At 44.1% G+C, this 115,343-nt stretch carries 102 protein-coding genes and 1 tRNA gene (1 of these 103 running past the window's edge); 51 read left to right on the top strand and 52 right to left on the bottom strand.

Annotated features, from left to right (window positions below; genetic code table 11):
* Positions 1-376 carry the beginning of an AAA family ATPase gene (locus EIP89_RS05115; RefSeq protein ID WP_124397585.1) on the bottom strand. Its footprint begins 1,127 nt before the window's first position, so the window shows 376 of its 1,503 coding nt (coding positions 1-376); its start codon is at positions 374-376; its stop codon lies beyond the left edge, outside the window.
* A 2-nt stretch (positions 377-378) separates the two neighbouring features.
* Positions 379-1,482 (bottom strand): vWA domain-containing protein, encoded by a 1,104-nt coding sequence (locus EIP89_RS05110; RefSeq protein ID WP_124397590.1) that lies wholly within the window; start codon positions 1,480-1,482, stop codon positions 379-381.
* 570 nt (positions 1,483-2,052) lie between these two features.
* On the opposite strand from EIP89_RS05110, the gene EIP89_RS05105 reads away from it, so the two are divergent.
* The 4 genes from EIP89_RS05105 (at position 2,053) to EIP89_RS05090 (ending at position 8,669) form a co-directional block, all read left to right on the top strand.
* A complete protein-coding gene (locus EIP89_RS05105) occupies positions 2,053-4,374 on the top strand; it encodes a T9SS type A sorting domain-containing protein (protein ID WP_124397584.1) in 2,322 nt (773 codons plus the stop codon).
* Positions 4,375-4,427: 53 nt separating this feature from the next.
* A complete protein-coding gene (locus tag EIP89_RS05100) occupies positions 4,428-6,059 on the top strand; it encodes a T9SS type B sorting domain-containing protein (protein ID WP_160160523.1) in 1,632 nt (543 codons plus the stop codon).
* 326 nt (positions 6,060-6,385) lie between these two features.
* Positions 6,386-6,943 carry a T9SS type A sorting domain-containing protein gene (locus EIP89_RS05095; protein WP_124397582.1) on the top strand — a complete coding sequence of 186 codons (558 nt, stop codon included), beginning with the start codon at positions 6,386-6,388 and terminating at the stop codon, positions 6,941-6,943.
* A gap of 427 nt (positions 6,944-7,370) precedes the next feature.
* Positions 7,371-8,669: a T9SS type B sorting domain-containing protein gene (locus EIP89_RS05090; RefSeq protein ID WP_160160522.1), complete on the top strand. Its 1,299-nt coding sequence runs from the start codon at positions 7,371-7,373 to the stop codon at positions 8,667-8,669.
* A 204-nt stretch (positions 8,670-8,873) separates the two neighbouring features.
* Here EIP89_RS05090 and EIP89_RS05085 read toward each other — a convergent pair whose 3' ends face one another.
* Positions 8,874-11,663, bottom strand: a complete 2,790-nt coding sequence (locus EIP89_RS05085) for an alpha/beta hydrolase family protein (protein WP_124397580.1) — start codon at positions 11,661-11,663, stop codon at positions 8,874-8,876.
* A gap of 101 nt (positions 11,664-11,764) precedes the next feature.
* Here EIP89_RS05085 and EIP89_RS05080 point away from each other — a divergent pair, with 101 nt between their 5' ends.
* The 13 genes from EIP89_RS05080 to hpf all read left to right on the top strand — a co-directional run bounded on the left by EIP89_RS05080 (position 11,765) and on the right by hpf (position 21,679).
* On the top strand, positions 11,765-12,601 hold the full coding sequence (locus EIP89_RS05080) for an ion transporter (protein WP_124397579.1): 837 nt from the start codon (positions 11,765-11,767) through the stop codon (positions 12,599-12,601).
* 90 nt (positions 12,602-12,691) lie between these two features.
* Positions 12,692-12,823 (top strand): hypothetical protein, encoded by a 132-nt coding sequence (locus EIP89_RS11690; RefSeq protein WP_262607408.1) that lies wholly within the window; start codon positions 12,692-12,694, stop codon positions 12,821-12,823.
* A gap of 21 nt (positions 12,824-12,844) precedes the next feature.
* Positions 12,845-13,171, top strand: coding sequence for a hypothetical protein (locus tag EIP89_RS05075; protein WP_124397578.1), 327 nt, complete (start codon positions 12,845-12,847; stop codon positions 13,169-13,171).
* Positions 13,172-13,187: 16 nt separating this feature from the next.
* Positions 13,188-14,252, top strand: coding sequence for a hypothetical protein (locus EIP89_RS05070; RefSeq protein ID WP_124397577.1), 1,065 nt, complete (start codon positions 13,188-13,190; stop codon positions 14,250-14,252).
* Entirely contained in the window at positions 14,242-14,658 is a 417-nt protein-coding gene (locus EIP89_RS05065) for a hypothetical protein (protein WP_124397576.1), read from the top strand. Before EIP89_RS05070 ends, EIP89_RS05065 begins: the two co-directional genes overlap by 11 nt.
* A gap of 107 nt (positions 14,659-14,765) precedes the next feature.
* Entirely contained in the window at positions 14,766-14,930 is a 165-nt protein-coding gene (locus EIP89_RS05060) for a PspC domain-containing protein (protein WP_124397575.1), read from the top strand.
* An 8-nt stretch (positions 14,931-14,938) separates the two neighbouring features.
* Positions 14,939-15,841 carry an SDR family oxidoreductase gene (locus EIP89_RS05055; protein ID WP_124397574.1) on the top strand — a complete coding sequence of 301 codons (903 nt, stop codon included), beginning with the start codon at positions 14,939-14,941 and terminating at the stop codon, positions 15,839-15,841.
* Positions 15,842-15,908: 67 nt separating this feature from the next.
* Positions 15,909-17,786, top strand: a complete 1,878-nt coding sequence (locus tag EIP89_RS05050) for a sodium-dependent transporter (protein ID WP_124397573.1) — start codon at positions 15,909-15,911, stop codon at positions 17,784-17,786.
* 109 nt (positions 17,787-17,895) lie between these two features.
* The gene (locus EIP89_RS05045; protein WP_124397572.1) at positions 17,896-18,987 is read left to right on the top strand and encodes a ComEA family DNA-binding protein; all 1,092 of its coding nucleotides are present in this window, start codon (positions 17,896-17,898) and stop codon (positions 18,985-18,987) included.
* A gap of 13 nt (positions 18,988-19,000) precedes the next feature.
* Positions 19,001-20,161, top strand: a complete 1,161-nt coding sequence (locus EIP89_RS05040) for an acyl-CoA dehydrogenase (RefSeq protein WP_277028988.1) — start codon at positions 19,001-19,003, stop codon at positions 20,159-20,161.
* Positions 20,162-20,224: 63 nt separating this feature from the next.
* On the top strand, positions 20,225-20,419 hold the full coding sequence (gene rpsU, locus EIP89_RS05035) for a 30S ribosomal protein S21 (protein ID WP_124397571.1): 195 nt from the start codon (positions 20,225-20,227) through the stop codon (positions 20,417-20,419).
* 54 nt (positions 20,420-20,473) lie between these two features.
* Positions 20,474-21,367: a tyrosine-type recombinase/integrase gene (locus EIP89_RS05030; protein WP_124397570.1), complete on the top strand. Its 894-nt coding sequence runs from the start codon at positions 20,474-20,476 to the stop codon at positions 21,365-21,367.
* A 12-nt stretch (positions 21,368-21,379) separates the two neighbouring features.
* The gene (hpf, locus tag EIP89_RS05025; RefSeq protein ID WP_124397569.1) at positions 21,380-21,679 is read left to right on the top strand and encodes a ribosome hibernation-promoting factor, HPF/YfiA family; all 300 of its coding nucleotides are present in this window, start codon (positions 21,380-21,382) and stop codon (positions 21,677-21,679) included.
* A gap of 70 nt (positions 21,680-21,749) precedes the next feature.
* Here hpf and gdhA read toward each other — a convergent pair whose 3' ends face one another.
* Entirely contained in the window at positions 21,750-23,102 is a 1,353-nt protein-coding gene (gene gdhA / locus EIP89_RS05020; RefSeq protein WP_124397568.1) for an NADP-specific glutamate dehydrogenase, read from the bottom strand.
* Between the two features lie 166 nt (positions 23,103-23,268).
* Positions 23,269-23,424, bottom strand: a complete 156-nt coding sequence (locus tag EIP89_RS11460; RefSeq protein ID WP_160160521.1) for a hypothetical protein — start codon at positions 23,422-23,424, stop codon at positions 23,269-23,271.
* Between the two features lie 121 nt (positions 23,425-23,545).
* Between EIP89_RS11460 and EIP89_RS05015 the strand changes: the two genes are divergently transcribed.
* From EIP89_RS05015 to EIP89_RS05005, 3 genes are all read left to right on the top strand, one after another.
* Entirely contained in the window at positions 23,546-26,377 is a 2,832-nt protein-coding gene (locus EIP89_RS05015; protein WP_245966101.1) for a carboxypeptidase-like regulatory domain-containing protein, read from the top strand.
* A 45-nt stretch (positions 26,378-26,422) separates the two neighbouring features.
* The gene (locus EIP89_RS05010; RefSeq protein WP_124397567.1) at positions 26,423-28,024 is read left to right on the top strand and encodes a T9SS type A sorting domain-containing protein; all 1,602 of its coding nucleotides are present in this window, start codon (positions 26,423-26,425) and stop codon (positions 28,022-28,024) included.
* A gap of 96 nt (positions 28,025-28,120) precedes the next feature.
* Positions 28,121-28,669 carry a hypothetical protein gene (locus EIP89_RS05005; RefSeq protein ID WP_124397566.1) on the top strand — a complete coding sequence of 183 codons (549 nt, stop codon included), beginning with the start codon at positions 28,121-28,123 and terminating at the stop codon, positions 28,667-28,669.
* 47 nt (positions 28,670-28,716) lie between these two features.
* On the opposite strand, the gene pdeM is transcribed toward EIP89_RS05005, so the two are convergent.
* Genes pdeM through EIP89_RS04985 form a run of 4 tightly spaced genes read right to left on the bottom strand, consistent with a single transcriptional unit; the run spans position 28,717 to position 33,063 of the window.
* Positions 28,717-29,391: a ligase-associated DNA damage response endonuclease PdeM gene (gene pdeM, locus EIP89_RS05000; protein ID WP_124397565.1), complete on the bottom strand. Its 675-nt coding sequence runs from the start codon at positions 29,389-29,391 to the stop codon at positions 28,717-28,719.
* A 9-nt stretch (positions 29,392-29,400) separates the two neighbouring features.
* Positions 29,401-30,585: an MFS transporter gene (locus EIP89_RS04995; protein ID WP_174706045.1), complete on the bottom strand. Its 1,185-nt coding sequence runs from the start codon at positions 30,583-30,585 to the stop codon at positions 29,401-29,403.
* 2 nt (positions 30,586-30,587) lie between these two features.
* A complete protein-coding gene (pdxA, locus tag EIP89_RS04990) occupies positions 30,588-31,679 on the bottom strand; it encodes a 4-hydroxythreonine-4-phosphate dehydrogenase PdxA (RefSeq protein WP_124397564.1) in 1,092 nt (363 codons plus the stop codon).
* A complete protein-coding gene (locus EIP89_RS04985; protein ID WP_124397563.1) occupies positions 31,663-33,063 on the bottom strand; it encodes a leucyl aminopeptidase family protein in 1,401 nt (466 codons plus the stop codon). The genes pdxA and EIP89_RS04985 overlap by 17 nt, the downstream gene beginning before the upstream one ends.
* 282 nt (positions 33,064-33,345) lie before the next feature.
* Here EIP89_RS04985 and EIP89_RS11580 point away from each other — a divergent pair, with 282 nt between their 5' ends.
* Positions 33,346-33,537, top strand: coding sequence for a hypothetical protein (locus EIP89_RS11580; RefSeq protein WP_124397562.1), 192 nt, complete (start codon positions 33,346-33,348; stop codon positions 33,535-33,537).
* Here the strand turns inward: EIP89_RS11580 and elbB are convergent.
* Positions 33,503-34,183 carry an isoprenoid biosynthesis glyoxalase ElbB gene (elbB, locus tag EIP89_RS04975; protein ID WP_124397561.1) on the bottom strand — a complete coding sequence of 227 codons (681 nt, stop codon included), beginning with the start codon at positions 34,181-34,183 and terminating at the stop codon, positions 33,503-33,505. The genes EIP89_RS11580 and elbB overlap by 35 nt on opposite strands.
* Positions 34,184-34,273: 90 nt before the next feature.
* Here elbB and hutU point away from each other — a divergent pair, with 90 nt between their 5' ends.
* Entirely contained in the window at positions 34,274-36,316 is a 2,043-nt protein-coding gene (gene hutU / locus EIP89_RS04970) for a urocanate hydratase (protein WP_124397560.1), read from the top strand.
* Here the strand turns inward: hutU and aroB are convergent.
* The 11 genes from aroB to msrB all read right to left on the bottom strand — a co-directional run bounded on the left by aroB (position 36,296) and on the right by msrB (position 47,125).
* Positions 36,296-37,360: a 3-dehydroquinate synthase gene (gene aroB / locus EIP89_RS04965; protein ID WP_124397559.1), complete on the bottom strand. Its 1,065-nt coding sequence runs from the start codon at positions 37,358-37,360 to the stop codon at positions 36,296-36,298. The two genes, hutU and aroB, sit on opposite strands and share 21 nt — an antisense overlap.
* Positions 37,338-37,796: a MarR family winged helix-turn-helix transcriptional regulator gene (locus tag EIP89_RS04960; protein ID WP_124397558.1), complete on the bottom strand. Its 459-nt coding sequence runs from the start codon at positions 37,794-37,796 to the stop codon at positions 37,338-37,340. The genes aroB and EIP89_RS04960 overlap by 23 nt, the downstream gene beginning before the upstream one ends.
* A 206-nt stretch (positions 37,797-38,002) precedes the next feature.
* A complete protein-coding gene (locus EIP89_RS04955) occupies positions 38,003-38,896 on the bottom strand; it encodes a cupin-like domain-containing protein (RefSeq protein WP_124397557.1) in 894 nt (297 codons plus the stop codon).
* 58 nt (positions 38,897-38,954) lie between these two features.
* On the bottom strand, positions 38,955-40,397 hold the full coding sequence (locus EIP89_RS04950; RefSeq protein WP_124397556.1) for an aldehyde dehydrogenase: 1,443 nt from the start codon (positions 40,395-40,397) through the stop codon (positions 38,955-38,957).
* Complete coding sequence (locus tag EIP89_RS04945) at positions 40,398-41,756, bottom strand: DUF4369 domain-containing protein (protein ID WP_124397555.1); 1,359 nt, start codon at positions 41,754-41,756, stop codon at positions 40,398-40,400.
* Between the two features lie 43 nt (positions 41,757-41,799).
* A complete protein-coding gene (locus tag EIP89_RS04940) occupies positions 41,800-42,249 on the bottom strand; it encodes a MarR family winged helix-turn-helix transcriptional regulator (protein WP_124397554.1) in 450 nt (149 codons plus the stop codon).
* Positions 42,250-42,323: 74 nt separating this feature from the next.
* Entirely contained in the window at positions 42,324-43,094 is a 771-nt protein-coding gene (locus tag EIP89_RS04935) for a class I SAM-dependent methyltransferase (protein ID WP_124397553.1), read from the bottom strand.
* A 10-nt stretch (positions 43,095-43,104) separates the two neighbouring features.
* Entirely contained in the window at positions 43,105-45,345 is a 2,241-nt protein-coding gene (gene tamL, locus EIP89_RS04930) for a translocation and assembly module lipoprotein TamL (protein ID WP_218019329.1), read from the bottom strand.
* Positions 45,346-45,392: 47 nt separating this feature from the next.
* Positions 45,393-45,827 carry a hypothetical protein gene (locus EIP89_RS04925; protein ID WP_124397551.1) on the bottom strand — a complete coding sequence of 145 codons (435 nt, stop codon included), beginning with the start codon at positions 45,825-45,827 and terminating at the stop codon, positions 45,393-45,395.
* A 31-nt stretch (positions 45,828-45,858) separates the two neighbouring features.
* Positions 45,859-46,620, bottom strand: a complete 762-nt coding sequence (locus EIP89_RS04920) for a rhomboid family intramembrane serine protease (RefSeq protein WP_218019328.1) — start codon at positions 46,618-46,620, stop codon at positions 45,859-45,861.
* Positions 46,621-46,633: 13 nt separating this feature from the next.
* A complete protein-coding gene (gene msrB / locus EIP89_RS04915; RefSeq protein WP_124397549.1) occupies positions 46,634-47,125 on the bottom strand; it encodes a peptide-methionine (R)-S-oxide reductase MsrB in 492 nt (163 codons plus the stop codon).
* A 75-nt stretch (positions 47,126-47,200) separates the two neighbouring features.
* Here msrB and EIP89_RS04910 point away from each other — a divergent pair, with 75 nt between their 5' ends.
* From EIP89_RS04910 to EIP89_RS11720, 3 genes are all read left to right on the top strand, one after another.
* Positions 47,201-49,219: a sensor histidine kinase gene (locus EIP89_RS04910; protein WP_124397548.1), complete on the top strand. Its 2,019-nt coding sequence runs from the start codon at positions 47,201-47,203 to the stop codon at positions 49,217-49,219.
* Complete coding sequence (locus tag EIP89_RS04905) at positions 49,216-50,499, top strand: replication-associated recombination protein A (protein WP_124397547.1); 1,284 nt, start codon at positions 49,216-49,218, stop codon at positions 50,497-50,499. Before EIP89_RS04910 ends, EIP89_RS04905 begins: the two co-directional genes overlap by 4 nt.
* A gap of 170 nt (positions 50,500-50,669) precedes the next feature.
* On the top strand, positions 50,670-53,576 hold the full coding sequence (locus EIP89_RS11720; RefSeq protein WP_124397546.1) for an OmpA family protein: 2,907 nt from the start codon (positions 50,670-50,672) through the stop codon (positions 53,574-53,576).
* An 80-nt stretch (positions 53,577-53,656) separates the two neighbouring features.
* On the opposite strand, the gene EIP89_RS04895 is transcribed toward EIP89_RS11720, so the two are convergent.
* Positions 53,657-54,673, bottom strand: coding sequence for a radical SAM protein (locus tag EIP89_RS04895; protein WP_124397545.1), 1,017 nt, complete (start codon positions 54,671-54,673; stop codon positions 53,657-53,659).
* Positions 54,674-54,804: 131 nt separating this feature from the next.
* Here EIP89_RS04895 and EIP89_RS04890 point away from each other — a divergent pair, with 131 nt between their 5' ends.
* Positions 54,805-55,800 (top strand): pseudouridine synthase, encoded by a 996-nt coding sequence (locus tag EIP89_RS04890; RefSeq protein WP_124397544.1) that lies wholly within the window; start codon positions 54,805-54,807, stop codon positions 55,798-55,800.
* A gap of 29 nt (positions 55,801-55,829) precedes the next feature.
* Complete coding sequence (locus tag EIP89_RS04885) at positions 55,830-58,244, top strand: AsmA family protein (RefSeq protein ID WP_124397543.1); 2,415 nt, start codon at positions 55,830-55,832, stop codon at positions 58,242-58,244.
* Positions 58,245-58,289: 45 nt separating this feature from the next.
* Here EIP89_RS04885 and EIP89_RS04880 read toward each other — a convergent pair whose 3' ends face one another.
* The 3 genes from EIP89_RS04880 to ettA are packed head-to-tail and all read right to left on the bottom strand — an operon-like array spanning position 58,290 to position 61,060.
* The gene (locus EIP89_RS04880) at positions 58,290-58,820 is read right to left on the bottom strand and encodes a 3-hydroxyanthranilate 3,4-dioxygenase (protein WP_124397542.1); all 531 of its coding nucleotides are present in this window, start codon (positions 58,818-58,820) and stop codon (positions 58,290-58,292) included.
* Positions 58,821-58,825: 5 nt separating this feature from the next.
* A complete protein-coding gene (locus EIP89_RS04875; RefSeq protein WP_124397541.1) occupies positions 58,826-59,353 on the bottom strand; it encodes a DinB family protein in 528 nt (175 codons plus the stop codon).
* Positions 59,354-59,365: 12 nt separating this feature from the next.
* Positions 59,366-61,060, bottom strand: a complete 1,695-nt coding sequence (gene ettA, locus EIP89_RS04870; protein ID WP_124397540.1) for an energy-dependent translational throttle protein EttA — start codon at positions 61,058-61,060, stop codon at positions 59,366-59,368.
* 116 nt (positions 61,061-61,176) lie between these two features.
* On the opposite strand from ettA, the gene EIP89_RS04865 reads away from it, so the two are divergent.
* The 5 genes from EIP89_RS04865 (at position 61,177) to EIP89_RS04845 (ending at position 68,279) form a co-directional block, all read left to right on the top strand.
* Complete coding sequence (locus EIP89_RS04865; protein WP_124397539.1) at positions 61,177-61,896, top strand: hypothetical protein; 720 nt, start codon at positions 61,177-61,179, stop codon at positions 61,894-61,896.
* 6 nt (positions 61,897-61,902) lie between these two features.
* Positions 61,903-62,871, top strand: coding sequence for a ribonuclease Z (locus tag EIP89_RS04860; protein WP_124397538.1), 969 nt, complete (start codon positions 61,903-61,905; stop codon positions 62,869-62,871).
* Positions 62,864-64,072: an MFS transporter gene (locus tag EIP89_RS04855; RefSeq protein ID WP_124397537.1), complete on the top strand. Its 1,209-nt coding sequence runs from the start codon at positions 62,864-62,866 to the stop codon at positions 64,070-64,072. The genes EIP89_RS04860 and EIP89_RS04855 overlap by 8 nt, the downstream gene beginning before the upstream one ends.
* 310 nt (positions 64,073-64,382) lie before the next feature.
* Positions 64,383-66,287, top strand: a complete 1,905-nt coding sequence (locus EIP89_RS04850) for an alkaline phosphatase PhoX (RefSeq protein ID WP_124397536.1) — start codon at positions 64,383-64,385, stop codon at positions 66,285-66,287.
* A 78-nt stretch (positions 66,288-66,365) separates the two neighbouring features.
* Complete coding sequence (locus EIP89_RS04845; protein WP_124397535.1) at positions 66,366-68,279, top strand: cytochrome-c peroxidase; 1,914 nt, start codon at positions 66,366-66,368, stop codon at positions 68,277-68,279.
* A gap of 21 nt (positions 68,280-68,300) precedes the next feature.
* Here the strand turns inward: EIP89_RS04845 and EIP89_RS04840 are convergent, their stop codons facing one another.
* Positions 68,301-68,702 (bottom strand): hypothetical protein, encoded by a 402-nt coding sequence (locus tag EIP89_RS04840; RefSeq protein WP_124397534.1) that lies wholly within the window; start codon positions 68,700-68,702, stop codon positions 68,301-68,303.
* Positions 68,703-69,067: 365 nt separating this feature from the next.
* Entirely contained in the window at positions 69,068-71,116 is a 2,049-nt protein-coding gene (paaZ, locus tag EIP89_RS04835) for a phenylacetic acid degradation bifunctional protein PaaZ (protein ID WP_124397533.1), read from the bottom strand.
* Positions 71,117-71,133: 17 nt separating this feature from the next.
* Between paaZ and EIP89_RS11740 the strand changes: the two genes are divergently transcribed.
* From EIP89_RS11740 to EIP89_RS04805, 6 genes are all read left to right on the top strand, one after another.
* Complete coding sequence (locus EIP89_RS11740; protein WP_371851061.1) at positions 71,134-71,844, top strand: DUF4271 domain-containing protein; 711 nt, start codon at positions 71,134-71,136, stop codon at positions 71,842-71,844.
* A 25-nt stretch (positions 71,845-71,869) separates the two neighbouring features.
* Complete coding sequence (locus EIP89_RS04825; RefSeq protein ID WP_124397531.1) at positions 71,870-72,619, top strand: uroporphyrinogen-III synthase; 750 nt, start codon at positions 71,870-71,872, stop codon at positions 72,617-72,619.
* 5 nt (positions 72,620-72,624) lie between these two features.
* Positions 72,625-73,380, top strand: a complete 756-nt coding sequence (locus tag EIP89_RS04820; RefSeq protein ID WP_124397530.1) for an enoyl-CoA hydratase/isomerase family protein — start codon at positions 72,625-72,627, stop codon at positions 73,378-73,380.
* Positions 73,381-73,385: 5 nt separating this feature from the next.
* Positions 73,386-74,345: a DUF3078 domain-containing protein gene (locus tag EIP89_RS04815; RefSeq protein WP_124397529.1), complete on the top strand. Its 960-nt coding sequence runs from the start codon at positions 73,386-73,388 to the stop codon at positions 74,343-74,345.
* 2 nt (positions 74,346-74,347) lie between these two features.
* Complete coding sequence (locus tag EIP89_RS04810) at positions 74,348-74,629, top strand: hypothetical protein (RefSeq protein ID WP_124397528.1); 282 nt, start codon at positions 74,348-74,350, stop codon at positions 74,627-74,629.
* Positions 74,630-74,825: 196 nt separating this feature from the next.
* Positions 74,826-75,596 carry a LysM peptidoglycan-binding domain-containing protein gene (locus EIP89_RS04805; RefSeq protein WP_160160519.1) on the top strand — a complete coding sequence of 257 codons (771 nt, stop codon included), beginning with the start codon at positions 74,826-74,828 and terminating at the stop codon, positions 75,594-75,596.
* Between the two features lie 15 nt (positions 75,597-75,611).
* Here EIP89_RS04805 and EIP89_RS04800 read toward each other — a convergent pair whose 3' ends face one another.
* The 3 genes from EIP89_RS04800 to dusB are packed head-to-tail and all read right to left on the bottom strand — an operon-like array spanning position 75,612 to position 80,601.
* Positions 75,612-78,383 (bottom strand): hypothetical protein, encoded by a 2,772-nt coding sequence (locus EIP89_RS04800; RefSeq protein WP_124397526.1) that lies wholly within the window; start codon positions 78,381-78,383, stop codon positions 75,612-75,614.
* Between the two features lie 25 nt (positions 78,384-78,408).
* Positions 78,409-79,614: a 3-oxoadipyl-CoA thiolase gene (gene pcaF, locus EIP89_RS04795; RefSeq protein WP_124397525.1), complete on the bottom strand. Its 1,206-nt coding sequence runs from the start codon at positions 79,612-79,614 to the stop codon at positions 78,409-78,411.
* Between the two features lie 6 nt (positions 79,615-79,620).
* Entirely contained in the window at positions 79,621-80,601 is a 981-nt protein-coding gene (gene dusB / locus EIP89_RS04790; protein ID WP_124397524.1) for a tRNA dihydrouridine synthase DusB, read from the bottom strand.
* Between the two features lie 660 nt (positions 80,602-81,261).
* On the opposite strand from dusB, the gene EIP89_RS04785 reads away from it, so the two are divergent.
* The gene (locus EIP89_RS04785; RefSeq protein WP_124397523.1) at positions 81,262-82,389 is read left to right on the top strand and encodes an ATP-binding protein; all 1,128 of its coding nucleotides are present in this window, start codon (positions 81,262-81,264) and stop codon (positions 82,387-82,389) included.
* 634 nt (positions 82,390-83,023) lie between these two features.
* On the opposite strand, the gene EIP89_RS04780 is transcribed toward EIP89_RS04785, so the two are convergent.
* The 8 genes from EIP89_RS04780 to ccoG all read right to left on the bottom strand — a co-directional run bounded on the left by EIP89_RS04780 (position 83,024) and on the right by ccoG (position 88,706).
* Positions 83,024-83,323, bottom strand: coding sequence for a GIY-YIG nuclease family protein (locus tag EIP89_RS04780; protein WP_124397522.1), 300 nt, complete (start codon positions 83,321-83,323; stop codon positions 83,024-83,026).
* 77 nt (positions 83,324-83,400) lie between these two features.
* Positions 83,401-83,700 (bottom strand): GIY-YIG nuclease family protein, encoded by a 300-nt coding sequence (locus tag EIP89_RS04775; protein WP_124397521.1) that lies wholly within the window; start codon positions 83,698-83,700, stop codon positions 83,401-83,403.
* Between the two features lie 39 nt (positions 83,701-83,739).
* Positions 83,740-83,812 (bottom strand) — tRNA-Met (locus EIP89_RS04770).
* A 28-nt stretch (positions 83,813-83,840) separates the two neighbouring features.
* Positions 83,841-85,700: a 2-oxoacid:acceptor oxidoreductase subunit alpha gene (locus EIP89_RS04765; protein WP_124397520.1), complete on the bottom strand. Its 1,860-nt coding sequence runs from the start codon at positions 85,698-85,700 to the stop codon at positions 83,841-83,843.
* A gap of 68 nt (positions 85,701-85,768) precedes the next feature.
* The gene (locus tag EIP89_RS04760; RefSeq protein WP_371851060.1) at positions 85,769-86,008 is read right to left on the bottom strand and encodes a NifU family protein; all 240 of its coding nucleotides are present in this window, start codon (positions 86,006-86,008) and stop codon (positions 85,769-85,771) included.
* A 76-nt stretch (positions 86,009-86,084) separates the two neighbouring features.
* Entirely contained in the window at positions 86,085-86,852 is a 768-nt protein-coding gene (locus EIP89_RS04755; protein ID WP_124397518.1) for a sulfite exporter TauE/SafE family protein, read from the bottom strand.
* Complete coding sequence (locus EIP89_RS04750) at positions 86,849-87,271, bottom strand: FixH family protein (protein WP_124397517.1); 423 nt, start codon at positions 87,269-87,271, stop codon at positions 86,849-86,851. The genes EIP89_RS04755 and EIP89_RS04750 overlap by 4 nt, the downstream gene beginning before the upstream one ends.
* Before the next feature lie 7 nt (positions 87,272-87,278).
* Complete coding sequence (ccoG, locus tag EIP89_RS04745; protein WP_124397516.1) at positions 87,279-88,706, bottom strand: cytochrome c oxidase accessory protein CcoG; 1,428 nt, start codon at positions 88,704-88,706, stop codon at positions 87,279-87,281.
* A 254-nt stretch (positions 88,707-88,960) separates the two neighbouring features.
* On the opposite strand from ccoG, the gene hemC reads away from it, so the two are divergent.
* From hemC to EIP89_RS04730, 3 genes are read left to right on the top strand one after another with little or no spacing between them, the layout of a single operon-like run.
* The gene (gene hemC / locus EIP89_RS04740) at positions 88,961-89,860 is read left to right on the top strand and encodes a hydroxymethylbilane synthase (RefSeq protein ID WP_124397515.1); all 900 of its coding nucleotides are present in this window, start codon (positions 88,961-88,963) and stop codon (positions 89,858-89,860) included.
* A gap of 35 nt (positions 89,861-89,895) precedes the next feature.
* Positions 89,896-91,698: a tetratricopeptide repeat-containing sensor histidine kinase gene (locus EIP89_RS04735; RefSeq protein ID WP_124397514.1), complete on the top strand. Its 1,803-nt coding sequence runs from the start codon at positions 89,896-89,898 to the stop codon at positions 91,696-91,698.
* Positions 91,695-92,312: a response regulator gene (locus EIP89_RS04730; protein WP_124397513.1), complete on the top strand. Its 618-nt coding sequence runs from the start codon at positions 91,695-91,697 to the stop codon at positions 92,310-92,312. Before EIP89_RS04735 ends, EIP89_RS04730 begins: the two co-directional genes overlap by 4 nt.
* 4 nt (positions 92,313-92,316) lie before the next feature.
* Here the strand turns inward: EIP89_RS04730 and EIP89_RS04725 are convergent, their stop codons facing one another.
* Genes EIP89_RS04725 through EIP89_RS04710 form a run of 4 tightly spaced genes read right to left on the bottom strand, consistent with a single transcriptional unit; the run spans position 92,317 to position 94,894 of the window.
* Positions 92,317-92,841 carry a hypothetical protein gene (locus tag EIP89_RS04725; RefSeq protein WP_124397512.1) on the bottom strand — a complete coding sequence of 175 codons (525 nt, stop codon included), beginning with the start codon at positions 92,839-92,841 and terminating at the stop codon, positions 92,317-92,319.
* Between the two features lie 18 nt (positions 92,842-92,859).
* The gene (locus tag EIP89_RS04720) at positions 92,860-93,564 is read right to left on the bottom strand and encodes an SDR family NAD(P)-dependent oxidoreductase (RefSeq protein ID WP_124397511.1); all 705 of its coding nucleotides are present in this window, start codon (positions 93,562-93,564) and stop codon (positions 92,860-92,862) included.
* A gap of 7 nt (positions 93,565-93,571) precedes the next feature.
* Positions 93,572-94,348 (bottom strand): NUDIX hydrolase, encoded by a 777-nt coding sequence (locus EIP89_RS04715; protein ID WP_218019327.1) that lies wholly within the window; start codon positions 94,346-94,348, stop codon positions 93,572-93,574.
* On the bottom strand, positions 94,349-94,894 hold the full coding sequence (locus tag EIP89_RS04710; RefSeq protein ID WP_124397510.1) for an inorganic diphosphatase: 546 nt from the start codon (positions 94,892-94,894) through the stop codon (positions 94,349-94,351).
* Positions 94,895-95,085: 191 nt separating this feature from the next.
* Between EIP89_RS04710 and EIP89_RS04705 the strand changes: the two genes are divergently transcribed.
* From EIP89_RS04705 to paaD, 4 genes are read left to right on the top strand one after another with little or no spacing between them, the layout of a single operon-like run.
* Entirely contained in the window at positions 95,086-97,170 is a 2,085-nt protein-coding gene (locus EIP89_RS04705; protein WP_124397509.1) for a protein-disulfide reductase DsbD family protein, read from the top strand.
* 51 nt (positions 97,171-97,221) lie between these two features.
* Positions 97,222-97,977, top strand: coding sequence for a hypothetical protein (locus EIP89_RS04700; RefSeq protein ID WP_124397508.1), 756 nt, complete (start codon positions 97,222-97,224; stop codon positions 97,975-97,977).
* 23 nt (positions 97,978-98,000) lie between these two features.
* On the top strand, positions 98,001-98,795 hold the full coding sequence (locus tag EIP89_RS04695) for a thymidylate synthase (protein WP_124397507.1): 795 nt from the start codon (positions 98,001-98,003) through the stop codon (positions 98,793-98,795).
* Positions 98,792-99,289: a 1,2-phenylacetyl-CoA epoxidase subunit PaaD gene (gene paaD / locus EIP89_RS04690; protein ID WP_124397506.1), complete on the top strand. Its 498-nt coding sequence runs from the start codon at positions 98,792-98,794 to the stop codon at positions 99,287-99,289. The genes EIP89_RS04695 and paaD overlap by 4 nt, the downstream gene beginning before the upstream one ends.
* On the opposite strand, the gene EIP89_RS04685 is transcribed toward paaD, so the two are convergent.
* The 5 genes from EIP89_RS04685 to EIP89_RS04665 form a co-directional block, all read right to left on the bottom strand.
* On the bottom strand, positions 99,290-100,237 hold the full coding sequence (locus EIP89_RS04685; protein ID WP_124397505.1) for a bifunctional riboflavin kinase/FAD synthetase: 948 nt from the start codon (positions 100,235-100,237) through the stop codon (positions 99,290-99,292).
* Positions 100,238-100,249: 12 nt separating this feature from the next.
* The gene (locus EIP89_RS04680) at positions 100,250-100,867 is read right to left on the bottom strand and encodes a deoxynucleoside kinase (protein ID WP_124397504.1); all 618 of its coding nucleotides are present in this window, start codon (positions 100,865-100,867) and stop codon (positions 100,250-100,252) included.
* 87 nt (positions 100,868-100,954) lie between these two features.
* Positions 100,955-102,172, bottom strand: a complete 1,218-nt coding sequence (locus EIP89_RS04675; RefSeq protein WP_124397503.1) for a thioredoxin domain-containing protein — start codon at positions 102,170-102,172, stop codon at positions 100,955-100,957.
* Complete coding sequence (locus EIP89_RS04670; protein ID WP_160160518.1) at positions 102,169-103,707, bottom strand: OstA-like protein; 1,539 nt, start codon at positions 103,705-103,707, stop codon at positions 102,169-102,171. The genes EIP89_RS04675 and EIP89_RS04670 overlap by 4 nt, the downstream gene beginning before the upstream one ends.
* Before the next feature lie 7 nt (positions 103,708-103,714).
* Complete coding sequence (locus EIP89_RS04665; protein ID WP_124397501.1) at positions 103,715-104,503, bottom strand: hypothetical protein; 789 nt, start codon at positions 104,501-104,503, stop codon at positions 103,715-103,717.
* 209 nt (positions 104,504-104,712) lie between these two features.
* Between EIP89_RS04665 and EIP89_RS04660 the strand changes: the two genes are divergently transcribed.
* The 3 genes from EIP89_RS04660 to mce all read left to right on the top strand — a co-directional run bounded on the left by EIP89_RS04660 (position 104,713) and on the right by mce (position 106,895).
* Positions 104,713-105,402 carry an ABC transporter ATP-binding protein gene (locus EIP89_RS04660; RefSeq protein WP_124397500.1) on the top strand — a complete coding sequence of 230 codons (690 nt, stop codon included), beginning with the start codon at positions 104,713-104,715 and terminating at the stop codon, positions 105,400-105,402.
* 66 nt (positions 105,403-105,468) lie between these two features.
* Positions 105,469-105,846 carry a DUF983 domain-containing protein gene (locus EIP89_RS04655; RefSeq protein ID WP_124397499.1) on the top strand — a complete coding sequence of 126 codons (378 nt, stop codon included), beginning with the start codon at positions 105,469-105,471 and terminating at the stop codon, positions 105,844-105,846.
* Positions 105,847-106,493: 647 nt separating this feature from the next.
* Positions 106,494-106,895: a methylmalonyl-CoA epimerase gene (gene mce, locus EIP89_RS04650; protein WP_124397498.1), complete on the top strand. Its 402-nt coding sequence runs from the start codon at positions 106,494-106,496 to the stop codon at positions 106,893-106,895.
* On the opposite strand, the gene EIP89_RS04645 is transcribed toward mce, so the two are convergent.
* Genes EIP89_RS04645 through EIP89_RS04635 form a run of 3 tightly spaced genes read right to left on the bottom strand, consistent with a single transcriptional unit; the run spans position 106,831 to position 110,434 of the window.
* Entirely contained in the window at positions 106,831-107,478 is a 648-nt protein-coding gene (locus tag EIP89_RS04645; protein ID WP_124397497.1) for an HAD family hydrolase, read from the bottom strand. The genes mce and EIP89_RS04645 overlap by 65 nt on opposite strands.
* Complete coding sequence (locus EIP89_RS04640; protein WP_124397496.1) at positions 107,475-107,954, bottom strand: hypothetical protein; 480 nt, start codon at positions 107,952-107,954, stop codon at positions 107,475-107,477. The genes EIP89_RS04645 and EIP89_RS04640 overlap by 4 nt, the downstream gene beginning before the upstream one ends.
* A complete protein-coding gene (locus EIP89_RS04635) occupies positions 107,951-110,434 on the bottom strand; it encodes a PAS domain-containing sensor histidine kinase (protein ID WP_124397495.1) in 2,484 nt (827 codons plus the stop codon). The genes EIP89_RS04640 and EIP89_RS04635 overlap by 4 nt, the downstream gene beginning before the upstream one ends.
* Before the next feature lie 160 nt (positions 110,435-110,594).
* Here EIP89_RS04635 and bshB1 point away from each other — a divergent pair, with 160 nt between their 5' ends.
* Entirely contained in the window at positions 110,595-111,311 is a 717-nt protein-coding gene (bshB1, locus tag EIP89_RS04630) for a bacillithiol biosynthesis deacetylase BshB1 (RefSeq protein ID WP_124397494.1), read from the top strand.
* Here the strand turns inward: bshB1 and EIP89_RS04625 are convergent.
* Both EIP89_RS04625 and EIP89_RS04620 read right to left on the bottom strand, forming a co-directional pair.
* The gene (locus tag EIP89_RS04625) at positions 111,303-113,687 is read right to left on the bottom strand and encodes an efflux RND transporter permease subunit (protein WP_124397493.1); all 2,385 of its coding nucleotides are present in this window, start codon (positions 113,685-113,687) and stop codon (positions 111,303-111,305) included. The two genes, bshB1 and EIP89_RS04625, sit on opposite strands and share 9 nt — an antisense overlap.
* Positions 113,688-113,805: 118 nt before the next feature.
* A complete protein-coding gene (locus EIP89_RS04620; RefSeq protein ID WP_124397492.1) occupies positions 113,806-114,504 on the bottom strand; it encodes a hypothetical protein in 699 nt (232 codons plus the stop codon).
* A gap of 168 nt (positions 114,505-114,672) precedes the next feature.
* Between EIP89_RS04620 and EIP89_RS04615 the strand changes: the two genes are divergently transcribed.
* A complete protein-coding gene (locus EIP89_RS04615) occupies positions 114,673-115,215 on the top strand; it encodes a YceI family protein (RefSeq protein WP_124397491.1) in 543 nt (180 codons plus the stop codon).
* The last annotated feature ends 128 nt before the right edge of the window (positions 115,216-115,343 follow it).

Here is a 115,343-nt window from a genome sequence, read left to right as displayed (position 1 = left end):
TGTCGTCGCCGGCTTCGGCTATAAGCTGTCGGCTCAGATTGGTGATGGGGTTCAGGGGGTCTTCGCGCAGCTCGCTGGTGGCTATGTAGGGGGTGTATTCGTCCAGAAGGCGAGTCATCAGCCGAGCTAAGCGGGTTTTGGCCTGGCCCCGCAAGCCAAGTAGGTTGATGTTGTGACGGCTGAGCAGGGCCCGATAGAGCTGAGGAAGCACCGTGTGCTCGTAGCCGTGGATACCTTCGAACACATTCCGCTGCTCGCGAAGGGCCTTGATAAGGTTATCGTGTATTTCGTCTTTAATGGACTTGGGGCGGTATCCGGCTGCCTTGAGTTCGCCCAAAGTTTTGATTTTTAGCAGTTCTGTAGAGGTATTTTGCATGTTCAGAGTTTCCTGGTTCGGTTTTTTTCGAAGTCGTCGAGGATGATTTCACCCAGATTTCGGAGGCCTACATAGAGGGCTTTTCCTTTGTTGGCCTGCGTAAATTTCTTAATAAACTGCTGCAAGTACGGATCGCGGGCGATCATAAAGGTGGTAATTGGTATTTGTAGCCGGCGGCATTGTGCAGCCATATTGAGACAGCGGCCCACGATATAGTCGTCGAGGCCAAAGCTGTTTTTGTAGTACGAGCCATCGCTTTCTTTCAGGCACGAGGGCTTGCCATCGGTGATCATAAAGATTTGTTTGTTTGGTGCTCTGCGCTTACGCAGGATGTCCACAGCCAGCTGCAGGCCGGCCACCGTATTGGTATGGTAGGGGCCTACCTGCAGGTAGGGAATTTCTCCTACGCTGATGGGCCAGGCGTCGTCGCCAAATACGATGATATCGAGCGTATCCTTCGGGTAACGAATGCGAATCAATTCACTGAGCGCCAGTGCCACCTTTTTGGCCGGGGTAATGCGATCTTCGCCATAGAGGATCATGGAGTGCGAAATGTCGATCATGAGCACGGTGCTCACCTGTGAATTGTGAAACGTTTCTCGCACTACCAGGTCATCCTCCCGTATCTGGAAGTGGTCTATGCCCGAATTGCGCTGTGCATTCAGCAGGCTTTGGTGCATGTCGATGGAAGTAATTGGGTCGCCAAAGGCGTAGGGTCGGAGGTTTTCAGCCAGTTCGTCGCCAGTACCAGCCTTTTTTGTGCGGTGATTGCCAGAGGGCGTCTTTTTTAGCTTGCCGAAGATTTGCTCGAGGGCATTCTGTCGAATCAGCTGCTCCATTCGAGCTGAAGGCACCTGCTGTATGCGGCCGTCTGGGCGAATTTCTTCGCGCAGCATGCCTTTTTTCATCAGGTCTTCCAGAAATTGGTCCGTCTTGTAATCCGGGTCGCCCGAAATATCGTACTGCTTGTCGAGCTCTCGCAGCCAGTCAATGGCCTCATTGACATCGCCCGAAGTGTAAAGCAGCAGCTCTTTGAAGACGTCCATGTACTTCTCGAAAGGAGTCTTCTCCCTACCCGTGTATGGTGAAAAACGAACACCCCGCATCATCTCAAAAGCTGAACGAATATAAGCCTTGAAAGTTTTAAAGAAGGTAAGTACTTATGATTTTTTGGTCGTGCCCCCGGCAAGGAGCTTTTGGCGCTTTCGCCGGGGTCGGTGTGCTCCGATGGGGGCGAAGAGGCTGACAATACTGAAAGTTTTCGTCAGTTCCGCTGTGGCTCCCGTGCTTCGGTTCGACTTCACTTCGGCTTCGCACCGCGCTCTGGCGCGCCCTCCGCATGCTTCACGCGAAGCGCGTCAGAGCCACGCACTAAGACTTAAACTTAAAACCCAACTAAAACCAGAACCCCTTTAACATCCATCAGCAAGTTCTGCGGGAAGCAACTTCGCCTCATCTTTGCACCCAAAAGGCGGAGAGAGTCGCAGATACCGACAAATCTCCCCTGAGCTTTTGTCGGTAGTGGGGCCAGGGAGTCAGTATAAAAAAGCTTTAGAAAAACACATTTTGCACACATTTACACCTACTTACCCTGAAATTCTTCATAGAAACTGTTAAAAAAATTTTGCCATTTTAAATTTTCGTTTAATTTTGACCTGCTAACTACAAAACTCATCATGTATGAAAACAACTACTACTCCAGCTCACCAGCTCACCAGCTCACCAGCTCACCAGCTCACCAGCTCACCAGCTCACCAGCTCACCGCAAACTGGCTAAGGTAATAACCCTATGGGCCATGCGACTAAGTGTATGCATATCTTCTTTGACGCTAACGGCCCAATATGCCGTAATTCCGGCTTCTAATGGCTCCAACGTAGTGGGTTCAGCATGCGGAAGTAGCGCCAACTTCATCATTTTGAATCACAATCCATTTATCGGTGCGGTTATATCTGTTACGCCAGTTGGCTTCACCATAGGTGGATTTAATTTTAACACAACGAATGGCTCTCTTGAATTAACTGGCGTTACAATTACTAATCCAGGATTGTCAAATAATAATTTATATTCATTCGAAGTAGATTATTTTGATCCTATAACATGGATTATTTATCATTTAACCGGCCACATAGCCGAGTGTTGCAATCCCTCTTCCGGTGCCACATTCGCGTTGGTGCACCACACAGTAAGTCAGAGTGGTATTATGCCACCGGGCACATATGTGGGAGAAGTCATCGATGTGTACGGAGATGTCACCCTCGATGGCGATTACTACTTTCAAAACTGCATCTTCAATATGGCCTCTGATGCCCGGCTGATTCTGACCAGTGGTCCAAACTTCTTTTTTGACCAGTGCCATGTGCGCAGTTGTGACGGCATCAATCGCTGGGATGCCATCCACATGGACAATTCGGACATTGAGGTACACATTTTCGACAGCTACATCGAGCACGGCATTCGCGGGGTGTGGATTGAAGGCGGTGGAGTGGCATACATACAGAAAAACCACTTTTCTAACAACGTGATCAGTTTGACCACCCAAGACTATAACGGCTCACCGACAGATATTCTCTTTTCCGACAATCTGATTGACATCTATGAGGAAGGCTTCTCCGGCGTAGCCATGCATCAGTATTCAGCTGTGAATCTAACCCCTTATAGCTTCATCAATCCTCAGCTAGCGGTATATCATCAGGGAGTAGCCATCGTGCACAGTAAAAATGTGCATATAGGCTATCCTGGTATGGGGGTCAACCACTTTCATGTGATGACAAACACGGAAAATCCCATCATATACATTACCGACAATTCTGAAAACATACATCTGCTCAACAATGAGTTCTATAGAGGAAACATCGGTGTAGCTTCACGCGAATCTGATATACATATTGGCTCAGCCTCAGGGCCGAATGTCTTTTTTGACCAGGCCATATACGGAATATTCACAGAATCCTCCTCCCACAACATCCATTACAATACCTTCACAACAGGTGAAACAGCGATGTTTCTCCGCAATATACGATATATCCCGGAGCATCAGATCACCCACAATGAGATATCCGACTATTCTACCGGACTAAAAGTATCTACTAATCTCCAGCACTACACCCGAATGCTGGTACACTACAATACAATGAACACCGTAAAAACGCGGGGGATTGATGTCGTAGGTTTGCTCAGCGACCCCAACTGGACGCAGGACAAACGCCTGCACATCAACTACAACACCATCATAGGCGACAATTCGTTTACAACCTTCGAAGGAATCAAACTCACAGAAACCGAAAACGCCATCATAGGCGATAACCATATCGAGCATCTGGCTTCGATAAACGACTGCGATATGAATGCATATTACGGCATTCGTCTGCACCGAGCGCTCAACACCTGGGTATCGTCCAACACCTTAGAAAACTTATGCTACGGCCTCTACGGCAGCGACAATCTGCTCTTCACCCGTATTGAGTGCAACGATTTCATTACCACCTTTGGCATCTACTTCGACCACGTAAACATCGGCAACATCGGCTCTCCCGGCCAAACAGCCAATAACAGGTGGATTAACAATAATGGGTCAGTTAAAATAGATGGTTCTTTGATGAACAATTCTCCAATCCCCTATTACTATTGGAACAGCAGTCAGGGTGGAGATTACGATCCAGGTAGTAATCCAACTGTATTCAATCCGATCAATAATGCGACGTTGTATTCTTGCATATCAGCCCCTGCATACCGCCCGCTTGAAGCTGCTGAGCAAGCAAATCCTGATATACAGTTCTACCCAAACCCCTTTACAGACCGACTTACTCTTCATAGCAATGGTTATTCGTTGACAGATATATCCTTATACAATCTGCATGGTCAGCTTGTATTCCAAAAAAATCAATTGAACCTAAACGAACAGGTAGTACTCCACCTGCAAGACCTGCCGGCGGGTATTTATATGCTCTCTGTGCAGCAAAACAGCCATCAAAATGTGTATAAAGTTGTTAAGCAATAAACAAATAAATGCCGGATGAAACGCTTCATCCGGCTTTTAAAAAATCAATGCCGATGAAAAGGTATGTAGTACTTCTTTTTCTAAGCATATATGCCCTCACCAATGCGCAAAATCTGATTCAAAATCCCTCATTTGAGGAATTAGACAAACCGTGTGCCGGCGCTTTTGAATGTCCATTTTTAAGACTTTCCTTGAGATTCTCTCACTCCGGCTCATGGATAAAAAATTGGTATAACTTTACAGATAATCGCTACAATATTTTTTACGATGGATCGGATGTTTTGCGCAATGGGAAATTTCATGAATTTAACACAACGCATCCAGATTTTTTTTTATACAACTCCAATGGTGTACCCATACCACAATCAAGAAAAGGAATTACACATTTGGCATTACTTGTGCATTTTAGATATGCGGCTGTAACTGCAAGCGGCATTTGTACCAGACTTCCACATAAAGACATTTATCATGGTTTGGTCGGAAATAAATTAAAAGACACCGTCAAAACAGGGGATTATTGCGGATTTTTCTATGCCCGGGCCGATAGTAGAAATAATTTCCGGTTTAAAAGCATAGGCATCTTTTTGAAAGATGATACCCTGTATCAGCCCTTCGGACCGAATGTTCACTATACAAATGCAGATCTTCCATCGATTGGCCATGTAGTCCTTATCAACGACTCAGCTTCTATAAATCAATCATCGGAATGGAAGAAGATTTCGTTTAAGACAACCATCGCCAATGGAAATTACACGATGTTCTACCTTGGGTGGTTAGAGCCGAATATAAACGATAATTTCAGCTCAGTGGTTGATTCCACAAGTAGTTTGGTTATACTTCGATGCGGTTCAAATCAAATACCGTTAGTGTTTTCTTCTATGCTCTACATCGACGACGTGCATTTTTTCCGGTGCAGCGATACGGTCTTCAGCGTGCATCTGCCACCGGATACGACCCTGTGTGAGGGTGAGTCGCTGACCATCACCCCCACGGTGGTGGACAGCCTCTACGCCCTGGAAAACGATACGCGCTCCTACCTCTGGAGCACAGGCGATACCACCCCCACCATCACCGTCACCCAGCCGGGCAGCTACTGGGTGCGGGTGACCATCGACGGGGAGTTTTCGGCCTGGAGCGATACCATCACGGTCAGCTACATCAGCGACTTCACCACCACGGCACTGCCGCACCCCGATACGATCTGCGAGGGGCTGTCGGCGCAGTTGGCCGTGCAGGTGCCTGCCGGTGTGCCGGGCATCACCACGGTGTGGAGCACAGGCGATACAGCCTACGCCATCACCGTGCAAGAGCCGGGCACCTACACAGCCTACACCTTCAACCAGTGCTTTGCCCACACCGATACCTTCCGCCTCTACACCCGCTTCTGCTGGGACAAGGAGCAGCCCTTCACCACCCTCTACATCCCCAATGCCTTCACGCCCAACGGCGACGGGCGAAACGACTGCTTCGAGGTAGTGGGCGATAACCTGGGCAGCTACCAGATACAGGTCTTCAGCCGTTGGGGTGAACTGGTGTACCAGAGCGACGACATCAGCCAGTGCTGGGATGGCACCCACCGCGGCCGCCCGGTGCCCGACGGGGTGTACCTGTACGTCATCCGCCATACCGACCGCCACGGCAATCCCATGCCCATCCGCCGGGGGGAGATACGGCTGTACCGGTGAGGTTGAGTGGGTGAAAGATTAAAGGGGGGAAGGCAATAGACTTTTTCAACAACCGATGCTATATCAACCCCTTTCAAACAAAACCGCCTTTTTGCTTCGTTCTCTGAGCTGCCCAAAAAAAGCCGAAGTAAAACACACCTGTCTTCTGCCCTCTTGTGCTCTATTCGCCTGACACCCCCCCTGAGGTATATGCATGTACCGCAAAAAAAATTTTGTCGTTTTAAAATTTCTTTTAAATTTGACGTAGTGACGCCAGAAATGCCTGCATGTGAATATAAATAATACCACTCATCGCAAACTGGCTAAGGTAAATAACCCTATGGGCTATGAATACAACGTGTACATCCCTACTACGCCATAGCATCTACTTCGACCACGTAAACATCGGCAACATCGGCTCTCCCGGCCAAACAGCTAATAATAGGTGGATTAATAATAATGGGTTTACTAAAATACGTGGATCATTAATGAATTCAAATCCGATAATACTCTATTACTGGAACAGCAGTCAGGGTGGAGATTATGATCCAAATCATAACATTTCCCCCCCTAATTCTTTTGATGATATTTCAAACGCGACCCTCTACTCCTGCATATCAGCCCCTGCATATCGCCCGCTTGATCAAGTTGAATTTTCATCTTTTGATTTAGCCGTGTATCCCAACCCCTTTTCGGATGCCTTACATATGAGTTTTTCTGATGCTAAAAAAACAGATTTCGAACTATATATTTATAATTCTTTGGGTCAGGTTGTTTATCGAACATCCGGAAGTGTTTTAGAGCAAAACACCACACTCCATCTGTCCCATTTGCCGGCCGGTATTTACATTCTTGCTTTAAAGGCAAACGATGACACGAAGTCCATAAAACTGGTAAAAAACTAAGAAAATAAAGGACTGAAACTTTCCCATGGTTTCAGTCCTTAGTTAAAAAAAATCTTTTATGATGAAATCCTTCATAAAAAATATTAGTTTATACCTGCTGATATTCGACGCTGTCGTTGCCCAGAATCTCATTCCCAATCATTCTTTTGAGTTAACAAATGGAACCTGTCCCTCGAGTTTTAATTGTCCTTTTTTAAGGGGAAGACTAGGATATTCATACAATGAAAATTGGAAATGGGTATTAAATTGGTATAAAAATATTGACGTTAATTATTATAACACAAGTTATAATTTTATAAATTCTGAAATTTTGAGGAATGGTACTTTTTCAAATGTCAATTCTTTTTTTCCAAATTTTATACAATATTCTTCAGGTTATCCAAATTATATTGTAATTCCCCAACCCAGGACAGGTGATACATATCTAATGATGATAAGCACTCTTTCTTATGAGCGTCAAATTCCATTTTGTCTTCCTACTACAAATAGGCTTACACCATATAGAATAGTTGGTGTGAATTTGAAGGATACAGTGAGAAATGGAGAATATTGCGGCTTTTTTTATGCACGCTCAGACCACAGAAATCCGTTTCGATACAAGAATTTCGGAATTTTTCTCAAAAGCGATTCTTTATATCAACCATTTGGCCCGAATGTCATTTACACAAATGCAGATTTGCCGAATTTAGGACATGTTATTATCATCAACGATTCTGCATCCTTAAACCAATCAGACGAATGGAAAAAGATTTCCTTTAAAACCACCATTACCAATGGAGAATACACAATGTTGTACTTAGGTTGGTTTTCACACCCACTAGATAATGCATTTTCTCATGTTATTGACTCAACTTCCATTTTAGCTTACGGCAAATGCTATACTTTAAATTATGTATTAGTTCCTTACGGATATTCGGCATTGCTCTACATCGACGATGTGCATTTTTTCCGGTGCAGCGATACGGTCTTCAGCGTGCATCTGCCACCGGATACGACCCTGTGTGAGGGTGAGTCGCTGACCATCACCCCCACGGTGGTGGACAGCCTCTATGCCCTGGAAAACGATACCCGCTCCTACCTCTGGAACACAGGCGATACCACCCCTACCATCACCGTCACCCAGCCGGGCAGCTACTGGGTGCGGGTGACCATCGACGGGGAGTTTTCGGCCTGGAGCGATACCATCACCGTCAGCTACATCAGCGACTTCACCACCACGGCACTGCCGCACCCCGATACGATCTGCGAGGGGCTGTCGGCGCAGTTGGCCGTGCAGGTGCCTGCCGGTGTGCCGGGCATCACCACGGTGTGGAGCACAGGCGATACAGCCTACGCCATCACCGTGCAAGAGCCGGGCACCTACACAGCCTACACCTTCAACCAGTGCTTTGCCCACACCGATACCTTCCGCCTCTACACCCGCTTCTGCTGGGACAAGGAGCAGCCCTTCACCACCCTCTACATCCCCAATGCCTTCACGCCCAACGGCGACGGGCGAAACGACTGCTTCGAGGTAGTGGGCGATAACCTGGGCAGCTACCAGATACAGGTCTTCAGCCGGTGGGGTGAACTTGTTTATCAGAGCGACGACATCAGCCAGTGCTGGGATGGCACCCACCGCGGCCGCCCGGTGCCCGACGGGGTGTACCTGTACGTAATTCGCCACACCGACCGCCACGGCAATCCCATGCCCATCCGTCGAGGGGAGATACGGCTGTACCGGTGAAATTAAGTGGGTGAAATTTTAAGGTAGTTGGACAAAGGTTATTTAGTTCCTGTCGTAAATTTTCAGAACATAGATTTTTCTCAGATTTATTGTTATTCAGGTTTTTAGCTGTTCCTTGGGGAAGGAATTTTTTAACCGAAGAAGGAAAAATCTTCTTCTTTATCATTACTTGACTTACCACACGACGAACTGAAGGACAAAGCCTTACAGGCCTTTTCGATGAGCAGGTATGCCGTCTTTCATCCATGTGGGCATTGGTTCACCTTTCAGGAAGTGGTTGTAAAATTCCAACGTTCTCAGGGTCAGGTCTTTCATGTTTTTGAGCTGTGTGAGATTGTGGTCTTCCTTATTGTAGATGAGCATCCATACAGGTTTACCCAATCGCTTAAGTCCCATAAATAGTTCGATACCCTGATAGTAGGGTACAGCTCCATCCCGGTCGTTGTGCATGATGAGCAGGGGAGTGGTCACATTCGGGAGATAGAAGAGCGGACTGTTTCGGATGTATGCCTGGGGATCGTCCCACAGGCTGGCACCGATGCGGCTTTGACCCTCTTCGTACTGGGTGATGCGGCTGTGTCCGGTTCCCCAGCGAATGCCGCCGTAGGCACTTGTCATGTTGGCCACAGGCGCACCGGCGAAGGCGGCCTTAAATCGGTTAGTTTGTGTGATGATGTAGGCTGTCTGATATCCGCCCCAGCTTTGTCCATTGAGACCGAGGCGGGAGCTATCAATCTGTGGCCATCGCCTAAGGGCTTCGTCCACAGCAGCGTTCACACAGCGAAGGCCGTCCTGGCCGGGATTGGATGTGCTGTATGTGATATCGGGAATAATAACAGCATATCCGTGCGATACATAGATCATGGAATTGATGATGCTGCGGCTGAAGCGGGGTGCATAGTGCCGGTGTAGATTGTCGGAGCTGCGCTCATAGTAATAGACGATGGCCGGGATTTTATCCCGTTGTTGTTCATCAATGTACACCAGTCCGCGCAGTTGCACTACCGAATCGTTGCTTAGCCGTACGCTGTACGTGAAGGATCGGACATTTCCCCGCCTTTTGCCTTCGTATTGACTTCCGGTATTGGTCCACTTTTTAATACGAGCAAGGTCTGTGCTGATGGTTTGAATCTCCGGGTAGTTGAGGTAGCTTTCTTCGCGCAGGAGCAGCCATTGACCGTATTCTCCCCCTTGCAGGCGGTGGAGGGCTTTGTTTAGCTTACGTCGATTGCTGACAAGGTTGTTTGTTGTATTAAACGATATCAGGGTTTCTTCCAATGAATGCAAATTTCGCTGCAGGAGATATACGTTTTGGCTATTTTCACCTATGTAGTGTTCACGGCGATACACAGGTTGGTAGCGCACGGAATGATTGGTATCTGAGAAAGTCGTAAGCAGTATGGTCTTTTGCTTTCCTTCGGGGTCGGCTGCGTAAATATGGTGGCGATCATACAGCCACACCCTGCTGTCGTTAGCCGTGAAGCCTGCTTTGCCGTAGGCCGGTGGGGGTGATGGCACATCGTGATCGAGGTCGTGCCACTGGGTGCCGATGTCGGCAGCTATGGTATAGGTGCGCTGGTCGCGGATGCGAAATACTTTCCAGCGAAGTTCACTGCGGTCAAACCACAGCACATATTTAGCCGAAGGCGACAATTCGGCCAAAGCTCTCAGATTGCTCACCACATTTACGCGTTGGCCGGTGGAAGCATTCACCAGGAAGTAGGTAAACTCATTGGGAAATTCCCAGTTGCGACCGGCATCGAGACCAGCGTTGCGGGCTGTAAGTATCCACGGTTGATCCACATCGGTACGGTAGTAAGCCATCTCTTCGGGTGTCTGTGTCAGATAAATAGGTTTGTTTCGCCTCAGATCGTAGAGTACAGTGATGCCGGCGGCTTTCAGTTGATCGGTATTGGCCAGTTGCCAGGTCATCAGGTAGTAATCGGTGTGGGTGTAGAGGTCAAATTCAGGCTTTTCGTCATCGGTTTTGGTGGTGTCGGGTTTTTCGTGAAGAGGTCGGTCGGTGTAAAGGGTAAGATACAAGCGGTTTTCTGATTCAGAAAATGTCCATCGGCCGTAAGAGTTAAAGTACTTTCCGTTGAGAAGCGTATCTGAAAAGACTTTTCGATACACATTTTTTCTCAGTTCCATCAACGTCCAATGCCATATGGCCGGGTCTGCGACACTGTCGGATATACTTAGCCATGATAGGTAGCTTCCTTTATCAGAGAGCAGAAGTTTCTTGTAGTCAAATGCGGCAGAGTCCAGCAGTTGTACAGTTTTGGTCGAGGCGTTATACAGGTACATCGCCTTGCGTTCAGAGCCGGTTTCAGGACTTTTTTGTGTGAAGAGTAATCTCAGGCCGTCGGCTGATTCAGCTACATCAGCTGCATAACCCACAAAGGTCGTATCGCCGTTAGACAAATGAAGGCAGTAGAGAGGTTTTTCCTTGGGTTCTTTGGGCTTTTTAGTTGGTGTGGCTGCACTGTCAGTTGAGGTCGAGTCTTTGACCGGTTCCGGACGCTTAGCAGTAGTGAAGTAGGCATATTCTGCTGTTTTATTGGGAAAATAGAGCTTTTCAATTTCACCTACAGTATCAATTTTAAAAGTCGATGAGATTCGTATTAAGATGTCTTTGGGCCATTTGTCTTTGGATTTTTTGGCGAGCTTGGCAGCTCTGATGTCCTGAAAGGTCGGTTTTATTACAGCTAAAGCATACGTGCCAGATTCGTTAATATACACCTTGTCAGCGCGCTGGAGTGTGATGGTGTCGCGGGTATCGTTGTTGAGCAAGGTGATGGTGGCATCGCCTTCCACCGGAGCAGACTTCCAGGCCATCAGGCGGCTGTTTTTGCTTATGGTTTCCTCTGAAATATGGCGGAAGTCCGCGATGTCGTCCATCGAAAAACTTCCGGCAGATCGGGGCTGCGCTGAAAGATTAAAAAGTGAATTATAATAAAGGATAATCAAAAATGACAAACGAAATACATTCATCAGAATTCAATTTTTAACTGTCTACAAATAACGCATACACTGCCATATCACAGAGCTATATATTCGAAAAATGATATTTTTGGAGGTGAAATAGAGAAATTATGTACAAAAAATATAAGAAAATTCAGCGGTATTTTGCCCATTTGCTGGAGCCAGGCACGGCGGAGTCGGGTCTGGCCAAAGCAGTCGATGTGTTTATTACGATCATTATTCTGCTTAATATCACGGCGTTGGTCATCGATACAGTGCCGGATATTCCCTTTTTCTACAAAGAGAATTTTTACTTTTTCGAGCTGTTTACGGTGGTTGTGTTTACGCTCGAATACGTATTGCGCATTTGGATTGCACCGGTCACCGAAACATATGCCGGCAGTCGTAGTCCGCGGCTGCGCTTTGTGACGAGCTTCTACGGGCTAATCGACTTGCTGGCCATCATGCCCTTTTATTTAAACTACATTTTAGGATTAAACTACTACTTCTTAATGGTTTTTCGCCTTTTCAGGCTTTTTAAACTGTTCAGATATTTTACGGCTCTACAGCTGTTGGGCAGGGTTTTTCGCGCGAAATTTCAGGAGTTGTTTTTTGCCCTGTTTTTCATCATCATCATGTTGGTGTTAGTATCCTTTGCCATGTATTATGTTGAAAATAAGGCTCAGCCCGATGTATTTCGATCCATTCCGGAGACGATGTGGTGGGGCATCATTACGCTTACTACAGTGGGGTATGGCGATATGCACCCGATTACGCCGTTGGGCAAGTTTCTCGGAGGCATCATAGCCCTGATGGGCATTGGTCTATTTGCCCTGCCGGCAGGTATTTTGGCCGGTGGCTTCAGCTCTGAATTACAAAAAATAGCAGATGCCGAAAAGCAGGAAAAACAAAAGAACATCTGTACCTGCCCTCATTGTGGGAAGGAAATCCATGTTGATGATCTTTAAAATTAAGCAACATTTAACATAAATAATTTTGACAAAAGAGAAACGTTTTTTTTAGCCTGCAAATTCTATTAACCAAAAAACATGTATGTCATGAAGAAAATTCTTACCTTTTTAGGATTTGCGTTTATTATGAGTTGCTCTAAGGAAAATGTCGAAAATCAATCGCCTTCTGCACAACACGATGGTCCGAGGTGGAGAACGTATTTTGAGTATTGGAATTAAGATTTCAGTGGAAAATTGCAATTGTATTTTGCCGACTGTATCGGATTCACTGGAAACTGTTTGCCCGATGTAGAGGTGTGGGCTGACCGACTTGATGGTATTGTAGAGTTACATTCTACAAATAATCTAAGAAATCTCTTTTTATCAGGGGAATATGATGACGTTTGGCCTGACATGCCCCAGGAGGTATTGGATGCAGCTTTGGATGATTCCAATCAATTTCATTTGACCCCTTACGGTGAATCAACGGAAAATAAAGTTCTAATTATTTTGCCGGGGAATGTAACTTTGGATGACTACACTGAAAGCGATGTATTATATGCCCTACCTCTTATCAAAAATCAGTAAATAAACAATGTCCGGGATGAGAATCTTCATCCCGGTTTTTTTATTATTCGGTACCTGTTTGAGCTGTCAAGAAAAGGATATTCCAATATCCGAATTTGATTTCACAAAATGCGAAGAGATTTTAACTCTTCCTGAATTGGAAGCCGGTCATGCCAAATCAATCTTTCTACTTAAAAACAACAATCAATTACAGGTAGTACATAAGATAGGTGATTCTTTGGTAATTTACAGTGAAAATGACAGCTTTTCCATTGACCTTACACCCATTAAAAATCAGATAGCTAAACCAAAGGACTTTTATCAGAATTATGTATTATCTAATGGATACTTGATACTATCAGATCAGATTAAAAATCGCATTTATTTAATGAATTTGTATGATTACGAAATCAAAAGTTTTGACTTGCGTAATCTGAAAGACCATTATGTGAAGGAAGTAGTATTTTTCAATGCCGACACATACTTTGATGAAAAAAATTTAATAACCCCAGTATTGCCAGTTTTGTATCCGGAAGTAACGCATCCAATGACTATAAAAAATTTTCCTCCGCTTGGAAATTTTGTGTTCACGGATACTTCAGTAGTTCTTAATGGTTTTATTGGTAAATATCCTTCCGAGTTTTTCAAAAAATATTATGCGAATTTTTCGACTTATTTTACACCCATTGCGGAACATTCATTTATTGTTTCCTTCCAACGCTCGCCAAACATTCTAATTGGTGAAGTTCGCAATGGAGATACACTGTATCGAGAAGTAAAACTTTCGCCAAAATATAGTGTTCGGAGCCTTCCAATCAAAGAAAAATATACGCGTAAAGAAGAAGTTGAAATTCATAAAAACACCATTAATTTCGAAAAAATGTATGTTTTGAATGAGAAAACGGCAGGTAGGTTTTTAAATAATATGAAAGAAGAAAGAATGGAATTTGTAACGTATGATTTACGTACATGGAAGGTAAAAAATCACTTTAAAGTAATGCGATTTATTAATCGCCCATACATCATCGACGGTGACGTGTACATCATTGCAAAGCCTAAAGACCATGTTAAAGTATTTCGCATTCCAAAAAATGTCCTTTAAATATTTAATTTTCGTAGCTTTTCTTACTTCTTGTTCGTTCTTCAAAAAATCCGTATTCGAAATTCCGGAATTATATGCACACTATCCGGATAAAAAAGTGTATATTCTTGTGCCGGAGCCATATTGCAATGGATGCATGGTGCGTACGGAGAATGTCCTACGCTCCCTGCTGTCGCCTGATGAATATGTGTTTATAGGTTTTGGTGAGCATAGACCTTTTCTAAGAGAAAACGAACATTTTTTTGAAATAACAGAAAACCAATATTATGCCTCTGCAGAATATGATTATCTGATGTACGCGTATTCCCGAATTGCCGGAGATAAACCTGTAAAATTTCCTTTAGACACGGAAGAGTCGTTTGAAGAATTGAGGTCGTTAATAAAAAAAATTAAGGCAAGTAATTAGCGTTTTTCCAGGGTGAAAAAAACACAATAAGACTCTGCTACACTTTAAAATTCTGATTTTGCTTTTATCCTGTACTTTTGAAAGCCGGTAAAACCAGATTTTCCTTTATGAGAGATACAGTCTTGCTCGGTGTGTGTAGTTGGCTGGCCCGCCGATTTGACCTTGATACCCGCGGTGTGCGCATTGCTTTTGTCATCGGGGCACTTCTTTCGTTTGGAACGGTCATCATTGCTTACCTAATTCTCGCCCTTGTAAAACCCAAATACGAATAATCACAGCCATGAAAATTCTCGTAACCGGCAGTAATGGCCTGCTTGGCAATAAAATCACGGATCTGCTAAAAAATCACCCTGAGCACACGCTCATCAATACTTCGAAAGGCATAGACCGCTATCCGCAGCCGGGCGGCTATATCTATGAAAGCATGGACATTACCGATCGGGAAGATGTCTTTAAGGTTATAGCCAAACACAGACCCGATGCCATCATCAATACAGCGGCTATGACCAATGTGGACGCATGCGAAAAAGACCCTGAGGGCTGTCGGCGATTGAATGTAGAAGCCGTGCGCTATCTAACAGAAGCCTGCCGGCAATACGACATCTACCTCGTGCACATCAGCACCGATTTTATCTTTGATGGCACCAATGGTTTGCTGGCTGAAGATGCCTTGCCCAATCCGCTGAGCATTTACGGCCATTCGAAACTCGATTCTGAAAAGATTGTACTCTCAGCCGGCATTCGCGCTTCCATTTTGCGCACCATTTTGGTGTATGGTTATGCACCCGGCTTATCGCGCACCAATATTGTGCTGTGGGCCAAAGGAGCGTTGGAAAAAGGTCAGCCCATACGCGTGGTCAACGATCAATTTCGTACCCCTACATTGGCTGAAGATCTTGCAAAAGCCTGTGTGCTGGCCGTTGAAAAACAAGCTAATGGCATTTACCACATCTCCGGCAAAGACTACATGAGTATTGTGGACATTGTATATGCTGTGGCCAAATTCTGGAACTTAGATGCATCCATCGTAACACCTGTGGACTCTGTGACACTTGGTCAGCCGGCCAATCGCCCACCTCGCACCGGATTTATCATTGATAAAGCGCGTCGTGAGCTTGGCTACGAGCCTCACTCTTTCATGGAAGGGCTTGCTGTGGTGGACTCTTGCTTAAAAAAAGCATAAAAATAATTTTTTCTTCCCGTAATACGGGTTTTATTTGCACGGTGTGTAATCGACAACTATTCGTGGAATGAAAGCAGAATCGTGGGGTACACGATTAGGCCTTATATTGGCAATGGCAGGCAATGCCGTTGGATTGGGAAATTTTTTGCGCTTTCCGGTACAGGCTGTTCAAAACGGTGGGGGCGCTTTTATCATACCTTATTTAGTTTGCTTTTTGCTGATGGGCATTCCGCTGCTTTGGGTGGAGTGGTCGGTTGGCCGGTTTGGCGGTAAGAAGGGTATCCACTCTACCCCTTTCATACTCGATGCTATGGATCGTCGCCGGTTTTGGAAGTACATCGGTGTATTTGGCATTTTTACCAATATAGCCGTGGCCAGTTATTACTGCTACATCGAGAGCTGGACGCTTTCATATGTATTTCATTCCATCATCGGCACATTTCGCGGCATGTCACAAGCTGAGGTAGCACAGTTTTTTGTAGATTACACCGAGATCGACAAGACCACCCTTGGCATTCCCTATGAAGCCATTGTGTTTTACATTCTCTGCCTGGCGCTGAACACCTGGATTCTTTCTCGCGGACTTGCCGGAATCGAAAAGGTTGCCGTGGTCGGCGTGCCCTTGCTGTTGATTTTTGGCGCTTTTCTGGCCTTTCAGGGTCTTACCTTAGGCACTTCAGGTGCCACACCCGAGCATCCGGACGCCAATTCTTGGGAAGGCATCAATTTTCTCTGGACACCACAGTACGACAGCCTGCTCAACCCAAAGGTGTGGCTGGCAGCTGCTGGACAGATCTTTTTCACCCTTTCTGTTGGAATGGGCACCATACAGTGCTACGCCAGCTATGTCCGCTCCAAGGAAGACATCGCCCTCAATGCCACCTCTGCCGGATTTACCAATGAATTTGTGGAAGTGGTACTCGGCAGTCTGATTGTAATCCCAATTGCAGCCGGCTACCTCGGCATCGATTGGGTGAGAGAAAACGCCGGATTTGGCATGGCTTTTCAAACGATGCCTTACTTGTTTGATAAGTGGGGGGCATTGTTGGGAGCCATTGCCGGGGTGTTTTGGTTTGGACTGCTGTTTTTTGCTGGTATCACTTCATCGCTGGCTATGGGTACGCCCTGGGTGGGCTTTATGCAAGACGAATTTCGCTGGACGCGCGAAAAAGGAGCCCTGTCTTTTGGCCTAATTATCCTCGCTTTCGGACTACCCACAGTATTGTTTTTTCATCAAGGTGTTTTCGACGAATACGACTATTGGGGAGGGACCGTTTCGCTGGTTATTTTCGCTTTGATTGAAATCATTCTCTTCGCCTGGATTTTTGGCATTGACAAAGGGTGGGCCGAACTCATGGAGGGTTCCGACATCAAAGTGCCCATTGTGTATAAATACATCATAAAATACATTACCCCGGTGCTGCTGCTTTTTGTATTTCTGGGTTCCTTCATCTCGCCACCTGTTGAAAAGCGATTTGTGGCTTCTAAATCAGATGAAAAAATCACCGAAAATCTGATTGCGTATTTGGAGCAAAACGGTTTTGAGCAGCGATCAACCGATCAAAGGTGGATTTTAGTAGCAAGTGCCGAAAATTTTTCAAAGACCTTTAAAAACATTGTCAAATTTGAAAAAACACTCTCAGCCAATTTTAATGTAGAAAATACACATTATTCACTATCTGATTTTCAAGATTGGAAAGGCAATTTTTTAGGTCTTTTTAGGGGTGAAAAATGGAAATTAGATAATAATTCACTGATCTCTAAAATTAGCAATAGTAACATCGAAGAAAAAATTAAAAAAGCATCCAGTGACCAAGAAATTCAACAACTTAAAAAGCAAAAATTTTATGCTAATTTCTCTAGATTTTTGCTTTCAATCATGTTTCTTGGAATTGCCTTTTTGGTACACATTGCACATAGAAAACGCAAAAGAGCCATGTTATGAACACTTCTGCTCTAATTTTTATGATTACTACTCAGGTCCTCATTACGGGAGTAACTTTGTATTTATATATTAAAGTATTGAGCAAACCTTCTAAAAAATGAGGTAAAACATGTGGCGAAAATTCCGCGAATGGTTCGAACTTACCAAATCAGAAGAACGCGGAATACTTGTTTTACTTTTTTTCATTGTTTCTTTATGGGCGGTCAATTTTTATTTGAAGTATCATATTCAACGCAGACCTCCTTCTGAATTTGAAGTAATAATAACAAATAAATCTTCTGAACTTCAAGAAAAATACAACAATAAAAACTCTTATTCAGAATATCATTTTATTGGATATTTCAATCCGAACGAAGTAAGTTTTGAAGATTTACTAAAGAGTGGATTGCGAGAAAAAAATGCTAAGGCAATTATCAATTATCGCAACAAAGGAGGTAAATTTTTAAAGGCTGAAGAGGTATATAAAATCTTCAACATCGACTCTGGTTGGGTAACTTTTCATCTACCCTACATGGTCATCAATCAGAAATCCACAGAAAACCCTAAAACGAAATACAAATTATTTGTTTTTGATCCAAATACTGCTGACTCTGCGAGCCTTCTCCGACTTGGTTTCAAGCCCTGGCAGATTTCCAATTTGCTTCGATACAGGTCGCGAGGAGGCGTATTTCATACAAAAGAAGACGTCAAGCGCCTGTATGGGATTGATTCTGCTTTTTATACCCTTCTTGAGCCCTATATCGATCTGCCTGCATACGGTGATGGAAAACAAAGTATTACCTCAGCTAAAGCCACTGTAAAAATTGAACTGAATACGGCTGATAGCACTGCTCTTACTGCATTGCCCAGTATAGGAAATGTTTTAGCCGGCAGAATAGTGAAATATCGCACGGCTTTGGGTGGGTATGTGCACGTGAACCAGCTGTTAGAAGTCTATGGCATTGACAGCCTCAAATGGGAGCTTCTTTTACCTTTGATTGAAATAAATGTGGCGCATGTAAAAAAAATCAACATCAACAGTGCTGAAGAAGATGAACTTGCCGCACATCCATACATTCGAAAAGGACTAGCCAGAGAAATAGTAGCCTTTAGAAAAAACTTTCGCTTGTTTCAATCTGTTACTGAGGTTGAAAAATTATCTTTGGCAAAAAATAGGGATTTAGGAAAGCTTTATCCCTATTTAACGATTGGAGAAAATTAAATTAGAAGACATTATGATAGAAACTAAGTCGTCCTTTGATCTATCCATGAGCGAGACCCAGCGGATGATCATCGATGCAGTGAGAGATTTTGCGGAAAAGTACATACGTCCGCATGTGATGGAGTGGGATGAGGCACAGCACTTTCCGGTAGATGTGATGCAGAAGCTCGGTGAGATTGGATTGATGGGCGTTTTGGTACCCGAGGAATATGGAGGAGCTGGCCTTACATACGATGAATATGTTGCGGCTATTATTGAGTTGTCAAAAGTCGATCCTTCCATCGGTCTGTCAATGGCAGCACATAATTCCTTGTGTACTGGCCATATACTGCAGTTTGGCAATGAAGAACAGAAAAGAAAATACCTCCCTTTATTGGCTACCGGACAGTGGATTGGTGCGTGGGGATTGACAGAAGCCGGCACAGGTTCAGATGCCGGCGGGATGAATACTACTGCAGTGAGAGATGGCGATTACTGGGTGATCAATGGCTCGAAAAATTTCATCACCCATGGAAAATCAGGTAATGTAGCCGTAGTGATTGTTCGTACTGGAGAGAAGGGGGACTCACATGGCATGTCAGCCTTTATTATTGAAAAGGGTACACCAGGTTTTTATGCGGGTAAAAAAGAAAACAAACTTGGCATGCGTGCCTCGGAAACCGCAGAGCTGATTTTTGACAACTGTCGAGTACATCACTCCCAAATGCTTGGCAATGAGGGCGAAGGTTTTATACAGGCAATGAAAATACTCGATGGCGGAAGAATCTCAATCGCTGCACTTTCCGTAGGCATTGCTAAAGGAGCTTATGAAGCCGCCCTGAAGTATTCAAAAGAACGCGTTCAATTTGGCAAGCCCATCTCTCAGTTCCAGGCCATTGCGTTTAAGTTGGCTGATATGGCCACTCAGATCGAAGCCGCAGAGTTGCTTACTTATAACGCTGCTTACTTGAAAAACAATGGAATGAAAGTGACGAAAGAAGGCGCAATGGCTAAACTATATGCCTCTGAAGTGTGTGTGCGTGTAGCTAACGAAGCCGTGCAAATCTTTGGTGGCTATGGATTCACCAAAGATTTTCCTGTAGAAAAATATTACCGCGACTGCAAGCTTTGCACCATTGGCGAGGGAACATCTGAAATTCAAAGACTTGTGATTTCAAGAAATATTTTAAAATAATCTTGTTGATAAAAAATTTATTCATACATTTGCGCCCCAATTAACACAGGATATTGTCACAGCATGATTCACATAACTGTAAAAGAAGGCGAAAGCATTGACAAAGCGCTGAAGCGCTATAAAAAGAAGTTTGACAAACTAGGCATCGTGCGCATTCTCCGCGAGAAGCAGCACTACACCAAGCCGTCTGTACGTAGAAGAAATCAGGTGTTGAAAGCTATCTTCACGCAAAAAATCAGAAGTCAACAAGAAGCATAAATATCGGGTTTTGAAGTATTTTAGCCGGTCTCTTAGGCCGGCTATTTGTGTTTTATGTCAAACCAAGTACTGTTAAACGATTTTTTTGAATATTTAGAAAAAGTAAAAAATCGCTCAATCCATACTTTAGAAGCATACAGAAGGGATATTGAAGCATTTCTAACCTATTTTGAAAATCAAGATCTTACACAATTCAACCCCAAGCAAATACGCCACTATGCTGCATATCTTTCTAAATTAGAACTGAAGCCTTCGAGCATTCGTCGAAAGTTGTCAGCGCTTCAAGCTCTGTTCAGGTTTTTGAAAAAAAATAAATACATCTCCTCAGTTCCCACAAATTTAGTTGTTAGACCAAAGCTCCCACGTAGAGTCAAAGACATTCCCAAGGAGGCAGAACTGGCAAAACTTGAATCCGTAGAACTAGGGAATACTCGGGAACTTGATTTTGAGACTGTTCGCGATTTTTGCATCATTGAGCTGCTCTATGGTACGGGTATTCGCCGTCAAGAGTTGATTGATCTTACCTTAGGTGATGTGGATTTAAGTGCTGCAAGCATTAAAGTTACAGGTAAGGGAAGCAAGCAGCGTATCGTGCCTTTAAATGACTATTTAAAGGAACTTTTGTCTGTCTACATATCATTCAGAGAAAAACTTACTACAAAAGACGATACAGCCTTTTTTTTAACGAAAAAAGGCAAAAAAGTGAACAAAAGCCTTGTTTATGTAATTGTTAAGTCCTACCTTAGTGCAGTCACTGATGTACATCAAAAGAGTCCGCACATGTTGCGTCACGCCTTTGCCACTCACATGCTTAGCAGGGGAGCTGATCTCCGAAGCATTAGAGAGTTGCTCGGCCACAGCAGCCTTGCGGCTACACAGGTGTACACTCAGAATGACGTAAGCAAACTCAAATCAGTGTATAACCGCTTCCATCCGCGAAGCAACTAAATTTCAAGCGCTATGGTAGTCAGAATTCAATCCGTGCACTTCACAGCTGATCAGAAGCTGATCAACTTTATTCAAAAAAAAATGGATAAACTAGACACTTTTTACGACAGAGTCGTAGATGCTGATGTCTATCTCAAGCTGGAAAACACCAATACCCGTGAAAACAAAATCGTTGAAATTAAAGTAAACGTCCCGGGTAACGACTTGGTGGTAAAAAAGATAGCCTCTTCATTTGAAGAAGCTACAGATTTGTGTACGGAAGTGCTCTCTAGACAACTGAGAAAAGAAAAGGAAAAGGTGAAAATGGCCTAATTTCACTGACCATAAAAAAGAAAACCGCCTGAATTCCAGGCGGTTTTTTTATTTTTAAAGGTTAACATTACTACACAACACCTTGATCGATCATGGCGTCAGCCACTTTTACGAAGCCTGCGATGTTCGCGCCTTTTACGTAGTTTACAAATCCATCTTCCTCGCGCCCGTACTCTACGCAAGCTTTATGGATGTTTACCATGATGGAATGTAAGCGCTGATCTACTTCTTCGCGGCTCCATGAGAGGCGGAGAGAATTTTGAGACATCTCCAGTCCACTGGTAGCTACCCCGCCGGCATTCGATGCCTTGCCTGGTGAAAAGAGGATTTTAGCGTTCAAGAAAGTTTCGATAGCCTCGGGTGTTGAGGGCATGTTGGCACCTTCAGCTACACATATCACGCCATTAGCAACTAAGGTTTTAGCGTCTTCGCCATTGAGTTCGTTCTGAGTGGCACAGGGTAAGGCAATATCACACTTTACTCCCCAAGGTGTTTTACCCTCGATGAATTCAGCTCCTACGCGATTAGCATATTCTTTAATTCTGCCGCGCTGTACGTTCTTAATCTCCATGAGAATAGCCAGCTTTTCAGGAGTAAAGCCTTCTTTGTCGTAGACATAACCTGATGAATCAGAAGCTGTTACAACCTTGGCGCCGAGTTCCATGGCTTTTTCAATGGCATACTGAGCCACGTTGCCAGATCCTGATACTACCACAGTTTTACCTTCAAAGGAAATACCTCTGGTAGCTAACATTTCCTGTGCAAAATACACGGTGCCGTAGCCAGTAGCTTCAGGTCTGATGAGTGATCCACCCCACTTTATGCCTTTGCCGGTGAGCACTCCTGTGAATTCGTTCTTCAAACGCTTGTATTGACCAAACATGTAGCCGATTTCACGTGCACCTACGCCTATATCGCCAGCAGGCACATCGGTATCAGCTGATATATGGCGCGCAAGCTCAGTCATAAACGACTGACAAAAACGCATTACTTCATTGTCGCTCTTGCCTTTGGGGTCAAAATCACTACCACCCTTTCCACCACCCATTGGCAGTGTGGTAAGGGCATTTTTGAAAATTTGTTCGAAACCTAAGAATTTTAAAACAGAGAGATTAACAGTAGGATGGAAACGAATTCCGCCCTTGTAAGGTCCAATAGCTGAATTAAATTGAACGCGGTATCCGCGGTTTACCTGTACTTCCCCTTTGTCGTCGATCCAGGGCACGCGAAAAATGATCACGCGTTCTGGCTCAACAATACGTTCCAAAATCTTGTGCTGCTTGTACTTGGGATTTTCTTCAATGAAGGGGATTACGGTTTCTGCTACTTCTTGTACTGCTTGCAGAAATTCTGGTTCATGAGGGTTTTTAGCGCGCACTTGTGCCATGAAGGCATCTATTTGTGCTTGATACTTTGACGACATATCTGGTTAGAGTTAAAAAAACTGGGCAAATGTATTGACGTGCGGTATTTTAAAAACGGAAAATTTTGACAAATCAGATCGTGTACTATGTACACAAACTGATCTGCAAGACATTCATTAGCAATGAATAATTTGTTAATGTAGATTGTAAAAATCCGTTAATTAGCTAAGCATTATTTGACTGGTTCTTCTTATAAGTTTCTATTTCGTCTTGGGTAGGAGCAGGATTGCCTCTACCGGTTGACATAAACCAGACCATAAATGCACCGGCTAAAAGTGGAAGAGTAAGCACAGCAAGCATCAAGAGCGTATCAATGAGCATAATTTTAGGATTTTTGTCAGTTTTCAATAGAAATAATAAACAAATTTAACGGTTTCGCATTTTTTAAAAAATCCTTATGATTGCAGGAATTTCTAAAGTTTTATAAAAATTTTTTGAAACGTTGAGGATCAAGACCTTTCTAGGAAAAATCGGATTCGTTAGCCTGATTTTTTACGTACAAACAGCCGTTGCCCAAGAGAAAATTAGCGGTACCGTAAGAGACTCTAAAGACAGAGAAGCCATACCCGGGGCAAACGTCGTAATAAAAGAAACAGGCAAAGGTACCTCAACTGACATGAGTGGCAGATTTGTGCTTGAACACAAAGGTTCTCTACCCGTAACACTTGAGGTGAGCTTTGTGGGATACAAAACAAAACGCTTAGAAATAAAAAAATCAGGTAACTATACCATTGATCTCGACGAAGATAAAGTAATGCTAAGTGAGGTCAGTGTGGTAGAACAGCGGCTTTCAGACAAGCAAAAGGAAAGTGCTCTAACCGTTGAAGCCATGGATGCCTTGGCTATTAAAGAAACACCCGCTGCATCTTTTTACGACGGATTAGGCTCATTAAAGGGAGTTGACCTCACGGCAGCCTCGCTGGGTTTTAAAATCATAAATACCCGTGGCTTCAACAGCACCTCGCCGGTTCGTTCTCTTCAAATCATAGATGGAGTCGATAACCAAGCACCCGGTTTGAATTTCTCTTTGGGAAATTTCTTAGGCGCATCGGACCTCGATGTGTTGAATGTCGATATCATCGCCGGGGCTTCATCGGCCTTCTATGGTCCCAACGCCTTTAATGGCGTAATTTCAATGACGACAAAGGATCCCTTTCTGTTTCCTGGAACGAGCGTATCCTTTAAGACTGGGGAACGCAACTTGAATGAAATCGCCTTAAGGCATGCACGTGTTTTTAAGGATAAAAAAGGAAATGACAAGGTGGCCATTAAATTCAATGCATTTTACCTGCAAGCAAATGATTGGGTAGCAGACAATTACAGTCCAACGGAACAATCGGAAAGGGGAATTAAAAATCCGGGATGGTATGATGCTGTAAACCGGTATGGCGATGAACAAATGTTTGACGATGGGCAACAACCCAGAACTTATCCCGGATTGGATCGATTCTACCGCACAGGAATTGAAGAGGTTTATCTGGTCGATTATAACACTCGCAACCTTAAATTGGCCTTATCACTTCATCATAAGTTCAGTAATGAAAGGGAGCTGATACTTGCCTCTAACTTTGGATATGGTACCACAGTTTATCAAGGTGACAATAGATATTCACTCAAAGACATCAAATTTTATCAAAACAGAATAGAGTTTCGAAAGAAAAACAAATTTTTTATACGAGCTTACTCTACTAATGAAGATGCGGGAAACTCTTATGACGCTTACTTCACTGCTTTACGAATGCAAAATGCTCTCGTTTCAGATAATGCTTGGGGAGAGCGTTACAGGTCGTTCTGGAATTCTTTTGAAGCTAACACAGCCCAGAGTCTTCCGAAATACCCAACAGCAAACTGGTTCACTGAACGTGAACTTTGGCTGCAGCAATATCAGGAGTATTTAGCTTATAACCAGGACACTTTGCGTCAATTACACAATCGAAATCGGCAACGCGTCGATCAGTTCTTTGGTGGACCTTTGATACCTGGTACCCGGCAGTTCGATTCACTTTTTACCTATTTTACTTCACGGACATTTGCAGAGGGTGGCACCAAATTCTTCGATCGTTCGGCTTTGTATCATTTACATGGCCAGTATGAGTGGGATGTTAAGTCATATCACCTGGTAGCTGGTGGGAATATGCGACTATATGTGCCAAACTCACGAGGAAACATTTTTAGCGATTCTATGCGTTATGATCGTTTCGTGGTTGATACGCTTCCAAACGGTCGATTAGTATACGACAGCACAGCTCTTAGTTACAATCGGATTACCAATTTCGAATTCGGTGTTTATGCTGGGATTGAGAAAAAATTTTTTGAAGACAAACATAAATTCAATTTTACGATACGATTAGACAAGAACCAAAACTTCCCATTTCTGTTGAGTCCAGCATTGTCTTGGGTGTACCAGATAGATAAGCTCAACACCTTACGTGTAAGTCTGTCATCGGCAATTCGAAACCCAACACTTCAAGACCAGTATTTGTACTACAATGTCGGCAGAGCCATTTTGCTTGGCAATTTGAATGGTGTTGATAGTCTTGTTTCGCCTGAGAACTTACAGGAGTATCTCAAGAAAAATCAGCAAGGAAGATTAGAGCATGAATTTGATTACTACAATGTAGCACCTATTAGGCCCGAACGCGTACAAACAGCAGAAGTGGGCTATAGAACTACCCTGTTTGACAGGCTCTTCCTCGATATGAATTATTACTACTCGTGGTATCAAGATTTTATCGGTTTTAATATCGGTCTAATGATTCAAGCCGATGGCCAGACTGCAATTGACCGTGTTTCGTCTGTACAGGCATACAGGGTAGCAGCAAATGCTCGCGATCGAGTTACCACTCAAGGATTTTCAGTCGGTGCCAACTACTACTTTTGGGATAACTACACACTCACAGGTAACTACACTTGGAATGTCCTTAATACTGCCACCGACGACCCCATTATTCCGGCTTTTAATACGACAGAGCACAAGTACAACATCGGATTAAATGCCAGAGATTTAAAGTTAAAATCTACAAGTCAAAATTTATTTGGTTACAGTGTAAACTATCGTTGGATTCAAGGGTTCTTATTTGAGGGATCACCCCAGTTTACAGGTAGTATTGATAGTTATGATATGTTAGATGCACAGGCCAATTACTTTGTGAAGAAGTGGAAGACCACCTTTAAGCTGGGAGGCACCAATCTGCTTAACAATAAAGTGTTTATGGTTTTTGGAGGCCCTAGGGTGGGAAGATTGGCCTATTTTTCAGCAGTAGTTGACTTTTAAAAAATTGTTATACCTTCGTAAAAGTTTAATTTAAATTTAACCTCTATGAAAAAATCACTACGACTTCTGCTTGCTCTTCTGGTTACTTCTTATTTATCAGAAGCGCAAGTGCGATATTTAGAACCCGTGTTTACCGATGCTCAAATTAGTGTGATGAGCAATGTTAACTACGGTATCAACTTTTTTGCCTACGCTCCGGCATCAATTGGAGGGCCTCAGCTACTGCCTCTGCGCTGTGATGTCTATATGCCCGATACTAGTGTGGACAATGTAACGAATCGTCCTGTAATCGTATACTTCCATACGGGGAGCTTTCTTCCCAAGGGATTAGCAAGCCCGATGGGCGACAAGACAGATAGTGCAGCTGTAGAAATTTGCCGCCGTTTTGCAAAGATGGGTTATGTAGCTATATCTGCAACCTATCGTGTTGGCTGGTTAGCTAACAGTACTGACTTAGACCTGCGTCGTGGAACTAACTTATTGGCTGTGTACTATGCCATTCAAGACGCAAAAACAATGGTCAGATTTCTTCGAGCCTCGGTATTAGGTCAAGGCAATCCCTTTAAAATCAATCCAAATGCTATAACACTTCTGGGTCAGGGATCAGGTGGATACATTACTTTGGCCTACGGCACGCTGAACAAGTACACTGAGCTTCAGCTTGATAAATTTAAATACGATAACGCGAGCTCTACCGGACTTTTCGGATATCCGGTACAAGCAGGTGATATGTATGTAGATACTTCAGTGGTGGGCGATTGGAATGGTTTCGGAGGAAAAGTGACCCTTACTGGCCAGCAAACTCCACTGGGTTTGCCTCAAATCGACATGACAAAAAGAGGCAGGAATTATGAAAACTTTCCGGGTGTTCCTTCTGATGTAGCAATGACTGTGAATCTTGGTGGTGCGCTAGGAGACTCTACCTGGTTAGAAGCGGGAGACCCACCTATTGTTTCAGTGCATGTGGTTCAAGATTTCTTTGCTCCTTACATTTCGGGTATGGTAAATGTTCCGATCGCGGGTCAATTTTACCCTGTTGTTAGCGTAGCTGGTAGCCACACTGCTGTTCGACTTTCAAATCAAATAGGAAATAATGCTATACTTACAACCAATTGGAATGATCCCATTAGTCTGAAAGCGCGCGCAAATGCTACACTTAATCCAGGACAGATCCATCACATCCTGCCGTTTGATATTCCACCTCCCAATCCCGCTCTTCCTTTCCGCGTGAATTCTAACCCCTGGGATTGGTGGGATCCGAATGACCCTCTTAGCGCTAATGAAACTAACCCGAACATTAAAGCTCAATCACTTGCCTATATTGACTCGGTAATGGGCTTCATCGCTCCGAGAATCGCTAAGATGCTCACGACTAAGGGATATCAAATTCCCGTAAGTGTGGATGAAAATAGTATAGATACTAAAATCATCATGTATCCTAATCCGGCCACCACACACTTTAGCCTAAGTACACCTAAGCCTATTGAAAAAATTGAGTTGGTAGATATGACCGGAAGAGTGGTACACGTAAATGCCCCCTACGAATCCTTCCACACCGTGCGCACCGAACACTTGCCAAAAGGAGTTTATTTCGTTCGGCTTTTGATGGAAAACGAATGGTACACTAAAAAGGTAGTTATTCAATAGTCATTTTACTTTTAAAACAACAGCCGCCCTTCGGGGCGGTTTTTTTTTAAATACTTTTGGCTCAATAATTGACCAAGTGATTTGAAAATTAAGCATATGAAAACTTCATTCATTAAGTCTTTTGCTTTCATTATTCTTACTACAGTTATTACTTCATGTGGAGGATTTAAGAAACCGGGCAAAGAAGTAACAGGGCCATTTTCTTCCTCAAGATACCAGACAAATAGCCGATATTTTAGAGGAGTAGGTAGCGGTACAAGTATGGATTTAAATACTTCTAAAAGCAAAGCTATGATTATGGCTAAGCAGCGTCTAGCCTCAAGTGTAAATACTACCATGCGTACTGTGGCCGATCGCTACGTTAAGGAAAACAGCATGCTGAATGCCTCAGAATTTATGTCGAAATACGAAGAACTGAATCGAGAAGTGACAAATACGATGTTAGCCGACATACGCGTAATAGGAGAGCGGACATTCAAACTGCCCAACAATCAATATGAGACGCACATAGCCCTCGAAATACGCAAGCGCAGCATGTACAATCACCTGAAGCGACAGGCAAAAATTATGAAGCAGTGGAATGAAGCCGAGCGCGCTGCTATGGAGGAATTAATCGATAGGTTATTAGCAGAGCTCAAAGATTGATGTAAAAACTATCGAAATTGATTAGAATTTAATAAGATCTCTCAAGTTTAAAAATCTAATCGATTGATCTGTAGGCCGGAAATCAAAAACACGATGTCACCAGATTGAGGTTCGATCGGATAAGTTCCGGTAAAGTCGCCATATGCCGGCAGAACGGCTTGGTGCTTGCTCAGCCATAGACAAGGTAGCCGGAGTCGCTGTCTGCCTTTTCCTTCTAATAAATAGCCCGGATGCAAATGTCCGCACAAGGTATATAGGTTAGTGTGGTTATTATTGACTTCGAGTGGATGATGTGAAAGTATAAAACCATCAATCACCAGTTGGCTTTTTACTTCCACTCCAGTTTGTCGATAGATTTGTACATCCAATACGTCGTGATTTCCTTCGATAAGGATAAATTCTTTATCAGGATGAGCCTTTAGTACAGATTGAAAAGCGTTCCACTCACTGTTGAAGTCAGAATGGAAGAGATCTCCGAGAAAAACAATTGCAGAGGGCTGAACTCTGTTAATTAGCTCTTGGAGTTTTACAATTTGCTTATTGGCAGCTGCTAAAGGCAATGAAGCCCCGGCCCGTCTGAAGTGAGAAATTTTTCCAATATGTACATCAGCCAAAATCAGCATTTTATGAAGTGGCCAGTACAAAGCCTTCTCTGGTAAAAGGTGAAAGGTGTGCGATTTAAGTTCAAAGGGAAAGTAACTCAAATTCTCTGTTCGAATCATATAGATTGGTCAGCTCGCTGAAGGGCTTATTGACTTAATTCTCATAAAGTAAAAAGCTGTGAGAAGCGCAATTATCCCAGAGAGCAACAGCGCTACTTGTGCTCCAAAGTATTGCCAAATCAAACCAGCTGCTGAGCTTGCAATGAGCAGCGCAATACTTTGCAGTGCAGTAAAACTGCCAATAGCCGTTCCTAATTCTTCGCTTTTTACAATATCAGAAATCCAAGCTTTTGAAATACCTTCTGTATAGGCATAATATCCTCCATAAAGTATGAATGGCAACCAAAGGAAATTGGGTGAGTTAAAGTTTGACATCAAACCATAGACAAGCGCAAAAAGCAAAAATCCGTAAATAGCAATTTTCTTCTTGCCGATGCGATCTGCTACTCTGCCCATGGGCCAGGCCAATGCTACGTACGAAATATTAAACAAAACGTAGAGCAATATTACGCCTGCTTCGCTTACACCAAGCTGTTTAGCCCTCAAAAGTAGAAACATATCTGAGCTGTTGAAAAGGGCGAAAACCAGTAGTCCTAAGACTATCTTTTTGTATGCCGGGCTTGCCTTAGCGATATACGTAATGGATGTAAAAGGTGAGGGAATTTTTGAGTTATCTGACGGAGGAAGTCTTTTTTCGGGAATCAAAAAAGTAAGACCTACTGAAATAATACCCGGAATGAAAGCAAACAGGAATAACCAAAAGTACTGACCCGGAAAGAGATACAGATAACCAAAAGCCAAAAGGGGTCCGATCACTGCGCCAAGGGTATCCATAGAGCGATGGAAACCAAAGACGGTGGCACGGGTACCTGGAGTAGCCTCTTGTGCCAACAGGGCATCTCGAGCTGCTGTACGTATTCCCTTGCCCAGGCGGTCGGCTGTACGGGCAGTGAAAATCCCAAAGGGCTGAGTCCAAAGTACCATTAGCGGTCGTGAAACGGCGCTGAGAGCGTAACCAAATTGTACAAAAGGCAGGCGCCTGCCGAGCTGATCAGACCACCGACCAAAAAAACCTTTGCTTAAACCGGCTACGGCCTCGGCTATGCCTTCAAGCCAGCCGATAAAGGCGAACGAATATCCAATGCTCTGTAGATAAACAGGCATAACAGGATAAAGCATTTCACTGGCCACATCGGTGAAAAGGCTCACGAGCGAAAGAATCCACACAGCCCGTGTGATGTGGCGTATCTTCATATTTAATTTCCGTTTTGAAGATCCACAACGACGTCTTCGTCAGGGCCTGAGCGCTGCTGGCTGAAGGGCAAAGGATTTGCCGATATTTCGGCGTGCAGTTCTCGATTACGGAGGATGTCGATAGCCAACCAAATGGCTTGTTTGATGCTTGTTTCGTCGGCTATCCCTTTGCCTGCAATGTCGTAGGCGGGTCCGTGGTCGGGCGAGGTGCGCACTATTGGCAGGCCCGCAGTGTAATTTACGCCCTCGTCGAAGGCTAAGAGTTTGAATGGGATAAGGCCTTGATCGTGATACATACTGATGATGCCGTCGAACTTTTTAAAGGCACCACTGCCAAAAAATCCGTCGGCAGAAAAAGGACCATACACCAATATGCCTGCTGAAAAGGCTTTTTCAATAGCCGGAGTAATGACCGTAACTTCCTCAAGACCAATTAATCCGGTGTCACCTGCGTGAGGATTCAGTCCGAGTACAGCAATTTTTGGTCGGCGAATGCCAAAATCGACTTTTAAACTGCGTTCAAACTGGGCAATTGCGCTTAAAAGCCGTTCTTCAGTGACGAGCGATGACACTTCTGAAAGCGGCACGTGAATGGTAAGCGGGGTGATGCGCATCGTATCTGAACAGAGGATCATCGTGGATTTACCGCCAAAGTGGTGCTCGAAGAATTCGGTATGGCCCGGAAAGCGAAATTCGTCGCTCTGGGTCACGTGCTTGTTGATCGGGGCGGTGACTACAGCATCGATAGCACCAGCTTTCAGCGCCTGTACAGCAGCCATTAGTGACTTTACAGCAAATTTTCCCACATTGGGGTCGGCCTTTCCGAATTCGAGGGTGACCTCCTCTTTCCACGCATTGATCAGGTTAGGGCGTTTGTGGTTGATTTGTGAGAGGTCGTTTATAATGTTAAAACTGAAATCCAGTATGTTAAGAGCCTTTCGGTGGTAAGACACCACCTTTGAAGAGGCAAAGAGCACGGGTGTGCAAATCTCAGTGACCCGATTGTCGAGCATGGTTTTAATGATCACCTCCAGACCGATGCCATTGAGGTCACCGCAGGTAATGCCGATGATGGGCTTATTTGGTGTGTTCATCGATCCAGCGTTTAAAAAATTCTACAAGAAGTCGAACTCCTGTACCAGTGGCACCCTTGCCGCGATAGGCATTGCCACTGTCTTCGAGAAAAGCTGTAGGGGCTATATCGATGTGAATCCATGGATAGTCGGTAAAATGCTCGAGAAATTTACCTGCCGTAATGGCACCAGCTTCGCGACCTCCGATGTTTTTCAAGTCAGCAATTTGGCTTTTGAGCATGTCGCGGTACTCCTTCCACAGGGGCATGCGCACACAGCGTTCGTACACTTGGTAGCCTGCCTCTTCGAGTTTTTTAAATGTTTGGTCGTCAGCTGTTCCCATTACTACGTTGGCGTATTTGCTCACAGCCAACACAGCAGCCCCCGTAAGTGTGGCTAAATCAATCGCTAAAGCTGGCGAAAACTTTTTTGCATACGCAAGGGCATCGGCCAGGATTAAACGGCCTTCAGCGTCTGTGTTTAATACCTCTACTGTGGTACCGTCATACATTTGAATGATGTCGCCCGGGGTAAGGGCATTTTCGCCTGGGCGGTTGTCGGTAGCAGGTATGAGGCCTACCAGGTAAAGGGGCATTTTAAGGCTGGCTACGGCTTCGAAGGTGCCTAAAATTGCCGCGGCTCCGCTCATGTCGCTCTTCATGCTGTCCATTGAGCCTGGTGTAGGCTTTAAGCTGAGACCGCCAGTGTCAAACATGACGCCTTTGCCGACAATTACAATAGGCTTTTCATTGACAGCGTTCTCGGGTTTGTATTCGAGGATGGTAAAAGTGGGAGGATCGATAGAGCCTTTGTTTACGCCTAGTAGTCCGCCCATTTTGAGGGCTTCAATTTTTTTCTTTTCTAGCACCTCGACGTGGAAATTAAGCTTTTTGCCTAGATCTACGGCATATTGGGCCAATGCAGTGGCATTAAGGGTAATAACAGGCTCATTTACCAAGTCGCGTGTATGGTAAACAGCTTGTACTAAGGCGCGGAGGTAAGAAAGTTCACTATCAGACACTTCAGGCAAATAGAGTTCTGAAAGCTGATGGTTTGTCTTTTTACTTAGGTATTTTGTAAACTTGTAAGAGCCAAGAGCAAGGCCTTCAGCCAAGGCTAAGGAATGCTTCGCTAAACCGTGAATGACAATGCGACCATCAGTCCAGATTTCGAGCTCTGAAACCAGATCAGACCCCGCAACGCGCAGCGACTCAAGTGCTTCGTAGTCTGTGAGTTTTGTATCAGGAGTTTTGACGTACCACGAATTTCCTGTTCGAATGAATTTGACAGAATCTTTTGAAAGAACTTGTTTTTCAGCTTCAGAGAGTGTATCGGGAAGGGCAGCGACATCAGCAATGTGAATGTTGAAAGAAATGTCTGGATTTTTTTTATTAAAGAATTCCATGTCTTGAAAATTTATTTAAATGCAGACGACAAAAGTACAATGAAATACTTCGGTAGGTGGATCGGATAGATCGATGGATGGAGGTTGAGTGATATGTACGAAGAATAGAATTCAAGCATTGAGTTATTTCGAGATTGAAAATGAGATGGATGTGGGTATGTAATCAGCGTAAGATCTGAAGACTGCACACAGTTGAAGCTGAGAAGAATGGGTGGTTTTGAAGCGGTAAGTGGATAACTGAGTGCATTGGTTTACATGTTTTGAGCGCGAAGCGCTTTCCGCGTGAGGTGCCTGGAGAGTGACGGCGAAGCCGGCAGTGCGCAGCGCAGCGAAGCACCGAGCGAAGAGCGAGCTCGGAAGGGACCGACCCCCGGCGAAGGTGCTGAAAGCACCTTGCCGGGGGGCACGCCCAAAAAGAAAAAAGAAATTTTAAAAAAACTTACAGGGAAACGAGCAGGTCGATGGCCATTTTGACGTTGGCATAGATGTCGGTGATGTGGCCTTCCATCATGTAGCAAGGGGCTGTAATAATGCGGGCCTTTGTATCGAGGTGTACTTCGCGAAGGGTTTTTTCGACGGGTTTCACACCGAGGGTGGCCACGGCCTGATGAGTGCCGGCTATGTCGTAGGGCGAGGGCTCAGCTGTAGAGCCAAGGGTGACTTCGGCAGTGAAAGGGCTGCCTTCGAGGGCTTTGGCTACGACTGCCGGAGCTATGCAAAGTGCACATATGGGCTTGCCAAGTGCCACAAAGTCGAGTATTGTTTTTTTGACGTCAGGATCTACCTCGCCTTGTGGACCTTCAAAGGCCCACTTGCTCCAGTTTTTGGCAGCGCCAAATCCGCCGGGCATTACGAGACCATCGAATTGGGTGGCGTCGAGTTCTTTGAGGTCTTTTATGTTGCCTCGAGCGATGCGCGCTGACTCTACGAGCACATTTCGGGTTTCAGGCATCTCCTGGCCAGTGAGGTGATTGATGACGTGATGCTGGTTTTTATTTGGGGCAAAGCATTGGTACTCTGCTCCGTTTTGAGCAATGGAAAGCAGGGCAAAAGTGGCTTCGTGGATTTCTGAACCGTCGTAAACACCGCAACCGGCGAGCAGTACTGCGTATTTTTTCATCTTTAAAAGATTTTGATTGTTACAAAAATAGGGCTTGGTGTGCGTATGCCTTACCTTTACAGCCAAAGGGGATTAAATTCAAAAAATGCGATGAAGAAGGAACTTTCTTTTGCTGAACAGATTTTACAGGGCATTCCGGAAGAATTGCCTGAGCCGAAGCCCTATGATCCGACGGTAAATCACGCTCCGAAGCGTCGAAATATTTTGACAGTACGTGAGAAAGAGCTCGCATTGCGCAATGCGTTGAGGTATTTTCATCCAAGACATCACCCAGTGCTTGCACCCGAGTTTTACGACGAGCTGGAGCGCTATGGTCGCATCTACATGTATCGCTTCAGGCCTGATTACGAAATGTATGCACGACCTATTCACGAATATCCGCATAAGAGTCTGCAAGCCGCAGCCATTATGCTGATGATTCAGAACAATTTAGATCCGCGTGTGGCGCAGCATCCGCATGAGTTGATTACTTACGGGGGCAATGGGGCAGTGTTTCAAAACTGGGCGCAGTACCTGCTCACGATGAAATACCTAGCCACCATGACCGACCGTCAGACGCTGCACATGTACAGCGGACATCCGATGGGGTTGTTTCCGAGCAGTCCGGAGGCACCAAGAGTGGTGGTGACCAATGGGATGATGATACCGAACTATTCGAGCCCTGACGATTACGACCGCTATAATGCGCTGGGAGTTACACAGTATGGCCAAATGACGGCAGGTTCGTACATGTACATTGGTTCGCAGGGCATCGTGCACGGCACTTACATTACAGTGCTCAATGCCTTGCGCAAGGTGTATCCGAACGATGAAAATCCTGCTGCAGGCCGCTTGTTTGTTACGGCTGGGCTTGGTGGCATGAGTGGTGCCCAGCCTAAAGCAGCTAAGATTGCCGGCTGTGTATCAGTAACGGCAGAAGTGAACCCCAAACCACTCTACACCCGCTATCAGCAAGGCTGGGTAGATGAGGTAGTGACAGATATTCACCAGCTTTGTAAACGCGTAAAAGAAGAGTTGGCCAAAAAATCGAATACCTCTTTTGCGTATCTGGGCAATGTAATAGAAGTATGGGATGCCTTCTTGAACGAAGGCATTTACGTGGATATAGGCAGCGATCAAACTTCACTGCACAATCCTTACGCTGGTGGCTATTATCCGTATGGACTCACCTTTGAGGAAGCAAATCAGATGATGGCTGATGATCCGGAGCGCTTTCGCGAGGTGGTAAACGAGTCGCTTCGCAGACATGTGGACCTAGTGAATCAACATACGGCAAGGGGCACGTATTTCTTTGATTATGGCAATGCCTTTCTACTGATGGCGTCAAGAGTTGGGGCCGACATCATGGCGCCTGACGGAATTCACTTTCGTTACCCAAGTTATGTGCAAGATATTATGGGGCCAATGTGTTTTGATTTTGGCTTTGGTCCGTTCCGTTGGGTGTGCACATCGGGCAAAGACGAGGATCTGCGCTATACAGATGTACTGGCTTCATCAGTATTAAAAAAGTTGTATCAAAAAGCACCTGAGGAAATTCGCATGCAGCTGCGCGATAACATTCGCTGGATAGAGCACGCCTGGGACAACAAATTGGTCGTGGGCTCTAAAGCACGCATTTTGTATGCCGACAGCGAAGGGCGCATCGAGATTGCTAAGGCATTTAACGACGCCATTCGCTGCGGCAAGATTGGGCCGGTAGTGCTCGGCCGCGACCACCACGACGTGAGTGGTACAGATTCGCCCTATCGGGAGACATCAAATATTTATGACGGCTCAGCCTTTACGGCAGATATGGCCATTCACAATGTGATAGGCGATAGCTTCCGAGGTGCCACATGGGTGAGCATTCACAATGGCGGAGGTGTCGGTTGGGGAGAAGTAATCAATGGCGGATTTGGAATGTTGCTCGACGGTTCGGAGCAATCGGCGCAAAATCTGGAGAATATGCTGTTTTTTGACGTTAACAATGGTATTGCTCGCCGAAGCTGGGCACGAAACCCCAATGCACTCTTTGCTATACAGCGCGAGATGCAACGAACGCCCGACTTAGTAGTAACAGTGCCTAATATGGTAGCTAATGGTGTGCTCGATGCTGTGCTAAAGCAAACCGCTTCAGGAGAGCATGTAAATTAATCCCTCTGAAATGAGCTCCGGGTCAATTTCTTGTTGTATCTCATATCGGCCCGGAGCTGTGATCAAAGGCATGTAAATGGTGGAATTCATGGTTTTCTTGTCCATGTAGATATAGTCGAGTAATATTTCGACATCTCCGGTATTGAGCGAGGGTCGCTGTATGTATTTGTGAACGAGCTTTTTAAAATTTTCGAGCTCATTAAAGTCAAAATTTTTAAGCCTAAAGGCAATGAATAGCTCTGCAATGAGCCCCCAAGCTATTGCCTCGCCGTGGTAGATTTCGTCTTGTTTGTCGAGGTGGAAGGCTTCCATGGCGTGGCCAATGGTGTGACCGGCGTTGAGTATTTGCCGTTCACCCAGGTCTAATGGGTCATTCAGAACGATTGTTTGTTTGAGTTTTAGGCATTTTTCAACCCAATCTTCCAGGTGGGTATCCAATTCATGGGGAAAATTGCTTTTAACTTCTTCCCAAAGCTGAGCATCTAAGGCTAAGCCGTATTTAAAAATTTCGCCAAAAGCGCTGGTAAACTGGCGCTCGTCGAGCGTGGCGGTATATTCAGGGTCGATTAGAATGAATTGAGGAGGGTAAAAGGTGCCAATCAAATTTTTTATCCCGCCGAAGTCAATACCGGTTTTTCCGCCATAAGCTGCATCTACCATCGAGAGCAGAGTAGTTGGAACGTTGATGTAAGGGATTCCGCGTTTGAAAGTTGAGGCCACAAATCCACCTAGGTCTGACACGGAGCCTCCTCCGAGATTAATGAGCAGAGATTTTCTGTCAGCTTGATTTTCGGCCAGCTCGCTCCAGAGGTGTGAGGCGATTTCGATGGATTTACACTGTTCGCCTGGTTCTACTTCGATTTCGTGAAAGGGCAGTTCAACATTGAGTTTGTAAAAGAATTCGTCGCGACAGTAGTCCAACGTATTGGTGTCCATCAATAAGAAGAGCTCGGTGTATTCGCCAGAGGTCAATCTCTCACTCAAGTAAGCATACCCCTCATCTCCTTTCAAAATCAGGGAGTCAAAGTTTGACCTTCTGGGCATAGATTTTAATGTTTTGGCTTTCGATTTCGCGTACTATTGTCTGTATTACCTGGAAGAAAGCAGTTAGCTGGTCGGGAGTTAATTTGCTCATTATATGTGTATTGAAGGCTTTTACAGCCTGACGGGCTTCTTCTCGTTTTTCCAGGCCTTCAGGAGTTAGTTTAATGATGACAACCCGGCGATCTGTAGGGTGAGGTTCTCTGGTAATGAGTCCTTTAGCTTCTAAATTTTTAAGAATTCGGCTCAAGCTTGTAGCCTCCATGCCCATTTTGGGGCCAAGTGCTGTGGCGGGTGTGCCATTTTGTAGATCGATATTCAGCAGAACGTTTCCACTTGCCCAAGTGGTATTGTACTTAGCTGCTATATCGTTGTAAAATCGGCTTATGTATTGCCAGGCGAATTTGATTTGAAAGTCAATTGTTTCTTCCGGTTTCATATAGCTCTCTTCGGCGTTTGACGATCGATGAAAAATTTCCCGACATTAATCCCAAACATCATATTTCGAATATGAAACCAAAAGTACGCAATTTTTATATGCATGCATAAAGTATCTGATTCACATGCATTAAGTCAAATAACATGCTGTGAATCAATAGTTAGTAAATTTTCCAGACTATCCTTTCTCCAAGCAACAGAGTGTTTTTACACCTGTTTGCGTTCGCGCTCAGTTTCTCGCACGATCTCGTTGGCCTTTTGTATGGCACGTTTGAGCTTGAAATCGCTCCACGAGTTTTTGTAATATTTATTGAGAAGTTCGTCTAATTTTCTGATAACAAAAACGTTGTAAGCTCCTTGAATTTTTCCGGGAATTGTGGGCGAGAGCGAACGAAGGCTTAGCGAAAAGCTACCGTCGAGGTACTGAATGTAGTGCCAGATGCCGCTGGGCATAAACAAAGTGTCGCCGTGATTGATTTCACATTCGTAGCCTTCGGCGTATTTTAACGCTGGATATTTACTGAAGTCCACATTCATCAAATCGGCTGCACTGTGTGTGGTAAAAGGCAGTTTGTACAGGAATTTGGTTTGACTCTGTTCAAAAAGTACGATGCGCTTTGTGCCGCAAAATTGTGTAATAAAGACATTGGAAAGGTCGATGTCGTAGTGCAGGCGGACATCAGAGCCGGCACACCCAAAGAACATGTAAGGGAAATCTTTCAGATAATTGGTTGTAATCGGGGTAAATTCAAAATCTTCGAGCAGCTCGGGCACATGCTTGAAAATGTTGAATAGAAAAATTCTCAAATCGCTCTGTACTCCTTGCTCAAGCATATCGATGTACTCGCCGAAAGGCACTTCTTTAACCGGGGGCATTTCGATGGCTGTAGGGTTGTTTTCCAGCCATTTGCCGTAAAGTTTTACTTTTATGTGGCCTGCTTTCTCGCGCAAGTAGGAGTAGGTCCAGCGGTCAACAGCTTTCCAGTTTTTTGTGTAGTTTTTGAGAATCACTGGCTTTCCGGGCAAGAGGTACTTTTCGTGAAACTCTTCCAGGCTTATGTCATAAACTACTTCTACAGGTTTCAGATTGAGCTTGTCCACGGTGTATTAAATTGAATAAGCAAAATTATTGAACACTATGAGAGTGAAAGAATGATATTCAGAATGCGATGCATACATTTTTAGGTTCTGTAAAGAATTCAAGGGCGTAACGACCGCCTTCTCGGCCCAGTCCACTCGCTTTCATTCCCCCGAATGGTGTGCGCAGATCGCGCAAGAGCCAAGTATTTATCCAAATAACACCGGCTTCGATGGAACGGGCCATGCGATGGGCTGTGTTGAGATTTGTGGTAAAAATGCTACACGCCAATCCGTATTCCGTAATGTTGGTTATTTGAACGGCTTCATCTTCCGTGTCAAAGGGCATCAGCGTTACCACAGGGCCAAAAATTTCTTCTGTATTCGTGGGGCATGTCGATGAAAGCCCGTCAATTACCGTGGGCTGAATGTAGTAGCCGTTTTGGTAAGGTGTATTTAACTTCACCTGCTGACCTCCTGTTAAGATATTGCCGCCTTCCTCTTTCGCGAGTTGAATGTAAGATAAAACTTTTAGCAAGTGTTGCTCAGAGACCACTGCTCCTACCTGTGTATTTTCATCATAGGGATTGCCCAAGCGCAGGGAGGCTACCTTTTCTACAAAGTCTTTTTTAAATTTTTCGTACAGAGGTCGTTGAATTAAAATTCGGGAACCGCAGAGGCAGATTTGTCCTTGATTGCTAAAAGAGGCTCTCACTGCAGTGCTCAGTGCTTTCGGATAGTCGCAGTCGGCCATGATGATGGTAGCGTTTTTGCCACCCAGCTCCAGGGAGAGTTTTTTTAAATGGGGGGCTGCCGCTTGGGCAATTTTCTTTCCTGTAGCTGTACCTCCGGTAAAGGAGATAGCCTTGATCTCCGGATGCTCTGCCATGGCTTGCCCAGCTTTATAGCCATAGCCGTGCACTATGTTGAGCACTCCAGGGGGCAAACCTGCTTCATGGCAAATTTTGCTCAAAAGATAAGCCGTGTATGGGGTCACTTCACTGGGCTTGGCCACTACAGTACATCCGGCTGCTAAGGCAGGAGCTATTTTCCAGCTGAAGAGGTAAAGCGGCAAATTCCATGGACTGATGCAACCTACTACCCCGATGGGCTGGCGAAGGGTGTAGTTGAAGCCTGTTTCGCCCATGTCGTGTGTATCGGTAGAGGTGTGTAGAATAGCAGTAGCAAAAAAGGCAAAGTTGTCGCGGGCTCTGGGGATGTCCACAGTTTTGGCCAATTTGAGGGGTTTGCCGTTGTCGCGGCTTTCGGCCAGGGCGAGTTCATCGAGCTGATCTGCTATGAGATTAGAGATTTTCATTAAAATGCGGCTGCGCTCTGCTGCCGATGTATTTGACCATTGCGCAAAAGCCTCTCTAGCAGCCTTTACAGCGGCTTCTATATCCCGTTGGTCGCTGTCGGGTATCAGGCTATACGCTGCCCCTGTGGCAGGTTCTATGTTTTCGATATAATTTCCACTGATGGGGGGCACCCATTGTCCATTGATGTAGTTTAGAAGGGTTTCCATTTAAAGCAATTTTTTGATCTTTTCTTCTACTTCTTTGATGTCGTATGTTTTCAAAATGAGCTTTTTATCAGTATCGTAGAGCACATAAGCAGGTGTTCCGAAGATTTTCAACACACCCGCGTAGCCGTTCCACCCTTTTGAGTCGTGCAGGTGAATCCAGTCGGAAGGCAATGTTTTGATGTTTTCTTTCCAAAGACCTACATCTGATTCGAGGTGGAGTGCTGAGATAGTCAATCCGTTTTGCTTATAGCGATTGTAAAGATCTATCCAAAAAGGTTTGCTCTCTCGGCAGTGGCTGCATCCACTGCTCCAGAGAATGAGAAGGTTAGCTTTGCTTGACGGAACGTCTTTTGGGAATATTTGATCTGAACCATCTGGAGCCTTCAACACGGCATTTGGCAAGTAGCTGCCTTCTTTCAAAGCGTTTAGACTTTGCAAAATTTGGTCAATATCAATGGATTGCGACGGATCAGCGCATACACCATCGGTCAAATACTTCTCTTTCAAATATTCCAGTGCATCAGGATAATTCATTGTTTTATAGGCATTGACCAGGTACTGGAAGATGTTTTTCCAAAGCAACTCGTTCGATTTCAGAGGATCTAGAATCTGGTCGATGAAGGATTTGTTCATGTTTTTAAAATCTTGAGCAGCATTTTCAGCCATCAGGTAGTTGTAATACTGCCCAATTTTTTGGTGGAGGAGTACATTGTGCACCCAGAGTGTATCGCTGATGTCGATACCCTGGTAAAAGCCTTTTGAAAAGTCGCTTCCGCGGGCATCCCACTGCCGAAGCATAGCTATGTAACGATTAGCTAATGGAAATCGCGCATCGCGATATCGCTGAAAGATGGTTTTCTTCTCTGATTGAATCCTGGATAGATTTTTGTTAATTTCCGACATAAAGGGGTCATTTGACGGATATTTTCTCAATACATCTTCGAGCAAAAAGATTTTGTACTGAACCTGATTGTACTGTTTTGTAAATCGAGTAAAATACTGAAGCTCTTCTCCTTTTGTAATTGTTAAAGAATCAGTAATGTGGGGATATTGTGTTATAAAGGAGATATCATCTCCTGGCTTAAGGATCAAATCAATGTACTTATCCGGCGATCGATTTTGGCCTTTTTCGATTAGCAGCTTATAGAGGCCGCTGTATGGAATGGCTGTATTGAGTTGAAAAAAGCCGTTTGGCAATTGCACATAGGCCGAATCAATCGGAAATTCTTCCACTCCGTTATAACCTACCAATACAATATATTTTGGGCTTAAACCATTAATGGCACCAGATATTCTGACGATTTGGCCAATGGTATTACCATAACAAAAGAAAAAAAAGGCCAGGAGAAGTTGTTTCATCCGTAGTTCTCTTGCGCAATCTGAGGGTTAAAAATACGAAGGATTACCCTCTGAGTTTGTCGAGCAGCTGATTGAGGAAGCGCGCTTCAGACTCGGTAAGGTGAATGATCTGTTTGTGTAGTTCGCTTACGGGTTTATCGAGTTCAGCCAAGAGTTGAATTCCTGATTTGTTTATGATCACGTCCACATGACGGCGGTCAGCTGCATTTTGTTGACGATCGACGAGCTTTTTAGCCACCAGCTTGTCCACCAGACGCGATGCGTTGGAGGTTTTGTTGAGCATTCGGTCTTGAATGGTATTGATAGTGCAAGGCTCAGGAAAATGGCCACGCAGTATTCTCAACACATTGTATTGCTCCGGAGTGAGGCCGTATTTTTTTAAAAATCTTTGGATGTTTACATAGACGTAACTGTAGGTAAACAGTATATTGATAGATGCCTTAGAATATTCATTCGGAAAGGTCTTTTGTTTGATTTCATCCTCAAGCTTCATAACGGAAATTCAAGCGATTAACAAAAAATTTGGCGCAAAATTATATAAATAAAAAAAGTTTCAAATTGCAATTGTTAAATTTTTCGAGCAATGTAGAGCAGTTCGTCGGGCTGAACTCTAAATCGATCGATTTGTTCGGGGGTTAAGAGTTTTTTTACATCGAAAACTTCGACCTTAAATCCTGCCTGCTCGAGCCGGCGTGGATAGTCGGTGCCATATACGCGCACGTGGTCGTACTGGCCAAAGATGCGTTCGCGCTCAGCGCGATCGGTGATGGTTGGGTCGCTGAAAGTTTCGGAGCGGTTTATATCGAGGGGTACTTGCATAATGGCCCAGCCGCCTGGCTTCATGATGCGCCTGATCTCTTGCATGCAGCGGATGTCATCGTTTACGTGTTCCAGCACATGGTTGCAAAAGACCACGTCGTAGGTATTATCGGGCAGAGGGATGTCGTGTAGGTCGAAGTGCAGATCTGCCAACGGCGATTCGAGATCGGCTGTAGTGTAGTCGAGGTTTTTCATTTTCTTGAAGCGCCCATAGAAGCATTGCTCCGGAGCGATGTGAAGCACTTTGAGTCGAGCGGTGAAGAAATCGGTTTGTTTCTTCAGATAAATCCACATCAGGCGGTGGCGCTCCAGGCTGAGCGATGCCGGTGCCAGCACATTGGGCCTCTGGCGGTTGCCATAGCCATACGGCAATAAGCTTCGGTATGTTCGCCCGTCAATGGGGTCTTCGTATCGAGAGCCGTACATAAAAAGCGCCAAAACATCTTTGGCCAGGTAACTGCCTCTGATGAGCCAAGTCCTGGGAATGTATTTGAGCAAAAGGCGGAAAATTTTTTTCATTCTGGAAATATTAAAAAGGAAAACCTAAACCCGGCTGAAATACCCAATATTTCACTTCAGTCGGCGAAATCCAACGCTCACCAGAGGCAAATGCAGGGTTGTATAAAGGAATACCCACATCAACCCGGATAATAAAGAAATCAAAGTCATAACGAAGGCCTACACCGGTGCCCAGCGCAAGGGAGCTAAAAAAGTTGTTAGTTGTAATAATTTGGTCAGGATGATAGTCTTTAACCATTTTATCGGTACCTCTGATGGGCAGGTTTTCATAGAAAATATTTCCGGCATCAAGGAACAAAGCTGATTTAAAAGCTTTGTATACAGTAAAGCGGTATTCGAGCGAGGTAAGGAGCTTGATAGGAGCCGTATTAATGGGCAAAGATGCAGGCGATGTGCCCGGACCGATTGAAAATGCTCGAAATGCCCTCAAATCGTTGGCCCCACCGATGAAATACCTCTTTTCAAAAGGGGCTTGAAAAGCATAGGTTGTGTCAAACGAATTTCCATAAGGGCGTGTATAGCCGGCAAAGAGTCGTAAAGCCAGGCTGTTGTTTTTGTTGAAGTAGTAATAGCGCCGAATGTCAGCCTCAAACTTTACGTACTGAGCATACGCTACGCCGAAGAGCTTGCTCACGTTATTAGCATCTGTCGGAAGGTCGAAAAGAGCATCAATCAGAGGGAGAAAACCCGTTCCGGCTAATTCAATCAAACCTCTAAAAAACAGTGCTTTAGGTTGATAGCTGGGTTTTTGGCTGTTGTAAGTGTAGGTGTATCGAGAGGCAGCAATAAAATTGTCGCGAAAGCCAAACAGCAAAAAAGCACTTTGAGCAAAATCGGGGTCGATTTTAAACAGGCGGATGTAGTTAAGCTCCAGAAGATCGATTTGATGTGTTTTTTGAGTACTTTCCTTCCATTGGTAGTTTAAGCCCGCTCGGTACACGACGCGGTCGAATTGAAAACGCTGCTGGCGAATGATACCCGTAGAAAGCCTGCTTCGGGGTTCCATTCTTTTCGGCAAGAGTCCTTCAGTATTGAAGGGCAACAGAAATCTTGGGAACGTAATGGCAGCCTCAGCACCGATTTCCAGAGTATTAAATCCACCGGTTTGCCCTTGTGAAAGTTGTACTTCGAGTAATCCGGTAAGTGATAGAGAGAAGATCTCGCCTTTGCCAAAAGTATTTCTGTTCAACCAGCTCACACTGCCGCTCACACCGCGCTGGCCCGATGAAATGCTGCCTTCGGCACTCAGGCTGATTCCCTGGCGGCTTTCGGGCGAAAGTCTTATCTCTGCGGTTAGTAAGTCGCTTAAAGGGTCCTTAGGCCTAAAGTTTATTTCTGTTCCCGTAAAAAGCTTAAGATTGTTTAAATGTCTAAAGGTTTCGCGCACGCGGTTTTCGGAGTAGTACATCCCGGGTTGAAATTCAATAGCATCTGTAAAAACCCGCGGATGGAAGATGTTGTCTTGATAAATGTACAAATCATACCCGCGGTGTTTGATCTCCGTAGGCGAAGTGCGCAGCTCAGCTCGCCGAGGTAAAAGGTGTATTTGTACGTTTTGGATTTTGTAAGGATACAACGACACATAGCGCACCGAATCACCGTCTTTTATCGGCTTGGGCAAAATATTCATTCTGAGCGAAGCCTGTCTAGGTGGTGTGGAGATAGTGTCGATATCAAATGTGATAAAGTCTTTAGTAAAGTCGTAAAACCCATTGTTTCGAAAGTCTCTAGAAATTTTTTCACGCAGCTGATCTAAAGAATTAACGTCCAGAAGCGAGCCAGGCTTAATGGTGGGATATCCCACCACATTGGCAAACATGGAGTCGATCGCCTCAGATGAATTGTTGATCGAGAAATCGTACACGGTATAAGGTTCGTTAAGCGTCACGCGGTAGATGACTTCCACTTTGTTTTGCCGCTTGTTTTTAAATTTCTTTTCATGAACTACTTGAGCCGAAAAAAAACCTTTATTAAATAGGTAAAGCTGCATCTGCTGGCTTGAGCGATAGGCTTCAGATTCGTTGTACAGAACTGGAGCCTCTCCGATTTTTTTAAATAAGCCGCCCCAGTTATACACATACAGCGATAGCGGCAGAAAGAGCAAGCGCGTATTGGGTTGTTGTTTTATGATAGGTTCGAGCTCTGCCGATTCTACTCCTTTTTCCTTTATTTGAATGGTGTTTTTTTTCAAAAGGGCTTGCCCGTCAGGCACATACCGAGTAGTGGAACAGCTCCAGCTCGTGGCTGCCACTGTAATTAAAAACAGAAAAACACGGTATGTAGTCTTCTTGTTGCCTCTCACTCTAAGTGATAGTATTGCCAGTAATATCCCTTTTTCTTCTTAAACTTTTTGATGGTCAATTTTTTAATGGCTATACCAGCCGGAATACCAATGAAGGCTGCCATCAAGTAATCGCGGTCCCAAGCAGGGAGGTTATTAATCGTATTGTTAATCGGTGGAATGACCAACGCAAATGCACCGGCAGCCAACACAGCATCGCCAAACAGGCGATGAAACTGATTTTGGTAGTGAATTTCATCGACCAGTCGCAGAGGAATGTGAAACTGACTGACGTCTATGTACTGGCTATCAATATGCCCCACTAAACCTCTTATTGTGGTGCTGTCGCGATATTGAATTACAGAAATCTCCATACCGGGTTTGATGCGCAGTTGTGGAGCCTTCTGAGGATGCATTATGTAGAGCACACCCTGACCTACTAATACATTCACAAAAACCAAAGTAAGTGCTGTAAAAAGTAATTTATTTCTGTGGCTTGGTATAATGGTAGGTGATGTGGCGATATCTGACGTCGGATATGCTGGTTTCGTACTCAGCTGGAGCTTCAGGAAACAACTTGATGAAAGAAGGTTTTTTTTTGGAAAAGCCCTCAACAGGCGAGGAGTAATAGGGATCATGATGGCGAAAATACAAAGCCAAGATAAAACCAGTAAAACCACCAGCTAAATGGGATTCCCACGAAATGTGCGGATGAATCGGAAAAATGCCCCAGAACAATCCACCGTACAAGAAGGCCACGAGCAAGGATATGGCTAGCAAGTGTACTTTGCCTTTTATTAAACCGCTGAAAAAGACAAAAGAAGCAAATGCATACACCTGTCCACTTGCCCCAATGTGGTAATGTTCGCGCGCAATTATCCATACTAAAATTCCCGTAATGATGTATCCTAAAAGGATGATTTTGTGCGAAATAGATGAATAAAAATAATTGATTGAAAGCAATAACAAAAACAGGGGCAAAAGATTGTTGAGCAGATGCGATAAACTACTGTGCACGAAGGGTGTGATGAAGATGCCAAACAAACCTTCGAGCGTGCGCGGCAATAGTCCAAATCTGTAGAGATCGAGGTAGAAATAATCATCGAGCCAATACACTATCACGAGCGCAAAGGCAATAAAGAGAGGCAACTTCCAAAATCGCTCTCTTAGTGCTGGCTCTGAAGGATGCTCTCCCGTTGTAAATTTTGGGATCAAAAGGGCTGGCGATGTGGTGTTGTATTTCAAATCAGCTGAGATTCTATTTCTTTTTAAAGTCAATAGCTACCGAATTGATGCAATAGCGAAGCCCTGTTTCGGTCGGTCCGTCGTCGAATACATGTCCGAGATGGCCTCCGCATTTTGCGCACAGCACTTCAGTGCGAATCATGCCATGGGAGTAGTCGGGCTTTTCTACGATGCTTTGGCTGCTGATTGTGCGGTCGTAGCTCGGCCAGCCACAATGACTGTCAAACTTGCTCTCCGACGAAAAAAGCTCATTTCCACAACCTTTACACACATAAATGCCCGGCTCAAAGTGTTTGTAAAACTTGCCAGTAAAGGGTCTTTCCGTTCCCTTCTGCCGGAGAATGTAGAATTCTTCTGGAGTAAGGCGTTTTTTCCACTCCTCCTCGCTCAATCTTATTTCGAAGTTTTCACCATTGTTTGAAGTCACTTTCTGCGTGTTTTTAGTTTGACATTGAACATTCAAAGACACAAAGAACACTAAAAGATGAAAAGATAGTTGCTTCATTTTGTTCAAAAATTCATAGCTCAATACAAATATATTTTTATTTTTACCGCGATACCGTACTTTTTAAGCACTGCTATGATTAAAAGGCGCATTTATTACAGCTGTTTTTTTTTCATTTATTTTATTGCATCGGCTTTTGCTGGAAGAGTTATAAATGTATCGCCTGGAATTGACCGACTTTTCGAAAAATCCATATCGAAATATTTAAATGTTTACATCGATAGCAGCCAATCACTATCAATAGAAAGCATATCCTCGTACATTGATCGATTTGAGCGCTGGAAAAAGGACAACGTTCATTTGGGGACCAACCAAAATCCGATTTGGTTTTACACAGATATCAACAATCAGTCAAATGAAGACGTCATCTTGCAGATCGGATATCCGATTTTAGATACCATTAGTTTTTACCTGGTTCGTAATGGCGTGGTTGTAAAAGAATTTACTACCGGCTCTTCTTTTGAATTTGAAAAGCGCGAAATCCTTGGGAATTATTTCAAATTTATTATTCCACCGGGGCAGAATCAGGTATTTTTCAGAGTGAGAAGTTTTTACAACGTTCAATTCCCTGCCACGCTGTATGCATGGAAGTCGTTAAATTATGAAAATTCAAAAGAAGCTCTCTTACAAGGAATTTACATCGGATTTGTGGTAATAATTGTACTCTACAACCTTTTTTTTTATCTGAGCATTCGTGATTCAATTTATATCTGGTACATTCTCCATGTAGCAGCCACGGCTATCATCACCCTGCATCTTAACGGCTATACGTTCAAATATCTGTGGCCCAAGCTGCCTATTATCAATCAAAATGAGCCAATCATTTATGGCCTTGGCATTTTTACTACATTGTTTTCTATTAAGTTTTTGCGCCCAGAGACTTTTTCTCGGTTTTGGAACAAGGTGCTTTGGGGCATTTTCTGGTTAAATGTTCCTGTATTTATCCTGCCCTTTGTCGGAGAAAAACTCTTGGCCAATATGGTTGTTCAGTTAGTTGGATCTTTTGGGTGTTTTCTGATGCTTGTGGCAGGCTTTGCACTTATGTTAAGGGGTTACAGGCCTGCAGTTTTTTATGTCATAGCCTTTTCGTTTTTGTTAGTCGGAGTTATTCTTTCCATAATGGCAAGAATGAATATTCTGCCCAACATTCCGGTTTTTGTACATGCTTCACAAATCGGATCAGCTTTGGATATGATTATGCTCTCATTAGCAGTGGCTGATCGTGTAAATGAGGGTCTGAGAGAACGAAAAAAACTAAAAAATCAACTGTTAAAAGAAGCTGTAGAAAAAGAAAACATCATCCGCCAGCAAAATTTGATGCTCAAAGACGAGGTAGATCGGCAGACAAGCGATCTAAAAAAAGCAAATACAGCTCTAGAAAAAGCTGCCCAAGAGCTCAAGGCTAAAAACGAATATCAAAACAAACTTCTTACGATCGTAGGGCAGGATCTAAAGGGCAGCCTCGCAAACGTAACCGGCCTACTTGAAATATATCGCGATAAACCTGAGACCATCGACCGAGACACCTTCGACCTAATGTATACTTCGGCCCTAAACACCACATCTATCCTTCAAAACCTTTTGGTCTTTGCTCAGATCAACAATTCGGATCTAAGACCTGGGAAATTCGTTTTTAATCTCTACACACTCATCAGCAGAGTGATTTCTCAAATTAGGCCTCAGGCTTATAACAAACACATTGATTTAAGTATCGACTGTGCAAAGGAAACAGAGATATCAGCTGATGAATTTTATTTGGAGGTTGTATTGCGCAATCTGTTGGCCAATGCCATTAAGTTTACACCTCAAGGAGGCAAAATAAAAGTTCAAGTCAAGGAGTTGCCGTCCGGACAAATCGAACTATCTGTGCAAGATACTGGAGTGGGCATGAGTGCAGAGAGAGTAGAAAAATTCTTTTCAAAAAATGGCGATTTCACAACGGTGGGAACTTCAGGTGAAAGGGGAACAGGTATTGGCCGTATTTTGATAAAAGAGCTTGTCGATGCGATGAAGGGCACCGTAAGCATTGCCTCAGAGCTTGGCAAGGGCACAACGTTTACACTTACTTTTAACCGAGCCAACTCAGGAAAATGAACAACCCTCCACTGGCTGAGCGCCTGCGTCCAAAATCGCTTGAAGAATTTGTCGGCCAAGAGCATCTCACAGCGCCTGGCAAGCCGATCGAATACATGATTCGAACGGGTCAACCAGTTTCAATGATTTTGTGGGGACCACCCGGCTCAGGAAAAACGACATTGGCTGAGATCATAGCCCGTTCATGTCAACGCACGTTTTTTTCCATCTCAGCTGTTTCAGCTGGTCTTCGCGATGTGCGCGAAATTCTGGACCGAGCCGCCAATGAGAGAGGTATTTTTTCCGCAGGCGCGCCTATACTTTTTATCGATGAAATCCACCGCTTTAACAAAACCCAACAAGATGGGCTGCTCCACGGCGTGGAGCGCGGCCACATCGTACTTATAGGAGCTACTACAGAGAATCCGTCGTTTGAAATCAACAAAGCACTGCTCTCGCGCATGCACGTGTATGTGCTCCATGCACTTGAGCCAGATCACTTAAAAAAATTGCTCGCCAGGGCACTTGCGCACGACCAAAAAATTGCCTCGCTCGGCCTGAAAATACCGGACGCAGAGGTGCTGGTACGCATGGCCGACGGCGATGGAAGAAAACTTCTTAGCTTACTGGAGATCCTGGCCATGAATGCTGTGCCCGGCGAAACTCTTACCCCAGAACGCTGTCTGGAAATTTTACAGCGTAAGACTCCTTATCACGACAAGACCGGAGAAGATCACTACAATTTGATTTCAGCTTTTATAAAGAGTGTCCGAAATAGTGATGCAGATGCAGCAGTGTACTATCTTGCAAGAATGCTCGATGCTGGTGAAGATCCTCTTTTTATCTGCAGAAGGTTGATCATTTTAGCCGCTGAAGATGTCGGGCTTGCTAATCCCACCGGGTTGGTGATGGCCAATTCTACATTCGAAGCCGTTGAAAAAATAGGCATGCCAGAAGCCCGCATTCCGCTGTCGATGTGTACCATTTATCTGGCGCAATCGCCCAAAAGCAATTCGGCTTACACAGCCATAAATGCCGCTTTGGCTGAAGTGGCGCAGTCAGGTCAGCTTCCGGTGCCAATTCATTTGCGAAATGCGCCAACACAATTAATGAAAGACTTAGGCTACGGCAAAGAATACAAATATTCGCACAACTATCAGGGCAGCGTTGCCGATCAGGAATGTTTACCTGACCAGCTCATCGGCAAGAAATTTTATAAACCCGGCACTAATGAGCGCGAACAACAGAGTGCTTCTCGCGTTGAGCGTTTAAAAGCTGCTGCTCGAGAAAAAAAAGAATAAAAATTCTTTAGTTTCTTCAAAAATCACTTGTTACCTGAAATTGAGTCTAGTCGTACTGTAATTTCAACATTGCCCATTGAATTCTTGACTGAAAAATTACCACAAATGATGTAGGTCAAAATCCATTTAAAGGTTGCCCCTTTGCAAGGTGAACCCAACCTGATTACAAAATGAAAAATTCATTTCTCGTTCTTGCGGTGGGCCTTGTGTTAACGGCACATAGTCAGTCGGGAGACAAATTCATGAAAAAGGGCGACTATCGCTCAGCTGCTTATGCCTACGAAAACGAAGTTTTGTTAAAGCCATCCAAATATTTTGATATGGCCAAAGCGTACTTCATGATGCGCGATATTGAAAAGGCCATAAGCGCTCTAGAAAATTACAAACAAAAAGACCCTAAAGCCAACCTGGAAATGGCAGACTGGTGGCTAAACATGCTGCGAAGAGGTGATGAACCCGTAAAATCGGTAAACATGGGCGACAGCATCAATACATCAGTAGCTGAGCTAATGCCTCTGATCGCACGCGATGGCAAGCGAATGTATTTCGCGGCTCGCAAACGCACAGGCGGCAGCGGTGGGTACGACATCTGGTACAGCGACCGCCGTGAGGATGGCACATGGAGCAACCCCAGGTTGATAGAAGCTCTAAGCACGCAAAAAGACGAAGTGTTGTGGAGCTTGTCGCCAGATGCGCAGGTCGCCTTGCTGGGAGGTAAACACGCCGGCCGCTTTGGGAAGGACGATATTTACTACTCCGTGCGAAATGCCGAAGGCCGCGAATGGAGTCAGCCCTGCAATTTGGGAGCTGCTATCAATACCAAAGCGTACGAAGGCCAGGCCTGTATGGCAGCTGACGGGCAGACAATCCTCTTTGTGAGTAATCGCTCAGGTGGCAGCGGTAAGAAGGACATTTACATGAGCCGACTTACCCCAAATGGCTGGAGTACGCCTGTGAACGTAGGCAGTGTCATCAACACTGCTGGCGACGAGATGTACCCTAAACTTAGCGCTGACGGTAAGACGCTTTACTTTACTTCCAATGGACACCAGGGCTTCGGAGGGCATGACATCTTCATGGCCCGGCGGCTCGACGATAGCTACACCCAGTGGAGTACTCCTGTGAACATGGGGCCATACATCAACACCATCGGCGATGAATACGACTTCTCCATCACTACAGAGGGCAATTTGGCGTATTTTTTCCGCAAAAGCCCCTCTCAAAAAAACAATACCGACATTTATCGAACCATCATCCCAATCCTTTTAAGACCTGAGAAAACTGTAAACGTAGTAGGTACAGTACTTCACGAAAAAGACTCAGCAGCATTGCTCAACATTAAATATACAGATCTCAGCATTGGCCGCGAAGTAGCCAGAGTGGCAACTAATGCATCCAGTGGTGCATATTTTACACAACTGACACTTGGCCGAAAATACCTGGTGGAAATTAACACACGTGGATTTCTTTATCTATCAGATACGATAGATCTTTCTGACATACGAAGTCTCATTCCTCGCGACAGTTTTAAAAAGCGATTAAGTGAAGAGCTGCAGGCTATATTACTGCAAAAAACTATGCTGGAAAAAAAACTCAATGAAATCGATAACCGGTTAAATTCTGAGAGCGAGCGTATAAAAGAAGAATACGAAGCTCTACTAAAAATGCTGGCCCAAAGCGAAATACACCTTCGTGCAATAGCAGCTGAGGTAGAAAACTCTCGTGACCGCTGGCTGCTCGAAGATGTAGTGATACCAGATATTGTGCGCAACTACAAGGTGCAGCGCAGCACTGTAGGTGCGAGCTTTGAGCTAAAAGATATCTACTTTGATCTAGGTAAAGCTACCCTGACTCCACAATCGCGCACCTCGCTCGATGCTTTGTATGAAATTCTCGCCAAAAATGATATATATATTGAGCTGGGAGGGCATACCGACTCTATAGGTAGTGATGATAACAACCTTCGGCTTTCACAAGAGCGAGTTAATGCCGTAAAAGACTATTTGGTCAACAAAGGCATTAATCCACAGCGGATAATAGCAGTTGGATATGGCGAAACCCGTCCCGTGGCCGATAACCGAACAGATGAAGGCCGCAGAAAAAATCGACGGGTAGAAGTTACAATCATCGACCGCCGGGCAGTTCTTGCCGGTACAGATGACCTCAAAGAAGAAAAACCCATGGAACAAGCAGCTACCCAAACGTTTGAAATATCGGATTATTACTCCACCCTAAAGGCAGCCGCAAATCTGGCTGGCTTACCCAAAGGAAGCCCATGTGCCAATATAGCGCCCAAACAAGTCAAAGAAAAAGCAGTTAAAACCCGCAAAGAAAAAAAGGTGCGCGAACGCAAAGTAAAACCCACCGATTCCGATGATACCATCATAATAGCCGATGTAAAGCCTCGTAAGAGTAAGAGAAAGCGCAGAAGAGGAGGCGACATTGTAATAATCGATGGTACTGGCAATGGAGGCAATGTATATGGAAACACCACACCTGCTACTACCAGAAAGCCAAAACGCGATGTAATACCCGATGGTCATTACATTTATAAAACACTGAACCTTTCGTATATGAACATGGAAATCGTGCCGAATGGTTTGCTATCCATAGGTTCATTTACTGGATTACAACTAAATATGTCGGCTGGTTCCTTCCTCGAAACACACCTCACTTATTATCTGGGTGGAAGCAATTTAGATTGGGGGGCAAATCTGTCCCAGTTGTTCAAAATCAACATTGGTAAAATCGTACGCCTGCCCCTGCAAGCCATGGCTGGATATCGCATCGATTATTTCAACCTTACAGATGTTACACCCTTAGGCAATGACAAAGAGCATCAGGGTTTTATAAGCTTCCCGGTAGGCTTGCGCTACAATCTCGCTTTTAGCGAAAACTTCATCATAGCTCCAGAATATCTGATCAATTTAAATGGTTTTACATCTGATGAAATTGGTACAGCCAGATATACAAGTATCGGAATACAAGCCCGTTGGAAATTTTTACACGGTGGACTTTTCATGAACCGCGGTGCTGTTATCAATTTCAGCGGCTTTAAAGTTGGCGTGTCGTTTTAAGAGCATGTTGAGTTGTTTAAGGAAATCCGCAGAAGAAGAAAGGGCGCCATTACGGGCGCCCTTTCTGGTTTTTAATTGGCTTAAAATCCTTCACATTTAGCACAAAGTGGTACTTCAGCATTTCGACCTTTCGCAATTTTATCCAGCATCCACATGCGTTTAGCACTTAAGTAAAGTCCGGCCAGAGAAAAATCAGGGTATTTCCCAATGATTCCCTTGCCATTCAAATCGGCACAACACACTGTGGCGTGTCCATCGGCTAGAAGCACTAAGCTGTGCAGCAACAATCTGCAGCCGCGCTTGTGTAGCGGCAGTGGATTGGGTACAGGTGTGAAATCCTGAATGAGTTGACCACCCCAGTCGTGGGCAAAACGCACTTCGTAGTCATCAGCTAGTTGCAGCAGCTCAGCAAATTCTTTATTGTGAAGCACTGTTTGTGGAAGCTGGTTTTTGTCGAGTAAAGTAATGAATTCCACTTGTGGTGACCGCTGTGACAAACGCGCTGCCTGCATATACGAAAGCACCGTTTCGCGAAAGGTCTTCCAATGAGCTCTATTTCGAATGTACTCATACATTTCAGGTGAACCGCCATCCATGCTAAACCGCAGTAAGTCCACGGCCTGAGTAGTCTTTAGCGCATCGGCTAGCTTGGGCCTATACACTGTGCCGTTAGACAGTAAACTCACTTTGGCAAATGACTTATTGAGCTTTACTGCTTTTTTCTTGGCCTCGTCGATTAAGTAAAGCATTTCGTCCAGTTGTGGGTGTAAGGTGCTCTCACCTCCGTTGTGCAAGTGGATCCACTGCAAAGCGGTAAGCCTTCGATCCGTTAAAAGTTCATTTAAAAGCTCTTCAAATACCACTAGATCAAAGCGATGTTTTGGTTTTGAATGTTCAAGTGCGCAGAATCGGCAGCGCAGATTGCAATAGCTTACCGGTTCAATGTAGAGCTCGTGAAAGTTGTTTAATGGGTTTCCAAATTTTTGAAAGCGCAAGTAACGGTACTGAAATAAGGCAGTAGAGGCTACCCTCGCCATGGGCCATACTATGGAGTTAGCATTTACACGCTTGCTAATGAAGTTTTTAACTTTTCTCAACTTTCCTTCTCATTAATAGTGCAAAATGAGTTTAGTTGCTAAAAAGCATTCATGATTTTCGTTAGAATTAAACTTTACTTACATGCATTGCTTTATTAATTACCTACCTTTGCAGCTTATTATCACGAGCTATGAATACATGGGATAAAAACAAAGGCGAGCGCTCTGGAAAGCCTTTGGCCCGGGAGGGTAAACCCAACAACAGAAACAACAATAAAAAATCACATTCTCCTTCGAACTTTCAAACAAAGAATTCTTACCAAGACAAGAAACAAGACTTCCGAAAGAAGGAATTCACGTCTGATTTTAAAAGTCGAGAAAAGAATTTCGAGCAAAAATCAAACTTCAAAGGCGGATTCAAGAGGTATTACAAAAAACCACAAGAGCCACAACAAACCATTGCGGAACCAAAAGACAATCTCGTAAGGCTCAATAAATTTCTCGCCAATGCAGGGATTTGTTCGCGCCGTGAGGCCGACGAACTCATTCGTCAGGGATTAGTAGAAGTAAATGGCAAGATCGTCACCGAAATGGGCATTCGCATTGATCCTGAAAAAGATGTAGTGAAATACGGCGGAAGCACCATCAAAGGCGAAAAAAAAGTGTACATCTTGCTGAATAAACCAAAAGGCTACATCACGACGACCAAAGACGAAAAAGCGCGCAAAAATGTCATGGAGCTCGTAGCTGGAGCCTGTAAAGAGCGCATCTACCCCGTGGGCAGGCTCGATCGCCAGACTACCGGCTTGCTTTTGCTCACTAATGACGGAGAATTGGCCAAAAAGCTCACTCACCCTTCACACGGGGCACCTAAACTCTATCACGTAGTGCTCGACAAAAATGTTTCGCCCGGCGACTTGGAAAAAATTCGCCGTGGTGTAGTGCTCGACGATGGCCCAGCACCCGTGGATGAAATCGAATACGTAGAAGGCAAGGATCGCAATCAAGTAGGCATCAAGTTGCACATTGGCCGCAATCGCATCGTTCGCCGAATCTTCGAACACCTTGGCTATCAGGTGGTAGCGCTTGATCGTACTATGTTTGCCGGCCTCACCAAAAAGAACTTACCAAGAGGGCATTACAGATTTTTGACCGAAAAAGAAATAGCCTATCTAAAAATGCTATAATCCCTCGCCATTCGTTTCTTTTGTACGAAATGAATTGGATTAAAAAAGCTTTCAAAGCAGCATTTTGGATCGGTATAGCCTTTCTACTGCTTGCAGGGGGAGTATCCTTGTACTTTTATTACCAAAAAGATAAAGTAATCCAAGCAGTTATTCGCCAATTGAATGATCACCTCGCTGTACCCATAGAGGTCTACAAAGTAGATGTGAGTTTTAAACACTTTCCCCACTTAGCAGTCGTCTTCACACAAGTGCGCTGTACCGAGTCGACTGTCGAAAACCCTGAATTGCTGTTGAAAGTCGAGAATCTGTACATAAAATTTTCATTGCTCGATGTGGTGTATGGTCGATATTACATCAATGAAATTGGCCTCGAAAATGGTTATACGCACATCAAATTTTTTGAAGATGGAAGCAACAATTTCACCATTTTCAAAACAGATACTTTATCTACTACGACATCGCCTATAAATATAGAAAAATTGTATCTTAACAATATTCAAGTTACATTGAGTGATTTCAGAGATAAAATATTTACTTCTCAACAAGTCTTTACATCAGATCTTTCAACCAGTTTTAGCGATAGTGTTCACATAAAAGGATTTTGGAATGCTCAGAACATGTATGTGCGCACACCCGACATTTTATTTGAAGACAAAATTTCACATTCCGCTGTTTGTGATTTTATAAATGGTCAAGATTTTATATCACTTAAGCTAGAAAATGCTACCATTGATAGAGCAAAATTTGATTTGATTTTTACGAGAGAAAATTCGAAAGATGAATTATCATTTGAATGTCAAAATCAAAAGATTTTTTCTAATCCATCTCTACAAAAAATATTATCTAAGTACCTTTCTGATTTTAAAGTTAAAAATGATAATATTTCAGCAAAGATTCATGCAAAAAAATCAGCAGATAATTGGGCAATTACATCTACTTTCAATGGCAGTTTTCAAAAAGTTTTATGGACAAAAAGCGATATACAAATCGACGAATTAAAAGCAAAAGGATCCGCTCATTACGAAAGTAATAGTTTTGAAATCAAACTTAGCGAACTCGCTGGTCGCAGCGCAAGTACTGAAGTGACAGGTACTCTTGCCATTCAAAAACAGAAATCTAACCTGATCGATGGAAATTTGGCTGTAAAGGGTGAGCCCAATGGTTTGGCTAAGTTGGCAGGTTTTAGTCAATCAGTAAGCGGGCAAGGCGCTGTGAATGCCCAGGTACAGTTCAGATACCGAATGGACGAATCTACCGGAAGGAATAAAAACTTAGTGCTTCCCGAAAAATTTGAATGTGTGTTGCGCTCTGAGCGCCTCAACCTTCAAATAGAAAACAACAGCCTATCGATACCAGCATTACATCTTTCGATCGACAAGCAGGGAGTAAACTTTCAACAAAGGCTTTCGGTGAACGATCGAAATGTGAATGCTGATCTTCAGATAAAAGGTTTAGCCGAGTGGTTGGTTGACTCAACGGCTTTCGTTGAGGTAAGGGGTGTGCTCGAAATAGATGCGTATGATGAAAATTTTTGGAAGTCATCGGCCACTTCTTCCAGTTCACCACTGGCTGCACTCGATCGCACGCTGTTAGATGTACAAATCGAAATCGGTACCTACACCGTAAAACAATTAAAATGTACTGATATACAAGCAAAGGTTCTCAAGCAAGATAAAAACTTGGAATTTCGCCCTCTAACCATGAATCTTTTCGGGGGCACTTTGGAGTTTGAAGGGAACATTAATACTACGACAGCAGGCTACACTCTAAACGGCAAAACCCAACTGCGCCGAATAGACCTCACTCAGCTGATGCTCGGCTTCAACAACTTCGAGCAGAAGACACTCACTCATAAAAACTTGCAAGGCAAGCTCTCGGGCACTGTGCAGTTTAGCCTTCCTCTCGCTGCTGACCTCGACCCCGATGTCAGACGGATTTCGGCAGAAATGGATCTGAGGGTGCAAAATGGCAGGTTGATCGATTTTGAGCCTATGGATGCTCTCGGCCGCTTTGCCGATGTGGATGTGCTGAAAGACATTCGCTTTGACGAACTCAACAACAGACTTAAGATTGAAAATCAGCTCATTCTAATTCCGCAGTTTGAAATTCGTTCAAATGCGTTAAATCTCATTTTAGAAGGTACGCACAGTTTTGAAAATGCGATTGACTACAAGGTGGGCCTAAGTTTGAGCGATGTACTCTACCAAAAGCGAAAGTACAGCCGATCGCTCAGCGATGTGGTTTTTGAAGAAGATGAAAATGGAGCCCGCATCTGGATACGCATATCGGGCACAACCGATGAGCCTAAAATTTCTCCTATCAAGGCAGAGCTTGTGCGTTCGCGAAATCAATTGTTTTCAAAACCAAAGCAAGAACCCTCAGATTCAACTCAGCCCACAAAACCCACTAAAAGCCCTTTCAAGTTTGAGTGGGATGAAAATTGACACTTTTACAAGTGGTCAGAACTTCTAAACTCGGTATGGTCTGCATTACACAAACCTCGGGTCTGCTTCCATCGTATGGCCGCAGGCGTCGCAGGTGCGCAGAGCCTCTGATCCGTAGAATTCTCGGAAGTGCGGCAGAAAGTCTTTTTCGATGTCGTGCAGCTCAAAATAGACTTCGTACAATTTGTGATTGCACTTTTCGCAAAACCAGAGAAGCCCATCTTGATATCCTTTACCAACGCGTACACGCTCAATCACTAATCCTACTGAACCTTCAGTGCGCATGGGTGAGTGAGGTACCCCTGCTGGCAGTAGAAATATATCGCCCGGCCCGAGGTGAATGTCTACGGGTTTACCATCTTGTTGTATCCGGACGGTAATGTGCCCTTCGAGCTGATAGAAGAGCTCCTCAGTTTCGTTGTAGTGATAGTCCTTGCGCGCATTGGGTCCGCCTACTACCATTACGATGTAGTCAGTGCCTTCAGGGTAGAGGTTTTTGTTGGATACAGGAGGCTTGAGCAGATGTCTGTTTTCCTCTATCCACTGCTGTAGGTTGAAAGGTTTGCGAATTTCCATAGTGATTAGAATTTGATGTAGCGTTCGCCGATTACGTTGAGGTGGTGGTATTCGTGGCCTGTGATGATGAAAGCCAGGTCGTTGGCACAGGTTTCAAAGCTGCTCGCCCGGCCGCGGAAGAAGAGTTCATCCACTGTCATGCGGCTAAAGGTGTTGATGCTCAAGTTGCGAATCAATAAGTAATCTCTTAGCAAAGCACTTGGCGACAGGAGTTGAGCATTAAGAGCCGTGCTGTCAGCCCAACTATTTTCGTCAAAAGATGGCAATTCTGTGCTATCTCTACGGCTCATGGTAAGGGCGCGATACAAGAAGACCGTTTCTGCATCTATCACGTGGCGGATCACTTGAGCGAGTGTCCATTTACCGGCCTGGTAAGAGGTGTTTAAGTCTTTAGGTTCCAAAGAGCTTAGCATGTCAGTCATGCGCTTTTTGCCGAGCTCCATAAGATTGAGCACGTGTCCATCAGGCAATGAGGCGATATAACCTTGGTAAAAAGCTGGGACATCGGTAGGTTGTGGTTTTTTAAAATGCATAGCCTGATAGGATTATGCTTCTTTGACCAATTTCTTGTATCTGAAGCGTTTAGGTGTGGTGTCGCCAAGGCGTTTGCGCTTATTTTCTTCGTACTCTGAGAAGGATCCTTCGAAGTAGTACACTTTGGCTTCGCCCTCAAAAGCTAAGATGTGTGTACACACGCGATCGAGAAACCAGCGGTCGTGTGAAATGATGACGGCACAGCCGGCGAAGTTTTCGAGGGCTTCTTCAAGGGCTCTCAGGGTATTTACGTCCAGATCGTTTGTGGGCTCGTCGAGCAGCAATACGTTGCCACCTTCCTTCAACGCCATGGCTAAGTGCAGTCGGTTTCGCTCACCGCCTGAGAGCATGCCGACTTTTTTGTTCTGATCTTGGCCTGAAAAATTGAAACGGCCTAGATAAGCGCGTGTATTCATTCTTCGGCCTCCGAGTTCAAACTCTTCTTGTCCATCGGCCATGATTTCAAAAATGGTCTTATCGGGGTGCATTTTTTCGTGCGACTGGTCCACGTAAGCGATTTTTACAGTATCACCAATGATAAATTCGCCAGAGTCGGGTTTCTCCTGCCCCATAATCATGCGGAAGATAGTAGTCTTTCCGGCCCCGTTTGGTCCGATGATGCCCACGATTCCTGCCGGTGGCAGGGAGAAGTTCAAATCTTCATAGAGCACCTTATCGCCATAGGCTTTTGATACATGGCGGGCTTCGATCACTTGTGAGCCTAGGCGAGGTCCTGGGGGTATGTAGATTTCGAGTTTTTCTTCTTTCTCTTTTTGCTCTTCGTTCAGCATTTTTTCGTAGTTGGCCAGACGAGCCTTCGCCTTAGCCTGGCGTCCTTTTGGGTTCATGCGTACCCATTCGAGCTCGCGTTCCAGAGTCTTACGTCGTTTAGAAGCTTGCTTTTCTTCTTGTTCGAGTCGCTTGGTCTTTTGCTCCAGCCAGCTGGAGTAATTGCCTTTCCAGGGGATGCCTTCGCCACGGTCGAGTTCGAGAATCCAGCCAGCTACATTGTCGAGAAAGTAACGGTCGTGCGTTACGGCGATTACCGTGCCAGGATATTGCTGCAGATGGTGTTCAAGCCACAGTACGCTTTCGGCATCGAGGTGGTTGGTAGGCTCGTCGAGCAGAAGTACGTCTGGTTGCTTTAGTAGTAGTCGGCAGAGGGCTACCCGGCGTTTTTCGCCACCTGAGAGCACTGAGATAGGTTTATCAGGATCAGGGCATTGGAGGGCATCCATGGCGCGCTCGAGCTTAGTATCGATTTCCCAGGCATTCAGGGCATCGATTTTGTCCTGCAGCTCGGCCTGGCGGGCCATGAGTTTATCCATTTTATCCGGGTCTTCATATACTTCCGGCAGGCCAAACTGGTCGTTGATGCGGTTGAATTCGTCGAGCAGTGCCATGGTTTCTGCTACGCCTTCGCGCACGACATCTATTACTGTTTTTGTGGGATCTAATTGAGGTTCCTGTTCCAGATAGCCTACGGTATAGCCGGGCGACCATACAACATTGCCCTGATAGTTTTTTTCTACACCGGCAATGATTTTCAGCAAGGTACTCTTTCCCGATCCGTTGAGGCCGAGAATGCCGATTTTAGCCCCGTAGAAAAAACTGAGATAGATATCTTTGAGCACCGTTTTGTTGGTTGATGAGTAGGTCTTGGTGACCCCGCTCATGGAAAAAATGACCTTCTTATCGTCTGACATGGTTAATATTTTCGTTAATAATAGAAATAAGTTTTAGATAATTCTTGGAACTCCATCGCAAAATCAACTTCAGAGTTCATAGCAATTTCAGATGCGAATATCTGAAATGCCAGCTAATGTGGTCGTTGATTTTTTCATTTCTCACTTGTGAGATGGGTTTTTCCCAGGTCTTTGCCGTTCGAGGATTCATTTACAACGACAGCCGTACGCCCCTACCTCTTGAGAATCTGCACATACTTAATATTCGCACCGGAAAAGGAACCATTTCACTTTCGAATGGTTATTTTCAATTAAATGCTCAGGTAGGAGATACACTTAAGATTACCGGATTGGGCTACAAAAATCATTACCTCTACATCGATGACACTTACCGAGCTGAAATTGTAAAAGTGATGCTCACTGAAAAAGCGACCGAATTGGCTCAAGTAGATGTAACTGGCTATCGCCTTACCACCAACAATCCACGGGCAATGGAAATAAAGCAACCCCTGCTGCCGGCCGATAAAGACATTCGCGCCCCAGGCCGCAGCAGAGCTACTTTGGCCAGCCCAATTGATTATTTGTACCAAATGTTTAGCTCTCGCCATCGGCAGCTGGAAGAACTCGAGCGAATCGCCGAACGCGATGAATTTATCGATCGGCTTGACCTGGGAAACAATCGGGAGATACTGCTCGAGCTTACAGGATTGGACCAAGAAGGCTTGCGCATGCTCATTTTTTATTGTCAAATGAGCGAAGAGAAAATTTATTCTTCAAGTGATTACGAGTTGATTGCCTCAATGCTCGATTGTTATCGCAGTTTTAAGTTGAGGCGAATGTTTATGGATAAGAAATAAGTCTAAATGTCACTTAAGATTACAATCCTCGGCAGCTCAAGTGCCACACCTACAGCGCACCTCTTTCCCACTGCTCAATGGCTTGAAATCGGCAACAAACATTTCCTGATCGACTGTGGCGAGGGCACACAAATGCAGATCCGAAAAAACAAACTTTCCTTTGCCAGGCTAGATGCCATTTTTATCTCTCATGCCCACGGCGACCATTGCTTCGGACTCCTTGGGTTGCTCAGCAGTCTTGATCTGATGAAGCGCCAAAAGGAGCTGTATCTTTTTGCTCCGCCTCAAATCATTGATTTGGTTGAATTTTTCTTTTACCGCCAGAGCGATAATCCATTTACCTACATCATTCACCGCACCCGTATTTCGATGGGCGAGAAATACTTGCTGCACAGTGCCGATACCGCACGCGTGTACACCTTTCCATTGAAACACACAATTGATTGTCAGGGGTTTGTGTTTGAAGAAGTCTTTCCGCTCCGCAATGTAAACACTGATAAAATTCGGGAATACAACATCCCCTCGTGCGATATTCCGAAAATTAAAAAAGGATTTGATTGGACTTCGGATGATGGACACATCATTCCCAACAAAGAACTCACCCTTCCTTTGCCCGATGCGCTTAGGTATGCCTACTGCACAGACACCCAATATCTTTCAAATTTGCAAGATTTAGTTGGAAAGGTCGATATTCTCTACCACGAAGCCACGTACGCAAAAGCAGAAACTTCCATTGCACCACTTACAGGGCACTCTACATCCATTGAGGCAGCACAGGCAGCACTGCAAGTAGAGGCAAAATACCTGTTGATTGGACACCTTTCGGTTCGGTATAAAGATCCAACTCAGCTGCTAAACGAAGCGCGAGAAATTTTCCCAAACGCGTTTTTTGCTCGACAAAACACACAGTTTATACTCGATCGCAAAGCAGTTCAGCTTCACATCGTTGATCCTAAAGAAAGCATTCATGTCTAAAGTCGATTCGAAATCCAATCCTAAGGCAGCCCTTACAGTTTTATTCATTACAGTATTCCTCGACTTGATGGGTTTTGGCCTAATTATTCCGATTCTCCCGATTTTTGCTAAAGAACTGGGTGCCAATGGGCTAATGATAGGTATAGTAGCCAGCAGCTATTCGTTCATGCAATTTATGTTTTCAGGATTCTGGGGGTCGTTGAGCGACAGAATAGGCCGTCGGCCTGTGATCTTAATTAGCATACTTATCATGGTAGTGGCATATCTGGTATTTGCCAACGCCGGCTCGATATGGGTACTGCTCATCTCGCGATTGCTCTCCGGGCTGGGGGCGGCTAACCTTTCGGCTGCACAAGCATTCATCAGCGATGTATCTACTCCCGACAAGCGCGCAAAAAATTTTGGGCTCATAGGTGCTGCCTTTGGCTTAGGCTTCATAGTGGGGCCTCCATTAGGCGGATGGCTTAAAGACACTTTTGGCATCGAGTGGGTAGGATATACGGCTGCCATGTTTTCGGCTTTCAACTTTTTGTTAGCATATTTTATACTGCCTGAGAGTTTGAAATCAAAAAACAAAGTTTCGTCGCTCTGGCAAAATCCTTTTGGCAATATGGTGAAAGTGCTTCGGCAGTCAGAGGTAAATCAATTTTTTATCATCAACATCATCTTTATCACGGCTTTTTCGATGATGCAGATTACGGCTGCAATTCTCTGGCATGAGAAATTTCAGCTTTCAGATGCCGAGGTGGGTTACACGTTTGCCTTTGTTGGGGCACTTGCCGTGCTGATTCAAGGTTCGCTCTTAGGAAAATTCACTGCCCGATTTGGCGAAAAATCTCTTCTGGCCACTGGTAATCTTCTCTTAGCCATAGGCCTGTTGGCTATGCCGTATGTGCCGGTACACCTATTTGTGCCGCTCGAACTGTTGGCGCTGGCGCTCATTGGGTTCGGAAATGCTTTTATCAACCCCATGCTCAGCTCCTTGCTCAGCGCTGAAGTAAGTGCCCTACAACAGGGTTTTTACCTGGGAATCCTACAATCTTCAGGTTCACTTGCCCGGTTAATCGGGCCTATCATCGGGGGATCTCTTTACGATGTGCATTACACCATGCCGTATGTGGCTGGTTTTGGACTGATGTTGGTGAATTTTTCCTTCGCTTTGAGTTTTAAAAAGAGAGCAAGCCACAAGGCACAGAAGTAGAGAACTTACGTTGAATGGGTTTATAGCTTTCAAAAAAAAGATTAGAATAAGCTCTTAAGTAGAGCGATAATGAACTTGTGTTGCTTCTCTAAGATTCACTGTAGTTTAGAAGCAAGATGTTATGTAAATCAAAAAAGGGATATTCAATAATAATCAAAAATTTACATGTACTGATTTTTCGATAGCAACAATTGAAACCATTGTTAACGATCCTTTAAATTTGGTAACAATTCCTTTTAAATAACTTCAAATCCGATATACAATTTCGTAAAGTTAATTGCAGTGGTTTGTAGCGCAAAATCTATCTGCAATGAAGAAAGCGCTACTTTTCACACTCCTCACAGCTGCAGGGTTTCAGGCAGCTGCTCAAGGCTTTCAGCCTTTTACGCCCCTTAACAACGTGGATACTGCTGGTTCGGTGCAGGTGCGCGTTGGTTCATCCCTCCAGATGAAGGTTGTATTCCGCGAAGGTTCAAATTTTGTTCGTGTAAACCGCAATGACGGTGTAACAGCCACAGTACCTGCTCCCCGCGAACACGACTTTATCACCTACATCCCTGATGCGCAAAATCCAAACACAAAGGGAACACTTGTAATCAACCACGAGCGCCGTACGATCAAAGATGAGCGCCCTCAACTTGGCTGGGGTGGCGCCATGTCTGTGGTACCGGTTATTAAGGATCCTCAGCAAGGTTGGATCATCGATCAGTCTCGTTCTGCCGGCGGTGATACTTGCTTTGCTGTTGACTTTTCTACAGTAGGGTGGACTACTACAAACTGCGGTGGTGCATTATTGCCCAATGGAATGGTGCTTACGGGTGAAGAAATTTTTGCGAACTACACCTCAAACTTCCAGATTCGCAACTGGCATGATACTGCTGCAACCACCAACGGATACGATGGACAGGGCAATTATACGATCCCTGCAAATGTGCCGGAGTTTGGCGGTCAAAAGATTAAAGCATGGCAGAATTTCGGCTGGCTTACTATGATTGATCCCAATACCAAAAAAGCTGTTCGCAAGCTCTACCATGCAGGTCGCATGTCATTCGAAGGTACTATTGCGATGCCTGACAACCGCACCTTAATTCACGGAAATGACTTTGTGCCTTCATCATCGCTGCCACATGCTGCATTTATCTGGAAATATGTAGCCGATTCTGCAGGTGATTATACAAAGGGAAATCTGTATGTTTTTAAGCAAAATCCAGGTTCTTACAAAGGTCAGTGGCTACAGATTCCTCGTCACATCGACTCTTTGATTAACGCTCCTGCTATTGCAGCGCGCATGGGTGCCACAGCTTTCCAACGCATTGAATGGACAGAAGTAGATCCCACTACCGGTAAGGTATATCTGGCTGAAACCGGTCGCGACAATCAATCAATGGCTGCCTCCATGAGAACAGGTGTGACCATTCCGCGCCATTGGATCGACAACAATCTTTTCACGTTCAGCGACTCCGTTTGCCGTCATCCTTTTGGTACTGTGTTGGTACTCGAAGATGCGCTCACCAATGAACCCTCAGTGAAACCATACCTGATGGGTGGCCCTGAAGTGCCTGGCAAGCCTGCCGAAAGCCGTTTTGTGTTCAACTCCGTTGACGGTATCGAATTCGTTCAGTTTGGAAACAAACGTTACCTCCTGTTTCAGGAAGACAACATCGGAACAAACCTCGGCCGCATTGTTCCAAACTTTTTCGGGACATTCCCATATGAAATTCCAAAGGCTTTCTTGCTTGATCTCGACATTCCCAATCCGACTCCGGCTAATTTGCTCTTCCTTATGACCGGTACTCGCGATGCGGAGTTTACCGGTGGTGTATTTACTCCAGATGGATCGACTTTGTTTATCAACAACCAACACCCAGATGGCTCAGGGGGCTCTTTGGCCAACGATCAGGCTACCTCTTCTATTGGTAACGTGTATCCTTTCCAAAGAGCTACTACTATTGCTGTAACCGGGTTTAAGAATCAAGGAACTATCAACATCCCAGAAATTGAAAATGCTGAAGCACCCTTCCGCATGCATCCTAACCCGACTTTCAATGCAGTACACTTCAACAAAATCGTTGATTTTGAACTGCTCGATGCTACCGGTCGAGTAATTATGGAGCGCGAAAACATGTCGCACATCAACCTTTATGGATTGAAGCCCGGCATGTACTTCCTCCGTCTGAAGGATGGCTCTGTACACAAGATTCAGCTTGTTCAGTAATTTTCAAAAGTCTTATAAAACAGGTCTTTGGTACTCCAAGGGCCTGTTTTCCTTATTAAAAAAAGTTTTTAGTAGACTATGAAGCGGAAAGTTTTACTCTCATTTACACTTATTTCGATACTGATTGGCATCTACTCTTTTACGACTACCACCAATACTTGGGATGCCAACGTAGATAAGCCCTTAAAAGAGTGGATCGATGAGCATTTTGCCTTGCTCGACAAACAATTGGATGAGCTAGAAAACAGCACTGCACGTCTGAAAAACAAAATAGGAGTACCTGCTTTAATCCGTCAATTCAAAAAAGCGAGGTACATATATAAGAAACTTGAAGTAATTACTGCAACGGTAGATTCTTACAATGCTCGATGGATCAATGGCCCCAATCTCCCGAAAGTCGAATACGAAAAGACCATGGCCGCAGTGAGCGACCCTGAGGGCTTTCAGGTGATTGAAGAAGCGTTGTATGGAGATGAAGTGATTGAAAACAAGGATTTTATCGAAAAAAAAATTCAGAAACTGCGCTTTTATCTCAAAGAGTCGCACCGATATGTCAAATCTCAGACGCTTTATGACTGGCTGGTATTCCACAGCCTGAGAATGGCTGCTGTAAGGCTGGCCACGATGGGCATCACCGGATTTGACTGCCCGATATCACTTGACGCCATTGAAGAGGCACGACACACTCTTAATGGCATTTGGGAAGTTACTGAGCTATTTAACACTGTACTCTATGACGACCGCGAGGGATACGTAATGGTGCGCAATGCAGTGTACCGAGGTGAAGAATTATTGAATGCTGCTAAAAATTTTGATGCTCTGGACAGAGCTGAATTCATCAAAAAATGCACTGATGTCATATTCAGAGGCGTAACCTTGATGCAAGAGAGTCTGGGTACTGACTTTCCGGAAGAGCGCATTCAAGGCATATCGGTTTTAAATCCGTTTAGCAAGGGACTTTTTTATGAGGATTTTTTAAAAATCAATGAATTTTTCCCCCAAAAAACCAATAAAAAACCATCAACCGACCTTGTAGCACTGGGTAAAGTTCTTTTCTATGACCCGGTGCTCAGCGACGACCACAGCCGTTCGTGTGCCAGTTGTCATCAGCCGGGCAAGGGTTTCACCGATGGCCTGAAAACCCCCCTCTCGCTCGATGGTAAGCCATTGAAGCGCAGCACACCTACCTTGCTTAATGTGGTGTATCAGAATGCTTTTCAATGGGATGGGCATCTTACATCGCTCAGCCAGCAGTTTACCGAAGTGACGCTCAATCGCCACGAGATGAACAAAGATGCCCTGGAACTGACCCGACAGCTCAACAGCAGCGAAGAATACAGGCAACTGTTTAAAAAAGCACTTGGCAGCGAAGTAATTGACTTTCCGATGGTAATTGCTGCATTGGAAGCCTATTTGATGAGCTTGAAAAGTCTGAACAGCCCCTTCGACCAGTACATGACCGATCGAGGCCAGGTGTCGGATGAAGTACTTCTGGGTTTCAATCTTTTCATGGGCAAGGGAAAATGTGCTACCTGCCATTTTGCACCGGTGTTTAATGGATCTGTGCCTCCCTTTTATCGCGAAACGGAGTTTGAAGTGCTGGGCGTACCCGCAAAGGCCGATTGGCAAAATGCCAGCATCGACGAAGATGAAGGCCGCTACACCCTTGCACATGCAGAGCCACACAAATACGCCTTTAAGACCATGACCGTGCGCAATGCTGCGCTGACCGCACCCTACATGCACAATGGTGTCTATCACACTCTGGACGAAGTAATCCGCTTTTACGACCTCGGTGGTGGACACGGCATTGGCATTCAGCTGCCTAATCAGACGCTGCCTCCCGATCCTTTGAAGTTGACAGAGAAAGAGAAAAAAGCTTTGGTGGTCTTTATGATGGCCTTAACCGATACCACAGGGCTTACATCTCCGCCGGCTAGATTGCCGCAATTTTCAGGCGAATACAGCAGGCTTAATGCTAAAAGGCAATAAGAAGCGGTGGAAAATGTATTGCTATGGATTTTGATTGTAAAAGAATTTGTAGTTTCCAAAGGCGGTAAAGTCACCGTTTCGCTCGAAAAACATAAAGAGTATTTTATTTCGACCTAAGCGAAGTAGATGAGCTTCGTTGACATTTGCATCAGAGCCCGTGGTACACTCACAGGAAACCATAAAGGCGGTGTGGTCACGGTCAATCTGGTCTCGCCGGTGAATTATAAAGCGGGTAACAGTCCCTTTTTCGTTGGTGTAGATTATGTGTGTAGGAGTGATGGAAATATGCTGTGTACTTGCCTTTTTTCCATTTAAGATGTCGCCCCTCTGACCTACGTCGATGTAGTCGAAGGTGAAGTTTTGTGCATGAGATGAGAAACGAATGACGAGTAATAAAGTAAATACCAGCAGGTAGTTATTCATAAATCAAAATTCTTTGAAACATCGGATAGGATGGATAATGCAAATGCGGTAATCGAAGAAAATGAAGAGTGCAAGGGTGTTTGTGGGTTGAAGAAGTGGGAATATTTGGTACATGTAAAGAAAATAAAGCGGCCGGAAGGCCGCGTATGCGTGAGGGATAGGAGCGGATATGAGCCGCAGCGGGTGGGCTGCAGCGCACAGGCCGAGGCTGGCTGGCCCGAAGGGCAGACAACGCAGGCCGATGTGCTGCGCTCACGCGCAAGGCGAATATGAGCGGATAGCCCGACCCCGGCGAAAGCGCTAGTGGCGCTTTGCCGGGGGCACGCCCAAAAATCAAAAAAAGGGATTGTGATAGAGCTTATGGATTAGCTTTGATTGCGTTTTTTCACCATCGTCAGAATGGTGGCTACCGCGACGGATTCACCGGTATCGTCGTACACATCGACGTAAAACTTCACAATGCCGCGGGCAATGTCGTCGGGTGAGCGCTTTTCCTGGCTGATTTTTTCTTTAACGGTGAGTTTTACACCGATGGTGGTTCCGGGATACACGGGTTTGGTGAAGCGGCACTCTTCAATGCCATAGTTAAGCAGCACAGGGCCTTTTTTGGGGTCGACAAACAGGCCTGCGGCTTTGGAGAGAATGAAGTAGCCGTGGGCAACCCTGCGTTCAAAGAGGGTGCCTTCGAGGGAGGTGGCGTCCATGTGGGCGTAAAAATTATCGCCACTTACATTGGCAAAGTTTACGATATCAGCTTCGGTTACTGTGTGCTTGTGGGTATAGACGGTGTCGCCTACTTTGAGATCTTCGAAGTATTGGCGGAAGAGGTGGGGCTCAGCTTCTGGACGGCTGGCACCGGGCTGGTAGATTTGGGTGATTTCGGTGATGGTATCGGGGTGGCCTTGTATGGCTGTGCGCTGCAGATAATGCATCACTCCGCGTACACCTCCCATTTCTTCGCCACCACCGGCTCGGCCCGGACCTCCGTGAGTGAGCATGGGCATGGGTGAGCCGTGACCGGTGCTTTCTTTTGCACAGCGACGGTTGAGCACGAGGATGCGGCCGTTGAGGTGAGCGGCTTCGAGGGTAAAGTGGGTTGCTTCCTTGTCGTCGTTTGTGATAATGGAGGTAACGAGCGATCCCTTTCCAAGGCCTACGAGGGCTACGGCTTCTTCCAGCGTTTTATAGGGCATGATGGTCGACACTGGTCCGAAGGGTTCTACCTCGTGTACGGCGGTGTTTTTGAAGGGATTATTGTTTCGGAAGATAATTGGCTGTACGAAGGCGCCACGGCTGGGGTCGGCTTCTACGAGTTGAAGTTCTTTAGAGCCGTCGAAAACTACTTCTTGTTCGCGGGCGAGGATTTCGAGGTTTTTCTTTAGCCGATCTACTTGAATGTGCGCAGCCAATGCACCCATGCGCACGCCTTCGGCTTTTGGATTGCCTATGCGGGTAGAGCGCAGCCGGTCGGCCAGGGCGCGTTCGACAGGTTCGACGAGGTGCTCCGGCACTATGATTCGGCGTACGGCGGTACATTTTTGACCGGCTTTTACAGTGATTTCGCGATGAATTTCCTTGATGAAAATCTCAAATTCCGGGTCATCTGGCTTGACAGTAGTGCCCAAAACGGAAGCATTCAGCGAGTCAGCTTCCAGATTGAAGGGAATGGATTCTTCTACAATGTGAGGTAGTGCTTTAAGCTTTTTGCCGGTGGCAGCTGATCCGGTGAAGGTGACCACGTCTTGATTGCGCACGTGGTCGAGTATGCCTCGGCCGAGGCCAGTGACCAGCTGGAGAGAACCTTCAGGCAATATGGCAGAGTCGATGATGTGCCTTACAACAAGTTCAGTGAGGTAACTGGTGTATTCGCTTGGCTTCACTACGGCAGGCACGCCGGCCAGAAGGTTGACGGCGATCTTCTCAAGCATACCCCATACCGGGAAGTTAAAGGCGTTGATGTGTACGGCTACACCTCGGCGAGGTACCATGATGTGGTGACCAATGAAGGTGCCGCCTTTTGAAAGGTTGACCGTTTGACCATCTACGTGATAGGGTTTGTCGGGAAACTGACGGCGCAAGCTGGCGTAGGAGAATAGATTGCCGATGCCCCCTTCGATGTCGATCCACGAGTCGGCTCGAGTGGCGCCTGTGGCGTAGCTAAGCTCGTAGAAGATTTCTTTGCGTTCTGTAAGGTAAAGGGCGAGATTTTTGAGCATTTGGCCTCGCTCTCTGAAAGTCATAGCCCGTAATGCGGGGCCGCCTACACGGCGGCCATATTCAAGTATTTCAGCATAATCAAGTCCGGCTGACGATACTTCGCCGATCACCTCGCCGGTTACGGCATTGCGGGCCACGTACTCCACTCCATTACACGCTACCCATTGGCCCATTACGTAATTTTCTATTTTTCTCATCCCGTTGGTTTTGGCCGGTGAAGTTAATCTACTCGGCTGTAAAGACGAAAAGAAAGTACTTTTGTGGCGTGGAGATCGTCAGCAAAGTACAGGGAGATTGGTTTTTTTACACAATAGTATTGTGCATTTTTTTGCTCGTTTTACAAAAAAATATATGGGCAAAAAATGTGTATTTTTATTTGAGAATTTTGTGGATATTTAATCTAAAAAAGGTAGAGGATGAACTTGATAATGTGAAGTTTTTTAACTACTTTCCGTTGTATATCAATTATATTTTTGTATTGACTTTAGCCATATTGCTTTTCTTTAATTTTGTAATAAAGGCCGGTGGATTGGCGCTTAATGAATGGAGTTTTCTCAGATTACTTCTCGGATTAAGTGTTTTTTTACTTACAAAAAACCTCTTGCAACAATTTGTTCTTGCTTTTTTTATTCAGGGGAATGATTCTGAATTTTTAAATAGAAATTTCGAGCTTGGGAATTCCTTTATAGGTATTTTAGCAATTCCCTTTTTATTCATTAGCTTTTATACGTTAAAATATTCTCTTGTTCTTTTGTGGATTACTCTTTTTGTTGGTTTGGCGCTTTACCTCTACAATCTCGCGAAAATAGCTTGGTACATGTACAAATTTGAAAGCTTGTCACCATTGTTTATTTTGGTGTACCTTTGCAGTGCCGAAATTCTTCCTGTGTTTTGGATTACAGGTTGGATGAGCGGTAAGTTGTAAGGAAGGCATAAAATTTCATAGGGCTTTGAAAATCAAGAGTATACTAATATCGCAGCCAGATCCCGGCAATGAACCTTCACCCTTCAAAGATTTAGCAGAGAAATACAAAATAAAGGTCGATTTTAGACCTTTTATCGAGGTGAAGGGTGTGGACATAACCGAGTTTAGAAAATCAAAAGTCAACCTTGCTGAATACCCTTCAGTAATCTTCACCAGCAAAAATGCAGTAGATCATTTCTTCAGAATCGCTGAGGAGTGTAGATATTCCATTCCCGACGACTTAAAGTATTTCTGCATAACTGAGAGCATAGCGCTCTATTTGCAGAAGTACGTAGTATATCGCAAGCGCAAGATTTATTTCGGAAAGAATTCTATCGGAGATCTGCTGCCGATGATGAAAAAGCACAAAGACGATAAATTTTTGCTGCCTTCATCAGACATTTTGAAGCCAGAAATTCCCACAATTCTCGACGGTGCTAAAATCAATTACAAGAGAGCAATTCTATATAAAACAGTCTCAGCAGATCTATCGGACCTTAGAGATGTAACCTACGATGTGCTTGTGTTCTTTTCGCCACAAGGCATCCAGTCGCTTTTTGACAACTTCCCCGATTTTGTACAAAACGACAAAAAAATCGCAGGCTTTGGCAGCACGACACAAAAAGCCATTTTAGACAAAGGGTTGCGCCTTGATATACCTGCGCCCACACCAGAGCACCCAAGTATGGCAATGGCTCTCGAAGATTTTATAAAGAAAACCAACAAGGGAAAATAATTCTCATGCAACCCTACGTACGCACGTCCATTAAGGAGCGGATAGCTGAGGTAGAATTTTTTCATCCGGCGGGTAATTCGCTGCCATCGAGTATGCTCAGAGAACTGGCCGATGCTTTTAAAAGGCTTTCGAATACGGATGAGGTGTCGGTCATTGTATTGCGCAGCGGAGGCGATAAGGCCTTTTGTGGAGGTGCCAGTTTTGATGAACTCATTCAAATCGAAGATTTAGAGCAAGGAAAAGCCTTCTTTTCGGGATTTGCTAACGTAATCAATGCAATGCGCAAGGCACCACAGGTCATCATTGGACGAATCCACGGCAAAGCCGTTGGTGGAGGGATTGGCTTGGCGTGCTCGTGCGATTACACCTTTGGCACTACACATTCACACATTAAATTATCGGAATTAGCCGTTGGCATAGGTCCCTTTGTGGTAGGGCCTGCCATAGAGCGCAAAGCCGGCAAGGCTGCATTCAGTGAAATGGCACTCGAACCGGCTGTCTGGAAGTCGGCTGAATGGGCACATCAAAAGGGTATATATCAGTATTTGGCAAAAGATCAAACTGAGCTCGACGAAAAGACAATGGCATTAGCCATGCAGCTCACTGAGTACAATCCACAAGCGCTTTACGAACTTAAAAAAATTTTTTGGCAGAATACAGATGATTGGGATGTTTTACTTCCACAGCGCGCTGAAATTAGCGGTAAACTTGTGTTAAGTGACTTTACAAAGTCGTTTATTAAAAAATTTAAGAATAAATAAATTACATGGGTAGATTCATTGCGGTAGGAGCATTGCTTCTGCTAGTGAGTTTTTGTTTCTCTCAGAATGTAGAAGATGTCTTTAAAAATATAGAAAAAAAGGGTAAAGCCGAAAATGCTTCTGACCAGTGGATGTTTGATGGAATTTACAACCTGGCAGTAGCTCAAACGACTTTAACAAACTGGGCTGCCGGAGGGAATAACAACTTCAACATTTCAGGTGTATTGCGCCAAAGAGCCGGAAAAGCATTTAATGGATGGAATTGGTTTAACTTGCTAGAGGCGAATTTGGGATATAACTTCCAGCAAGACGTTACTGTAAAGACAGATGACCGACTGGAGTTCACCACCAGACTCGATCGTGCACTGGGAGAATCAAAGTGGAATGCGTCGCTTTTTGGAAATATTCGAACGCAGTTTGCCGACGGATTTCGCAATCCGGCTGATACCGTCCGAATATCGACCTTTATGGCTCCGGCCTATGTGTCGTACGGGCTTGGTCTCACCAATACAAGTATTAAAGATTTAGCCATTTATATCTCACCCATTCAAGTAAAACAAACATTTGTGCTCGACGATTCTTTGTTTGAAAAAGATCAATTTTTTAAAAAAGAAATTCCCAATGTTTCGCGGTTTTCAAAAGGAGGTGTGCGTACGGAAATGGGTGCTTTCGTTGAATTGATTTACAAGAAAAAGTTACAAAACAATGTCGATATTTTTTCAAAATTAAATTTATTTTCTAACTATCTCGATCGACCTCAGAACATTGATGTAAACTGGGACAATATTATTGTGTTTAAACTGTATAAATATTTGTCAGTAAGCTTTCAACTTCAGATGATTTACGACGACGACGTTTTGGTAAAAGACACCAACGGTGACGGTAAAGCCAATGCACCTGCTTTACAGATCAGGCAAATTTTGGGTGTTGGTTTTTCGTATTCTTTTACAAATAAAAAATCTTGATTATGATTCGGGAGAAACTTCGGAAAAAATGGTTTGTTCATGCGGTGGTAGGTCTTTTATTAAATGGTTTTGGCCTCAGTTTGTTGGGCGAAGCAATAATCATGAAATCGCAAAATCAAAGCAATCTGTGGATTCTCGTGGGTACCCTTGCGCTTATTTTTATAAATGCCGGAATTAGTACCATAGGTACGGCTGTGAAATACAGGGTACATTTGGACAATGCAATTCAATACAAAAAATCGCATAGTCTTAGAAGATCTCAGAGGGAAGACAAGGCGGAATAAAATTCTTTTTTCTGCATTTTTACAATTAGCTTTTTGCTTCTTTTCAACCTCACAAGACATTTATAAATGGCTTGAACTGCGTTACTCCCTTGATCCACCTTCAGCTGTGCCCAACTATTATTATGAAGTATCTAACCTTGTAAAAGAGGTAACGCCCTTTGCGAAAGCTCTCAAGAACGAACATGCTTTAAATTTTTTGCGAAAACACTCTTTAAGACAGGTAGTCGGTATATCCTATTTCAAAACGCTTTACCCTAACGTAAGTGATTCTGCTTTTGCATTAGCAGTTCTGCTCACAGGTTTACAAGAAAACTATTTGGATAAAAATGAACAAGCCGGAGCTGCAAAGCTTTCGGTTTTTCAGGGATTAGAATGTGGATTTAGAATAGATCCATACATCGACGAGCGATTTAACCTTTACGAGAGTTTATTGTGTCTTCAGCATTGGATGCGACAGTTGCGTTGGGATTCTCAGTCTCAACTTCAACAAAGCGACTTTGATAACCCATTGACTATCTGGAAGCAAGCCTTTAATCTGCTTGTATCTTATTTTCAAACAATTACACCGGCTGATAATTTTCAACCGAATACATCTTACACGGTGGTAAGGCATAGCTTCGATGTTTTGCTTGGCCAATGGATGGTGTCGAGAAATGACATTCGCCTGACGCAATCGCTTAATCCTGCATTGCGCACTGAAGTAGTACCAAAAAATTATCCAATAAAAATCCCTTCGATCCTTAATGAATTTAACGAACCAAAACCTTGGGCAGTAAAAAAGAGTGAAATTTCATCAGAACAGGAGAGAAGTCCACGAAAAACGTATTATACTGTAAAAAAGGGAGATACACTTACATCTATTGCACGCCGATTTGGCACAAGTGTGCAGGCTATAAAAGCCGAAAATCACTTGAAGTCAGATTTAATAGCCCCTGGTCAAAGAATTGTGATCTCGGTGGAGAAATAATCAGAGAAAGTTTTTTCAAAACCACCCTCGGCGCAGTCGTTGCTGGATAGCATTCACGTCGGGATTAATGAGAAAACGAATGGTAGGCAGATAACCTGGATTTATGCCTGCTCGGGTGTGTGATGTGTAGAGGGGGAAATAAAGTTCTAAAAAGTCGGTTACAAATGCCAATCGTATTCCTGCTCCATGGGCAAATACTCTGTCGCTAAATCCAATATCTCCATAAAGACCAAAAAATTTCCATACAGGCACACTCAGGTTGGCTGTGGCCATCCAGTGCTGGGCAAATAACCCTGTAGCTGCTCTAAACCCTCCGTCTGTTACAAACATCTGTTGGCTCCAGATGCCTGTGCTGTCACTTCGGCCGTAGAAGAGGAAGTCGAAGTTGTAATCAAGGGTGCCCGACATGCCAAAGTTGTAGAAGGCATTGACCGCCGGTATGTTGTTTCGCAGAAATTGGCCGTAAAACACCCGAGCAATCAGCCATTTCTTATTGGGAAGCATCCAGCGCTGATCCCATTCGCCAAAAACTTTAGTAAATGCTGAGGCGTGTTCGGCATTCAGCTTCAGGATGGTAGGCCGGAGTATGGAAGTGTATTCCATAGTGTAGTTTAGGCTAAAAACTCCATAACTGGCATTGGTGATGGATACTGGTAACTCCTGAAAATCGGGCGGCAACTCCCGCTGCACATCTACATAGCGAAGTCGTGTGATGTGAAATGTTTTAGAACGCGGATTTGCCTTTCGCCACCACAGCCGCACCGTGGGCGACCATCGACTAAAAGCCAGTTGACGGTCGTAGTGAAAATACTTGTAAAAAATGCCCGCGCGAATCATGTGAAATGGCCCTTTTTGAAGAGCATAGTTGGCCGTAAAACTGGCTGTACCGGTCAGTTTACCTGTACCGGTCGAAAATTGAGGGCTGATCAGATACTCATACTTCTTGAGCAGCAATCCATTGTTGTACAGCGACAGGCCGAGCAGAATCTGATCGTAGGCATTGTAGTTGACCATTGGAAACCAATACAACTGATTCCGCAAAGGGTCTTCAAGCCCGGTGTAGAATTGAAGCTTAAGAGGTTCAAAGCGCCTGAACATTCCGCTGGTTCGGATCTGGTTGTTGTGGTGATTTATTTCGGGCGTTATAAGCTGTGCGTCGATAATAATGCGTTCAAACTCTTCTATGTGAATAGGGATTTTTTTCGTTCCTCTGTGTCCTTCAAACCACTGGGTAATAAAAATTTTCCCGTCTTTTATGCCCGAAATAGGTATGGGTGCTGCTGTTTTTCCCTTGTTTTTGACCGTTACCACTTGTGTGTAGTTGCACCGTAGGGAGTTTAGTAAGGCATAGTCTAATTTTTTGTTTTTGGCATATATGTCATCGGTAAACCAATCAAGAGATTTGTGATGATTTTCGGATAAAAATTGATGAAATCTCTCCGGTGAGGCAAAAGCAGCTGTCGATAGAGCTTCATAGATCAGTTTTCTGAATTTAAAATCGCCCAAGTATCCCTTAAGATGAAAAAGCGATGTCACATATTTGGCCACACCGGCACCGTCGAGGTGCAGACGCGAAGCATCTGAATACACATCGCTCAGCGGCTGTGAGAGTCCTTGTCTTTCTGTAAATAGATAAATCAATTGATTTTGATAGTGATAGGGAAGGTATTGCAAGCCAAAAACCGATCCCACCCAAGAGTTGGCCAATGGCCCTGCCAATTGAATTTCAGGATGATACTTTTTAATGTATTCGTATTTAAAATACTCGGCTATCGAACTGTAAAACACAGGAAACTTCCAGCGATCACCATACACATAGCGGGCACAAAGTGCTTCGAAATAAGCAGTAGCTAAAGAAGCCGGAAGGTAATCAGACACAACCGGCATTCTGATCGGCAGCCAGTAACCGTTGGGAAATATGCGGTTTTCAATACTGCTTACATCTACAAACTGAAGGTTTTGCATGGATTTCTGGCGATATTCCTCTTCCAGATATTTTGAAATTGCTGTGATTTCCTGAAGGGCATTTGAGAGCTTTGAAATATTCTCAGGACGTGCGTACACAGCGATGTGTTCTTTGCCCCGCACAGAGGGCAATCGGATGAGTGTACGCGTAAGAAACAGATTTAAGTGCTGAAGGCTATCAGCCTCAACTTTCCAGCGCACTGCCGTATCGAGATACTCAGATATAACTATTCCCGGCGCAAGTAGGCTATAGCTCACATCGGTATCGAGCGTCATGGAGTACCTGACCCGAGGCAGGTTGAGGTATAAATGTGCGTTGAAAGGCGAAATATTCTCTCCATCGGCCCATTGTGGATAGAAAAATTGTAGTAAGATATCCCCTCCCTGTAGCATAGCCGTCACCGGAAACGGATGCTGAATGATGGGCACCGTAAAAGTGAACGTGATCGAATCGGTCTTACTGTTATACAGTCCAAATACTTCTGAAACTAATGGGTGTCTAATTAATTGATGATTTTCTTCGAAGGTAGGCAGCTGAAAAGCTCTTTTCTCCCTGAAAAAGTAAAGCTCGGCATTCTGATATTCATCCTGTTCGCGGCTATAAAAGGATTTTTCATCAGCCAATGCCTGTGGCATGTAATAAAACCATACGGTATCGCGCGTCGGTAGATTTTTCCAGTTGACACGCACATGCAGAAGGTTTCTTTTATGGTCAATGGATGTGTGTATGCTACAGGTAGGTAACCCTTGAGAGTAAACTTGCAAAGACAGCAACAAGATGAGCTTATACAGCCCCCATTTAATCGCACGACTTATTGCCATGAAGACCTACTGCTGAATACGGCCATTAGGCCTTTTCTAAAACGACTGCATACCCTTGTCCTACACCAATGCACATGGTTACCAAGGCATAGCGCCCACCAGTAAGGGAAAGCTGAAGTGCAGCTGAATAGAGGATCCGTGCACCCGACATTCCGAGGGGATGCCCCAAAGCTATGGCACCTCCGTTGGGATTAATTCTCGAATCGTCATCTGCCAGTCCCATCAGTCGGGTACACGCCAATACCTGAGCTGCAAATGCTTCATTGATTTCAATAATATCTATTTGATCGAGCGTAAGACCTGCTTTTTTCAATGCAATTTCCGAAGCTTTAACGGGGCCAATCCCCATAATTCTGGGTTCTACACCGGCCACACCCATGCTCACCATTCGGGCAAGGGGCTTTAAGCCATGGTTGTTTGTATATTCTTCTGATGCAATAATCAACGCTGCGGCTCCGTCATTCAATCCAGAGGAGTTACCCGCAGTTACTGTCCCATTTTTTCGAAATGCCGGCCTAAGACCTGCCAACACTTCCGGCGTAGTATCCGGCTTTAGAAATTCATCTTTGTCCACTACGATTGGATTGCCCTTTTTCTGCGGGATCTCTACTGGAGCTATTTCTTTAGATAATCGACCATTTCTTTGAGCTTCAGCGGCTTTCATCTGGCTGCGGTAAGCGAAGAGGTCCTGATCTTCTCGGGAGATGCTGTACATCTCTACGAGATTTTCCGCTGTTTCGCCCATGGCTTCTGTCCCGTACATCTGCTGCATTTTTGGATTGATAAACCTCCAGCCAAACGAGCTGTCGTACATCTGGCTGTCTGTGCCGTAAGCTTTGGAAGGCTTACTGATTACATAAGGTGCACGGGTCATATGTTCTATGCCTCCGGCTATTATCACCCTGGCGTCACCTGTGCGAATGGCGCGCATAGCGTGTACAGCAGCAGCCAATCCGCTGGCGCAGAGGCGATTTACTGTTTCTCCAGGTACTGTTACGGGCAGCCCGGCTAGTAGTAGCGCCATGCGCGCCACGTTGCGGTTGTCTTCGCCGGCCTGATTGGCACATCCCATTACTACATCGTCTATTTCGTGTGGTTGAATTGCGGATTGACGTTTTAAAACTTCAGCAATCACATGAGCGGCCAGATCATCAGCCCTTACCTCAGAGAGCGCTCCTCCGAATTTTCCTATGGGCGTGCGCACTCCGTCGATTATAAATGCTTGATTCATTATTGATTATACAAATTCGAGTTGACGTATTTCATTTAATATTTCCAGTACTTCATCCTGGGAGTTGCTGGTGAGCAAACGAACTTTTAAAGGTTTGAAGTTGGGTATTCCCTTGAAGTAATTTGAATAATGACTGCGCATCTCAATCAAGCCCAACTTTGGTCCTTTCCATGAAAGGCTGAATTCCAGATGCTGCAGACAGGCATCTACGCGCTCCTCGATCGTCGGTTGAGGGAGCAGTTCTCCTGTAGCAATGTAGTGCTTTACCTCTCTGAAGATGAAAGGATATCCAATGGCAGCACGTCCGATCATGATACCATCTACACCATAGCGATTTTTGTACTCTAAGGCCTTTTGTGGCGAGTCTATATCACCGTTGCCAAAGACCGGAATGTGAATTCTCGGGTTTTCTTTTACTCTTGCGATCAGAGTCCAGTCGGCTTCTCCCTTGTACATCTGAACGCGTGTACGGCCGTGAATGGTCAGTGCTTTTATACCTACATCCTGAAGGCGTTCAGCCACTTTCTCTATGTTTTTGCTCGACTCATCCCAGCCAAGGCGTGTTTTTACCGTTACCGGCAGCTTGGTGCTTTTTACCACCGCCTTAGTTAGGCGTTCCATCAGAGGAATATCTTTTAGTACGGCAGCCCCCGCACCTTTGCACACCACCTTTTTTACCGGGCATCCAAAGTTGATGTCCACAAGGTCGGGCCCAGTCGCATCTACGATTTCCGTGGCCATAGCCATAGCCTCCTCGTCACCGCCGAAGATCTGAATGCCAATGGGTCGCTCATAATCAAATATATCCAGTTTTGCACGGCTTTTTATGGCGTCGCGTATCAGCCCTTCAGAGCTGATAAACTCTGTGTACATCAGGTCAGCCCCATACTTTTTACACACCTTTCTGAAGGGAGGATCGCTCACATCCTCCATCGGTGCCAGCAGTATTGGGAAGTCGCCCAATTCAATATCGCCGATTTTTACCATATACAGATTACTGGTTGCAAAGATAGGTACACTTTAACGGCAAGAAGTGTTTGAACCATAGCACATTAAGATTCATCAAGCCATTTACACACTCTAAATCCCCCTGTCACAAATCATCAAGTAGCTGAATTTTTTTAAAAAAATTTTTAATTGGGCGTGCCCCCGGCAAAGCGCTAAAGGTGCTTTTGCCGGGGTCGGTGTCCTACAGTGTCCGCTTCGCTTCCGTGCTTCGCTGCGCTACGCACCGCGCTGACGCGCGACTTCCGGCCACCTCACGCGACCCGCTCAGGCTTCTAACGACACGCATTACATCTTTCTGATTTTTAAAAATTGCGAAAGCATTCGCAAAATATTTAAAGAATATGCGGAAGCAATCGCAAAATTTAAAAGTAATGTAAATTTGAAAGATAACGATGACACTAAATAATAGATTAAAATACTGATTAGTAATGAGATAAATTAATTGAATCTGTAATAAAAAAATATTCCAAAAATTTCTAAAACCATCAAATATCCCACTATGATGAAAAAACAGATTCTTTTAAGCTTATAATAAATTAAAAATCAAATATATATGCTGAATATGTTTAAATTTGCGAACGCTTCCGCAAATTCTTAAAAAAATATGCGGATAAAATCGCAGATATACATGTCGATAACATGATATACAGGATATTAAATGACCAAATAGAAAAAAAACTCGCCGATCAAAAAGCTATTATCTTATTTGGTCCGAGACAAGTAGGTAAAACCACACTGGTCGAAAGCCTTCTCTCCGGTCGCAACGATGTGCTCCGGCTAAATGGCGATGAAGCCGATGCGCGTGAGTTGCTCTCTGCCCCTAATGTAACCCTACTGCGCACACTCCTCGGCGACAAAAAAATCCTCTTTATCGACGAAGCCCAGCGAATAAAGGATATTGGTTTAGTTATCAAGATGATTGTCGATCATCTGAAAGGGGTAAAAGTGATCGCTACGGGCTCTTCATCTTTCGATTTATCCAATCAAGTAAATGAACCACTAACAGGTCGCAAATGGGAATATCTGATGACACCCCTTAGCTATGAAGAACTTGTGAAGCATCACGGAGCGCTGGAAGAGAAGCGTCTGCTCACACACCGCATGCTCTATGGCTATTATCCAGAGGTGGTTTCTAATCCGGGCAACGAAAGGGAAATCCTATTTGAACTCGCCAACAGCTATCTCTATCGAGACATCCTCACCTGGGAGCGCATCCAAAAGCCCGATCGGATGGAAAGACTTGTGATGGCGTTGGCCTTTCAAGTTGGAAGCCCGGTCTCATACAATGAGCTAGGCCAAATCTGCGGACTTGACAACGAAACTGTGGAACACTACATCGACCTGCTCGAGAAGGCATTTATTATTTTTAGGCTTTACCCCTTCAGCCGCAACCTTCGAAATGAGCTTAAAAAATCCAGGAAAATCTATTTTTACGACAACGGCATCCGAAATGCTGTAATCAAGCAATTTCAACCCCTCGATATGCGCGATGATGTGGGTGCTCTTTGGGAAAACTTCGTGGTAAGTGAGCGCATGAAACTGCTTAAAAATCACCGCATCTTTGCCAATTCGTACTTCTGGCGCAACCATGCCAAGCAAGAAATAGATTATGTGGAAGAGCTCGACGGCTCTATTTCAGCATACGAATTCAAATGGTCAGCCAGCAAATCCTCCGTTCGTATGCCTACTGCCTTTAAAGAAGAGTACAATCCTGAAAACATGAAAGATATACATCAAAATAACTATTCTTCGTTTTTGACTTATTAATAAAAATTTCGAATACATCCGCAAATTCTTAAAAAAATTTGCGGATACAATCGCAAAATTTATACTTACTTAGAAAAATACAGCAAAATATTACGTAAGGAAGATTACAAAACTTTGAATAACAGCTTTATGTAAAAGAATAACTACAAGAAAAAAATTTTCCAAAAAATTTAAAATGAACTTCCGTATGGGCAATCGCTCAAAAAAAGACTTTTTAAGAGCCTACAAATATTTGTAAAACAGGTAAATATGCTAAAAGTATTAAAATTTGCGAATGCATCCGCAAATTCTTAAAAAATTTTGCGGATGTATTCGCAGAGTTGAGCAATTTTTATCTGAAACATCATGTAAAATAAATCCTTTAAGAAAGAGAAATTCATGGGAGTAGACTTTGATAGATATTTCTTGGCTTCTGTCTCTTGTGGGTAATTTCAACAAGATGGGTTTTCTCGATATATACCATAATCTGAATATGTTCTTTAAAAATATGATATACAAGAGATTACGTCTATACCACATAAAAAGATTCATCGGAAACCGAACTAAGGATTTACACGAAAAAAAGCCGCTAAAAACAGCGACCTTCAAATTGTTAGTAGCGGGGGCAGGATGCTGACGAAGCCCAAAGGGCATGTCAGCACCCAGACAATTGAAGCAGCAGCTTCAATTCGTCTGGGCTCGAAATACCTGCGGCATAGCGAAGCATAAAAGAGATTTTACGTTTTCGGCTGAGATTTTTAAGTTTAAGTTCAAGCCGCACAGCTTCATTTCGCGAACTTTTAGAAGTTGACCAAAGGAGTATCCAAGGAGCATATCGTCTTGTGGAGGGTTCCAATTTTGAGTTGTGTCTATTAAGAAGTTTGAGGAGGTCATCGGTATGGCCGACGTAAAAGGTATCAGCAGGGGTAGAATAGAGAATATAAACGAAGTACATAAAAAAAGCCGCTAAAAACAGCGACTTTCAAATTGTTAGTAGCGGGGGCAGGATGCTGACGAAGCCCAAAGGGCATGTCAGCACCCAGACAATTGAAGCAGCAGCTTCAATTCGTCTGGGCTCGAAATACCTGCGGCATAGCGAAGCATAAAAGAGATTTTACGTTTTCGGCTGAGATTTTTAAGTTTAAGTTCAAGCCGCACAGCTTCATTTCGCGAATTTTTAGAAGTTGACCAAAGGAGTATCCAAGGAGCATATCGTCTTGTGGAGGGTTCCAATTTTGAGTTGTGTCTATTAAGACGTTTGAGGAGGTCGTCGGTATGGCCGACGTAAAAGGTATCAGCAGAGGTAGAATAGAGAATATAAACGAAGTACATAAAAAAAGTCGCTAAAAACAGCGACTTTCAAATTGTTAGTAGCGGGGGCAGGACTCGAACCTGCGGCCTTCGGGTTATGAGCCCGACGAGCTACCAACTGCTCCACCCCGCGATATCAAATTAGGGCTGCAAAGATAAATTCACAAGCTCGTTTCCACCAAATTTTTTGTCAAAATTTTTATTGCTTCGTCTTCGATTTCTTTTGCTAAAAAGGGCTGACCTTTAACTTTATGTAATTCAAAGGGTTTAATGCCTAACTCGGCTTTTAGATAAAAGGCTAATTGACCCATGTTAAGTTCAGGGATAAGAATATTTGAAAATCCTTTTACTAGATCTCTTACGTTTTTTTGTAGTGGGAAGAGATATTTTAAATGCATTTGTGAGACTCTATGTCCTTTTTTTCTCAAATCCTGTACGGCTACTTTGATAGCTCCATAGGTTGAGCCCCATCCAATGATCAACAGATCACCTGTTTTTTCACCTTCATCAAGTATTGCATCAGGCAGGTAGTTGGCAATGTTTAGAATCTTCTGAAGGCGAATATTCACCATTTTTTGATGATTTTCAGGATCATATGATACAGCTCCGGTAATGTCTTCTTTTTCCAGTCCGCCGATTCGATGCATCATTCCTGGTGTACCAGGAGTTGCCCAACCCCTCACAAAGTCTTCATCGCGTTTGTAAGGCATGAAAACTTCGCCTTCTGGAGTGGGGTGTTTCACTGTGATTTTCGGCAGTTGCTCTGCTGATGGATAAAGCCAGGGTTCAGCCCCATTGGCTATGTAGCCGTCTGATAAAAGAATGACCGGAGTCATATGCTCAATGGCAATACGACAGGCTTCAAAAGTGACATCAAAACAATCAGCAGGGGTAGAGGCTGCTAACACAGGAAGTGGAGCTTCGCCATTGCGGCCATGAATGGCTTGAAATAAATCGGCTTGTTCTGTTTTGGTAGGCAGTCCGGTAGAAGGGCCTCCGCGTTGTACATCGATGATAACCAAAGGAATTTCAAGCATCACTGCTAATCCAATGGCTTCGGTTTTTAAGGCCATTCCCGGGCCTGATGTGCCTGTAGCTGCTAGATTTCCACCATATGATGCCCCGATAGCTGAGCCGATGGCCGCGATTTCGTCTTCAGCTTGAAACGTGTATACATCGTATGCCTTGTAACTTGACAAAAGGTGCAATATATCAGATGCCGGGGTGATAGGATAGGATCCGTAAAAGAGTTTTAGACCGGCTTTTTTAGCAGCGGTAACTAATCCGATTGCAATGGCTTCATTACCAGTAATGCTTCGATAAGTGCCTGCTGGAAGTTGAGCTTTTTCAACCACAAAACGTTCAGCAGTTGCTTCGATAGTCTCTCCGAAGTGGTATCCCGCTCTCAGAGCTGTTATGTTGGCTTCTTGTACAGTAGGCTGTTGAGAAAATTTCTGTTGAAAAAATTTGATAGTGGGTTCTAGGTCGCGTGTATATAGCCAATACACAAGCCCAAGCATAAACATATTTCGGCTGCGATCCATGTCGCGGGTGCTTAGGCCAAGGTGTTTTAAGGCTTCGCGGGTAAGTTTGGTACACTCTACCTCAATGAGTTTATAGTTGCTTAGGCTTCCGTCAGTGAGCGGGTTTTTATCTGGTGGAATGTTTGCGAGCTCGAGGTTGCGCTTATCAAACCCATTTGTATTTGCAATGATTAAACCTCCCGGTTTTAGTGCTGACAGATTTTTTTTTAGAGCGGCAGCATTCATCACCACAAGTGTATCTACTTGGCCTCCAGGAGTATAAATTTCAGTGGAACCAAAATTTATCTTAAATCCGCTGACACCTGACACTGTACCCGCAGGAGCTCTTATCTCAGCCGGAAAGTCAGGAAATGTGCTAAGATCATTTCCTTTAATGGCTGTTGTCATTGAAAATTGCATACCGGCCAGCTGAATGCCATCTCCTGAATCTCCGGCAAATAATACCGTAGCCTTCTCAATTGTTTTTACATTCCCCATTTTACCCAGAAATACTCGTTAAAGTACGCTATATGCTCACCACATTTTTAATGAAATTTATCAGGCTATTAGGCCACTTGTATCACTTCTTTTACATCAGGCACATACTTTTTAATAGTAGTTTCTACGCCTGCTTTTAAAGTTATTTGATTCACATTGCATCCTACGCAAGTGCCATGTAAACGAATTTTTACAGTCAGATCATCACTGATTTCTACCAAAGACACATCCCCTCCATCAGTCTGTAAAAAAGGACGAACTTCCGATAAAGCTTGCTCGACTTTTTGCAATATTTCAGGATTCATCAAAATCTATTACCCTTTTACTGTGAAATTTATGGCAAAAATACTTTTAAAAATCAGCACTTAAAACGAAGTCCATCATTTAATGACATTCGTGAGCACTGCTATCGTTTTCTTTTGGTGCCGTACAACAACTTCCCGGTGCCGCTTGAGCTTTAACAGTGGCTTCTTTGACTTTGAGTGCTTCGTGCTTGGGGCTGATAAATCGAATTCCAAGATCGGCCCCTCTTAAAACAAAAATCAATCCTACGATAATGGTAATTGAAGAAATAATCCTAGCAGCATTAAAGCCTTTTAACGACAATGCATATCTACCCCCAACGCTGAGAAGATACAATGCCGGCAAAGTTCCTAAGCCAAAAACAAACATAAATGCTGCTCCCAGGATTGGATTTCCTGTACCAAGTGCTCCAGCAAGTGCTACATAAACGAGCCCACACGGCAGAAGTCCATTAAGGCTACCGAGTAACACAATGAAAAACGGATTTCTGGGCTTTTGTAGTAATTTATTTCGTAAGGAATTTATTTTTAACCGATAAAAAACTTTGGTAAAAAACTTTTCAAAGGCCGATTGAAAAAAAGGAATCAATCCCATCACTATCATTATCGCTCCGGCAAGAATGGAAACCCATGACTGCATGCCTGCGAGTGAAATAGATTTGCCCAGAGCACCAAATATCAACCCAAAAATCGCGTATGTAAAGGATCTACCTATATGGTAAAGAAAAGCACCGAGCCATTTATTTATTTTTCCACTGTACAGTCCGGGTACAGCCATAGCTAAAGGACCACACATGCCCACACAGTGCAGTGAGCCGGCTAGTCCCAGCATAAAACCTGCTCCAATCATAAGAAAACGGTTTCTTCAAATAAGTACTTTTTGCCGTTGTAGGTAACAAGGCATTTCAGATTCCACTTACCTGGTTTGAAATCTGAGCGCGGCAGCACTACCAACGTATCGGTAGAGGAATAAAACCTATCAAAAATCTTTCGCTCAGGATGTATAAAGTTGATCTGAGCTTCAAAAAAACCTTCAAAGGGTAATCGAATGTACACATTTTGGGCATCGTAATGAATATTTAGAAATCTATTTTCGTCGATGGCCCGCTGCTTTTCTTCCATCCGCTCTTGATACAGCAGCTCTTCGTTATAATAATTTTCTGTAATTAAGTCAGTGTTTTCGCGCATCATTCCAATTACATGGTATATCACAAAAGCTGCAAATCCTACCAAAGCAAACACTATGTACCAACCCCAATTCAGTTTCATACGTCAATCACTTTTTAATCGGTGCTTGGAAGGACAATTTTACTTCGTCAAGCAATTCATCTCCATTAAATACGCCGATTTTTATGGTGTTTTTACCTGAAGAGAGCTTTTCTTTAGGAATATACACAAACATGGCTCCTTTTTTAATGTCTTGAATTCCAAGTTCAAAAGTGAGATCTTCTTTACCAGGAAGCATGATCCGGGCATCTGTGGGCTCAATCATGCGCAGTTCTGCCTTAATAGGCATAGAGGTTTTATTGATCAGTTGGTAGTTATACACATTGCTGATGGTTCCATCATCGTAAGCCTGATAAAGTTGGCCAGGGGTTCGAAGGATGGTTGCTTCTACTTTTACCCGGCTGAAAATCAAGAAGCCCATAAGCCCCAGAAGTAGTGTGAGCACTACAGTATAAAAGGCCAGTCGGCCGGTGAATCTCCACTTTTCACCGTTAGCTATTTGGTTTTCAGAGGCATATTTAATTAAGCCTCTGGGTTTGTTGATTTTATCCATTACAGCATCGCAGGCGTCGATGCAGGCGGTACAATTCACACACTCTAGCTGTGTTCCATTGCGTATATCGATACCCGTCGGACACACATCAACGCACTGGCCGCAGTCGATGCAATCTCCCTTTCCGGCTGCTGTTCGGTCTTCGTTTTTGCGAAATTTGGCTCTTGGTTCGCCTCTTAAGCGGTCGTAGGCAATCACAATGGAATTTCGGTCGAGCAGTACGCCCTGTAATCTGCCATAAGGACATACCACTATACAAACTTGCTCTCTAAACCAAGCGAATACGAAGAAAAACACTCCACTGAAGATAATCATCGCTACAAGGCCACCGATATGCTTCGACGGATCGTCAGACACCAGCTTAATCCAGGCATCAGAACCGATGATGTACATCAAAAACACATTGCCGATGATAAAAGATATCAGATAGAAAATACCGTTTTTCAGAACGCGTTTACGGATTTTTTCTGCGTTCCATGGCATCGAGGCAAGCCGTAGCTGTTGACCGCGGTCGCCGTCGATCCAATATTCGATTTTTCGAAAGAGCATTTCCATGAATATCGTTTGTGGACACACCCATCCGCAGAAGAGTCGGCCGTATGCTACTGTGAATAAGATGATAAAAACAACGCCAGTAACAAAGGTAAGAGCCACTAAATGAAAGTCTTGTGGCCAGAAAACCTGTCCGAGTATCACAAACTTGCGCTCTAGAATGTTGAGCATCAAAAAGGGCTGACCGTTGATGCGAATGAAAGGACCTGTGAAAAAAATCGTTAAAAGCACGTAGCTGAGCCAAGTGCGATATTTATAAAATTTACCAGAGGGCTTTTTTGGATAAATAAACTTTCTCTTGCCATCTTCAGTGATAAATCCTACACGATCTCTGAACGATTCATCTGACAAAAAGTCTTCACTTGAACTCATTTTTATCTAATGGTTTTAGTATAATCAAAAGTAGATTAATGACATTTGGTACTATTATGACATTTATCAATTCAAGTCGTAATATCAATTACTTTGTAATGAATAGCGCCTGTTTTTGCTTAGATTTAACTTGTCTGAGTTTTTTTTGGAAAGATGTTTATACGTGTAGATTGAAATTTTTTCTGTTCCATTAAAAAGGAATAAGAGCTGTGAATTGCATTATTCTTTCGGATTTTTGCTCAAAATAGTATTCAGTGAATAACGTTATACGAATTGGTACTCGCGATAGCCGCTTGGCACTTTGGCAAGCAGAGTTTGTAGCTAAGACCTTACAAAAGATCGGTATACCGACTGAAATCATTCCTGTAAAAAGCCAAGGAGATATAAATCTTACAACTCCTTTGTATGAAATGGGAATCCAAGGGATTTTTACCAAGACACTCGATGTTGCTTTAATAGAAAATAAAATAGACATAGCTGTTCACTCTTATAAAGATGTCCCAACTACTCTGCCCAAAGGGCTGGTAATAGCTGCAGTGCCTGAACGGGGGAATTACACCGATTCATTGGTTTCAAAAAAGCAAATTGAAGTCAGAGAGTTATTTGAATCCAAATGTATCATTGCTACTGGCAGTGTGCGCCGTAAGGCTCAATGGCTTCACTCTTACCCACACCATCATATTGAGCCATTAAGAGGAAATGTCTTGACCCGACTACAAAAACTGGAAACCCATGGTTGGGATGGGGCCATCTTTGCATCGGCAGGTCTTCAAAGATTAGAAATTAAGGGGTTTTACTCTTATGAACTACCCTTTTTACCAGCTCCCGGACAGGGAGCCCTGGCAATAGTAGCTCGGGAAGAGGATGAAAAGATCCGGGCGATGCTCGAACCGTTACATCATTCAGAAACAGGGCTCTGTGTATCGCTAGAGAAAACATTTTTAAAAACGCTAGAAGGAGGGTGCTCAGCTCCGATAGCGTGCTTAGCCACAGTAGAGAACAAAAGGGGTTACTTCAGAGGTGAATTTTATGAATTGAAAAATTTTTCGAAAGTGTATACCACAGAATTTCATTTTTCTTTAAATGATGACGCCCATCAAATCGTTAAAAATAAAGCCATTCAACTATTAAAAAAGAAAAAAAATTACGATTAAAAATTTCTTTATATTTGAACTGAATCAAGCCGTTCATGAAAAAAGCGCTTACCTCGATAGTACTTTGTTTATTCACGCTAACTATCAGCGCTCAAAACGGTTCATGGAATGCACGCTTTATTTCAGCAGTCTCACCTGCTTACACCGATTCTCAGCAAAAAGATACGCTTAACAAACTCCTTCGAATAGCAGAAACAGAAGATATAAAGGAGGCAAAACCGTTGTATTACAATGCTTTGGCGGCTTACTACTATCAGGTGGAAAAGCCTGAGTCGATGATTACATATCTGTATAAAGCTATTGAACTCAATCGCAAACAAGACAACAAAACCTTGCTCTCTACAAATTACAATTTGCTTTCAATCTATCATCAGGAGCAACAGAACTACGACAAGGCTCTTGAGGCTATTCAGCAAGCAATTTTTTACCTCGATACCCTAAAGCAATCAATCCTTCACAAGATTTATTTGAGCAATTTAGCAGCAATTCATTTTATGAAAGAAGATTATATAAGTGCTAAAGATATATATGAAAAAAATATAGATTTTTATCTCGCTGTTCAAGATACGGTGTCTTATTTAAGCGATTTGTACAATTTAGCTTTCAGTTACTACAAATTAAAAGATTTTGAAAAGTCAAAGAATACAATCGAAAAGTTTTTAAAAACCTACTATCTTTTTTCAGAAAAAAGTGAAATACAAGACCTTCTGGCTAATATCTATGGAACATTGGAGAAAATAAGTTTTGACCAAGGCATGTATACATCAGCCTTACTTTATCAAAACAGAAAGCTAGAAATTGCTAGAACCTTGAACAACTATGCAATGCTTTCAGAAGTTTATGAAAGACGTTCAGAAACGCACGAACGACTAGGTCAATACGAAGAGGCACTGCGATCTAGCAAACTAGCTGCCCAATACAAAGACTCCTTGCTTAACGAAACACGACTGAAAGCACTTGCTGAAATGGAATCGAAATACGAATCAAAAATTAAAACTCTGGAGCTCCAGGATGCAAAAAACAAAATATCTATCGAACAGCGAAAGAAAAAGCAATATCTCGCTCTCAGCCTGCTTATAGCCACTGTGCTCATCGGCAGCTCAATAGTTGTATATCAGAAAATAAAACTCAATAAAAAAGAATTGATGCTGTATGATGAGAAAATTAATAAACTAATCAAAGACCACGAGCTTGAAACGGCCAATGCCTTACTACGCGGGCAAGACATGGAACGGGAACACATAGCCACTGAGTTACACGATCGCCTGGGCAGCATGATGGGAAATATCAAACTTCATTTACAAGTACTTGCTAAAAAACTATCCTTTGATGAACATTTAAAAAGTGAACTCCAATCTACTGCTGAGTTGATAAAAGAAGCAGCTGATGAAATTCGCCGTATTTCGCACAACTTGTCAACTGGTATTGTTCATCGATATGGTTTGAAAGCTGCTGTCGAGGAGTTCAGTAATCAGATTTCAAAATCCGGCATGATTCAAATCGAAGTGGAGTTTACTCCGGTTGATTTCCCTCGATTGGATAGAGACCTAGAAACTCAGATTTACCGAATAATTCAGGAATTCACATCCAACACCCTTAAACACGCACGTGCTTCTGTTGTCCATCTTTTTATTGCGTATTTAAACGATGAAATTCAAATTCTCTTCGAAGACAACGGACGTGGTTTTGAGGTGAATAAAAAGAGCAGAGGAATTGGTATTTTTAATATAGAAAACAGAATATCAAAAATCAATGGTTCAATGGAAATAGATTCAAAACCAGGAAGGGGAACAGCCATATCCATTACAATTCCCGTTAAGAAAAAATCATTGGCATGATTCGCGTACTTATTGCCGAAGATCAAAGGCTTTTTATCAATGCACTTCAAAAAGTCATCGAAGAGGAGAAAGACTTTGAAATTGTTGGCTATTGTGATAGCGGTGATGAAGTTTTGAATAGTGTCTTAAAGTATGAGCCAGATGTATTATTGCTCGACATCAACATGCCAGGTATGGACGGCGTAACAGTGGCAGAGCAACTTAGGAAATCGGGAGTAGACGTTCGAATATTAGTCGTAACATCCTATTCTTCAAAGCTTTTAGTAAATGAATTGCACTCTTTGGGTGTTAATGGATTTATTCTAAAGTCAGATGACATAAACGTGCTGTTTGAGGCCATTCGCACAGTATACAACGGGGAAAGCTACTTTACTGAAGAAATTAGAGATTTTCTAAAGAAAAAAACAGAAGTAAAAAACCACCCTACGCTATCGAGTCGCGAAATACAAATCATTCAACTTATTTGTCAAGGCCTTTCGTCAAACGAGATTGCTGAGCGCCTGCACATCAGTCCGCTAACAGTAGATACCCATCGAAAAAAGATCAATCAAAAACTCAATATAAAGCACACCAGTGAATTAATTAAATACGCTATTCAGCGCGGGCTTGCGTAGTATTTCAATTCGTCTTTACCAGAGTAATGATCATATCGATAGGAAGCGACCCTAACAGAGGAGCTTGAAAGGGATATGTGGTGCGCCACACTTGAACGTTGAATTCATTGGTTAGCACTCTAAAGTTTAGAGTACTCCCGTTGCTCTGGGTCAGGGTTACTGTTTTTTCGTCGTTTGAGATCAAATAAGTGCCTGTAATATTAATATTTACTGGTATCGGGATAGGAAGACCAAAGCCTAAATCGACAGAGGCTGAAAACTGCAGTTGAAAATTCATGTTTTTAGGTTCCCTTTCAGCCCTCATGTTGCCGTTAGGATTTTCTGTAATACCAGATACAGTGACGGGGGGCAGACCCTGGCTGCTTAAATCTACCTGCGTCGAATACGTGACAAACGAAGGTTTCCAATCGCCTGGTAGTCTTTCAGACAGAGCTTTTGGAGGCTCTAAATATACGTATTCCACACGCTTGCGACAAGCTGTAGAAAGCGCTAAAAAAACAATAAATAGAAAGGAAGAAAATTTTTTCATGACAGAGAAACGACGCTTTTAAAGGTCCTTGATTGAAATTTTAACTCCTGTGAAAGTCAAAGGATTTTGAATCAAATGTATTATTTTTTTTGAAACCGAATAAGGGTTGTTTAAATTGTTGTTTTTAAAAGCTGCTTTAAATCGATCAACTTCAGGAAATTCTTTGAGACTTTTACTTCGAATGTGCGATTGCATAGGTGTATCGACCATACCCGGGGCAAATGAGTACACCCGATAGCTTGGGTATTCTAAAGCCAGGCATTCACTCAGCATATCAAGGGCTGCTTTTGTAGAGCAGTAAGGGCTCCAATGCGTAATGGGATAGCGAGCCGCTCCAGAACTTATGTTTACAATTGTTTTTGCGACTTTTCTATCTAGAGTATGTCGGATGAACCAGGCTGAGAGCAGATGTACAGCCTGGACATTGATTTTATAAATTTTTTCAAGTGATTCGGCATCAATGGAATGTGCTGGTGCTATCGGCTCAATGATTGCGGCATTGTTGATTAAAACATATTCATTCGCCACTGGCAGCCGATCGGGAAGGGAGTTATGAAAGTCCGATTTTGAAAGATCTGTGTGAAAAAAGGTAAAGTTAGTATGCTGTATTTCATTTTTTCTCGAAAAGCCCCAAACTTTAAAATCAGGGTTTTCTAAAAAGGTTTCTGCCAAAGCACGGCCAAGTCCTTGGTGCGTTCCGGTGATAATTGCAAGCTTATGCATATTTGGTTCAATAGATTTCTACAGTGTCTCCGTTAAAAGCACCGAGTTCAGCCAATTCACGCAGATTAAACTCGTATAATTGGGCTGGTTTATGTAAAACGCCTTGTTGTTTTTCAGGTAGAGGAATGAGGATGTTTTCTCTCAGGATTTTTTTTCGGAAGTTCCTTTTGTCGAATTTTTTATCTGTGATGATTTCGTATAATCGTTGTAATTGGCTGAGCGTGAATTTTTTTGGAAGAAGTTCAAAACCTATTCGATGAGCTTCAAATTCACGACGAAGAGTCTTTAGACCTTCGATAACGATTTGATTGTGATCAAAAGCCAGGGGAGGCACGTTGTGCACATCACACCAATAAACTTTATCGGCAAATGAACTCGCTTCAGGCGAAAAGTCGTGCATTTTTACCAGTGCATAATATGCTACAGTAATTACGCGTGCTTGAGGATATTCGCGATAGGTCTGAAGCCAGGCAAGGTCTTTTACATCGCGCACACGCTGCGGATCGCCGAAGGCTTTGAACTGGCAAAGATAGATGCCTTTAAGTCCGGTAAGCTCTCTAAGTACCCTATTTGCAGCCTGGTCGAGGCTCTCATCCTCCATCACCAGGTCGCCGGGTAGAGCGCTTTGAGGTTTTATAGATTTATTTAAGGGCTTTTGTTCGATCAGAAGCACATTCAGTCGTTCGTTGTCAAACCCAAACACCACACAATCTACAGAAACGTTTGGATTTAAATTTTTTGAATTCATGCTGTTACAGGTAATGGATGTGGCGCGGTTGTACATTTAATCAAATGTTCTATCGTATAGATCAATGGCCTCTTTCAGAATTTGGAGAGCTATGTTTACATCCTGAAATTCTTCTACTTTCACAGACTTGTTCTCCAGTTTTTTATAATCTTCGAAAAATGCTCTCAACTCAGCGATCATGTGAGGTGGCAGTTCCTTGATGCTCTTGATGTGGCTTACCGAGGGGTCGCCTGCAGCTACCGCTATGAGCTTGTCGTCGGCTTCGCCTTGATCGAGCATACGCATTACGCCAATTACACGAGCTTCAACGATGCAGAGAGGCACAGTTTCAATTTGAGAGATCACAAGTATGTCGAGCGGGTCATTGTCGTCGCAAAAGGTTTGAGGTATAAATCCGTAATTAGCCGGATAATACACAGATGAATACAATACTCTATCGAGTATAATTAAGCCGGTTTCTTTGTCCAGTTCATATTTTGCCCGTGAACCCTTAGGTATTTCAATAATTGCATTTACTGTTGATTTTATAAAATCGGCCTGATTATCAACGAAGTGCCATGGGTTGTTTTGCTTTGACGACATTGATTGTACTTGTTTTGTCTACAAAAGTACTTTTTTTGGGAAAGACAAAACCTAACGTTAATCATTTAAAAATATGTTTAAATCGGACTATTTGACGACTTCATTTAAAGCCAATGGGTGAATAGTCCTTTTTCTAAGCACGACATTTCGTTTATTTTGCAGGGAGTTTTAATAGGAAAACTTTTTTCTTCATGAAATTTTTTCTCAATCTAGTTTTCAGTCTTTCGGTATTATTCACATATGCTCAAAATTTTCGGTCACCGGTAAACTGGCGTTTTAAGATCCAAAATCTTTCAGACAAGGAAGCTGACCTGATCTTTACCGCGCGTATCGAGGGCGATTGGCACCTTTATTCATCTGATATGCCTCTGGGCAATGGACCTATTCCTACTTCCTTCAATTTCGAAGAAAGCAAAGATTTTAAACTTGTAGGCAAAGTAAAGGAAGGAACTCCCAAGGAAGAGTTTGACCCGAACTTTAACATGAAGGTCAAGTACTTTTCAAAGTTTGCAGAGTTTCGTCAGCGTATCGCTATACTGACCAATAAACCGTTCATAGCCAAGGGGTACTTAGAATTTATGGTATGTAACGACGAGACGTGTTTACCACCTACGGCAGTTGATTTTCAATTTGAAGTTACACCTCCACCTTCGGCAAAAGAAGAATCTTCTGTTCCGGTCGAGCAAAATCCCATTGATTATATTGCGAGCAATACGGATTCATCAACATCTGTAAGAAATGCAGGTTCAACTTCCTCAGAGGAAAATTTCATTTCAGAGCCTGAAAGTCAGCCAACACAGGAGATCGTAGCAGCCGAAAATCCTGAGAAAAATTCAGAAACTTCTTTTACCGGATTGTTTATTTTCAGCTTTTTGGGGGGCTTGGCCGCACTGCTCACACCTTGTGTTTTTCCCATGATCCCACTTACAGTTAGCTATTTTACAAAAAAGAGTCAAAATCGGGCTCAGGGCATCAGCAACGCACTCATCTATGGGTTGAGCATAATGATACTCTATGTGGGTGTTACTTACACCATTACACGCATCGCTGGCCCTGCAGCTATGAATGCCTTCTCTACCAATCCATTTGTCAATCTGGTATTCTTTGCTCTTCTGGTAATTTTTGCCATTTCGTTTTTCGGAGCTTTTGAGATCACATTGCCATCATCGTGGATCAACAAAGCTGACAGTGCCAGCGAGCGCGGAGGGATCGTAGGAATCTTTTTTATGGCTTTTACTCTTGCTTTGGTAAGTTTTAGTTGTACGGGTCCGATTATCGGCACGCTCTTATTTGAGGCCTTTAGCGGTGGAATTAAAGGTCCATTGATCGGAATGACTGGATTTTCGCTTGCTTTGGCAATTCCTTTTACGCTGTTTGCAGCTTTTCCCGGTTGGCTTAATTCCTTACCGCGTTCAGGAGGTTGGCTTAACAGTGTAAAAGTGGTTTTGGGTTTTGTAGAGCTTGCTCTCGCTTTCAAGTTTCTTTCAACGGCTGATTTGGTTTGGCAATCAGGCATCTTGCTGAGAGAATATTTTATAATAATCTGGATCGCAATAGGCCTTTTATTAACGATCTATTTATTAGGCTTTTACAGGCTTCCACACGACTCTAAAACTGAAAAAATCGGTGTGGGCCGACTTCTTTTGGCGGTGTTGTCGCTCTCTTTTACGCTGTATCTGATTCCAGGTCTATGGGGTGCACCTCTTAAATTGATCAGCGGACTTACGCCTCCGATGTGGTACACTGAGGCACCACTGGGCAAAGCCACTGCTGCCACCGAAGCCAAATCAACCGAATATATTGAAGGTGCTCATCCTGAGAGCTGTCCACACGGATTAAATTGCTTTCACGACTTTGAACTTGGCCTTGCCTACGCCAAAAAAGTCAATAAACCCATTTTGCTCGACTTTACAGGTTGGGGCTGCGTAAACTGTCGCAAGATGGAAGAGAAAGTGTGGAGCGATCCACGAGTGCTCCAGAAGCTTCAAAACGACTTTGTGCTCATCTCGCTGTATGTGGATGAGCGAACCCCTCTGCCGGCTGATAAACAGTACTATTCAGATATCTTAGGACAGAAAATCAGAAATGTAGGTAATTACTGGGCCGAATTTCAGGCAAAACACTTTGGCACAAACAGCCAACCTTATTATGTAATAGTAGGCCATGAAAATCTCAAGCCACTCAATAAGCCTGAAGCCTATAATACAAACATCGAAGCTTACCTGAAATGGATGGAAGAGGGTATTCAAAACTTTCGAAGTATGGCTGCTCAATAAGCATCTGCTTGAGGCAGCAATGATATATTTGCTTGAGGAAATACCCCAGAAATGAAAAAATTCATTCCATACTTAGTGTTACTGATCTTGGGCATGGCTTGTAGCCGCGATGAGCAGCCAATTTTGCCACCTCGCCCTGAGCAGCCAGGTATTGTTTCTCTTGCAAATAAAATTTTTGGCTTGCCTAAAACACTTTTTTTCCGTTTCGAGCAGTGGAGTACCTATAAAGCTTACATCGACAATAAATACCTCACAGATCGATTAAATACTGAATTTTACGCCTATAATTTTACAAATCAAAATCTCGGAGATCTCATCTGGCACGATGTGCCCATGGTCTTTAGGGCCAACCACTACTACGGGAACTCACTTAGATCGGATAGTTTACTGGGCTATAGCAGAGCTTTAACACATCAGGCCAATAGCCTCGAATGGCCATCATTTATCTATTCACTTTATGCACCTAAACCAATGTTTTTTACCATCGAAGGACTTACGCTGGATTATAAAGTTGATACTATTCAGGGATTTACAATCAAATGGCCGGTAGATTCTGCCCTTCCGCAGGACAATCCCTTATTGCTCTTTGCAGAATTCGACGTACAGGGGCAGCCGGCCACTTTTGCCGATACCCTTGCCGAGTGGGATGGGCAATATGATTATTCCCCGTTATTGCTCACACAAAATCAAAAGAAGAAAATTAAACTCTATTTGGCTCGTGGTACCAGCAACCTCGACACGATTGGAACTCGTACAGCGGGTTTTAGCTTTATACATTTTGGAGAGATCGAATTAGACATTAAATAAGGAAACAAAACACATTACTTCGCATGCAGCAATACCATGACCTGATGCGCACCATTTTAGAGCGAGGTGTGCAGAAACACGACCGTACAGGCACAGGTACCCTCAGCATTTTTGGTTATCAAATGCGTTTTGATCTGAGCGAAGGGTTTCCCTTAGTAACTACTAAAAAACTGCACCTGCGCTCGATCATACACGAATTGCTTTGGTTTTTAAGAGGCGATACCAACATTGCATACCTGCGCGACAATAAAGTGACCATCTGGGACGAGTGGGCTGATGAGAACGGAAATCTCGGCCCAGTCTATGGCTACCAGTGGCGCAGCTGGCCAGCTTCTGATGGTCGTAGGATCGATCAAATTAGTAATGTGATTGATCAAATTCGCCGTAATCCAGACTCGCGCCGACTCATCGTAAGCGCATGGAACGTAGCCGATATAGATAGCATGAGGCTACCACCCTGCCATATACTTTTTCAATTTTACGTAGCAGAGGGCAAGTTGAGCTGCCAACTCTATCAGCGCAGCGCTGATGTGTTTTTGGGAGTACCTTTTAACATTGCCTCCTATGCCCTTCTCACCATGATGGTAGCGCAGGTTACCGATCTTCAGCCTGGTGAGTTCATTCATACTTTAGGTGATGCTCACTTGTATCTCAATCATTTAGACCAAGCCAGGCTTCAGCTCAGCCGTGAACCACGCCCCTTGCCTAAAATGTTATTAAATCCAGAAGTGAAATCGATTTTTGATTTCAAATTTGAGGATTTTAACCTGATTGGTTATGATCCTCATCCGCACATCAAAGCTGAGGTAGCTGTATGACGACCTATGAGAAAGAGCGCTTATTGGAGATATTAAGCCAGGTCACCGATCCAGAGATTCCTGTGCTGACCATACAAGACATGGGAATACTACGGCACACAGATATTCACCCCGATGGCACGGTTGAGGTCGTCATTACTCCTACATACTCCGGATGCCCGGCCATGCACGCCATCGAAAAGGAAATCGTAAGCGCCTTGCAAAAAGGGGGCTTTGATAAGGTTATAATAACCGAACAACTCTCTCCGCCTTGGACCACAGATTGGATGACCGACGAAGGCAGGAGAAAACTCGAAGCCTATGGCATAGCTCCACCTGAGAAAAGCACAGCCGATAAACGCCGGATACTCTTTGGTAAAACTCCCATGGTCAGATGCCCTCATTGCAAATCCACTAATACCGTGATGCTTTCCCAGTTTGGCTCTACGGCCTGCAAAGCCCTCTACCGCTGTAACGACTGCCTAGAGCCGTTTGATTATTTTAAGTGTATCTAGCTACCCCTGGCGCATCAAAATTCTAAGAGCTTGTATCTGGTCCTTTTCCAGTTGATTTTTAAGTGCTTTGAGGTCGCTAAATCTTTGTTCTGCCCGTAAACGGCTTACAAATTCAATTTTGAGGATTTGGCCATAGAGGTTGCCATGAAAGTCAAAGATGTGGACCTCAATGGTTTTAAAACCTCCAGTGCTTACGGTAGGGCGGTATCCAATATTGCACATACCCATTCGGCGTTCGGCCGGATCTGATACAAAGGTGACCCATACTGCATACACACCATCACCTGGAATGATTTTGTGAGGATTGTTGTTCAAAATATTAGCCGTGGGAAATCCGATTGATTCCCCGATCTGATGGCCTCTGATCACAGTACCCGTTAGAGAGTAGTAGTGTCCTAACCATCGATTGGCCGTATCTACATTTCCGTCTTGTAGTACTTTTCGGATTTTAGTAGAGCTTACAACGGTATTATCTACTATTTTAGGTGCCATCTGTTCAACTTCGAAGCCGTACAGTTTTCCGAGCTCTGCCAGGTGTTCATAGCTGCCTTCTCTGTTGCGGCCAAAGTGGTGATCGTGCCCCACAACAATCTTTTTCGCACATATTTTTTGCACTAAAACGTTGCGCACGAAATCGATGCTCGAAGTTTTGGCAAACTCTAACGAAAACGGATGAAAGATCAAATGATTGAGCCCGGCACTGCGAAGTAATTCGATTTTTTCGTCTTCGTCGTTGAGTAGTTTTATGTCGGCCTCAGGTTGTAAGATGTGCCTGGGGTGAGGTTTAAAGGTAAGAAGAATGCTTTCGCCCCCTGGGTGAGTTTGAGCAATTTCATTCAGTCGGTCAATGATTGCCCGATGGCCTTGGTGTACCCCATCGAAGGTACCAAGAGTGACTACTGAATAGGCCGGGGCCGAAAATTCATCAATGGAGTAATAGACTTTCAAAATGGAAAGAAATTACTTAAACAATCCAAACAACTCCGCGTTAATGCGCTCGATGATTTCTCCCAAATGCTCTTGATTCTCAGCAAATTTGTTTTTATCTACATCTATAATGAGCAGTTTGCCCTTGTTGTAGCCACTTATCCAAGCTTCATAGCGCTCGTTCAGACGGCTCAGGTAATCGATGCGAATGTTGGTTTCATACTCCCGCCCCCTTTTGTGAATTTGTTCTACAAGGGTTGAAATGGAAGCTCGTAAGTAAATCAATAAGTCAGGCGGGCTGAGAAATTCTTCCATCAGCTGGAAGAGCGACATGTAATTGTCAAAATCGCGCTTGGGCATTAGGCCCATAGCGTGCAAGTTAGGCGCAAAAATGTAAGCGTCTTCGTATATCGTGCGGTCTTGAATCACGTTTTTGCCGCTCTTCCGAATGTTTAGTACTTGGCGAAAGCGGCTGTTGAGGAAGTAAATCTGCAGGTTAAACGACCAGCGCTGCATTTCGGTATAGAAGTCTTCCAAATAGGGGTTGTCTTCTACATCTTCGTAATGAGCTTCCCACTTAAAGCTCTTGCTGAGTAAGTGAGTAAGTGTAGTCTTTCCAGAGCCAATGTTTCCTGCAATTGCAATGTGCATATAGACGTGTTTTTCCCGATGCACAAACCTACTTCATTTCACTAAATCGAAGTCTTGAGAGAAGTTTTAAAACCAAATTTTGTGGAATTATTGCTGATTTTGTAGTTGAATCTGCCTAACTCTTTGAATCATGTTGTCGATTTCAGCTCTGAAGAAGCTGTCGTTCGTCATTTGACGGGCCAGATTGAGTTGCTGAACTGCTTGGTCATATTCTTTGGCCAGCGTTAGGGCTCCAGCCAGCCCTATGCGGGCATTCATATCGTCTTTTATGGCGATGGCTTCGCGAAGAATTTTTACAGTAGTCGTAGCCCAGGGTAGGGTCGTGCGCGTTTCCATCAGGTCGTTGGCCGTTTGAATATAGTCTCTTCTTTTGCTTTCGGCACTTGAGTCAGCGTACTCCTCTTCAAGCGTCTGATAAAATTTTTCGGCGTTGTAGGTGTCGTAGTAAAAGAGCTTTTGAGTTTTTAAGCGCAGTTTGCGCAATTCCACAGAATCTTTAGCTAAAAGTGGAATAAGGTGGATTAGAATATTTGACAATTGCTTTTCAGAGGAGTCTTGTACTGCTTTTCGCAGGTTTAAGTTGAGCGAGGCATTCAAGAAATCCTCAAATTGAAAAGTTTTCTGGGACTTATAGATGCTGGAATTATTTGTAATTTCTGTAAAAAGAGGGTCATTGAGGTCAAGTCCGAAGATTGAAATCCAGCGCAGACCATTGCTATCAGTGAGAAGTTGGTTTCCGAATTTTTTTATGAATTCTTCGAAAATGGGTCGAGAGGCTTCGATGCCATTGTTGTCGGTTTCGATCTGTAAGAGCTCGTTAAAACCTTTCATCGATAGGGTTCCGGCTATAAAGCCGCTCTGCAGCTGTGGATAGAGCGCAATGAGTACTCCTGCTCTGCGTACACTGGCCAACATGGTTTCTCGATCTTGAGCTCCATTGAGTCGTATTAAGATGTTTTCCTTGGCATTCATAAAGAGGTGGACCGGATACCCCGGCAAGGAGTAGTATTTGATCCACAACTGTCCGAAATCAGAGTCGCCATCGATCTGCACCGGAATAAAACGCTTGTTAATTTCTTTTACTAGCTCTCTGTCACGCAGCACGATGTTGTTCATGTTCAAGCAGATCTTGCTCCATTCGCTACAAACTTGTACGAAGATGCCCATTTGCGTATTGCCGGCTATGCCGAGCACGCGCTCCCAATCGTCGATGCTGCGTGCGTGAATCCAAGAGATGCGCTGGGCGGTTACCTCCCAACCGGTAATGAGCATCAAAAAAATCAAGAGATATTTTGAGAATTTCATTGTATTCGAATTCGATTTTTAAAAAACTCCAATGGAGGTTTTTCTGAAAAGCGGTCTTTAAAGTTTTTTAAGCGTATATCTTCATCACTTTCCTTGCCCAAAGGTATTAATCGAGCTTCTGGTTTAGTGATAAATTTTATTTCTTTCACTTTGTTTTCTTCAAAGTCGATCAGAATGTTGCTACAATCGGCTCTATTTATGCCTACATAGGTGCCGTCGTCTTCTTTGGCGTAGTAAACGGTTTGTCCATTGCCCCGCACGAGTATTTGGTAAAGTTTTCGGTCGATGAATTTTCCTTCCATATCGCGCCCTCTAATCTGATTGTAGAAGGTATCGTTTTCAGTTATGAGAATGAAAGCATTGTCGCGTACAAAGAGGGAGTCGGGCTCGTTGCTCCTGAGTGTGAGCACAATAAGGCGACCGGTGATTTGCATAGTATCGCTCCATAGTACAGGATCGCCCATGAGATAAAAAGCGCTGTCAACGGTTGTATATCTGAGCGAGTCGGCTCGCCCTTGCACATCGCTGCGATAGAGCTTAGTATTCGGATACACGTACATGTCTCGATGGCCGGTGCTATCTAGCCGAATGCTGCGGATGGTGTCGCCGGCTACATAGAGGGTATCTTGATCGGCATAGCTCAGAAAAAGCGCTTGTTTGGTTACAAGCATGCGTTCGTTTGGCTCTCCAAAATATTCACCGTATTGGCCGATGATTGTAAATTTTTCCGTCGTATCGGTGAGACGGATGTTTCCAAACGACCTGCCGATGTCTTTGCGCTGATTGTAGTAGAGCGAATCTCCGCGCATTTCAATGTTTTTCTGCCTTACGATGGCGTTTCGGTTAAATGCTGCTTCGTCAGTGACTGTATTGTAGAGGCCATTTTCGCAGTAGATGTATCCGCTATCGGAGTAAATGTGCGATGGGCCTCTGAAAAGTGCTACTCGGGAAGTAGTGTAATATTGAAGTGTATCGCACTCCATGCGATAACGAGGATTGTGCAAGCGTACATTTTTTTTGAAGGAAAACATTTTTAGATCGGCATAGTACATGCCGATTTGTGAAGTCAAGGTGTTTTCATCATTGGTAATGGTACCCGAGGAGGTGTAATAAGCAGTATTGGTGTTTCGATTGAGTTCGATGGCTTGTGTTTGCAGGGTCATCTCACGGTCGCTAAGCACTACATCGCCACGGGCTTTGGCAATGCGTGTATTGCCATTGTACTCCATGGCTTTGGCCGACATAAGGAGGCTATCGCCCTGATTGAGTTGAATATTTCCAAAGGTCTGGATGATGTTTCGCTGTAGGTAGCGGACTGCACTGTCGCAATACATGCGGGCTCCTTCGTGTTCAAAAACGACATTTCCAGCCAGATAACTTACATCGCGCGAACCTGTAGCGCGGTCAGAATTCAAAATTCGGATCAGCTTGCCGCTTTGTCCATGTGCAGGATTAAAAATCGCTACGGCAAAAACCAGGATATAACCAGCGACATGCCGAAAAGAATCTACTTTAAAAAATCGAGCTAAATGCATGCCCCACTTAAAAAATTCGGAAATGAACGCCCAGCTCCACCAGTAAGCCCCTGAGCTGTGCATCAATAATTTCGTTGCCAAAGGGGTTATCTGTCTTCACAAAGTTTCGAAATGGATAGGGAGAGAAGTTGTAAGAAATATCAAAAGTGATGCGGATGTCATCGAGATTATATCCGATGCCGATGTAGGGAGTATACATTGATATTAAAGGCCTGAAGAGGTCTTCCATAAAATACACCAGATTGTCTTTCTGGTAAAAAAGTTCGCCGTTCATAGGGCGCTGGTGACCAGTAGTGCCGGTAGATGTCCAAACCCGGGTTTCGGCATCGCCCTTTGGCGTAAAAAGCCAGGTGAGCTGGAAACCTGTGCGAAAGTGAAATGCTGAAAATTCGTAACCATAACCGATGCGCATTGGTAAAGCAAAAAATTTCGTTCGGGCAGTCAATTCTATGCGCTCACTACCGCTGCCAAAGTCAGCTCTGTACCCTACGAAACGCTCTCCTAGTCCGAGTGAACCCTCTAAAAAGCCAAAATTCAGCCGGTGATAGCGCAATCCTGCTTCGAGTGTGTAGGCCAAAGTGCGCGACACCGGCTCTGTATAGCTCTGCGCCACCACCGGCTGAAACTCCGTAAAAAAATCAGGCCTGCCCGACATTGTACCCGGTTCAAGCCCAGCGTGCATATTCCAGAAATTGCCAAAACTAAAACCCACATACTTCTCGGTGAGCGACTTCTGTGCATGAACTGCAAAGGAGTGTAATGCAACGATACACCAAAAAACTCTACTTCTGAGCATCTAAGCTTCTCTTAATTAAATAAGAACTACTAATAAACGTCAGCAAAGGTAGCACCGTATACGCCACAAGTGTTTTTTGCGATTGATTAACCCTAATTCCACGTATCGGAAGATTTCCCCATTCCACCCTCATTTTTAATTGACCCTTAAATACTTTTATTAAACCATTTGATGACGAACTTCGTTGGCTCTTAAACGTGAGAAAATCCATGCCGGTAATTGCAGTAAAGGATGTGTACAAAATATACCAGATGGGCGAGGTAGAGGTGCGAGCGCTCGACGGCGTAAGCCTCACCATAGAGCCTGGAGAGTTCACTGCTATCATTGGTCCATCCGGATCAGGCAAGACTACCTTGCTTAACCTGATCGGCGGCCTCGACCGCCCCACAAAGGGCTCAGTGACCATTCGCGATACCGATCTGAGTACCCTCACCGAAGATGAGCTCATCGACTTTCGCCTCTTTAATATCGGATTTGTCTTTCAGTCGTACAATCTGGTGCCAGTGCTCACTGCCCTGGAGAATGTGGCCTTTATCATGCAGCTTCAGGGGCGGTCTCCTAAGAAGTACATCCGCGAGGCCGAAGAGATCTTGACGCGGGTAGGCTTAGCCCAAAAGATGCATCAGCGCCCCTCTCAGCTCTCAGGTGGCCAGCAGCAGCGCGTAGCTGTAGCGAGAGCGCTCGTTTCGAAGCCCGCATTTGTGCTGGCCGATGAGCCTACGGCTAACCTCGACAGCCACACTGCCCGCCAGCTGCTCGACCTAATGGCTGAGCTCAACCGCGACTTAGGCGTAACCTTCGTCTTCAGCACTCACGACCACCGCGTGATAGAGGCAGCTCGCCGTGTCATCACCCTCGAAGATGGCCACATTGCCAGCGATTCTGATCACACTGCATAAAAAGTGATGAAGGTAACATGCCTCCATGACCTCTGAAATTACCTTTGCAACCAATTCCCTTGACACATGATAGGTCTGATAATCAACATCATACGCATGCGCTGTCCGCGCTGCCGAAAGGCGCCTTTATACACTCAACCTAATCCTTACAATTTTCGGCGCCTCTTTGAGATGCACGAACAGTGCCCCCACTGCGGTCAGCCATATGAAATCGAGCCCAACTTTTACTACGGTGCCATGTACGCAAGCTATGCGCTGGCTGTGGCTCTTTTTGTAGCAGTGCTGGTTATCCTTACCATCATAGGTCACAATGAAGTTGAAGTACTTCTGCCCACCTATTTCATTAGTCTGGTAGTGCTTTCGCCGGTGCTCTTTCGGCTGTCGCGCTCCCTATGGATTCACTTTTTTGTAAAGCACGACCCTGAGTTGGCCGAAAAAAAGTAGTTTTCATTTTTTTTATGTTTTTTGGGCGTGCTTGTCCAGACAAATCAGCACTTGCTGATTTCGCTTGTGATATTCCGCTCATATTTGCCTTGCAGGTGTGCGAAGTACATCGGGGCTTCGTTGGTTGACCTAATGTGTCAGCCAGCCGTTCCCCGTGTGCTGCATGGCACACTTGCTGCGGTTCATATCTGGCTCTATTCCTCACGCGGCATTGGCCTTATGGCCGCTATGCATTTTACTTAAAATCCCCATCTTTCAATTTATCTGTTGGTAATCGTTCGAGGTTCGAATACTACTGACGTAAAATTTGCGAATCGAGTCTTATGTAGGTGGCTATTCACATAGTTGTAACGCGTTTTTGGTGGCATTTTGAATAAAATTGATCGTGTGAGAGCACAGTGTGTGGCTGTATCTTGAGTTTTTATTCCCCCTTTTCGCGTGAGGGATACGGCGGGCGCGCGGTAGCGCGGTGCGAAGGCGAAGCGAAGCGCTGCCGAAGCACGGAAGCGAAGCGTACCCCAGAGTAGCCCGACCCGAACGACTGAGCGCAGCGAAGGAAGTGAGGGGCACGCCCAAATACGTAAAAAAATCAAAAAAAAATCAGAAAAAGAGCTGAGTATTTTCGTGCGAAGAAAACTGGTTGTGAAATGCTTGGAAAAATAGAACACCTCGGCATAGCCGTGAAAAATCTGGAAGAGGCCGAAAAGCGCTATACACAACTGCTCGGTGTGCCGCCCTACAAGCGCGAAACGGTGGAGTCAGAGCACGTGATTACGTCGTTTTTTATGGCCGGGCCGAATAAAATTGAGCTGCTACAGGCTACAGCTCCTGAGAGTGCCATTGCTAAGTTTATCGAAAAACGCGGTGAGGGCATACACCATGTAGCGTATGAGGTTGAAGATATTGTGGCGGAGATGGAAAGATTGCGCCAACAGGGCTTTACCCTTCTGAACGAGGCTCCTAAGCACGGGGCCGACGACAAGCTCATTTGCTTTGTGCACCCGCGCGATGCGCATGGAGCTTTGGTAGAGCTGTGTCAAAGTATTTGAGGCTCTCTTCGCCGGTGTAGTGGAGTACGTGCATGCCGAGCGATGAGGCTGCGTCGATATTGTGCTCGTTGTCGTCAATTAACAGGGTTTCGCTTGAGAGCCAGCCCATTTGGTCGATGATTAGGTTAAAAAATTCGGGCTCAGGCTTGCGTAAGTTGTATTCATAGCTGAGGTACAGCTGCTGAAAGGCCTTTTTGAAGCGTTGAGTGGTGTAGGGACCGTGGCTTTGCCAAATGTGGCGTATGTGGGTGGGATTGGTGTTAGAGCACAGCACTTGTGCATAGCCGGCTTTCCGGATCTTGTGGAGCAGTCTTATTTTTTCGTCTGGTATGTGGCCGAGCATGGAGTTCCAAATGGCCTTGATGGTTGGGTAACTAACCCAGCGCGGAAATAGCAGCTTAGCCTCGCGAAAGAATTCGTGCTCGCTGATGAGGCCTTTCTCGTATGTATGTGAAAAGTGGGTAGATAGAATGTTGATGTTTGACTTGATGCCATGAGCTTGGCACTGCTGGTGGAAGTGCTCCATGTTGAGATCGATGAGCACAATGCCAAAGTCCCAAATGATGTTTTTAATCTCTTTCATTCGATGATGGATGTAGGTGCAGCGAGCATTGGGTCGCGATGCTCTGAGATTTTGATCGGTTTTAGGTTGAAGGTAAGCCTGCGGCAGTGGTAATCAAGCGTAAACATGCTGCCCGATAGAGGGTCAACGATGAGCATGCCAATTGGGGCAAATGCTGGTATCAACAGATTGGCAAAATACCAGCCATCGATGTGAAAAGTCACAGGCATCTGAGCGCTTTCGAAGTCTGGATCGGTGATGAGTATGGTATAGCGCTGGCGGATAAAGGGTAGGTATGAAGCTGGTAAATAAACGGTTTCTGGCGTAGTGCCAGAGAAGATTCGGTTTTTGTAACGGTCAAACACTTCAAAGCGCACATCCTGTGGAGTAGAGTGTATGGTCACCGGATAAATTGACTTAGAAAACAAAGTAGCACAGCCCGAAAGACAAGCGCTAACTGTCACGAGTATTAATATTGATAGTGAGCTAAACCTCATACGTTAAGGAGAGTTTCTTTTTTTTCATACTTCGGCCAAATGAAGTGAAAAGTGGATCCGACGCCTGGGGTCGATTCCAGCCAGATGCGTCCGCCTTTGTCTTCGATGATTTTCTTTACGATGGCCAGGCCCACGCCAGTGCTTTCTACTTCATCGCGTGCTTTCAGCGTTTGGAACATGAGGAAGATTTTTTCGTGGAAGTCGGGGTGGATGCCTTCGCCGTTGTCTTTTACGATGAATTCGATTTCCTTGCCGTGGTCGAGCCAGCTTACTTCGATCACAGGGATTTCTTTGTCGTTGTACTTTATGCCGTTTTGAATGAGGTGGCCTAGAACTTTTTCGAGAGCGGCACGCTCTGAATAGAGCGACATTTCGGTTTTTTGAATTTTTAGCTCTGCCTGAGGTGGTATGTTGAGTCGCTCGATGAGCTCCGAGAGCATTTTGGTGATATCAAAGCTTTCGATGCGCGACTTGATTCGGCCCACGCGAGAGTATTCGAGTATGCCGTTGATGAGATTTTCTAAACGACGCACCCGCCCACGAAGCAGTTTAAACTGTTCTTTGGTTTCACCTTCGAGTTTGTCACCAATGTCTTCTTCGATCCATTCGCTCAGATTGTTGATGGCGCGGAGTGGTGCTTTCAGGTCGTGGCTTACGATGTAAGCAAAGCGGTTGAGCTCGTTGTTGATTTTCTCAAGCGAGCTGTTGTAGCGGTAGATCTTTTCATCGGTCCACTTGCGGTCGATGCTCACGGCCAGCAAGTCGCCGAAGATGCGAAGCAGTTTGATGTCTTCTTCGCTCCACACGCGTTTGAAGCGCACGGCATCGAAGCCTGCAAATCCTACGAGCCTTTCGTTTACTACCATTGGCACAACCACGAGCGATTGTATGCCTTGAGGTTCGAGAATCTCTTTTACGGTCTGCCAGTCTTCAGGTAGTTTTTGAACATCGGGTATGTGAATGATCTCAAGGCGCTGTAGTTTTTCGTGCCACTGCGGGATGATGTCGGCCGGGATCATCTGTAGGTTGTCCTTTTCTGGGGTGATGCCTTCGGCACACCATTCATGGGTATTGCTCATTACTTTACCCGGCTCGTCGTATTGGAAAACATATACGCGGTCGGCTTCGCAGAAGCGCCCTACGCGCTCCAGGGCTTTGTTGATTTTTTCGTCGAGCTCGCCTTGTACGGAGTTGATAAAGCTTGCCGACAGTTCGACGAGAAGCATTTCGAAGTCGGCTCGATACTTTAGGTCTCGTATGAGTTCTTTTATCTGGCTAATGTCTCGGCTGATGCCTACCAGCCCATACACCTGACCATTTTCGTCAAGAAGGGGCACTTTTGACATTTGCAGCCAGTACACATTTCCTTTTTTATTGATGAAGAAATGCTCGCGGTTGATTACAGAGGTGCCTTCTTGCAGCACGATGTAGTCATCACTTGTAAATACCTCGGCATGCTCCGGCGGGTAGATTTCGGCGTTTGTCTTGCCGATGATTTCATCGTTTGATTCCGCACCAGCAAATTCAGCGTCCTTTTTGTTCGAGATAATACGGCGGCCTTCCTTGTCTTTTACAAATACAGCATCAGGGATAATTTCTATTACGGTGCGTAGCAAGTTGCTCTCGCGCTTAAGGTCCTCTTGCAGTTCATATACTCTCGATACATCGTACGCTTCGAGCAGCACTGTAATGGTATTGCTCTCTTCGAAGTGCAGGGGCGTAAGACTCACTTCGAAGTGATAGTTTCTGCCATTGAAGAAGGAGTTGATGTGCAGGTGTTGTTTTTTCTTTTTTTCAAGAGCTTCGGAAATAGCTTTAGAAAGAAGTTTTTTTTCAGACTTTGAGTTGATAAAATCAACCTTTTCGATCAACATATTGGCCAATAGGTGGCGAGCGTCACCTGCCAGTATTTTAAAGCGTTCGTTGCAGTCGAGTATTCTGCCTTCACGATCAATCAGGGCAGTTACTGCATTTGACGATTGAAAGAGGGCTTCAAACTTTTTGCGTTCCATGTCAAGCTCTTCGAAGAGCTCGCAGTTTTTACACGCCAGGGCGAGTTTTTGCAGAGGTATGGAAAGCGATTTGGCAAAACTTTCTGAGTAATTCAGAGCGTCAGCATACAAAAGCAAGTAGCCAAAGTCTTTCAGAGGCCAGATGGCAGTGCTGTTGTTAATGTCACCTGGACGGGTAGGTAAGTGGCTGTCAATGGTTTCAGTGCCTTTTTTTACAAGCGAAGAAAGCCAATCGAGTGCTTCACTTATTTCGGTAATTCCTTCGTATTCCTTAATACTATAAATAACGGAGAGCTCTGAAGTAGATGAATCGCGTTTGATTACGAGTATATTTTTGAGTTTAAGCGATTTCATCAGAGGTACAAGGCTCTCTTGCAGCATAGGGATAAGGTGGTGTGAATTTCCAATGCTGTTTGAAAATTCGAAGGCTGAATGCAGATCCCACAAAAAATCAATCTCACTTGACATACCAGGCGACCTAATTTACTTCTCATGCAAATATTGGATATTTCTAACATAGTGAAGCAAAGGCTTGGTAACGCAAAAAATAATTTTTTTGTAACATTTTAAAAACCGGCAACAATGTATGTAGTTACATACTTTTGCTGTCGAAATTTAAAGTTTTGAAATGCAAGTAGATATATTGGCCATTGGCGCTCATCCCGACGATGTAGAGCTCGGCGCCGGAGGTACTTTGGCCAAACATGTAGATTTAGGGTACAAAGTAGCAATTCTCGATCTGACTCAAGGCGAAATGGGCACTCGCGGCACGCCCGAAATCAGAGTGCAAGAATCACAAATGGCTGCTGAAATTCTCAAAGCATCAGCTCGTTACAACTGCTACTTATCCGATGGATGGATTACTGCAGATGAAAAGTCGGTGATAGAAGTAGTGAAGGTCATTCGCCACTGCAGGCCTCGCATTGTAATAGCCAATGCCCCTCACGATCGCCATCCCGACCACGGAGCTGCTGCTCAACTGGTAGCTAAAGCGGTTTTTTCTGCCGGATTTTCAAAGCTTAAAACAACTTGGGAAGGCCTACCTCAAGCCCCTTGGAGGCCACAATTGCTAATGCACTACATCCAGTTTATCAATCTACAGCCCGACATAATCGTTGATATAACGGGATATTTTCAGCAGAAGATAGATTCTTGTCTGGCGCATAAATCACAGCTTTACAATCCGGAGAGCAAGGAGCCTGAAACGGTGATAAGTTCAAAAGAATTTTTAGACAGCATCGAATACAGGGCCCGCGATATGGGTCGCCTCATCGGCACTCAACACGGAGAAGGCTTTATCTTTTCGCGTACGCCGGGCATCAAAAGCCTCTCAGAGTTACTTTGATTCTATAATTGATTCCTTCTCTGTGAGTTCATCGTCCGATTGGTCATCGGGATCAACGACCGTTAGCGGTGGGTTTTCAAAATCTTCGTCAGCTAAATGCTTGTGAAGTGCTAAAGCAAAGGATGGGAGCAGAAAGAGATTGGTTAACATAGCAATCAACAGCGTAAGCGATACCAATAGGCCCAAAGCCACCGTGCCGCCAAAACTCGAAAAGGTAAATATGATAAAGCCACAGAAAAGGATTACTGATGTGTAAAACATACTTATGCCAGTCTCATGAATAGCCAGGCGAATGCTATCGGGTATATTCCAGTTGGTTTTTTGCAACTCCTGGCGGTATTTGGCCAAAAAGTGAATGGTGTCGTCCACTGATATTCCGAAAGCGATGCCAAATACCAGAAGGGTTGATGGCTTCAATGGAACACCGGCAAATCCCATAACCCCGGCAGTGAAAATAAGTGGAATCAAATTGGTAATCAGGCTAATGAGTACCATTTTCCACGATTTAAACAAGTAAAACATCAGCAATGCAATAAGAGCTATAGCAATGCTGAGGCTTTGAAAGAGGTTTTTTACTAGGTATTCTGTACCTTCTAAAAAAAGTACACCAGCACCGGTTACAAAACCGGTAAATCCTTTGTCACTCAGCACATTTGTGAGCATTGATGAGATTTGCTGTTTGAGCTTTTTCATTTCATGTGTCGAAAGATCTTTTACCTGAAAATGAATTCGCAAGTAGCGCTCTGTGGGGTCATACAAGGTACCTGAGACCTGCGTATTTTGAGACTCTAAACTTTTTAAAAAGCGCGCCATAAAACGGCTTTCTTGTCTGGTAGGGATGCGATACATGGCGCTGTTTCCGTTGTAAAATGCCTGAGTAGCAAAGGAAGCAGCATCAGCAAGCGATAAGCTGCGCGATATCCCATAGGCTTTTAAGGAATCTTGAATTTTGTATAAAAGCTGTAAGTTGCTGTATTGTTTTGCGCCAAATTTTTTGCCGGTATCGATGATGATTTCTACGGGTTCGATGCCGTTGAATTTTTCTTCAATAAACTTTAAATCAGTGAACGTTTTACTATTTCGACTCAAGTCATCGGTGATGCGCCCTGAGGTTTTTATACGCACTAAACCGACAATTGATACAATTACAATCAGAACATTTACGCCAAATACCCAACCTCTGTAATTAAAGACGACTTTTTGAAGCATTCCAGTCCATTTATTTACCCATCGGCGGTCGAAGTGCTGCATGTGGCGCTCTTTGGGTGCAGGTGCGTACAAGAAATAGAGCGTTATTACTATGAGAGAATGAATAAAAATCAAAACGATGCTGATAGAAGCTACAAGGCCAAATTCAACCAGCGCAGCACTTTTTGTAAACGCAAGCGCAAAAAATCCAAGAGCTGTGGTCAGATTGCTAAAAAAGATGGCATTGCCAATTTTTGAAATGGTGCGTTGTAACGCTAAGACTCTGTTTTTATGGTTTTTAAATTCATAATGAAACTTGTTGATAAGAAAGATGCAATTCGGTATTCCTATAACAATTACCAAAGGAGGAATCAGACTGGTAAGTAGGGTAATTTCGAATCCGAAAATGGCCATGAGTGCCAATGACCATACCACCCCAATCGCCACGATAATCAAAGAGATAATCGTAGCTTTAAAACTTCTGAGAAATAGGTAAAAAAGCAAGGCTGTAACCAGCGTAGCCAAGGCTACAAACAGATAAATTTCGCTTTTGAGCTGTGTAACATTTCCCATCCGCAGAAAGGGAATACCCGAAATGTGTACATCTAAATGTGAGTCGCTTTCAAACTGTTCAACTATAGCTTTGATTTCGTTAATAATTCGAATAATTTCTGCATTGTAGAGCATCGTAGGGTCCAGCTGTATGTAGGCTATAGTGGCCGTACGTGCTGAATCTGTAAAAACGCCCCTGTAAAAAGGCAATGAGTCGGTCAATACTGTAGTCCAGGGATCATGTTCGTTTTTGGAGGAAAAGACTTTTTGGATTTTAAATGAACCAGTTTCAGGAATTTTAAGCACATTTAAAGCATCTTTAAATGTAAAGATTCCTGATACACCGTCGACACTGCGAATTTTATCAGCCAGTGAGGTCCATTGGTGTATAAATAATGAATCCTGTAAATGCTCAGTAGCTGTGGCGAGCACAATGGTGTTGCTCACCTGTGAAAAATGATCTTTGAACCACTGATATTGAATGTGTACAGAATCAGTGGTGGGCAGAAGACGGCTAAACTGATAACTCATACTGACATCATCTGCCTTATACAGAGCAAACGACAAAGAGATCGCCAGCAATACAGACATTAAAATCGGCTGTCGGATAATCCAAACAGCTAATCGATCCCACATGAAAATCTTGAATTATACACTTTTTTTAATCGGCGCAATTTACTTCTTTACATACACTTAAAGCGCAAAAAATAAAAGGCCGACCTGATGGTCGGCCTAAGAAGCGCGAAAGAAATGCTTACAGGGTATATTTAGAATTCCAGAGATTATTCGAAAAATCCTTCATGCGGGAGTATCCATACAAAGCGCCCAATCCACTCAGAGCGAGTACAAGGTAGAAAAAGAAGATCACGCGGATAGGTAACGCCGAAGAATCATATGGCCCCATCATCACTGAGTCAGATGGCAAAATAGCTCCAATAAAAGCGATGGCAACAAGAGTGGACAAAAAAGTCTCAAAGCTGCGCATCGGATATACAAGCCATTTCCTCCACACTTTGAGATCTTTTCCCCATTTGTGAATCAGATAGTACTTTCCATGGCCCATGTCGAGAAAGAGCATGGGGTCCTTATCTTTTTGAATGAGGTGAAACATCGATGCAGGAGCTACGATTTTAAAACCTTCAAGATTTTTTTGCTCTACGCCTTGAATTTTTCGAATTTCCTCAAATGCTTCCTCAGGAATTTCATTGGCAAAGCGCGATGCATCTAAAAATCTCAATCTATACTGTATGCAGAGCTCACGAATATCCTCAATTGAGAAGATTCGATCGGCGTCCAGGTGATTTAATTCTGTAGTTTTGCCTGTACCGCCTTTAATGCGGTTCAAAATAGATTCATTAGGTTCGTTTTGATACTGAACAGATCTGCTTTTATCGACAGAACTCCTTTTGCGAATGGCACGAAGCTCATTTACCAAATTGACTTCAAGCTGCATGACTCTTCAAAATTTTCACAAATATAACTTTTATCACTTTTAATTGTTTTTGACTCAAGTCTCACTTCAAAAAATAATTTTCAATTTCTTGGCTATTTGTCGTTAAAACAGAAAAAACTTTTTTTTCAAAATAAATGTATATACAAAAGATGTAAAAACAAATAAAATATGGAAACAGCAACACAAACGAACACAAAATGGGTAGTGGACAACGCTCACAGCGAATTGCTTTTCAGAGTTAAGCATTTAATGATTACCCACGTTAAGGGTGAGTTCCGAAAATTTTCAGCTGAAGTAATTACTGAAGGCAGCACTTTAGAAAATGCCTTGGTAAAAGCTACCGTTGAAACATCAAGCATCTTTACAAACTACGACGACCGCGATGCACACTTGCGCAGCGCTGATTTCTTTGACTGCGAAAAATTTCCAGTAATGACCTTTGAGGGTAAGGCCTACAAAACTTCCTCAGACGCCTATGAAATCAAAGGAAAACTCACCATCAAAGACGTGACAAAAGAAGTGGTACTCCATACGGAGTTTGGAGGCATAAACAAAGACCCTTGGGGCAACGAAAAAGCAGGTTTCTCATTTACTGCCAAGATCAATCGCAAAGATTGGGGACTTACCTGGAATGCTGTTCTCGAAAGTGGTGGTGTATTGGTAAGCGATGAAGTGAAGCTATTGGGCGAGATTCAACTGATTAAAGCTTAAGAAAAAGAAGGTGTCCAAAAAGTAAAGGACGCCTTCTTTTTTATTTTGATAAAACCCTTAATTGAAGTAAATTAGAGCCATCATAGACATTTTAAGTGAGGCGAGTAGTCTTTAAACAGCAACCCGGC

It is taken from the genome of Thermaurantimonas aggregans, assembly GCF_003851885.1.
GTDB lineage: Bacteria > Bacteroidota > Bacteroidia > Flavobacteriales > Schleiferiaceae > Thermaurantimonas > Thermaurantimonas aggregans.
Note: the sequence above shows the minus strand (reverse complement) of the source record. Positions and strands in the feature narration are given on the sequence as shown.

Coding starts and splice junctions, on each gene's coding strand:
- EIP89_RS05110 (WP_124397590.1), bottom strand. CDS start 1,482: ATGCGGGGTGTTCGTTTTTCACCATACACGGGTAGGGAGAAGACTCCT.
- EIP89_RS05105 (WP_124397584.1), top strand. CDS start 2,053: ATGTATGAAAACAACTACTACTCCAGCTCACCAGCTCACCAGCTCACC.
- EIP89_RS05100 (WP_160160523.1), top strand. CDS start 4,428: ATGAAAAGGTATGTAGTACTTCTTTTTCTAAGCATATATGCCCTCACC.
- EIP89_RS05095 (WP_124397582.1), top strand. CDS start 6,386: ATGAATACAACGTGTACATCCCTACTACGCCATAGCATCTACTTCGAC.
- EIP89_RS05090 (WP_160160522.1), top strand. CDS start 7,371: ATGATGATAAGCACTCTTTCTTATGAGCGTCAAATTCCATTTTGTCTT.
- EIP89_RS05085 (WP_124397580.1), bottom strand. CDS start 11,663: ATGAATGTATTTCGTTTGTCATTTTTGATTATCCTTTATTATAATTCA.
- EIP89_RS05080 (WP_124397579.1), top strand. CDS start 11,765: ATGTACAAAAAATATAAGAAAATTCAGCGGTATTTTGCCCATTTGCTG.
- EIP89_RS11690 (WP_262607408.1), top strand. CDS start 12,692: ATGAAGAAAATTCTTACCTTTTTAGGATTTGCGTTTATTATGAGTTGC.
- EIP89_RS05070 (WP_124397577.1), top strand. CDS start 13,188: ATGAGAATCTTCATCCCGGTTTTTTTATTATTCGGTACCTGTTTGAGC.
- EIP89_RS05065 (WP_124397576.1), top strand. CDS start 14,242: ATGTCCTTTAAATATTTAATTTTCGTAGCTTTTCTTACTTCTTGTTCG.
- EIP89_RS05060 (WP_124397575.1), top strand. CDS start 14,766: ATGAGAGATACAGTCTTGCTCGGTGTGTGTAGTTGGCTGGCCCGCCGA.
- EIP89_RS05055 (WP_124397574.1), top strand. CDS start 14,939: ATGAAAATTCTCGTAACCGGCAGTAATGGCCTGCTTGGCAATAAAATC.
- EIP89_RS05050 (WP_124397573.1), top strand. CDS start 15,909: ATGAAAGCAGAATCGTGGGGTACACGATTAGGCCTTATATTGGCAATG.
- EIP89_RS05045 (WP_124397572.1), top strand. CDS start 17,896: ATGTGGCGAAAATTCCGCGAATGGTTCGAACTTACCAAATCAGAAGAA.
- EIP89_RS05040 (WP_277028988.1), top strand. CDS start 19,001: ATGATAGAAACTAAGTCGTCCTTTGATCTATCCATGAGCGAGACCCAG.
- rpsU (WP_124397571.1), top strand. CDS start 20,225: ATGATTCACATAACTGTAAAAGAAGGCGAAAGCATTGACAAAGCGCTG.
- EIP89_RS05030 (WP_124397570.1), top strand. CDS start 20,474: ATGTCAAACCAAGTACTGTTAAACGATTTTTTTGAATATTTAGAAAAA.
- hpf (WP_124397569.1), top strand. CDS start 21,380: ATGGTAGTCAGAATTCAATCCGTGCACTTCACAGCTGATCAGAAGCTG.
- gdhA (WP_124397568.1), bottom strand. CDS start 23,102: ATGTCGTCAAAGTATCAAGCACAAATAGATGCCTTCATGGCACAAGTG.
- EIP89_RS11460 (WP_160160521.1), bottom strand. CDS start 23,424: ATGCTCATTGATACGCTCTTGATGCTTGCTGTGCTTACTCTTCCACTT.
- EIP89_RS05010 (WP_124397567.1), top strand. CDS start 26,423: ATGAAAAAATCACTACGACTTCTGCTTGCTCTTCTGGTTACTTCTTAT.
- EIP89_RS05005 (WP_124397566.1), top strand. CDS start 28,121: ATGAAAACTTCATTCATTAAGTCTTTTGCTTTCATTATTCTTACTACA.
- pdeM (WP_124397565.1), bottom strand. CDS start 29,391: ATGATTCGAACAGAGAATTTGAGTTACTTTCCCTTTGAACTTAAATCG.
- EIP89_RS04995 (WP_174706045.1), bottom strand. CDS start 30,585: ATGAAGATACGCCACATCACACGGGCTGTGTGGATTCTTTCGCTCGTG.
- pdxA (WP_124397564.1), bottom strand. CDS start 31,679: ATGAACACACCAAATAAGCCCATCATCGGCATTACCTGCGGTGACCTC.
- EIP89_RS04985 (WP_124397563.1), bottom strand. CDS start 33,063: ATGGAATTCTTTAATAAAAAAAATCCAGACATTTCTTTCAACATTCAC.
- elbB (WP_124397561.1), bottom strand. CDS start 34,183: ATGAAAAAATACGCAGTACTGCTCGCCGGTTGCGGTGTTTACGACGGT.
- hutU (WP_124397560.1), top strand. CDS start 34,274: ATGAAGAAGGAACTTTCTTTTGCTGAACAGATTTTACAGGGCATTCCG.
- aroB (WP_124397559.1), bottom strand. CDS start 37,360: ATGCCCAGAAGGTCAAACTTTGACTCCCTGATTTTGAAAGGAGATGAG.
- EIP89_RS04960 (WP_124397558.1), bottom strand. CDS start 37,796: ATGAAACCGGAAGAAACAATTGACTTTCAAATCAAATTCGCCTGGCAA.
- EIP89_RS04950 (WP_124397556.1), bottom strand. CDS start 40,397: ATGGAAACCCTTCTAAACTACATCAATGGACAATGGGTGCCCCCCATC.
- EIP89_RS04945 (WP_124397555.1), bottom strand. CDS start 41,756: ATGAAACAACTTCTCCTGGCCTTTTTTTTCTTTTGTTATGGTAATACC.
- EIP89_RS04940 (WP_124397554.1), bottom strand. CDS start 42,249: ATGAAGCTTGAGGATGAAATCAAACAAAAGACCTTTCCGAATGAATAT.
- EIP89_RS04935 (WP_124397553.1), bottom strand. CDS start 43,094: ATGAAAAAAATTTTCCGCCTTTTGCTCAAATACATTCCCAGGACTTGG.
- msrB (WP_124397549.1), bottom strand. CDS start 47,125: ATGAAGCAACTATCTTTTCATCTTTTAGTGTTCTTTGTGTCTTTGAAT.
- EIP89_RS04910 (WP_124397548.1), top strand. CDS start 47,201: ATGATTAAAAGGCGCATTTATTACAGCTGTTTTTTTTTCATTTATTTT.
- EIP89_RS04905 (WP_124397547.1), top strand. CDS start 49,216: ATGAACAACCCTCCACTGGCTGAGCGCCTGCGTCCAAAATCGCTTGAA.
- EIP89_RS11720 (WP_124397546.1), top strand. CDS start 50,670: ATGAAAAATTCATTTCTCGTTCTTGCGGTGGGCCTTGTGTTAACGGCA.
- EIP89_RS04890 (WP_124397544.1), top strand. CDS start 54,805: ATGAATACATGGGATAAAAACAAAGGCGAGCGCTCTGGAAAGCCTTTG.
- EIP89_RS04885 (WP_124397543.1), top strand. CDS start 55,830: ATGAATTGGATTAAAAAAGCTTTCAAAGCAGCATTTTGGATCGGTATA.
- EIP89_RS04880 (WP_124397542.1), bottom strand. CDS start 58,820: ATGGAAATTCGCAAACCTTTCAACCTACAGCAGTGGATAGAGGAAAAC.
- EIP89_RS04875 (WP_124397541.1), bottom strand. CDS start 59,353: ATGCATTTTAAAAAACCACAACCTACCGATGTCCCAGCTTTTTACCAA.
- ettA (WP_124397540.1), bottom strand. CDS start 61,060: ATGTCAGACGATAAGAAGGTCATTTTTTCCATGAGCGGGGTCACCAAG.
- EIP89_RS04865 (WP_124397539.1), top strand. CDS start 61,177: ATGTGGTCGTTGATTTTTTCATTTCTCACTTGTGAGATGGGTTTTTCC.
- EIP89_RS04860 (WP_124397538.1), top strand. CDS start 61,903: ATGTCACTTAAGATTACAATCCTCGGCAGCTCAAGTGCCACACCTACA.
- EIP89_RS04855 (WP_124397537.1), top strand. CDS start 62,864: ATGTCTAAAGTCGATTCGAAATCCAATCCTAAGGCAGCCCTTACAGTT.
- EIP89_RS04850 (WP_124397536.1), top strand. CDS start 64,383: ATGAAGAAAGCGCTACTTTTCACACTCCTCACAGCTGCAGGGTTTCAG.
- EIP89_RS04845 (WP_124397535.1), top strand. CDS start 66,366: ATGAAGCGGAAAGTTTTACTCTCATTTACACTTATTTCGATACTGATT.
- EIP89_RS04840 (WP_124397534.1), bottom strand. CDS start 68,702: ATGAATAACTACCTGCTGGTATTTACTTTATTACTCGTCATTCGTTTC.
- paaZ (WP_124397533.1), bottom strand. CDS start 71,116: ATGAGAAAAATAGAAAATTACGTAATGGGCCAATGGGTAGCGTGTAAT.
- EIP89_RS04820 (WP_124397530.1), top strand. CDS start 72,625: ATGCAACCCTACGTACGCACGTCCATTAAGGAGCGGATAGCTGAGGTA.
- EIP89_RS04815 (WP_124397529.1), top strand. CDS start 73,386: ATGGGTAGATTCATTGCGGTAGGAGCATTGCTTCTGCTAGTGAGTTTT.
- EIP89_RS04810 (WP_124397528.1), top strand. CDS start 74,348: ATGATTCGGGAGAAACTTCGGAAAAAATGGTTTGTTCATGCGGTGGTA.
- EIP89_RS04800 (WP_124397526.1), bottom strand. CDS start 78,383: ATGGCAATAAGTCGTGCGATTAAATGGGGGCTGTATAAGCTCATCTTG.
- pcaF (WP_124397525.1), bottom strand. CDS start 79,614: ATGAATCAAGCATTTATAATCGACGGAGTGCGCACGCCCATAGGAAAA.
- dusB (WP_124397524.1), bottom strand. CDS start 80,601: ATGGTAAAAATCGGCGATATTGAATTGGGCGACTTCCCAATACTGCTG.
- EIP89_RS04785 (WP_124397523.1), top strand. CDS start 81,262: ATGATATACAGGATATTAAATGACCAAATAGAAAAAAAACTCGCCGAT.
- EIP89_RS04780 (WP_124397522.1), bottom strand. CDS start 83,323: ATGTACTTCGTTTATATTCTCTATTCTACCCCTGCTGATACCTTTTAC.
- EIP89_RS04775 (WP_124397521.1), bottom strand. CDS start 83,700: ATGTACTTCGTTTATATTCTCTATTCTACCTCTGCTGATACCTTTTAC.
- EIP89_RS04765 (WP_124397520.1), bottom strand. CDS start 85,700: ATGGGGAATGTAAAAACAATTGAGAAGGCTACGGTATTATTTGCCGGA.
- EIP89_RS04755 (WP_124397518.1), bottom strand. CDS start 86,852: ATGATTGGAGCAGGTTTTATGCTGGGACTAGCCGGCTCACTGCACTGT.
- EIP89_RS04750 (WP_124397517.1), bottom strand. CDS start 87,271: ATGAAACTGAATTGGGGTTGGTACATAGTGTTTGCTTTGGTAGGATTT.
- ccoG (WP_124397516.1), bottom strand. CDS start 88,706: ATGAGTTCAAGTGAAGACTTTTTGTCAGATGAATCGTTCAGAGATCGT.
- EIP89_RS04735 (WP_124397514.1), top strand. CDS start 89,896: ATGAAAAAAGCGCTTACCTCGATAGTACTTTGTTTATTCACGCTAACT.
- EIP89_RS04730 (WP_124397513.1), top strand. CDS start 91,695: ATGATTCGCGTACTTATTGCCGAAGATCAAAGGCTTTTTATCAATGCA.
- EIP89_RS04725 (WP_124397512.1), bottom strand. CDS start 92,841: ATGAAAAAATTTTCTTCCTTTCTATTTATTGTTTTTTTAGCGCTTTCT.
- EIP89_RS04720 (WP_124397511.1), bottom strand. CDS start 93,564: ATGCATAAGCTTGCAATTATCACCGGAACGCACCAAGGACTTGGCCGT.
- EIP89_RS04715 (WP_218019327.1), bottom strand. CDS start 94,348: ATGTACAACCGCGCCACATCCATTACCTGTAACAGCATGAATTCAAAA.
- EIP89_RS04710 (WP_124397510.1), bottom strand. CDS start 94,894: ATGTCGTCAAAGCAAAACAACCCATGGCACTTCGTTGATAATCAGGCC.
- EIP89_RS04705 (WP_124397509.1), top strand. CDS start 95,086: ATGAAATTTTTTCTCAATCTAGTTTTCAGTCTTTCGGTATTATTCACA.
- EIP89_RS04700 (WP_124397508.1), top strand. CDS start 97,222: ATGAAAAAATTCATTCCATACTTAGTGTTACTGATCTTGGGCATGGCT.
- EIP89_RS04695 (WP_124397507.1), top strand. CDS start 98,001: ATGCAGCAATACCATGACCTGATGCGCACCATTTTAGAGCGAGGTGTG.
- paaD (WP_124397506.1), top strand. CDS start 98,792: ATGACGACCTATGAGAAAGAGCGCTTATTGGAGATATTAAGCCAGGTC.
- EIP89_RS04680 (WP_124397504.1), bottom strand. CDS start 100,867: ATGCACATTGCAATTGCAGGAAACATTGGCTCTGGAAAGACTACACTT.
- EIP89_RS04675 (WP_124397503.1), bottom strand. CDS start 102,172: ATGAAATTCTCAAAATATCTCTTGATTTTTTTGATGCTCATTACCGGT.
- EIP89_RS04670 (WP_160160518.1), bottom strand. CDS start 103,707: ATGCATTTAGCTCGATTTTTTAAAGTAGATTCTTTTCGGCATGTCGCT.
- EIP89_RS04665 (WP_124397501.1), bottom strand. CDS start 104,503: ATGCTCAGAAGTAGAGTTTTTTGGTGTATCGTTGCATTACACTCCTTT.
- EIP89_RS04660 (WP_124397500.1), top strand. CDS start 104,713: ATGCCGGTAATTGCAGTAAAGGATGTGTACAAAATATACCAGATGGGC.
- EIP89_RS04655 (WP_124397499.1), top strand. CDS start 105,469: ATGATAGGTCTGATAATCAACATCATACGCATGCGCTGTCCGCGCTGC.
- mce (WP_124397498.1), top strand. CDS start 106,494: ATGCTTGGAAAAATAGAACACCTCGGCATAGCCGTGAAAAATCTGGAA.
- EIP89_RS04645 (WP_124397497.1), bottom strand. CDS start 107,478: ATGAAAGAGATTAAAAACATCATTTGGGACTTTGGCATTGTGCTCATC.
- EIP89_RS04640 (WP_124397496.1), bottom strand. CDS start 107,954: ATGAGGTTTAGCTCACTATCAATATTAATACTCGTGACAGTTAGCGCT.
- EIP89_RS04635 (WP_124397495.1), bottom strand. CDS start 110,434: ATGTCAAGTGAGATTGATTTTTTGTGGGATCTGCATTCAGCCTTCGAA.
- bshB1 (WP_124397494.1), top strand. CDS start 110,595: ATGCAAGTAGATATATTGGCCATTGGCGCTCATCCCGACGATGTAGAG.
- EIP89_RS04625 (WP_124397493.1), bottom strand. CDS start 113,687: ATGTGGGATCGATTAGCTGTTTGGATTATCCGACAGCCGATTTTAATG.
- EIP89_RS04620 (WP_124397492.1), bottom strand. CDS start 114,504: ATGCAGCTTGAAGTCAATTTGGTAAATGAGCTTCGTGCCATTCGCAAA.
- EIP89_RS04615 (WP_124397491.1), top strand. CDS start 114,673: ATGGAAACAGCAACACAAACGAACACAAAATGGGTAGTGGACAACGCT.